The following is a 115,343-nucleotide window of genomic DNA, read 5'->3' as shown; positions in this document are numbered from 1 at the left end:
GCGCGGCCGCGGCGGCGAAGGCGGACGTCCGTGACGCAGGTGACACCGAGGTCCGCAGGGCTCTCAAGTCGCTGAACGCGGACGCGGTGCTGACGCCCAAGGGCGACGCGCCCGACCTGTGGGCCGCTGTCACCGACGCGGGGTTCGACGGCGCGAGGACCGCCTCCGGTATCGCCCACGTGTGGCTCGACGGGGTCCGAAAGGCCAGCCTCGACAAGTCCGTTCCGCAGATCGGCGCCGACAAGGCGTGGGCCGCCGGGTACGACGGCAAGGGCGTCAAGATCGCCGTCCTCGACACCGGTGTCGACAGGACCCACGCCGATCTCAAGGGTCAGGTCGTCGCCGAGAAGAACTTCTCCACCGCCGCCGACGCGATCGACAGGTACGGCCACGGCACGCACGTGGCGTCCATCGTGGCCGGTACGGGCGCCAGGTCCGCAGGCAAGTACAAGGGCGTCGCGCCCGGAGCCAAGCTGCTCAACGGCAAGGTGCTCGGCGACGACGGCTACGGCGACGACTCCGGCATCATCGCCGGTATGGACTGGGCGGTCGAGCAGGGCGCCGACATCGTGAACCTCAGCCTGGGCGGCGTGGACACTCCCGACATCGATCCGCTTGAGGCCCAGGTCAACAAGTTGTCCAAGGAGAAGGGCACCCTCTTCGCGATCGCCGCGGGCAACGACGGGGCCGAGCAGACGATCGGCTCCCCGGGCAGCGCGGAAGCCGCGCTCACCGTGGGCGCCGTCGACGACAAGGACAAGCTGGCCGAGTTCTCCAGCATGGGCCCCGGCCTCGATGGACAGATCAAGCCCGACGTGACCGCGCCCGGCGTGGACATCACGGCGGCCTCGGCCCCGGGCAGCGTCATAGCCAAGGAGGTCGGCGAGAAGCCGGCCGGCTACGTGAGCATCTCGGGTACGTCGATGGCGACCCCGCATGTCGCGGGCGCCGCGGCGATCCTGAAGCAGCAGCACCCCGACTGGACGTACACCCAGCTCAAGGGCGCGCTGACCGGCTCCGCCATGGGCGGCGCCTACACGCCGTTCCAGCAGGGTTCGGGCCGGATTCAGGTCGACAAGGCCATCAAGCAGACCGTGGTCGCCGACCCGTCGTCGGTGACCTTCGGCCTCCAGCAGTGGCCGCACACCGACGACACGCCGGTTACCGAGAAGGTCACGTACAAGAACCTCGGGACGACCGACGTCACGCTGACCCTCGCGGTGGCGGGCACCAACCCGAAGGGGCAGGCCGCACCGGCCGGCTTCTTCACGCTCGGCGCGAAGACGCTGACCGTCCCGGCGGGCGGCTCGGCCTCCGCCGACCTCACTGTCAACACCAAGCTGGGCGGCACGGTCGACGGCGCCTACTCCGCGTACGTTACCGCGACCGGTGGCGGCCAGAGCACACGCACGGCGGCGGCGGTGCAGCGCGAGGTGGAGTCGTACGACGTCACGCTGAAGTTCCTTGGCCGTGACGGCAACCCGGCGAAGTACTACGGCAGCAGCCTGGACGGTGTCTCCGGGCTGGCACAGGGCAAGTGGTACGCGCCCTACGACGAGTCCGGCACCGTCAAGCTCCGTGTTCCCAAGGGCGGTTACATCTTCAACTCGTCCGTCTACGTCGACCCGGATGACTCCGCCAAGGGCTTCGACTGGGTGGCGCAGCCGAAGCTGAGCATCACCAAGAAGGCCACGATCACGGTGGACGCGCGGACCGCCAAGCCGGTGGACATCACCGTGCCCGACGCGGCGGCGAAGTCGGAGGCCGCCATGCCGTTGTACACCGTCGGCGTGCCGGACGGCAGCCTCTCGTTCGGCTGGTCGCTGGACTCGTATGCCAACTTCCGTACCGCGCACGCCGGCCCGCCGGTCACCGACGGCACCCTGTACCAGCAGTGGGGCGGTCACTGGGCCAAGCCCGCCGAGGAGTACGACACCCTCGCCGGCGGCAAGGTCAAGCAGCTCGCCACCGGCTACACCAAGCACTACAAGGCGAGTGAACTGGCCACGGTGAAGACCGGTCTGGGCGCCTCGTCGAGCGGCAAGAAGGGCGTGATCTACGCCTGGGGCGAGCTGCCCGGCAGTACGAGCACCTTTGCGCCCGGGGTCCAGCAGACGCTGCCCGGCACGCGCACGCTGCGCCTGTCCACCGCGGGCGGGGCGAAGTGGAAACTCGACTTCGAGCAGCACGGCGGGGTCGACGAGTCCGGCTTCCCGATCGTCGAGGCCTTCTACACGCTCGGCACCCCGCAGACCCTCAAGGCCGGCAAGAGCTACGAGAAGACCTTCAACACGGCTGTCTTCGGCCCGCGCGTCGGCCCAAGCCTCGGTATCTACCGCGAGGGCAACGGCATCTACGGCTCCCTGCCGCTGTTCACCGACGGCAAGACCCACTCCGGCTCCTCGCTCTACTCGTCGGCCACCACGACCCTCTACCGCAACGGCACCAAGGTCGGCTCGAACAGCGACCCACTGGAAGGGGCGGGCATCTTCAAGGTCCCGGCCGGCGACGCCGCGTACAAGCTGACCACCTCCGTCAAGCGCAGCGTCAAGGTCGCCGCGGCCTCCACCCGCGTCGACGCCAGCTGGACCTTCCGCTCCAAGAAGGTCGACCTGGCCAAGCTGCCCGCGTCCTCGATCCGCTTCGACGCGGCCGTCGGCCTGGACAGCAGGGCCCCGGCCAACAAGAAGGTCTCCGTCCCGGTGACCGTCCAGGGCTCGGCAGCGGGCTCGAACCTGAAGTCCCTGTCGGTGTACGTGTCGTACGACTACGGCCAGACCTGGAAGAAGGTCACCGTCAAGAACGGCAAGATCGCGGTCACGAACCCGGCCAAGGGCAAGGGGATCTCGTTCCACGCCAAGATCGCCGACAAGAAGGGCAACAAGTCGACGATCTCGATCTACAACGCGTACTACGGGAAGTGACCTGATCCGGTGGATCACCGACAGATTCGCTGAACGCACTCATACACGGACGGCCCGCCGTAATCAGGGCTCCCATCACCGGGGCGACTTCAACAGTGTCGGTACGCGCGAACCCGAGTACTGGCCGACGACTACACCGCTACGCACGACAGCCCCTCCGAGAGTGCGGCCCGACGCCATGTTCCCCTTACGTTCCCCTTGGCTCGCGCAGGAGGCCCCTCGCAACCCGCTCCAAGGAGAATGACCAGTTCAAAGGCTCGGCGGACGAATCTTGCGGCAATAAGCAACCCGCCGACCTACGCATTGCGATCCACAGAGCACGAGTATCCGATTCACCCGAATCCCAAGGTCAACAAAAGCAAATAACCCCAGGTCAGGGGCCTGACCTGGGGTTTGCTTTGGAGCCGCCTTCGGGATTCGAACCCGAGACCTACGCATTACGAGTGCGTTGCTCTGGCCATCTGAGCTAAGGCGGCGCGCTGTCCGCACTATGGTGCGATCAGCAACGTCGGTAAGTCTACACAGTTTCCGAGGTGCTCCGAACCAGGTGCCGGAGGGCCCCGGAGCGCGGCCGGGCCCGGCCGGCTCAGAGCTCCGGATCAGGCCGCTGAGCAGCGCTTTCCGTCCGTCGGGGGCGTGCCGCGGAGGAGGTAGGCGTTGATCGCGGAGTCGATGCACGCGCTGCCGCGGCCGTACGCGGTGTGGCCGTCGCCGTCGTACGTGAGGAGGCGGGCGGAGGAGAGCTGGGAGGCGAGGCCCTGGGCCCAGCGGTACGGGGTGGCCGGGTCACGCGTGGTGCCGACGACGACGATCGGGGCGGCGCCCTTCGCCTCGATACGGTGCGGTCCGCCCGTCGACCTCACCGGCCAGTACGCACAGTTCAGCGAGGCCCACGCCAGGGCTCGGCCGAAGACCGGCGACGCCTTCTCGAAGGCCGGGAGGGCCCGTTCGACCTCCTCGGGGGTGTTGTAGGCGGCCGGAAGGTCGAGGCAGTTCACTGCGGCGTTGGCGTACATCAGGTTGGAGTAGGTGCCGTCGGGGCCGCGTTCGAAGTAGCTGTCCGAGAGGGCGAGCAGACCGGCACCGTCGTCCTTCCGCACCGCCTCGCCGAGCGCCTGGCGCAACCGCGGCCAGGCCCCCTCGTCGTACATCGCCGCGATCACCCCCGTCGTCGCCAGGGACTCGCCGAGCCGCCGCCCGTCGGTGTCACCGGTCGCGAGCGGCCGCGCGTCCAGCCGCGCGAAGAGGGCGCGCAGATTCTTGGCAACCTGCGCGGGCGTACGCCCCAGTACACAATCCTTCCGCCCCACACAGTCCTTCGCGAAGGCCTGGAAGGCGGTCTCGAAGCCCGCCGTCTGCTCCTGGTTCAGCCGGTGGGCGGGCAGCGACGGATCCATGGCGCCGTCCAGCACCAGCCGGCCGACCCGCTCGGGGAACAGTCCCGCGTACGTCGCCCCGAGGAACGTGCCGTACGACGCACCGACGTACGTCAGTTTCTCGTCGCCCAGCACGGCCCGCAGGATGTCCATGTCCCGGGCCGCCTCGACCGTGGAGACATGCCGCAGCACCTTCGGCGCCCGCTCCCCGCACCCCTCCGCGAACCGCTTGTACGCGGCGACCAGCCCAGCCGTCTCCTCCGCGTCGTCCGGGGTGAGGTCCGTCTGGGTGTACGTGTCCATCTGGCGGCCGGTGAGGCATTCGACCGGCTCGCTGCCGGCCACGCCCCGCGGGTCGACGGCCACCATGTCGTACCGCGCCCGCACCTCGGCCGGGTAGCCGATGCCCGCGTACCCCTGCACGTACCCGACCGCCGATCCGCCCGGCCCACCGGGATTGACCAGCAGCGAGCCGAGCCGCTCGCCCGGTCCCGTCGCCTTCTTCCGCGAGACGGCCAGTCCGATGTCGCCCTCGCCCGGCTTCGCGTAGTCGAGGGGCGCCTTCATCGTGGCGCACTGGAACCCGGGGATCTCGCAGTCGCGCCAGCTCAGCTTCTGCCCGTAGTACGGGGCCAGCACCGACGGGGTCGCCCGGGGCAGCGCGCCGAGGGCGGGGCCCCCGTCCATCGCCGTGGCCGCCGTGGTGGAGCCGCCGGGGGAGCAGCCCGCGGCGAGAAGCGCGGCGGCAGCGAGCAACGCGCCGCCGGCCCGCAGGGAGCGATGCGGCCGGGAAGTACGCCTGGTGTGCATCTCGCGAGCGTAACCAGAACCACTCAATTCATCACGAACAGCGACGAACGCTCCTCGTACGAGTGACGAGGTCAACCAAACGCACCACCGGCACCCACCACCCGCCCCGACGCCCCCACCGTCGCCCTCACCCGCCCCCTCATCCGGCGCGCAGGGCCATCGTCATCGCCTCCACCGCCAGCAGGGGCGCCACATTCCTCTCCAACGCGTCCCGGCATCCGGCGATCGCGTCGATCCGCCGCAAGGTCGCCTCCGGTGTGCCGCCCCGCGCCATCCGCTCCAGGTTGTCCCGCATCTCGACGTTGGCGAGCGCGACCCGCGACCCCAGCTGCAGGGCCAGCACATCCCGGTAGAACCCGGTGAGTTCGGTCAGCGCGAGATCCAGGCTGTCCCGCTGCGCCCGCGTACGCCGCCGCTTCTGCTTGTCCTCCAGGTCCTTCATCACCCCCGCCGTGCCGCGCGGCATCCGCCCGCCCTGCACCGCGCCGAGCGCCGCTTTCAGCTCCTCGGTCTCCTTGGTGTCGACCTCTTCGGCCAGCTGCTTCGACTCCTCCGAAGCGGCGTCCACCAGCTCCTGCGCGGCCTTGAGACACCTCCCGATGTCCTCCACCCGCAACGGCAGCTTCAGCACGGCGGCCCGCCGCTCCCGGGCCCGCGGATCGGTGGCCAGCCGCCGGGCCCGCTCGATGTGCCCCTGGGTCGCCCGGGCGGCCACCGCCGCCGCCTCCGGCTCGATGCCCTCCCGCCGTACGAGCATGTCCGCGACCGCCTCCACCGACGGCGTGAGCAGCCCGACGTGCCGGCACCGCGACCGAATGGTCGGCAGCACGTCGTCCAGCGAGGGCGCGCACAGCAGCCACACCGTACGGGGGGCGGGCTCCTCCACGGCCTTCAGCACCGCGTTCGCCGACTTCTCGTTCAGCCGCTCGGCGTCCTCGACCAGAATCACCTGCCACCGCCCGTTGGCCGGCGAGGTGAACGACTTCCGCACGGTGTCCCGCATGTCGTCGGCGAGGATCTGCGTGCCCACCGCCGCCACGGTGCTGACATCCGCGTGCGTCCCCACCAGCGCCGTATGACACCCGTCGCAGAACCCGCACCCCGGGCTCCCCCCGAGCGCCCGGTCCGGACTCACACACTGCAGCGCCGCCGCGAACGCCCGCGCCGCCGTCACCCGCCCCGACCCCGGCGGCCCCGTGAACAGCCACGCGTGCGTCATCTTCGACGCCTCCGGAGGCGCGGCCCCCGTCGCCGCCGCCGTCACGATCGCGTCCGCGTCCCGAGCAGCCGCGTCGAGCTGCCCACTCAACCGCTCCTGCCCCACGAGGTCGTCCCACACGGCCATGCCCCACCACCCTCCGTCCCACAAGCCCACTCAGCGCCCATTGTGCGCGCCCCCACTGACACCCACACCAACCGACAGCCACCCACCCCGAACGGCGGGGAGGCCGCAAACGGACGCGAGGGGCCGTGCCGGTGCGTAGCAGTCCGTCGCATACAGCGGCCCAGAGAACGGCCCCCTACTCACCCCCGGGCCGTAGGGCCACCCGCGACGGACTCTACGCACCGGCACGGCCCCGCCCGCCCCACCGGCCACCCGCGCCCCACCAGGGGCGCGGGGAACTGCGCGAAAAACCGCAACCCCCACGCACCCGCACTCACACCCGCACTCACACCCGCACCCGCACCCGCACCCGACAACCAGGCACGCACCCACACCTCAGCGACGCCGCCCCCAACGCCCCCGCCCCTCGTCCCGCTCGTCCTCGCCATCGCCATCGTGCGACCCCAGCAACTCATCCGCCAACGTCGGCAGATCGTCCAACGGCGTCTCCTCGGCCCAGTCCGACCGAGGCCGCCGCCGAGGCACACCCTCCTCGTCGACCTGCGGAAGCTCCCGCGTCCGCCCCTCCGCCCCATCGGGCCCGGTCCGCTCGTCCCGGAAGTACCCCGGAGGCACGCGATCGTCCCGCACCGGCGGCAGCACAACGGTCTCATCGACCGCCCCCGAAGGCACCTGCGGCAACACCGTGGTCTCATCCTCCGCGGCCCCCGAGGACGGCACCGGCGGCTTCGGCAACTTCGCCGTCGTCTCGGAATCCGCCGCACGGTCCCCCCGCACCGGAGGCAACACAGCCGTCTCATCCACAGGCCCACCGGACGCGTTGGTCGGCGTCACCACCGGCGTCGGCACAGTCACCGCATCGTCGACCCCGGAAGCCCCGGAAGCCCCGGAAGCCCCGGAAGCTCCGAAAGCCCCCGCCGCCCCCTCACGCTCATCCCCAGCAGAAGCGGCCCGCGCAGCCTCGGCCGCAGCCGCAGCCACCCGCTCCGCCGCAACCCGATCAGCCTCAGCCCGCTCCCCCGCGGCGCGCTCCGCCGCAACCCGCTCCGCCTCGACCCGAGCCGCCCGCTCGGCCTCCGCCGCCGCGGCCACCCGCCGCGCCTCCTCGGCCCGCAGCAGCGCCTCCTCGGCCTTCCGCTGCTTCTCCAGGCGGAGCGCCTCCGCCTCGGCCCGCAGCCGCTGCTCCTCCGCCTCCTGCTTGCGCCGCCGTTCCTCCTCGACCCGCCGCCGCTCTTCCGCCTCGGCCCGGGCCTTCTCCTCCGCGAGGAGCCGCGCCTGCTCCTCCTCGGCCTTGCGGCGCGCTTCCTCGGCCCGCTGCCGGGCCTCCTCCGCCTGCCGTTCCGCCTCGCGCCGCTGAGCCTCTTCCAGCTCGCGCCGCTTGCGCTCCTCCTCCTCGGCCCGCAGCCGCGCCAGTTCCTCCTGGCGCTCCCGCTCCAGCCGCTCTTCCTCGGCCTTCCGCGCGGCCTCTTCCTCGGCCTTGCGGCGCGCTTCCTCCTCGGCCTTGCGCCGGGCCTCCTCCTGCGCCTTCACCTCGGCCTCGGACAGCGGCAGCATCACATCGAGCCGAGCCCGGACCACCGTGGTGACCGCCTCGGGATCCTGCGCGGCGTCGACCACCAGATAGCGCCCGCCGTCCGCCGCGGCGAGGGTCAGGAACCCGGCCCGCACCCGCTCGTGGAACTCGGCCGGCTCGGACTCCAGCCGGTCCGGCGCCTCGGTGAACCGCTCCCTCGCGGCCTCCGGCGAGACATCCAGCAGCACCGTCAGATGAGGCACCAACCCGTCCGTCGCCCACCGCGAGATCCGGGCGATCTCCGTCGGCGAGAGATCCCGCCCGGCTCCCTGATAAGCCACCGACGAATCGATGTACCGATCCGAGATGACGACGGCACCCCGCTCCAGCGCGGGCCGCACCACGGTGTCCACATGCTCGGCGCGGTCCGCCGCGTACAGCAGCGCCTCGGCCCGGTGCGACAGCCCGGCGCTCGACACGTCCAGCAGGATCGACCGCAGCCGCTTCCCCACCGGGGTCGCCCCCGGCTCCCGTGTGACCACGACCTCGTGCCCCTTGGCCCGGATCCATTCGGCGAGCGCCTCGACCTGGGTGGACTTCCCGGCGCCGTCCCCGCCCTCCAGGGCGATGAAGAACCCTGAAGCGGCAGGCGCCTGCACGGGGTCGTCGCCCTTCAGCAACGCGTCCCGCAGATCCTGCCGGAGCGGCACTCCGGACCGGTCGTCGACCTTGGCCAGCACCAGCGCGGCCACCGGCAGCAGCAACGCCCCCACCAGCATCAGCGTGAACGCCGCACCGCCGTGCGCGAACACGAACTTGCCGCTCTCCAGCCGGTGCGGCCCGATGACGGCGGCGACCAGCGGAGCGACGAGCACCGCCAACGCCACGAACACCCGTACGACAGCATGGAGATGCTCGGTGGTCCGCGCGCGCCGGAAGTCCTCGGCCTCCTGGTCGAGCAGTGTGTGCCCGGTGTTCGCGGCGATGCCCGCACCGACACCGGCCAGTCCCAGGATCAGCACGACGCTGGTGACATCCGGGGTCAGTCCGGCGGCGAGCAGCGCGACACCGGTGAAGGCGATCGCGAGGGCGAGCAGCCGGCGCCGGGAGAGCGAGGGCAGTACGGCGGAGGCCCGTCGGATCCCGATGACCACACCACCGGTCAGCGCGCCGACGAACAGCCCGTACATCACGGGTCCGCCGCCCAGGTCCTTGGCGTGCAGCACGGCGACGGCGACCACCGCGGCGACCGCACCGGCCACCGCACCGCAGGCGGGCACCAGCAGCGGGATCGCGCCCGTGCGCCCCTTGTCGACACCGGTGCCGGTCTTGGGCCGGCGCAGCCCCTCCAGCGGCGACCGCGCGCGCGGGGTGCGTGTCCTGGGCAGTTCGAGGAAGGTCACCAACGACAGCGAGGCGGCGAAGAGCCCGGCGGCGACGTACGAGGCCAGCGCGGCCTGGTGCTGTCCGAACCAGTCGATGCCCGCGCCCAGCAGGTTGTTGAGCAGCGAGGCGACGACGAGGACGGCCGCCGCGAGCGGCACGGCGACGAATCCGGTACGCAGGGCCAGGCGCCGCAGGGCGTCCATGTGGTCCGGCAGCGGCCGTACGGTCGCGCCCTCCGGCGGCGGCGCGGGCAGCAGCGCGGGGGCCGCGCTCTCCCGGCAGACCGTCCAGAACCGCTCGGCGACACCGGCCACGAACGCGGTGATCAGCAGCACCGCGAGCGCGTTGTCCGGCGTCCAGTCGATCCACAGGGGCGCGACGATCAGCAGCAGGACCCGTACGCCGTCGGCGCCGACCATGGTCCAGCGGCGGTCGAGCGGGCCCTCCTGCGCGGTCAGCGAGGTGAGCGGCCCGAGGAGTACGGCCCCGAAGAGCAGCGTGGCGAGGGCGCGCGTGCCGAAGACGGCCGCGACGGTGAGCGCGACGCCCCGATAGCCGCCCCCGAAGGAGCCCTCGGCGATCGCCGCCTGGAAGGCGAGGAGCACCAGCACGAACAGTGCGAGTACATCGCCCACACCGCCCACGAGTTGGGCGCCCCACAAGCGTTTCAGCTGCGGCCGACGCAACAGCGCCCGGACGGCGCGCTCCCTGGAATCCGCCGTCAGGGCGTCGTCGGAGGCCGGTTGGTGGGCCGTCGGCTGCTCGGCTCGCATCATGCTTTCAGCCTATCGGCACCCACCGACACCCAGAAGCAGCGCCCGAACGCACGCACGCCGCATCACCAAGTCACACAAAACACACACATTCGACAAGGCGAAGACGGAAACATCCAGCCACCGCCAAGCACCCGCGCCCCATCAGGGGCGCGGGGAACTGCGCGACCAGCCACATCGAACCCGCAGCCGCAAAAGCACCCGCACCCCCGAGCTACTAGGCGCCAGTCCCTACGAGGCGCCGTCCCCACTCCCCACAGCCTTCTTCGCAGCCACCTCCTTGGCAGGCGCGGCCTTCTTCGCGGCGGCGGCGGTCTTCGAAGTAGCCGTCTTCTTCGCGGCAGCCTTCTTCGCCGGCGCGGCCTTCTTCGCTGCGGCCGTGGTCGCCGTCTTCTTCGCCGGCGCCTTCTTGGCGGGCGCCTTCTTGGCCGTCTTCTTGGCGGGCCCCTTCGCCCGCTTCTCCGCCAGCAGTTCGAACCCGCGCTCGGGCGTGATCTCCTCCACGCTGTCCCCGGACCGCAGCGTCGCGTTGGTCTCGCCGTCGGTGACGTACGGCCCGAAGCGGCCGTCCTTCACCACGACCGGCTTCGCGCTGACCGGGTCCTCGCCCAGCTCCTTCAGCGGCGGCTTGGCCGCGGCCCGCCCGCGCTGCTTGGGCTGGGCGTAGATCGCCAGCGCCTCTTCCAGGGTGATCGTGAAGAGCTGGTCCTCGGTCTGCAGCGACCGCGAGTCCGTGCCCTTCTTCAGGTACGGCCCGTACCGCCCGTTCTGCGCGGTGATCTCCTGGCCCTCGGCGTCGGCGCCGACGATGCGCGGCAGCGACATCAGCTTCAGCGCGTCGGCCAGCGTCACCGTGTCCAGCGACATCGACTTGAACAGCGAGGCCGTACGCGGCTTGACCGCGTTCTTGCCGGTCTTCGGGGTGCCCTCGGGGAGCACTTCGGTGACGTACGGGCCGTAGCGGCCGTCCCGGGCGATGATCTGGTGGCCGGTCGCCGGGTCGGCGCCCAGCTCGAAGTCACCGCTCGGCTTGGCGAGCAGTTCCTCGGCCAGCTCGACGCTCAGCTCGTCCGGGGCGAGGTCCTCGGGCACGTCCGCCCGCTGATGACCCTCGGCGTCCTTCTCACCGCGCTCGATGTACGGGCCGTAGCGCCCGACGCGCAGCACGATGCCGTTGCCGACGGGGAAGGAGGAGACCTCGCGGGCGTCGATCGCGCCCAGGTCGGTCACCAGCTCCTTGAGGCCGCCGAGGTGGTCCCCGTCGCCGTTGCCGGCCTCGGCCGCCGCCGTACCACCCGCGTCCGCGCCCGTGCTCTCGCCGAAGTAGAACCGCTTCAGCCACGGCACCGACTGGGCCTCGCCGCGGGCGATGCGGTCGAGGTCGTCCTCCATCTTGGCGGTGAAGTCGTAGTCGACGAGCCGCCCGAAGTGCTTCTCCAGCAGGTTGACCACGGCGAAGCTCAGGAAGGACGGCACGAGCGCCGTGCCCTTCTTGAAGACATAGCCCCGGTCGAGGATCGTGCCGATGATCGACGCGTACGTCGACGGGCGGCCGATCTCGCGCTCCTCCAGCTCCTTGACCAGCGAGGCCTCGGTGTAGCGGGCCGGGGGCTTGGTGGCGTGCCCGTCGACCGTGATCTCCTCGGCGGAGAGCGGGTCGCCCTCGGCGACCTGCGGCAGCCGGCGCTCGCGGTCGTCCAGCTCGGCGTTCGGGTCGTCGGCGCCCTCGACGTAGGCCTTGAGGAAGCCGTGGAAGGTGATCGTCTTGCCGGAGGCGCTGAACTCGGCGTCCCGGCCGTCGGAGGTGGTGCCACCGATCTTGACGGTGACGCTGTTGCCCGTGGCGTCCTTCATCTGAGAGGCGACGGTCCGCTTCCAGATCAGCTCGTACAGCTTGAACTGGTCGCCGGTCAGTCCGGTCTCGGCGGGCGTGCGGAAACGATCACCCGAGGGCCGGATCGCCTCGTGCGCCTCCTGCGCGTTCTTGACCTTCCCGGCGTACGTCCGGGGCTGCGCCGGCAGGTAGTCGGCGCCGTACAGCTGGGTGACCTGGGCGCGGGCGGCGGCCACGGCGGTGTCGCTGAGCGTCGTGGAGTCCGTACGCATATAGGTGATGAAGCCGTTCTCGTACAGCTTCTGCGCCACCTGCATCGTCGCCTTGGCCCCGAAGCCCAGCTTGCGCGAGGCCTCCTGCTGGAGCGTGGTCGTCCGGAACGGGGCGTACGGCGAGCGGCGGTACGGCTTGGACTCGACGGAGCGGACGGAGAACCGGGTGTTCTCCAGGGCGGCGGCCAGCGCGCGGGCGTTCGCCTCGTCCAGGTGCAGGACGTTCGCGCCCTTCAGCTGCCCGAGCGAGTCGAAGTCGCGGCCCTGGGCGACGCGGCGGCCGTCGACCGACTGGAGGCGGGCGACCAGCGACGACGGGTCGGAGGCGTCACCGGCGCGGCCGGTGGCGAAGGTGCCGGTCAGGTCCCAGTACTCGGCCGAGCGGAAGGCGATGCGCTCGCGCTCCCGTTCGACGACGAGCCGGGTCGCGACGGACTGGACGCGGCCCGCCGACAGCCGCGGCATGACCTTCTTCCACAGGACCGGCGAGACCTCGTAGCCGTAGAGGCGGTCGAGGATGCGGCGGGTCTCCTGGGCGTCGACCAGCTTCTGGTTCAGCTCGCGAGGGTTGGCGACGGCGGCCTGGATCGCGGCCTTGGTGATCTCGTGGAAGACCATCCGCTTGACCGGGACCTTGGGCTTGAGCACCTCCTGGAGGTGCCAGGCGATGGCCTCGCCCTCGCGGTCCTCATCGGTGGCGAGGAAGAGTTCGTCGGACTCCTTGAGCAGGTCCTTGAGCTTCCTGACCTGCGCCTTCTTGTCCGCGTTGACCACGTAGACGGGCGCGAAGTCGTGCTCGACGTCCACGCCGAGGCGGCGCACCTCGCCGGTGTACTGCTCGGGCACCTCCGCGGCGCCGTTGGGAAGGTCGCGGATGTGCCCCACGCTCGCCTCGACGATGTAGCCGGGGCCGAGATAGCCCTTGATCGTCTTCGCCTTGGCAGGCGACTCGACGATGACGAGTCGGCGGCCGCCCTTCGCGGTCTCGCTGGTCGGGGACAACTTCGCTCTTCTCTCCGGTCGACGCTGGGTCTCCCCAGGCTTGCGTCCCGGGGCGAGCGCCCCCTGCGGCCGGTGCCTGGCACGGGGCTCGGCGGTCGGCCCGGGGGTCGGGTCATGCTGACGCTGCGGAGTGTGACGGTACATCCCGCCCCCGTGTCAAACGGGAAAAGCCCGCAACGGCCACTCGAACGGTAACCCGACTACCGCCATTCCTGCCGCCCGGCGTGGTCAGGGATCCGCTCGGGGCCTATGCGGAGGGTCACATCCCCGTTACCCCGCACACCCACCGGCTCCGGCTTCCCGGGCCCTCTCAGACGCGGGTGAGGCACCACGCGCCGAGCGCGAGGGCGGTCACCGCCGTGACGCTCGCGAGCGTCGCCGACATCACGGGACGCACCCCCTGGGCGACCGGCTCGCCCGCGCGCAACCGCCTCGCGGTCCACAGCAGCAGCCCGCCCCCGAACAGGGCGAACACCACTCCCGCGAAGATCGCCGGTCCGCTCTCCATGTCCCGTCCCTCCACCCCTCGACTGCCCCGGGAGGGGAGGCTGGCACGGACGGGAAGCGGGCGCGCGAACCCGAGGTGAACGCGAGGCGTCCCGGCTCTCAGACCGAGCCGGGCGTGGATATCTTCCCGGTCGTCTTCGACGCGTCGGCGTTGCGCACCGTGCACACCACCTTGTTGAAGCCCTTGTCCCATTCCTTCTCTTCGGACACCCATCCCGACACGATCAGGTCGGCGCCGGGTGCCCAACTCGTCTCGAACCTGTTGGTGCACAGCTTCCCGCCCTCGGCGAGGGCGCCGTCGAAGGTCATGTTGGAGGGCGCCTGGACCGATCCGACGACCTGGTCGGTGTGCGCTTCGGCACAGTCGGTCAGCGGGGCGTCGTAGCCCTCGTCCTCCCTGGTGGTGTAGTCCCAGCAGTCGCCGACGGCCATCTGCGTGGGCCACAGGTTCATGCCCGCGTCACGGAGCCGGCCCACCTCGCCGCCGATCGGGACGTGCTTGCCGAGGACGAGGCATGCCGTGCCGCCTTTGGCCGCGGTGAAGCCCGCCTTCGTCGGGAGGAGCGCGTAGACGTCCGCGTCGGGCAGGGCCTCGGCCGTCGGGCCGGCCTGGCCGGCGCAGCGCCGGGCGCCGTCGGCCTTGGCGTCCGCGGGGTCGGAGGCCGTCTCTATCGCCACAACCTGGCCGTCCGGCCAGTCCTCGTCGCAGTCGACCACGCCGAGGTCGGGCACCGAGTCGAACGCCGTCCCCGTCCAGACCGCCTTCACGCAGTCCCCCACCTCCAGCGCCTTCTTGAGGGCGGCCTGCTCGCCGTACGGGTACTCCGATCCCGGTGGGGACGCCAGTGCCTGCGGGGTGTCGGAGGGCTTGGGGTCCGGGTCGTCCCCGAAGTTCACCGCGGCCCAGGTCCCGCCGCCGGCCACCAGCAGCACGGCGACCACGATCGCGACGACCGCCGCCGCGGGTGTCTTCCGCTTCGGCCCGCCGGGCGGCGGCGGTCCCCCGGCGGTCATGGTCGGAAACCCGGCACTCCCCGGCGGCAGGCCCCCGCCACCCCCGTACGGCGTCGACGGGTTGGTCGCGTACGGCAGCGCCTGATGACCCGCGGTGCCGCCGTAGCCGCCCGGTGTCCGACCGCCGGCTCCGGCGCCGTACGGGGTGCCGGGAGTGCCCGCGTAGGGCGTGGCCCGGCCTCCCGCCGGGCTCCCGTACGGCGTGGCACCGCCGCCCCCGTAGGGGCTGTAACCGTCGTAGGGGCCCCGCGGCTGCTGCCACGGGTCGTACGGCGAGGGGCCGCCGCCCGGGGTGTTCGGCGTGTTCGGCGCCGCGGGCCCGCCGGGTGTGGGCGGGGCCCCCGGCGTCTGCGGTGTGTACGGCGTGTGGGGTGCGCCCGGCGTGTTCGGGGCGCCGCCGAGGCCGTGCTGCCCGGCGGCCACGTAACCGGGCGGCGCGCTCGCCACGTACCCCGGGGGCGCACCGGCGGTCGCGTGACCGCCGGGCGTACCCGGCGTACCGGGGGTGGCGGGAGTGTCGGGCGCACCGGGTGTACCAGGCGCACCGGGAGCCGGTCCGAAGGCGCCGGGTGCCGACGCGGGAGTGGCTCCCCAGCCCGGCGGGGTCGACGCTCCGCCCGCGCCGGTCACCCGCTCCAGGCCCCGGGCCACCGCCTCCGGCGACAGCCGGCGCACCGGGTCCTTGATGAGCAATCCGTGCAGGACGGGGGCGAGTTCACCGGCGCGGGCGGGCGGTGTCGGCTCCTCGCCGAGGAGGGCCGTGAGCGTGGCGTACTCGCCGTGCCGGTCGAAGGGGCCGCGGCCCTCGACCGCCGCGTACAGCGTGGCGCCGAGCGAGAACAGGTCGGCGGCCGGGGTCGGCGGCTCGCCCCGCGCGCGCTCCGGCGCCAGATAGCCGGGGGTGCCGAGGATGCCGGCGGTGGCGGTGAGCCGGGGTTCGCGGGACTCCGGCTGGAGCGCGATGCCGTAGTCGGTGAGCAGCACGCGCGCGTAGGGGTCGCCCGAGGCGTCGGCCGCGAGCAGGATGTTGGCCGGTTTCACATCCCGGTGGAGTATGCCGATCCGGTGTCCCGCGGTGAGCGCGTCAAGGACGGCGAGCCCGATCCGGGCGACCTGCTCGGGCGCGAGCGGACCCCGCTGCCGTACGACCGCCTGCAGGTCGATCGCGTCCGGTACGTACTCCATGACGATCCACGGCAGGCCCTCGTGGAGCACCACGTCGTGGACCGTGGCCACATGCGGATGGCCGCGCAGCCGGGCGGCGTGCCGGGCCTCGCTGCGGGCCCGGGCGATGCGCTGGGCGGGCTCGGTCGCGTCCAGCGGGACGTCGGGCAGGGAGATCTCCTTCATGGAGACCTCGCAGGCCAACTCCTCGTCGTACGCGAGCCAGACCCGGCCCATGCCGCCCGCGCCCAGGGTGCGCAGCAGGCGGTACCGGCCGTTGATGATCCTGCCCTGGCCCTGCTCCGGCGTATCCCCCGCCATCGCGACCCCCGATCCCCCAGAGACAGCGCGTGCCTCCCCCGAGGACACGTCGAATCCGTCTCTTGAAAATAGCTTCGCACGCACCACTGACAGGAGCCCTTTTACGGACCAATCCAGACAGAGGAGACACATGCATCCCAGGGGTGCGAACCCGTCCCGTACGTCACGGGAACGGGCGTCGCGCGGGGTGCCAGTACGGTCATCGGACGGTACGGAAATCGTCACCGGGCACGAGGGACCGATCGAGCGGACCGCGCGGACCGAGCGGGGCCGGGCGGGGTCGGCGGCTCACGGAGCCGGTTCGAGGAACCCCTGTTCGACGAGCAGCCTGATCTGGACCGGCGTACGGTCTCGCAGCGCCACCGGGTCCTCGCCGACGAGCTGGGCGATGGCGTCCAGAATCCGCCCCGCGCTGAGCGTGCCGTCGCACACACCGGCGAATCCCGCGCCGACCGTGTCCACCTTCGCGGCCCGGCGCATGCCCCGGTTCTGACGCAGCACCACATGCTCGGGGTCCTCGGCGCCGGGCAGTCCGACCTGCTCCTGGACGACCTCGGTGGTGAGCCGGAAGTGCGCGGCGAGGAGGGCCGCGTCGTCGTTCGCCCGCAGGTAGTCGACGCGCGCGAAGTGCTGCCGCACGGTCTCGCCGAGCGGTTGTTCGACCGGATGCGGCCATTCCTCGACGGTGATCGAGGGCGCGGAGTCCGCGGCGGCCGACTTCCGCAGCGTGATCCACCCGAACCCGACGCCCTTGACCTTGCGCGCCTCGAACTCGTCGAGCCACGCGTCGTACCGCGCCTGGTACTCGGTCACGTCACCGCGGTGGTCGCCGGCGTCCCGCAGCCACAACTCGGCGTACTGCGTCACGTCCTGGACCTCCCGCTGCACGATCCACGCGTCGCAGCCGCGCGGCACCCACGACCGGAGCCGCTCCTGCCAGTCCTCCCCCTCCACGTGCTGCCAGTTGGCGAGGAACTGCGCGAACCCGCCCTCGTTCAGCCGCTCCCCCGCCTGCTGAACAAGCGTTTGGCAGAGTTCGTCCCCGCCCATTCCGCCGTCGCGGTACGTCAGCCGGGCCCCGGGCGAGATCACGAACGGCGGATTGGACACGATCAGGTCGTACGTCTCGTCCGCCCGGACCGGCTCGAAGAGCGAGCCCTCGCGCAGATCTGCCGCCGGGGCTCCGGAGAGCGCCAGCGTGAGCGCCGTGATGTGCAGCGCGCGCGGGTTGAGATCGGTCGCCGTCACGCGCGTGGCGTGCTGGGCGGCGTGCAGCGCCTGGATGCCGGAGCCGGTGCCGAGGTCGAGGGCGGCGGCGACGGGCGTCCGCACGGTGATCCCGGCCAGCGTCGTGGACGCCCCGCCGACCCCCAGCACGACACGCTCGTCACGGCTCCCGATCCCCCCGGCCCCACCGACCGCGCACCCCAGGTCGGACACGATGAACCAGTCCTCGCCACCGGGCCCGCCGTAGGGCCGCACATCGACGGCGGCGGCGACCTGGTCCCCGTCCGCACCGACGCGAACGAGCCAGCCGCTCTCCACACACGCCTCGACGGGCAGCACACCGTCCACGCGCGCGTGGACGACCGGCTCCTGCAACAGGAACAGCCGCACGAGCGCCTCCAGCGCCGTGTCCCCCCGGGTCGCCCTCAGGGCCGGCACGACCTCGCTCCGCGCCAGCGCCGCGTACGCGGACGCCCCGAGCAGCTCGAGCAGCCCGTCGGCGGTGAAGTCGGCACCGAGCAGCGCCTCCCGAAGCCGCAGGGCGACATCGGTCCGGTCGGTGGAGGGCAGAGAAGACAGCCTGGAGTCATGCACGAAGCTCAGCGTAACGGCGTGGGCCCTGAGCCGTACTCAGCCGCGGGCAGTGATGCCGCAGGGGGCGGCATGCAGCGGCGCGCGGCGGACGCGGCTGCAGGCGGCTGCAGGCGGCTGGAGGCGGCTGGAGGCGGCTGCACCTCACAACCGCCGAGCCGCGGACCTCGATCCCGAGAAGGACCCCGATCAGCTCTTGGGCACCGCCGGTGCCGAAGCGGAACCGGACGTGGTGGCGGACTTGCAGCTCTCCTGCTCGGCCATCGCCTGCCCGACCTCCCCCTTCTCCAGCTCCTTCAACGCGTCGCTCCCGGTCTTGCTCAGCTTCTCCAGCTCGGTCGCGACCCCTTCGAGCCCGTCCGCGAACTTCGCCTGGTCCTTCGTGTTGAGCGCGTCCGACTTCTTCTTCAGCTCCCCGTACGCCGTGGACAGCTGGTTCAGCTCGGCCACCGCCGCCTTCTGCTTCTTCTCGCCGTCCTCGACGTCCGGCGCCCCGGCCTGCTGAATGGCCGTCGCCATCGCCTTGTACGCGTCGGAGATGTCCTGGAAGCCCTGGGAGTCGGCCTTCTGCACGTCCGCCGGTGCGCTGTCGTCCGAGGTCTCCTTCTGGATCGAGGCGTTGGCCGCCGCGATCTTCTTGATCTGCGGCTGTACGGAGTCGCAGACCTCCTTGGCCCAGGAGTTCAGCTTGTCGTTCGTCTCGTCGTCGCCGCCGCAGCCGGACAGCGCCAGTACCAGTACCGCACCGCCGGACAGTGCGGCCGCGAGCTTCTTGTTCACCGGATTGGTCCCTTCCATGGCTCTCGGCCCCGGAACATACACGCCGAATGGGAGCCACCTGTGTGCCGAGCACCCCCGGTGCACCCTTTTGTAACCGTTTGCACCAAGAGAGAGAAGGCTCACGGAGCCGCGGGCACAGACAAGGGCGGGCGGCCGACGCGTCAACACGCGCCGTCCGCCCGCCCCTTGAGCAGGACCCTCGCAGGCCCGGCCGAGAGACCGGCTACGAAACCACCGCTGGATCCGCCGACTTGGCCACCCGCTCGGAGTTGCCTTCGTCACCCACGGCGATGCCTCGCCGCTTGGAGACGTACACCGCGCCGACGATCACGGCGATCGAGGCCACCGCGATGGCGACGCGCAGCGCGACGCTCTTGTCCTCGCCGTAGCTGAACTGGACGACCGCGGGCGCGATGAGCAGCGCGACGAGGTTCATCACCTTCAGCAGCGGGTTGATGGCCGGTCCCGCCGTGTCCTTGAACGGGTCGCCGACCGTGTCGCCGATGACGGTCGCGGCATGGGCCTCGCTGCCCTTGCCACCGTGATGACCGTCCTCGACGAGCTTCTTCGCGTTGTCCCACGCACCACCGGAGTTGGCGAGGAACACCGCCATCAGCGTGCCGGTCCCGATCGCGCCGGCGAGATACGCGCCGAGCGCGCCGACCCCGAGCGTGAACCCGATGGCGATGGGCGCCATGACGGCGAGCAGACCGGGCGTGGCCAACTCGCGCAGGGCGTCCTTGGTGCAGATGTCGACGACCCGGCCGTACTCCGGCTGTTCGGTGTAGTCCATGATCCCGGGCCGCTCACGGAACTGCCGCCGCACCTCGTAGACCACCGAACCGGCCGACCGCGCGACCGCGTTGATCGCCAGCCCCGAGAAGAGGAAGACGACCGCGGCACCCGCGATGAGCCCGACCAGGTTGTTGGGCTGCGAGATGTCCATCATCAGGTTCATGGGCGCGCCCTCGCCGGAGACCTTCTCCCCGACGTCGTTCGCGGCCGTGAGGATCGCGTCGCGGTACGAGCCGAAGAGCGCGGCGGCCGCGAGGACTGCCGTGGCGATGGCGATGCCCTTGGTGATGGCCTTGGTGGTGTTGCCGACGGCGTCCAGGTCGGTGAGCACCTGCGCGCCCGCGCCCTCGACGTCACCGGACATCTCGGCGATGCCCTGCGCGTTGTCGGAGACCGGCCCGAAGGTGTCCATGGCGACGATGACGCCGACGGTGGTGAGCAGACCGGTACCGGCCAGCGCCACCGCGAACAGCGCGAGCATGATCGACGTACCGCCGAGCAGGAACGCCCCGTACACACCGAGACCGATCAACAGGGCGGTGTAGACGGCCGATTCCAGTCCGATGGAGATACCGGCGAGGACGACGGTGGCCGCGCCGGTCAGCGAACTCTTGCCGATGTCCTTCACCGGGCGCCGGGTGGTCTCGGTGAAGTAGCCGGTCAGTTGCTGGATCAGCGCCGCGAGCAGGATGCCGATGGCCACCGCGACGACCGCGAGGACCCGCGGATCGCCGTCGTGGCCCGCGATCGCCATGTCCGTGACGCCCTCGAGGTCGGCGTACGACGACGGCAGGTAGGCGTAGACGGCGATGGCGACGAGCACCAGCGAGATCACCGCGGAGATGAAGAAGCCGCGGTTGATGGCGGACATACCGCTGCGGTCCGTGCGGCGGGGGGCCACCGCGAAGATGCCGATCATGGCGGTGAGTACGCCGATCGCGGGCACGATCAGCGGGAACGCGAGCCCGGAGTCACCGAACGCCGCCTTGCCGAGGATCAGCGCGGCCACGAGCGTCACGGCGTACGACTCGAAGAGGTCGGCCGCCATGCCGGCGCAGTCGCCGACGTTGTCGCCCACGTTGTCGGCGATGGTCGCGGCATTGCGCGGGTCGTCCTCCGGAATGCCCTGCTCGACCTTGCCGACCAGGTCGGCGCCGACGTCGGCGGCCTTGGTGAAGATGCCGCCGCCGACTCGCATGAACATGGCGATGAGCGCGGCCCCGAGGCCGAAGCCCTCCAGCACCTTCGGCGCGTCGGCCGCGTAGACGAGAACCACGCAGGACGCGCCGAGGAGGCCGAGCCCCACCGTGAACATGCCGACGACGCCGCCGGTGCGAAATGCGATCTTCATCGCCTTGTGCGAGACGGCGGTGAGATCCTTTTCCGGCTCGCCTTCCGCTGGTGTCGCTTCCCGGGCCGCCGCGGCGACGCGCACATTGCTGCGTACGGCGAGCCACATACCGATATAACCGGTGGCCGCCGAGAACGCCGCGCCGATCAAGAAGAACACCGATCGTCCGGCGCGCTGATTCCAGTCGTCCGCGGGAAGCAGCATGAGCAGGAAGAACACGACGACGGCGAATACGCCGAGCGTGCGCAACTGCCGTGCCAGATAGGCGTTCGCGCCTTCCTGTACGGCCGCCGCGATCTTCTTCATGCTGTCGGTGCCCTCGCCCGCCGCGAGCACCTGGCGCACCAGGACCCCGGCGACGGCGAGCGCGGCCAGGGCCACGACACCGATGAGCATGACGATGATCCGGTTGTCGTCGGTCAGTACCGCGGCTGCGAAGTTCGCGGTGTGGTCAAACCTTTGAGGGGTAGAAAGCCCCGCCATTCGTCCTCCTTGACGCTGGGGCTGAGCTCAAGATGTGGACGGATTGTAGGGAGGTGCACCTGATCAAAACAGTGCGCGGGAAACGGAATTGGCCTTCACATGCCCTTCAGCAAATGATCCGCGCCCGACCACGCTACTCGAAAGAAGTAACGCCTCAAAGGCATTGACACTTGATCAATTATCACGTGAATGATCGTGAATTACTTCACGAATTCCGGTGTTCCGATGAACGGTGATCGGAATAACTGCCCGAAAAAACACGAAGGGCCCTGCTCAGCAGGGCCCTCGCGGTACTACGTGAAGCGGTACTACATGAAGTTGAGGAGACCGGGACGGAGAAGATCGGGACGGGGAGGATCAGGGCAGGACCGCGACCGACGGTGTCGTCGGCCAGGTCATCCGGATCAGTCCGCCGCTCTCCCCGGCCGAGACCTCGACGTCGTCGACGAGGCCGCTGATGACCGCGAGGCCCATGTCGTCCTCCTCGATCTCGACGTCCGCGTCACCGGCACCCGATGACCCGTCACCGGGCACGGCGTGCGGCGCCTCGTCACCGACCTCGATGGAGAACTGCTTCTCCTCCTCGATCAGCGACACCCGCACCGGCGCCGAGATACCGCTGCTCTGATGCAGTCCGACGGCACGGGTGCACGCCTCACCGACGGCCAACCTGACCTCGTCGAGGACGGCCTCGTCCACTCCGGCCCTGCGCGCCACCGCTGCCGCCACCAGTCGGGCGGTCCTGACGTGCTCGGGCAGCGCGCTGAAGCGGAGTTCAACGGTGGCCATGCATCCCCCTCGGAACTACGGGCGTGCTGTCGAAGGGCCGGGCCCTCGGGCCCGGTCCCCCCTCACTTGTCTCTTGCCGTTCCGGGCGCTGGGCCCGGGCGGGCGCGATCAGTCGGTGGCAGCCACCGCTTCGTCGACCGAGGTGTGAATCGGGAACACCTTGGTCAGACCGGTGATGCGGAAGATCTTCAAAATCCGCTCCTGGTTGCACACCAGACGCAGCGAGCCCTCATGGGCCCGTACGCGCTTCAGGCCGCCCACCAACACGCCGAGCCCGGTGGAGTCGAGGAAGTCGACGCCCTCCATGTCGACGACGAGGTGGAAACTCCCGTCGTTGACCAGCTCGACCAGCTGCTCACGCAGCTTGGGCGCGGTATAAACGTCGATTTCGCCACCGACCTCGACGACCGTACGATCGCCGACGGTACGGGTCGACAGGGACAGGTCCACGGATCCTCCAGCACCTTGCTATCGAGCGTTCGCCCCTCGGGACACCTCGGCTTGAAAGCCCCCGGGACGGTTCGCCAGCCGCGATGGCATTCAATCACTTACCGGCAGGCGTGCACGACGCCTTGGCTCCATTGTCCGTCACGCCGGTGACACACTCGATGCCGATGGCCAAGAATCACCGATCCGATCGATCCCCGACGGACACCGCCTCCAGCCCCTCGCCGGGCACGGTCCTGGACCGGCTCGCCTCGGGCCCGAGCCGGGCTTCGCGCATCACTCATACGGAGCATGTGCCCCCGCGCGCGGGTCGCCATGCCGTCTGGCCCGACCGGATCCGATCGGAGGTCGTCGCCGCCGTCCAGGCCGCGGGAATCGAACATCCCTGGGCCCACCAGGCACGCGTCGCCGAGCACGCGCTCGACGGCGAGTCGGTCGTCGTCGCCACGGGCACCGCCTCCGGCAAGTCGATGGCCTACCTCGTCCCGGTCCTCTCCCGCCTCCTGGACGGCTCCGAGGCCCCCAACGGCCGTGGGGCGACCACCCTCTACCTGGCCCCCACCAAGGCCCTCGCGGCGGACCAGCGCCGATCCGTGAAGGAACTTTCACAACCTCTCGGAAACGCCGTGCGCCCGGCCGTGTACGACGGCGACACCCCCGTCGAGGAACGCGAATGGATCCGCCAGTACGCGAACTACGTCCTCACCAACCCCGACATGCTCCACCGCGGGATCCTCCCCTCCCACCCCCGCTGGTCCTCCTTCCTGCGTGCCCTCAAGTACGTCGTGATCGACGAGTGCCACACCTACCGCGGTGTCTTCGGCTCCCATGTCGCCCAGGTCCTGCGCCGTCTGCGCCGCCTCTGCGCCCGCTACGGCGCCGAACCCGTCTTCCTGCTCGCCTCCGCCACCGCCGCCGAACCCTCGGCCGCCGCCCGCCGCCTCACCGGCGTCCCGGTCACCGAGGTCGCGGACGACGCCTCACCCCGCGGTGAACTGGTGTTCGCCCTCTGGGAGCCCCCGCTCACCGAGCTGCACGGCGAGAAGGGTGCCCCCGTACGGCGTACGGCCACCGCGGAGACCGCCGACCTGCTCACCGACCTGACCGTCCAGGGCGTCCGCTCGGTCGCCTTCGTCCGCTCCCGGCGCGGCGCCGAGCTGATCTCCGTGATCGCCCAGGAACGCCTCGCCGAGATCGACCGCTCCCTCGCCCGCCGCGTCGCCGCCTACCGCGGCGGCTACCTCCCCGAGGAACGCCGCGCCCTCGAACGCGCCCTCCACTCCGGCGAACTCCTCGGCCTCGCCGCCACCACCGCCCTCGAACTCGGCATCGACATCTCCGGCCTGGACGCCGTCCTCATCGCCGGCTACCCCGGCACCCGCGCCTCCCTCTGGCAGCAGGCCGGCCGCGCCGGACGCGCCGGCCAAGGCGCCCTCGCCGTCCTCGTCGCCCGCGACGACCCGCTGGACACCTTCCTGGTCCACCACCCGGAGGCCCTGTTCGACCAACCGGTGGAATCGACCGTCCTCGACCCCGACAACCCGTACGTCCTCGCCCCCCATCTCTGCGCCGCCGCGGCGGAACTCCCCCTGACGGACGACGACCTCGCCCTGTTCGGCCCCGCCTGCGAGGACCTGCTGCCCCAGCTGGAGTCCGCGAAGCTGCTCCGCCGCCGCGCCAAGGCCTGGCACTGGACCCGCCGCGAACGGGCCGCCGACCTCGCCGACATCCGGGGCCAGGGCGGCCGCCCAGTCCAGGTCGTCGAGACCGGCACGGGCCGCCTCCTGGGCACGGTCGACGCGGGCGCCGCGCACACCACCGTCCACGAGGGCGCGGTCCATCTGCACCAGGGCCGTACGTACCTGGTGCGCGATCTGGACCTGGAGGACTCCGTCGCCCTCGTCGAACAGGCCGACCCGCCCTACTCGACGGTCGCCCGCGACACCACCGCCATCTCCGTCCTGGAGACCGACACCGAAGTCCCCTGGGGTGAGGGCCGCTTGTGCTACGGCTCCGTCGAAGTCACCAACCAGGTCGTCTCCTTCCTCCGCCGCCGCCTCATCACCGGCGAGGTCCTCGGCGAGTCCAAACTCGATCTCCCTCCTCGTACGCTGCGCACCCGCGCCGTCTGGTGGACCGTCACCGAGGACCAGTTGGACGCGGCCCGGATCAACCCCGAGATCCTCGGCGGCGCCCTGCACGCCGCCGAACACGCCTCGATCGGCATGCTGCCCCTCTTCGCGACCTGCGACCGCTGGGACATCGGCGGCGTCTCGGTCCCGCTCCACCCCGACACCCTGCTCCCGACGGTCTTCGTCTACGACGGCCACCCCGGCGGCGCGGGCTTCGCCGAGCGCGCCTTCCACACGGCCCGCGCCTGGCTCACCGCCACCCGCCAGGCCATCGCCTCCTGCGAGTGCGACGCCGGCTGCCCGTCCTGCATCCAGTCCCCCAAGTGCGGCAACGGCAACGACCCGTTGCACAAGCGCGGCGCCGTACGCCTCCTGACCGAACTCCTGCGCACCGCGCCCGAGGCTCCGCCGGAGGGACGGGTGCCGTAGGGCTCGGGGGTGCCCCCCGGCCCGGGAGTCCGGAGCGCCTCAGAACTCTGGGGCCACTGGAATTTGGCGGCTGTCGGTCGTGTGTAACTGGCCGCGCAGTGCCCCGCGCCCTCTGAGGGACGATTCCGCGAGACTGTCCGGTGTGTTCGGTGGCCCCGCGCGTGCCCTGGACTCGGCGGTGAGGGGGCCCATCGCCGAGGTGGCCGTGACGTCCGAGATCTCTCCCTGGAGCTCGCAGCGCACCAGCCGGCTGCCCTGGGCCTCAGCCACCCGTGCCGCCGTCGCGCAGGCACCTTCGGCGCCCTTCATCCAGTGGTCGGCGGCCGCGAGGGCCGCCAGATCGGCCGCCCCCTCCGCCTGATGCCGCATCACGACGGCCTGACCGAAGGCGAGTACGGCACCGAACACCGCGCACAGCACCGCGATCGCCCCGACCCCCCAGACGGTCGCGGACCCTCTGTCGGAGCCGGCCCGTCGCCCCGGAACCGAGCGAACGCCCCTGAGCCACCGGCCGAACCACGACAGCCCGCTCACCCGCCCACCTCCCCCACCGTCTCCTCCGCCAGCGCCACGGCGGCGTGGCTGAGGTCGAGGCCCAGTCCGTCCGGCCCCGGCGCGCGGGCCGAGACCACGACACGTACGAAGTCGCCCTCCCGGCCCACGCTCACCTCCGCCCCGTCCGGCGCCGTCCTCCGCGCCGCCGCCACGACCGCTCCCGGCGGGTCCTGCCGGGCCGCCGCCCGGGCACCGGCCCGGGCGGCGTCCACGACCTGGATCTGGGCGCAGGCGGCGAGCAGGGCCCACACGAGCGCCGTCGTGAGCAGCAGCATCACGGGCAGGGCCATGGCCGCCTCCGCCGTCACGAATCCGCCGTCGCCGCCCAGCAGCCGGCGGCGCCGACGTGGCTCACGCCCCGCCATTGAGGGCCCGCCCGACGATCTGCTGCAGTTCCGCCTGGACCTGCCCGCTGGTCACCACCTTGTAGAGCACCGCGGCGAAGGCCACCGCCGCGATGATCCCCACCGCGTACTCGGAGGTCACCATCCCCGCGTCCCTCCGCGCCGCCCGCACCCGGCACAGCACGGCACCCACCACCCGAGCCCGCACCGCGTCCCGCACGGCCTTCACCGCCGTCGCCACCGCTACCGTCGCTGCCGCCATTGCCTTCGCTGCCTTGTACATCTCAACCCCCGTGAGGTTCTGTCCCGTTGCCTGTCACCGACTGCTCACGGCCACTGCTGACCGCTCAAACCCGCCCCCTCATCCCCCACCCCCTCCCAACAACCCGTCCGCCAGCCCGATCACCACCGGCAGCACGCCCACCGCGATGAAGGCGGGCAGGAAGCACAGCCCCACCGGTGCGGTGACCATCACGGCGGCCCGGCGCGCTCGCTCCGTCGCCGAGCGGCCCCATTCGGCGCGGGCCTCGGCGGCGAGGCGGGCCACAGGAGAGGCGGCCGGTACACCGGACTCGTCGGCCCGCTCCAGAAGCCGCGCCAGGGCCCGGGCGCCGGGGAGGGCCGCCAACGCGCGCCACGCCTCGGCCGGTTCACCGCCGAGCCGCGTCTCCGCCGCCCCTCGGGCCAACCGGTCGCCCACCGGGCCTCCCAGGGCCTCTCCGACGGCCTGGGCCGCCGTCACCGGGCTCGCCCCGGCCGTGATGCAGGCGGCCAGCAGATCGGCGGCGAGCGGCAGTTGACGGGCGGCCTCCGCCGCGTCGTACGCCTCCACCAGATCCCCGCCCGCGCGCCGTGCCCTCCGCAGCCAGAGCCACGCCCCGACTCCGGCGGCCGACCCGACCAGCAGCCCCGGCAGACCGCCGACCAGCACCCATCCGGCGCAGACGGCCCCGGCGACCGGAAGCCATCGCCGTACGGCGCCCCGTGGCACGAGCCTCCGCCGGGGCTGCTCGGCCGCGAGAGCGAGCACCGAAGCCAGTCGGGCGCGCAACCTGCGCTCGCGTCGTGCGGTGGCGAGCGACCGAGCCGCCCACCACAGTCCCGTGAGCACACAGAGCACCACCCCCAGCCTGTGGACAACTTCGCCGCTCACGCCGCCTCAGCTCCCCGTACGATCCGCAGCGCCCACCACAGCCCCGCTCCCTCCAGCACCCCGCCGACGAGCAGACAGCCCATCCCGGCCGTGCTGTGCAGCACCACGTGCAGGGGGTCGGCGCCGAGCGCGGTGCCCAGCAGGAGGCCCAGCACCGGAAGCCCGGCGAGCATCACCGCCGTCGACCGGGCGCCGGCCAACTGGGCGCGCAGGTCGGCCCGCTGGTCCCGCTCGGCGCGCAGGGCGCCCTCCAGCCGGTCGAGCCCGGCGGCGAGCCCCGCACCCCGGTCGACGGCCACCCGCCAGCACGCGGCGAGCCCCAGCAGCCCCTCGGCACCCGGCCGCCGTGCCGCGTCCGCCAGCGCACGCGGTACGTCCCCGCCGAACCGCGCCGCGGCCAGCACCACCGCCTCGGCCTCCCCGAGCCCTCCGGAGTCCCGCACGGCCCGCGACAGTGCCTCACCCGGCTGCCGCCCGGCCCGCACCTCCCCGGCGAGCGCCGAGCACAGCGCGACCACGGCATCGCCCCGCCGCTCCCGGACCCGGCGCTCCTCCGCCGCCCTCCGCACCCGCCTCAGCAACGGCACCGCGGCCGCCCCCGCGAGCAGCGGCAGCACCGAGGCCCCCAGCACCCCGATCACCACCCCGGCCACCGCCGCCCACCACTCGGCCCCCAGCGCCCGCACCCGGCCGGCCATCCGCTCCCGGAGCGGTGGCCCCACCGCCCCGTCCCCGGGCAGCAACGACCTCGCCCGCCGCAACCCGGCACTCCTCCCCTCGTCCGACATCCAGGCCGCCGCACCGGCGCACATCAAGGCCACCACCCCCGAGATCTCCCCGACCCCCGTCATCACCGCTCACTCCCTTCCGGCGGGCCGTCGGCCCGCTCACGCGATCCGTCCGAGAACCCGTCACCCCGGCCGTGCGACCCGCCCCGCAGCAGCCCCCTCAACCGCTCCCACCCCCGCTCGTACACGAACGCCTCCTCGCCCCAGCGGAGCGCCGGCACGGTCACCACCAGCCCCGAGACGTCCCTCTCCAGCACGTGCACCTCGGCGATCCGGCGTCGCCCGTCCCGGTCCCGTACGAGGTGCAGCACCACGGACAGGGCGGCCGCCACCTGGCTGTGCAGCGCGGCCCGGTCGAGCCCGGCGGCCGTACCGAGGGCCTCCAGTCGGGCCGGCACCTGTCCCGCGGCGTTGGCGTGCAAGGTCCCGCAGCCGCCCTCGTGGCCCGTGTTGAGCGCCGCCAGCAGCGACACGACCTCGCTTCCGCGCACCTCGCCGACCACCAGCCGGTCCGGGCGCATCCGCAGCGCCTGCCGCACCAGGTCCTGGAGCTCGACGAGGCCCACGCCCTCCTGGTTGGCGGGTCTGCCCTCCAGCCGCACCACATGCGGATGGTCGGGCCGCAGCTCCGCCGAGTCCTCGGCCAGCACGATCCGCTCGCCGGGGTCGACCAGACCGAGCAGCGCGCTCAGAAGCGTGGTCTTGCCCGTCCCGGTCCCGCCGCTGATGACGTACGACAACCGGGAGCGGATCAGCGCCCGCAGGACGCGGTCGCCGCCGGGCGGGACCGTGCCCGCCGCCACCAGTTCGGCGAGGGTGAAGGCGCGGGGCCGTACGACCCGCAGGGACAGGCAGGTGGAGCCGACGGCCACCGGTGGGAGCACCGCGTGGAGCCGGGTGCCGTCCGGGAGCCGGGCGTCCACCCAGGGCCGGGCGTCGTCCAGCCGGCGTCCTGCGACGGCCGCCAGGCGCTGCGCGAGCCGTCGTACGGCGGCCGCGTCCGGGAAGGAGACCCCGGTCAGTTCCAGGCCGCCGCCCCGGTCCACCCACACGCGGTCGGGCGCCGACACCAGCACATCGGTGACCGACGGGTCCGCGAGGAGCGGCTCCAGCGGCCCGCTCCCCACCAGCTCGGAGCGCAACCGCTCGGCCGCCCCGAGCACCTCGGCGTCCCCGAGCACCCGCCCGCGCTCCCGCAGCGCCTGCGCCACCCGCGCGGGCGTCGGCTCGGCCCCGCTCTCCACGAGCCACTGGCGGACGCCGTCCAGCAGTCCGTCGTCGCGCATCCCGTTCACCGGACGCCACCCCCCGATCGGACACCGTCCGCGAGTCCCCCGCCCGGAAGCCGGCCCTCCGGCACACGCTTCACGCCACCTCACCCCTGACCGCCACCCGCTCCCAGAAGCCCTCGCAGAACCGCGCGAGCGGCCCGCGTGGAACGCCTCCCGGTGGCTTTCCGCCGTCCGGCAGACCGACCTCGGTCGGTACCTCACCCGCGAGCGGCAGCCTCAGCAGGCGGGCCACCTCTTGGTCGTCGAGGCCGGGGGCGTACGGTCCGCGGACCGCCACGCGGAGGTCACGGAGGACCATGCCGTAGGCGGAGGCGACCCGCGAGGCGGCGGCGACGGCCCGCAGTTCGGCGGGCACGACGAGGAGCCCGAGGTCGAGCTGGGCGAGGGCCTCGGCGACGCCTTCGTCGATGCGGCGCGGCAGGTCGACGACGACCGCGCCGCCGCGCCGCCGACCCGCCGCGAGGACCGCGCGCACGGCCTGGGGCGGGACGGCGACGGCGTCGCCGCGGTCCCAGCTGAGGACGCGCAGGGAGTGCAGTTCGGGAAGGGACTCCTCCAGGGCGCCGCCGCCGACCCGGCCGCGCGAGGCGGCGAAAGCCGGCCAGCGCAGGCCGTCGGCGCTCTCGCCGCCCAGCAGGACGTCCAGGCCGCCGCCCAGCGGGTCGGCGTCCACGAGGAGGGTGCGCGTGCCCTGCCGTGCGGAGGTGACGGCGAGCGCGCAGGCCAGGGTGGACGCCCCGGCGCCGCCCCGGCCGCCGATCACGCCGATGGTGAGGGCGGGCCTGCCGACGCCCTCCGCCACGTCGGCGATGCGGTCGACGAGCCACTGTTCGCCGTCCGGCAGCATCAGGACGTGGTCGGCGCCGATCTGTACGGCCCGCTGCCAGATACCGGAGTCGTCCTGGTCCCTGCCGACGAGCACCACTCCTCGTCTGCGCGCGGCCCCGCGCAGCCGTCGCGCGGCGTCGTCCCCGACGAGCACGAGCGGCGCCGCCTCCCAGCGGCCCCGGCCCTCCGGCACCCCGTGGTGGACCTCCGGCCGGGCGCCCGCCGCCGCGCACAGGCGGAGCAGGTCGTCCAGCAGTTCCACGTCCTCGGTGACGATCAACGGCCTGCCCTGCCGCCCCTCGGCGGCGGACCGCCGGTCATGGGTGATGGCTCCCGCCACGATCCCCAGCCCCCTTCGCTCATGTCCACGCGGCGCCCTGTTCCGGGCGCCGGTGTTCAAGTCCTGTGTGAAGAACCGGCGATCGGCCGCCACAGGGGCAGCCGACGGAAACCGGCCCTACGCATCCGGGAAACGGAACCGGCCATGAACTCGCCGCCGTCGGGACGCGCTGGAATCACGGTGCAGCGAACCCGGAAATCGTGTGGATCTTGGTCGATATCTGTGGACAACTCGGCGCTTGTGAATATCGCCGTCACCCGAACAGGCGACTGCCGGGCGGCTTCCCCAGCGCAGCCCAACAGCTACGGACGGTGACGGATCCTGTGCGGAGGCAGAGGAAAGCCCACGAGGGCTCGAAGGCGCCTCGCGGGCTGGGAGGAGAGGGGGAAAACGCACCCGGACATGCGACGACCCCCACCGGGGGGGAGAGTGGGGGTCGTCTCCACGGCCGACTCGGGGGGGGAGGAGCCGGGCCGCGTTAGCACGGTCGCGAACGATCCGTGACTTCCATGGTGTACCCGAGAGGCCTCTCAGGCAAACCCACGCGCCCCACACTAGCCCGAATGGCGGGCGCCTATGCTCGGCCTCGTGGAAAACCACTCCTTGCCCCGCACAGCGGCCTTCTTTGACCTGGACAAGACGGTCATTGCGAAGTCGAGCACGCTCACGTTCAGCAAGTCGTTCTACCAAGGTGGCCTGATCAACCGCAGGGCCGCCCTGCGGACGGCGTACACCCAGTTCGTGTTCCTCGCGGGCGGCGCCGACCACGACCAGATGGAACGGATGCGGAAGTATCTGTCCGCGCTGTGCCGGGGCTGGAACGTCCAGCAGGTGAAGGACATCGTCGCCGAGACCCTGCACGACCTGATCGACCCGATCATCTACGACGAGGCCGCCTCCCTCATCGAGGAGCACCACATCGCCGGACGGGACGTCGTCATCGTCTCCACGTCCGGCGCCGAGGTGGTCGAGCCGATCGGCGAACTCCTCGGTGCGGACCGGGTGGTGGCGACCCGGATGGTCGTCGGCGACGACGGCTGCTTCACCGGCGAGGTGGAGTACTACGCCTACGGTCCGACCAAGGCGGAGGCGATCCGGGAGCTGGCCGAGTCCGAGGAGTACGACCTCGCGCACTGCTACGCGTACAGCGACTCGGCGACCGATCTGCCGATGCTGGAGGCCGTGGGGCATCCGCACGCGGTGAACCCGGACCGGACGCTGCGCAAGGAGGCCCTCGCGCGCGGGTGGCCCATTCTCGACTTCCACCGCCCGGTGCGCCTCAAGCAGCGCCTGGCCGTACCGCCGCGGCCCGCGCTGCTCGCGGCCGCCGCCATAGGCGCCGCGGCGGCCACCGCGGGGCTCGTCTGGTACGCGAGCCGACGCCGGGTGGCGACCGCCTGAGTCGCGGCCGGCCCATCGGCGGCCGAATCACCCTCTTTGAACCTAAAAGTAAAGAAGCACAGCGAGGGGTTCCGCTTACCCCGGTCCTGGAGTAGAAAGGATTCAGGCCCGCGAGACCAAAGGACATCCGAGAGGATCACCTTTAATACTCATTTTGGCCCCACGGACCCAGCATGAACACCGGGCACCCACGCGACGTCGACCCGTCGATTACGGGCCAGCCGCACCAGGTCACGGGCCATAGTTCCCGGCCTGATGGGCATATATCGAGGACGCTTGGTAACCGGGTGGACATGCCAGCGGCGGTACGAATTCTCGTACCGCCGCAACCCTTTTCCGGGGGTTCTCCGTCGCCCGGCTCGGCGACTTCCCAGGTTTTACGCCGCCCCGCGCTGCAGCGCCTCGCACACCGCCGTCGACTCGCGCGCACCCAGCTCGATCGCCCTGCCGCAGTGGGCGATCCAGGCGGCCATGCCCTCCGGGGTGCCGGAGACATAGCCGTCGAGGGCAGCCACATAGGCGGCGCGGCCCAGCTCCGCGTGGCCGACCTCCGCCGGGCAGACCGACTTGGGGTCGAGACCGCTGCCGATCAGGACGATCCGCTCGGCCGCGCGCGCGACGAGGCCGTTGTGGAAGCCGAAGGGCCGCAGGGCGAGCAGCTCGCCGTGGACGACGGCGGCGGTCACCAGGGCGGGGGCCGAACTGCCCTTGATGATCAGCTCGGAGAGGCCGTCGAGCCGGCCGGCGACCTCGGCGGCGCCGGGCAGTGGCAGCTCGACGAGGGGCTCGTCGACGGGCTCGCCGTCCTGTCGCGGACGTCCCACGCGCGCGTCGTCGCTACCGGCCGCCACCAGATGCAGCCGGGCCAGCACCCGCAGGGGCGACTGCCGCCAGATCGACAGCAACTGGCCTGCCTCGGCGGTCAGCCGCAGCGCGGCCCCCATGGCACGGGCCTCGTCGTCGCCGTCCTGGCCGCTGAAGTCGCTGCGGCGCCGCACCTCTTCGAGGGCCCAGTCGGCGCCGGAGAGCGCCGCCGAGCCGCGCGCGCCCCGCAGGGCCGCCTCGGAGGTGACCGCGTTGCTGCGGCGCCGCATGACGCGGTGGCCGTAGACCCGGTCCACGGACTTGCGCACGGACTCCACGGACTCGGCCACACCGGGAAGCTCTCCCAGGGCCGCGAGCGGATCGGCGGCCGCACCTGTCGTACTCATGAGTACGACCCTACGCGCACCGGCCCCCTCCCCCTCGAAGGAGTGGTCTTCCGCCACCCGTGAACACCCTTGGCGCTCGCCCCACTACCGTTAGTGAACATGAAAATTGCTTTCGTCGGGAAGGGCGGGAGTGGCAAGACCACGCTGTCCTCGCTGTTCATCCGCCATCTCGCCGCCTCCGGAGCGCCGGTCGTCGCCATCGACGCCGACATCAACCAGCATCTGGGCGCCGCTCTCGGCCTGGACGAGACGGAGGCCGCCGAACTGCCCGCGATGGGCGACCGGCTGGCGCTCATCAAGAACCATCTGCGCGGCTCCAACCCGCGGATCACCTCCGCCGAGACGATGATCAAGACCACCCCGCCCGGCGACGGTTCGCGCCTGGTGCGGATCTGCGAGCCCAACGCGATCTACGACGCCTGCGCCCGCCCGGTGGAACTCGACGGCGGGGCCGTTCGTTTGATGGTCACCGGCCCCTTCACCGACGCCGACCTGGGGGTCGCCTGCTACCACTCCAAGACGGGAGCGGTGGAGCTGTATCTGAACCACCTGGTGGACGGCCGCGACGAGTACGTGGTGGTCGACATGACGGCCGGTTCGGACTCCTTCGCCTCCGGCATGTTCACCCGCTTCGACATGACGTTCCTCGTCGCCGAGCCGACCCGGAGGGGGATCTCCGTCTACCGCCAGTACAAGGAGTACGCCGCCGACTTCGGTGTCGCCCTGAAGGTCGTGGGCAACAAGGTGCACGGCCAGGACGATCTCGACTTCCTGCACGCCGAGGTCGGGGACGACCTGCTGGTCGCCTTCGGGCACTCGGACTGGGTGCGCGCCCTGGAGAAGGGCCGACCGCCGCGTTTCGAGCACCTGGAGGAGGCCAACCACCGGTCTCTGCGGACCCTGCACGACGCCGCCGACGCCCGGTACGAGCTGCGCGACTGGGAGCGCTACACACGTCAGATGGAGCACTTCCACCTGAAGAACGCCACCAGTTGGGGCAACGAACGGACCGGGGCCGACCTGGCCTCCCAGATCGACCCCGAGTTCGTGCTCGGCGAAGAGGTCGCCGCAGCCGTGTGAGTGCGGCCACGGCGCCGAGGGCGACCACGGCGCGCGTGCGACTGCGGCGCGGCGTGCGGCTGCGGTCACGGCGTGCGGCTGCGGTCACGGCGCGAGCGTGGCTACGGCTTGGCCGCCGGAGCCCCGGGCACCCCCTTCGGAGCCGGTGCCGGTCCGGCGGACAGGAAGGTCTTCCACCCCTTCTTCGGCGCCTGACCGACCCCGAGAGTGCGCAGCCTGTCCAGGACCTTCGGGTCCTGGGCGTCGAGCCAGTCGGCGAGCTGGCGGAAGGAGACGCAGCGCACCTCGGCCTTGCCGCAGACCGCCTCGATGGTCTCCTCGACGGCACGCATGTAGACGCCGCCGTTCCAGGACTCGAAGTGGTTGCCGATGATCAGGGGCGCGCGGTTGCCCTCGTAGGCGCGCTCGAAGCCCGCGAGCAGGCCGTCACGGAACTGGTCGCCCCAGTGCTCCCGCCTGCCCTCGGCCCCCGCCCGGGCGCCGGACTGGTTCACATAGAAGTTGTAGTCCATGGTCAGCGTCTCGAAGTCCCGCCCGGGAACGGGGACCAGCTGCATCGACAGGTCCCACAGTCCGTCGTCCTTCTCGGGCCAGACCTGGCGCCTGACGCCGCTGGTGTCGTAGCGGAAGCCCAGTTCGCGGGCGGCCCGCATGAAGTTCTTCTGGCCTTCCAGACAGGGGGTGCGGGCGCCGATCAGCTCCTTGTCGTAGTCGAAGGGCAGCGGCTCGGCCCGCCCCGAACCCGTGTTGGTCTTCCAGGCCTTCACGAACGACTTGGCCTGGGCGATCTCGCTCTTCCACTCCTCGACCGACCATTCGCCGACCCCGCCGCCGGGGCCGCAGAAGTGGCCGTTGAAGTGTGTGCCGATCTCGTTGCCCTCCAGCCACGCGCCGCGCAGCTGGTCCACGGTGTCCTTGATTCCGCGGACGTCGTTGAAGCCGATGTCCGAACGGCCCGGTGAGTGCTGGGGCGGGCGGTAGAGGTCCCGCTTCTCCTCCGGGAGCATGTACACACCGCTGAGGAAGTACGTCATGGTCGCGTCGTTGTCCCGGGCCACCTCGCGGAAGTGCGAGAAGAGCCGCTGGCCGTCCTCCCCCGCGCCGTCCCAGGAGAACACCACGAACTGAGGGGGCTTCTGACCGGGCTTCAGCCGCTCTGGCCTCGGCAGGTGGGGCTGGGCACCGGTGTAAGCGGTGGAGCCGTCGCCGATCAGGCGGACCGCGGTCTTCGGCGGCGCCGGGACACCTTCCTTCGTGGCCGACAGGCCCTGTCCGCCCTCCTTCTCCGCTTTCCTCCCGCCGGGTGAATCGACGGTTCCCGTCGGTTCACCGGTCCCGCATCCGGCGAGCGCCGCGGCACAGGTCGCGGCGAGCGTGACACCGGCGGCGATCCTCTGGGTGAGGGCCATCATCCGCCCACCTTCTTCCTTCGCTCGGAGGCAGAGCGGCCAAGGTCACACAGAGGTCCGACCCCAATTAATACGACAAGCCGATGAAATGCCCTCATTCACTCCTGCGAGTGATCTAATAACCCATTTGCGGCTAATGTTCTTGCGCATCCTTTACTCTGCATTACGATTCGTTTACTGAGTGTTGAAAATCCCGCCGCTGAACGGAGACGGGAGAACATGTCCGCCTGTGTCCCCACCCACGCCACCGACCCGGACCCGAACCGGACGGAGCGTGATCACCAACCGCACAGTCCCCCGGAGGGACCGCGTCGCCGGTTCCGGGTCTCGGCCGCCGACCTGTCCGCCTCCATCGCGGTCTTCCTGATCGCCCTTCCTCTGTCCCTGGGCATCGCCCTCGCCACCGACGCCCCGCTCCAGGCCGGCCTCGTCGCCGCCGCCGTCGGCGGTCTCGTCGCCGGACGCCTGGGCGGCTCCCCCCTCCAGGTCAGCGGCCCGGCCGCCGGTCTCACCGTCGTCACCGCCGACCTCATCCACCAGTACGGCTGGCGCACCACCTGCGCCATCACCGTCTTCGCCGGCCTCTCCCAACTGGGCCTGGCCCACCTGCGCGTGGCTCGCTCGGCCCTCGCCGTCAGCCCCGCCATCGTGCACGGCATGCTCGCCGGCATCGGCGTCACCATCGCCGTCGCCCAGCTCCACATCGTGCTCGGCGGCACCCCGCAGAGCTCGGTCGCCGCCAACGTCGGAGCCCTGCCCGCCCAGTTGGCGCACCTGCACCCCGCCGCGGTCTCCGTGAGCGCCCTCACCCTCGTCCTGCTGCTCGCCTGGCCCCGGCTCCCCGGCCGCCTCGGCAGACAGCTGCGCACGATCCCGGCCGCCCTGGTCGCCGTCGCGGGCGCCACGGCCACCGCCGCGCTCGCGGCGCTGAGCCTGCCCAAGGTCGACCTGCCGTCCTGGCGGAGCCACGCCCTTGCCGGAGTGCCCGACGGACCGGTGCTCGGCCTGGCCGCCGCCGTCCTCACCACCACCCTGGTCTGCAGCGTGCAGTCGCTCCTCGGCGCCGTCGCCATGGACAAGCTGGCGGCCGGGCGGACCGACGTACGGCGCTCGGACCTCGACCGCGAGCTGCGCGGCCAGGGCGCGGCCAACGTCGTCTCCGGCGTCCTCGGCGGCCTGCCCATCGCCGGCGTCGCCGTCCGCAGCACGGCCAATGTCCGCGCCGGCGCCACCAGCAGGCACTCCACGATGCTGCACGGCGTCTGGGTCGTGGCGGCCGCACTGCTCCTGGTCCCCTGCCTGGAGCTGATCCCCCTCGCCGCACTCGCCGCCCTGGTCATGGCCGTCGGGGTCCAGATGGTCTCCCTGCACCACATCCGCACGGTCACCCGCCACCGCGAGGTGCTGGTCTACGCCGTCACCACCCTCGGCGTCGTCGCCCTCGGCGTCCTGGAGGGCGTCGCGCTCGGCATCGCCGTGGCCGTCGGCGTCGCCCTGCACCGCCTCACCCGCACCCGCATCACCCATGAGGAGAGAGAAAACGTCCATCACGTCCATGTGCGAGGACAGTTGACGTTCCTCGCCGTGCCCCGCCTCAGCCGCGCCCTGCACCAGGTCCCCCAGGGGGCCACCGTCGTGGTGGAGCTGGACGGGTCGTTCATGGACCACGCGGCCTACGAGTCGCTGCAGGACTGGCAGCACGCGCACCACGCGCGCGGCGGCGCCGTGGAGATCACCGGCCGCACCGGCACCCGTATCGCCGAACCCGCCGGTGCCTCGGTGGCCGCCTGTCGCTGCCGGCCCTGGACGCCCTGGCGGAACCACCAGTGCGAGGCCCCGGCCACCCCGGCCGCGGGCACACCGGAGGAGGAGGCGGCCGAGGGACCGAACGGCCATCAACTGGCGCGCGGCATCAGCGCGTTCCAGCGCAACACCGCCCCACTGGTGCGCGGTGAGCTGGCCCGCCTCGCGCGCGAGGGACAGCAGCCCTCACAGCTCTTCCTGACCTGCGCCGACTCCCGGCTCGTCACATCGATGATCACTTCCAGCGGGCCCGGGGACCTCTTCGTCGTCCGCAATGTCGGCAACCTCGTGCCGCTGCCCGGCGAGGAGAGCGGCGACGACTCGGTGGCGGCGGCGATCGAGTACGCGGTGGAGGTGCTGAACGTGCGGTCCATCACGGTCTGCGGGCACTCCGGCTGCGGTGCGATGCAGGCCCTGCTCAAGGCCGACCCGCACGGCGCCCAGACCCCCCTCAAGCGCTGGCTGCGGCACGGCAGGCCCAGCCTGGACCGGGCGACCGACAAGAACCGCCCCTGGGCCCGCCTCGCCGGCCGCGAACCTGCCGACGCCATCGAGCAGCTCTGCCTGACCAATGTCATCCAGCAGTTGGAGCATCTCAGAGCCCACGAGTCCGTCGCCCGGGCCCTGCGCGCGGGGGCGCTCGAACTGCACGGGATGTACTTCCACGTCGGTGAGGCCCAGGTCTATCTGCTCACGGAGGAAGCGCCCGAGAGCGGAGTCTTCGACCAGGTCGCCGGAACAGCCGGCACGACCGGCACCACGGGTACGACCGGCACCGCCGACCCGACCGGGACGGTTCTGCACGACACGCGCGCGTGAACCGATTTCCGTCCCGGTCCGTGGGAACGGGTGGCGTCCGGGCCGCGCGGCCACCCGTCCACAGGTCTAAACCAATCCGAGGAAGGCCCTTGTCATCGGGGGTCGTGGTCTGATGAGCTGTGGCCTGGGACACAACGGACACCCTGGGAAAGGGAGATGTCGTGAGCAACGAAAGCCTGGCCAACCTCTTGAAGGAGGAGCGACGCTTCGCGCCGCCCGCTGACCTGGCCGAGAACGCCAACGTCACGGCCGAGGCGTACGAGCGGGCCAGGGCTGACAGGCTCGGCTTCTGGGCGGCTCAGGCCCGGCGGCTGACCTGGGCCAAGGAGCCGACCGAGACGCTGGACTGGTCGAACCCGCCGTTCGCCAAGTGGTTCGCGGACGGCGAGCTCAACGTCGCGTACAACTGCGTGGACCGGCATGTCGAGGCCGGGAACGGCGACCGGGTCGCCATCCACTTCGAGGGCGAGCCCGGCGACAGCCGCTCCCTCACCTACGCCCAGCTCAAGGACGAGGTGAGCAAGGCCGCGAACGCCCTGCTGGAGCTGGGCGTCCAGGCGGGCGACCGGGTCGCGGTGTACATGCCGATGATCCCGGAGACGGCCGTGGCGATGCTCGCCTGCGCCCGGATCGGCGCCGCGCACTCCGTCGTGTTCGGCGGCTTCTCCGCCGACGCGCTCGCGACCCGTATCCAGGACGCCGACGCGAAGGTGGTCATCACCTCCGACGGCGGCTACCGCCGCGGCAAGCCGTCCGCGCTGAAGCCGGCCGTGGACGAGGCGGTCTCGAAGGCGGGCAATGTCGAGCATGTCCTCGTCGTCCGCCGCACCGGCCAGGACGTCGCGTGGGACGACTCTCGTGACGTGTGGTGGCACGAGATCGTGGACCGGCAGAGCGCCGCGCACACCGCGCAGCCGTTCGGGGCCGAGCACCCGCTGTTCATCCTGTACACGTCCGGCACGACGGGTAAGCCCAAGGGCATCCTGCACACCTCCGGCGGCTACCTCACACAGACGTCGTACACCCACCACGCCGTCTTCGACCTCAAGCCGGAGACGGACGTGTACTGGTGCACGGCCGACGTCGGCTGGGTCACCGGCCACTCGTACATCGTCTACGGGCCGCTGGCGAACGGCGCGACGCAGGTCATGTACGAGGGCACGCCCGACACCCCGCACCAGGGGCGGTTCTGGGAGATCGTGCAGAAGTACGGGGTGACGATCCTCTACACGGCGCCCACGGCCATCCGTACGTTCATGAAGTGGGGCGACGACATCCCCGCGAAGTTCGACCTGTCCTCCCTCCGTGTGCTCGGGTCCGTCGGTGAGCCGATCAACCCCGAGGCGTGGATCTGGTACCGCAAGCACATCGGGGGCGACGCGACGCCGATCGTGGACACCTGGTGGCAGACCGAGACCGGCGCGATGATGATCTCGCCGCTGCCCGGTGTGACGTCCACCAAGCCGGGGTCCGCGCAGACACCGCTGCCGGGCATCTCCGCGACGGTCGTCGACGACGAGGCGAACGAGGTGCCGAACGGCGGGGGTGGCTATCTCGTCCTCACCGAGCCGTGGCCGTCGATGCTGCGCACCATCTGGGGCGACGACCAGCGGTTCCTCGACACCTACTGGTCGCGGTTCGAGGGCAAGTACTTCGCCGGTGACGGGGCGAAGAAGGACGACGACGGGGACATCTGGCTCCTCGGCCGCGTCGACGACGTGATGCTCGTGTCGGGCCACAACATCTCCACCACCGAGGTGGAGTCGGCGCTCGTCTCGCACCCGTCCGTGGCCGAGGCGGCCGTGGTCGGCGCGGCCGACGAGACCACCGGTCAGGCGATCGTGGCGTTCGTGATCCTGCGCGGCACGGCCAACGCCGAGGACGAGAACCTCGTCGCCGACCTCCGCAACCACGTCGGCGCCACCCTCGGCCCGATCGCCAAGCCGAAGCGGGTCCTGCCGGTGCAGGAGCTGCCGAAGACCCGCTCCGGAAAGATCATGCGGCGCCTGCTGCGGGACGTGGCGGAGAACCGTCAGCTCGGTGATGTCACCACGCTCACCGACTCCACGGTGATGGACCTGATCCAGGCCAAGCTGCCGGCGGCGCCCAGCGAGGACTGACCCACCGCGTACGGCCTCGAAGGGCACCCGGCGACAGGCGCGCCGGGTGCCCTTTAGCTAAGCTAAAGAACAGGTGTGCCGGGAAGTCTGGTCGGCGAGTGTTCCGTGCTGCCCACCGACCGGAGGTCCCCACCGTGGCCGCGTCCCGCACCACCCCCACCCGCAAGGTCCTCGGCAGGCTCTCCCTGCCCGAGCGGACCTTCGTGGCGGACGCGCTGCGCACGGAGACCGTCGGCGGCTGTCTGCTGCTCCTGGCCGCCGTCACCGCGCTGGTCTGGGTCAACATTCCCGCGCTGCACGACAGCTACGAGAGCGTCAGTGACGTCCACTTCGGCCCGGAAGCGCTCGGCCTGAACCTGTCCGTGGCGCACTGGGCGGCCGACGGACTGCTCGCGGTGTTCTTCTTCGTCGCCGGGATCGAACTCAAGCGCGAGCTGGTCGCCGGTGACCTGAAGGACCCCAGGACGGCCGCGCTGCCCGTGGTCGCCGCACTGTGCGGCATGGCCGTACCGGCGCTCGTGTACACACTCACCAACCTCGCCGGCGGCGGCTCCGCGGCCGGATGGGCCGTACCCACGGCGACCGACATCGCCTTCGCGCTGGCCGTGCTCGCCGTCATCGGCACCTCCCTGCCGAACGCGCTGCGGGCCTTTCTGCTCACCCTCGCCGTCGTCGACGACCTGTGCGCGATCCTGATCATCGCGGTGTTCTTCACCGACGACCTCAACTTCGCCGCGCTCGGCGGCGCGTTCGCCGGCCTCGTCGTCTTCTGGCTGCTGCTGCGCCAGGGCGTGCGCGGGTGGTACGTGTACGTTCCGCTCGCGCTCGTGATCTGGGCGCTGATGTACAACAGCGGCGTGCACGCCACCGTCGCCGGTGTCGCGATGGGGCTGATGCTGCGCTGTACCCGGCGCGAGGGCGAGGAGCACTCCCCCGGCGAGCGCATCGAGCATCTCGTGCGCCCCCTGTCGGCGGGTCTCGCCGTGCCGTTGTTCGCCCTGTTCAGCGCGGGGGTGACCGTGTCGGGCGGGGTGTTGGGAAAGGTGTTCACCCAGCCGGAGACGCTCGGGGTGGTGCTCGGGCTGGTCGTCGGCAAGACGGTCGGGATCTTCGGCGGGACCTGGCTGGCCGCCCGTTTCACCCGGGCCACGCTCTCCGAGGACCTCGCCTGGCCGGACGTCTTCGCGGTCGCCTCCCTCGCCGGCATCGGCTTCACCGTGTCCCTGCTCATCGGCGAACTCGCCTTCGAGGGCGACCCGGTGCTCACCGACAGCGTCAAGGCGGCCGTCCTCACCGGGTCGCTCGTCGCGGCGGTCCTGGCGACCGTCCTGTTGAAGCTGCGCAACGCCAAGTACCAGGCCCTGTGGGCCGCCGAGGAGCGCGACGACGACCTCGACGGCATCCCCGACGTCTACGAGCAGGACGACCCGGCGTACCACCTGCGCATGGCCGAGATCTACGAACGCAAGGCCGCCGAGCATCGCAGGCTTGCCGAAGTGGCGGGCGGGGCAGGCGACGGCGACGACGGTCCGGCATGATCTGACAGGACCGCAGACAGGACCGTACAAACGCATATGAGGGAGACCCCGATGAGCGCACCCGACGGCAGCCCGGTCGGAGCCGAACGCAGTGTCGGCCAGCTGTTCGCCTCGGCGACGGCCGAGATGTCCGCGCTGGTGCACGACGAGATCGCGCTGGCCAAGGCCCAGCTGAGGCAGGACGTCAAGCGCGGCGTGATCGGCGGCGGGGCGTTCACCGCGGCCGGCGCGGTGCTGATCTTCTCCCTGCCGATGCTGAGCTTCGCCCTGGCGTACGGCATCCGCACCTGGAGCGAGTGGAACCTGGCGATCTGCTTCCTGCTGTCGTTCGCGGCGAACGTGGTGGTCGCCCTCGTGCTGACCCTGATCGGCGTGGTCTTCTCGAAGAAGGCCAAGAAGGGTCAGGGCCCGCAGAAGGTCGCCGCGTCCATGAAGGAGTCGGCGGGCGTGCTGCAGAACGCCAAGCCGCACCCCCGTCGGCCCGCCCCGGCCGACGACGCCGTCGAGGCTGTGGCACGCTCGACGTCATGACCGACCCCGCGACCACCCCGGCCGCCCCCTCGAATCAGCCCGCGTCTCCCGTACGGCTCGACGTGCCCGGCGCCAAGGAGCTGATCCACCGGGACGTGGCCGCCAACGGCGCGCGCTTCCACATCGCCGAGGTGGGCGACGGGCCGCTGGTGCTGCTGCTGCACGGCTTCCCGCAGTTCTGGTGGACGTGGCGGCACCAGCTGGTCGCCCTCGCCGACGCCGGCTTCCGGGCCGTGGCGATGGACCTGCGCGGGGTCGGCGGCAGCGACCGCACCCCCCGGGGTTACGACCCCGCGAACCTGGCCCTCGACATCACCGGGGTCGTACGGTCCCTCGGCGAGCCCGACGCCGCGCTGGTCGGCCACGACCTGGGCGGCTATCTGGCGTGGACGGCGGCCGTGATGCGCCCCAAGCTGGTCCGGCGGCTCGCGGTCTCCTCGATGCCGCACCCGCGGCGCTGGCGCTCGGCGATGCTCTCCGACGTCAAGCAGACCTCCGCGGGCTCCTACATCTGGGGCTTCCAGCGGCCCTGGATTCCCGAGCGACAACTGACCGCCGACGACGGCGCCCTGGTCGGCCGGCTCATCCGGGACTGGTCGGGGCCGAAGCTGCCCGACGACGAGGCCGTGGAGGCGTACCAGCGGGCGATGTGCATCCCGTCGACGGCGCACTGCTCGATCGAGCCGTACCGGTGGATGGTGCGGTCGATGGCCCGCCCGGACGGCATCCAGTTCAACCGGCGGATGAAGCGGCCGGTCCGGGTGCCCACCCTCCACCTGCACGGTTCGCTCGACCCGGTGATGCGCACCCGTAGCGCGGCCGGGTCCGGGGAGTACGTCGAAGCGCCGTACCGTTGGCGGCTGTTCGACGGTCTAGGACACTTCCCGCACGAGGAGGACCCGGTGGCGTTCTCGGCCGAACTCATCAACTGGCTGAAGGACCCCGAGCCCGACCGGTGAGCCCGGCCAGGCCGCCCGCTATCCGGACTTGAACACCTGTTCCCCGAACAGCCACTTGCCCGGCGCATAGGCCAATTGGGGGGCGTGGGGGCGGTTATCGACCTTGGGGCGGGGGCACACGTCGGGGTATGGGCTGGACGCACGACTACAGTGACGCAGCACGCAACCGCCGCTCGGCCGCGGGCCTGAGCTCCCACCAGAGGGGCGCCCCGCAGCTGCAGGGGGCGGATCCCCGGCTGGGCATTCCGCGCATCCTGCGCCGCCGTGCCCGCTGGGTCTCGGCCCGGCTGCGCCATCCCCGTCCCTGACCCGTACGGGGCGACCCGCACGAGTCTCTCGCCACACCGGCCCGGGGATCTCATCACACCGGCCCCGCCCGGCCTCAGAGCGCGCAGCTGTCGCTGTCCACCTGCTGGTTGGCCGTACGGCCCTTGGCGATGTCCTCCTCGACCTCGTCCGCGGTGAGGGCGTAGCCCGTTGCCGGGTCGTCGAGGGACTTCGCGAAGACCACGCCGTAGACCTTGCCCTCGGGGGTGAGCAGCGGGCCGCCGGAGTTGCCCTGGCGGACGGTCGCGTAGAGCGAGTAGACGTCGCGGTGGACGGTGCCGCGCTTGTAGATGTCGGCGCCGTTGGCCGTGATGCGACCGCGCACGCGCGCGGGGCGGATGTCGTACGCGCCGTTCTCCGGGAAGCCCGCGACGATCGCGTCGTCGCTGCTGACGGCGTCCTTGGTCGTGAACTGCAGCGCGGGCGCCTTGAGACCGGGCACGTCCAGTACGGCGATGTCACGCTCCCAGTCGTAGAGGACGACCTTGGCGTCGTACTTGCGGCCCTCGCCGCCGATCTGGACGGTGGGTTCGTCGACTCCTCCGACCACGTGCGCGTTGGTCATGACCCTGCGCTCGCCGAAGACAAAGCCGGTGCCTTCGAGGACCTTGCCGCAACTCTGGGCGGTGCCCATGACCTTGACGATGGACCGCTTGGCGCGCTGGGCCACCGGGCTGCTCGCCAGCGCCGGGTCGGGGGGCTGGACCTCGGTGATCGGCTCGTTCGAGAACGGGCTGAAGACCTGCGGGAAACCGTTCTGCGTGAGGACCGAGGAGAAGTCCGCGAACCAGGTGTCCGCCTGGGTGGGCAGGGCACCGGCCACACCCTGCAGCACCTTGGAGTTGCGGACCTCCTTGCCGAGCGTCGGCAGAGTCGTTCCGGCGAGTGCGGAACCGATCAGCCAGGCGACCAGGAGCATGGCGACGACGTTGACGAGGGCGCCGCCGGTGGCGTCCAGGGCGCGGGCCGGGGACCAGGTGATGTACCGGCGCAGTTTGTTGCCGAGGTGGGTGGTCAGGGCCTGTCCGACCGAGGCGCAGACGATCACGATGACCACCGCGACAACCGCGGCGGCCGTGCTGACCTCGGAGTTGTCGGTCATCCAGTCCCAGATGACGGGCAGGGCGTAGACCGCGACGAGACCGCCGCCGAGGAAGCCGATCACCGAGAGGATGCCGACGACGAAGCCCTGTCGGTAGCCCACGATCGCGAACCAGACAGCGGCTACCAGCAACAGGATGTCCAGCACGTTCACCGCTTCAAGCCTCGCCTCGTCACTTCGCGATCACTACAGGCCGGCCGGGGGTCCGGTCCGCCGCGCGGCGACGGGAGGACACGACAAGCCCCAAAAGACGCAGCACGGCAGACACCCTGTCATGAGCGCCAGTCGAGCGGGACCTGCTTCTCACGGTCCCAGGGGCGCTCCCAGCCCGCGTAGTGCAGCAGACGGTCGATCACTCCGGCCGTGAACCCCCACACAAGGGCCGATTCGACCAGAAATGCCGGGCCTGCGTAGCCACGGGGGTGAATGGCGGTGGCTCTGTTGGCCGGATCCGTGAGATCCGCCACGGGGACGGTGAAGACGCGCGCCGTCTCGTTCGGGTCGACGACCCGGACCGGGGTGGGGCGGTGCCACCAGCCCAGGACGGGGGTCACGACGAAGCCGCTGACCGGGATGTACAGCTTGGGCAGCACCCCGAAGAGCTGGACTCCTGCGGGGTCGAGACCGGTCTCCTCCTCGGCCTCGCGCAGGGCGGCGCGCAGCGGGCCGTCGGTCGCCGGGTCGCCGTCCTCGGGGTCGAGGGCGCCGCCGGGGAACGACGGCTGGCCCGCGTGCGATCTCAGCGAGCCGGCGCGCTCCATGAGCAGCAGCTCGGGGCCGTCCGTGCCGTCGCCGAACAGGATCAGGACCGCCGACTGGCGCCCCGAGCCGTTCTCCGGCGGCAGGAAGCGGCTCAGCTGCAGCGGCTCCACCGTCTCGGCGGCGCGCACCACCGGGTCCAGCCAGCCGGGCAGGCCCGTCTTGTCCAGGCCGACCCGCCCGTCCCACGCGTGCCGACGCACCGCGTGATCATGTGCCGCGTGGTGCCCGTTGCCCGTGTCCGGGCCGCCGTCCGTCCGGCTCGCGCGTGTCATAGCCACCCCCGTCGTTCTTCCGGTCCCAACGCCCGAGGGGCCGCTGATCGTTCCGCCCCGGCCCCGCGTCCCTCGTGTGGGTGGCGGACACCGGGGTGGGGCGGGTGCGCGCGGGAGTGGGCGCGCGCGGTGGCGTACGTGCCGGGGCGCTTGGTTTCGGACCGCCGCGTGCCGGATCGCGTCGTGCCGGACCGCTTGGTTCCGGTGGGTGCCGTGGTTCCGGATTGCATCGTGCCGGGCCGCTTGGTTCCGGTGGTTCCGGGTCGCGTCGTGCGGGATCGCGTCGTGCCGGCCGTCATCCGGCGGCTCCCAGGGGCGGGGCCGGGATGCCGCCCGCGTCCAGGTAGGACTGCGGCGGGTTGAGGCGCTGACCGGGGAAGCCGCCCTTCTCGTACTTCAGAAGCTTCCGGGCCTTCTCCGGATCGGTCTCGCCCTCGCCGAACGCCGGGCAGAGCGGAGCGATGGGGCAGGCGCCGCAGGCCGGTTTCCGGGCGTGGCAGATACGGCGGCCGTGGAAGATCACGTGGTGCGACAGCATCGTCCACTCACTCTTCGGGAAGAGCGCCCCGATGGCCGCCTCGATCTTGTCCGGGTCGGTCGCCTCGGTCCACTTCCAGCGCCGTACGAGCCGCTGGAAGTGCGTGTCCACCGTGATGCCGGGGCGGCCGAAGGCGTTGCCCAGTACGACGAACGCGGTCTTGCGGCCGACACCGGGCAGCTTGACGAGGTCTTCGAGACGGCCGGGGACCTCGCCGCCGTGGTTCTCCACCAGGGCCTTCGACAGCCCTATCACCGACTTCGTCTTGGCCCGGAAGAACCCGCAGGGCCGCAGGATCTCCTCGACCACCTCGGGATCGGCCCCGGCCAGGTCCTCGGGGGTCGGGTACTTCGCGAAGAGCGCCGGTGTCGTCTGGTTGACCCGCAGGTCGGTCGTCTGCGCGGACAGCACGGTCGCGACGATCAGCTGGAACGAGTTCTCGAAGTCCAGCTCCGGGTGGGCGTACGGGTACACCTCGGCGAGTTCGCGGTTGATACGGCGGGCCCGGCGGACCAGAGCCGTGTGCGACTCGGGCTTGGCGGGCCGCGCGGACTGGGCGGACCGGGCGGGCTTGGCCGGCCGGGTGGCGGTCGTGGGGGCGGTGGCGGTCGCGTCCGCCGGGGCCGGCGTGCGCGCGGGAGCGGGCTTCTTCGCCGCCGCCTTCCGGGGTGCGGCAGCCCTTCTCGCCGGTGCGGCCTTCTTCGCCGGGGCCGTGGTCTTCTGGGCGGGGTTCTCCGCCGTTGATGGATCGGACACCTTCGTCGCCTTTGCCGTTTTGTTCGCTCCCGTGGGGCGCTGTTCGCCCACAGCGGAATCACGCCTTACCACCACGTGCCCAGCCCCCTCGGCCTGTGCTCTCACCGGCGATTTGGACACCCGGCCAGCCTAGAGCCCGGCACCGACAACCGCCCCGGGCCCAGAAGATCGGCCCCCAATTGGACCCCTGACGCTTACCCCGGGACATGTGTGCGGCATCCTTGTGACAGATCACACTGTTTGGTCCGTCCGGCAAGATGGGGAACACGGTCCCCTGGTAGTACGGGGAGCAAGATCCCCTGAGCAGGTCGACAAGGAGAGAACTCGTGGACGACGTTCTGCGGCGCGCCCCGCTCTTCGCGGCGCTCGATGACGAGCAGGCCGCGGAGCTCCGCGCCTCCATGAGTGAGGTGACCCTCGCGCGCGGTGACGCTCTCTTCCACGAGGGTGACCCCGGAGACCGCCTCTATGTGGTCACCGAGGGCAAGGTGAAGCTGCACCGCGCGTCGCCCGACGGCCGCGAGAACATGCTGGCCGTACTCGGTCCCGGTGAGCTGATCGGCGAGCTGTCGCTGTTCGACCCGGGTCCGCGGACGGCGACCGCCACGGCGCTGACCGAGGTCAAGCTGCTCGGCCTCGGCCACGGCGACCTCCAGCCGTGGCTGAACGCGCGGCCCGAGGTGGCCGCGGCGCTGCTGCGCGCGGTCGCGCGGCGGCTGCGCAGGACCAACGACCAGATGTCCGACCTGGTGTTCTCGGACGTGCCCGGGCGGGTCGCCCGTGCGCTGCTGGACCTCTCGCGGCGGTTCGGTGTGCAGTCGGAGGAGGGCATCCATGTGGTGCACGACCTCACGCAGGAGGAGCTGGCCCAGCTGGTGGGTGCGTCGCGGGAGACCGTGAACAAGGCGCTGGCGGACTTCGCGCAGCGGGGGTGGCTGCGGCTGGAAGCCCGCGCGGTGATTCTGCTGGACGTGGAGCGGCTGGCGAAGCGGTCGCGCTGACGCGAGGCGGTTCGTCTTTCGGCCGGTTCGTCTTTCGGCCGGTTCGTCGGCCCTGGTGGTCCTTTGCGGTCGGTCGTACGTCGATGGGGTTCGCCTCGGTCTCGGGGCGGGCCCCATTGGGTTGTCGCCCCCGCCGCCCCTACCCATTCCCATCCCCAGGGGCCGCGCCCCTTCGACCCCGCCTGCGTGCCTCGTGTCATGCCGCGCCCTCACGGGGCTCCGCCCCGTACCCCGCCAGGGGCGCTGCGCCCCCTGGACCCCCGCCAGATTCATGGGCCCCGCCACCTGCACGTGGCCCCTCCCCGGGGTTGACTGGCCCCGCCATTAATCGCGTGCCCTCGCTCCGCACTCCCGGCACAGTGGCCACATGGCTGGATCGGGGCGTTCGCGGGGGCTGGACCGGCAGGGGTACATCGAGCGGGAAGGGGCGCTCGGGCGGGTCGATGAGGGCTTCCGGGCGGTGGTCGGGGCGGCCCGGGAGCGGGTTCTGAACGCGTTCGGGGCGCGGCTGCACAGTGCGTACCTCTATGGGTCGATTCCCCGGGGTACGGCTCGGCCGGGGCGGAGTGACCTTGATTTGCTGGTGGCGTTGCAGGAGGAGCCCACGGAGGCGGACCGGGCCGCGGCGCGGGGGCTGGACGAGGCCTTGGACAAGCAGTTCCCGCAGATCGACGGGAGCGGGACGCTGCTGGTCGGCCGGGCTCAGGTGCTCAGCGAACTGGAGCGGTACGACCTGGGCTGGTTCGTGGCCTGTCTGTGCACTCCCCTGCTGGGCGAGGACCTGGCGGAGGACCTGCCCCACTATCGGCCGACCTCCCTCCTCGCGCGCGAGACGAACGGCGACCTCGCGCAGCTCCTCCCGCGCTGGCACGAGCGGGTCGCGGCGGCCACCGGCGACGACGATGCCCTGAGGGCGCTCGTCCGCGGCTGTTCCCGGCGCCTCGTCCGCACCGGGTTCACCCTGGTCATGCCCTGCTGGAACGGCTGGACCAGCGATCTCCACGAGATGGCGGCCGCGTTCGGCGAGTACTACCCCGAGCGTGCCGAGCAGATGCGCGCGGCCGCGGTGGCCGGGTACGAGGCGGGTGCCCACGTCGACGTTCTGCGGTCCTACCTGGACGACCTCGCCCCCTGGCTGGCCGAGGAGTACGCGCGCGTGCACGGCGTCAAGGCGCCCCGACCCGGAGATCGTTGAGGAAGGTACTCCTGGGGGTGCCCAGGGGCCCCAGGAGGGGCCTCTGGGGGGCCGGGAGGCCTCTGAGGTCCCGTGAGGCCCCTCGGGCTGCCGTGGCCCCGGAGGCGGCCGATCAGCGGGTCTTGGTCGGGATCGGGGCGTCAGATCAGGCCGTGTTCGGTCAGGTACTCCAGTTGGGCCCGTACCGAGAGTTCCGCGGCGGGCCACAGGGAGCGGTCGACGTCGGCGTAGACGTGGGCGACGACCTGGTCGGGGGTGCGGTGGCCGTTCTCGACGGCCGTCTCGACCTGGGCGAGCCGGTGGGCGCGGTGGGCGAGGTAGAACTCGACGGCTCCCTGGGCGTCGTCCAGGACGGGGCCGTGACCGGGGAGGACCGTGTGCACACCGTCGTCGACCGTGAGGGACCTGAGGCGACGGAGGGAGTCTAGGTAGTCACCGAGGCGCCCGTCGGGGTGGGCGACGACGGTCGTACCGCGTCCCAGGACGGTGTCGCCGGTCAGGACGGCGCGGTCGGCCGGGAGGTGGAAGCACAGCGAGTCGGCGGTGTGGCCGGGCGTGGGGACGACGCGGAGTTCCAGGCCGCCGAGCGAGACCACGTCGCCCGCGCCGAGTCCTTCGTCGCCGAGCCTCAGCGCCGGGTCGAGGGCCCGTACGTTCGTCCCGGTCAGCTCGGCGAAGCGGGCGGCGCCCTCCGCGTGGTCCGGGTGCCCGTGTGTGAGCAGGGTCAGGGCGACCCGCTTGCCGGCCTCCTCCGCCGTGGCGACGACGTTGCGCAGATGGACGTCGTCCGGCGGACCGGGGTCGATGACCACCGCGAGGTCGGAGTCCGGCTCGGACACGATCCAGGTGTTGGTCCCGTCGAGCGTCATCACGGACGCGTTCGGCGCGAGGACGTTGACCGCGCGCGCGGTGGCGGGCCCCGACAGGACGCCGCCCCTGGGCTGGCCGGGGAGGGCTGCTGCGTCGGTCATACGGAGGTGCCTTCCAGCGGGACGGGGGGAGGAGTGTCGGAGGGCCGCGGGGCGGCGCGGAGGGCACGTGACGGGGTGTGGGGCGCGCGACGGCGTGCGGCCCCGGCCCTCCGGCGCCCCTTGGGGCCCGTCACTCGGTGCCCCTGGCGGCCGATATGCGCTTGGTGAACTCCTCGTGGCCGGGCCAGGAGAGGACCACGTCGTCGTTCTCCAGGCGGGCTTGGGCGAGGACGGGGGTCAGGTCGCAGGCCGGGGCCGCGGCGAGCGCGTCGGCGGCCGTGTCGAACTCGGCGAGGCGGCGCAGGGTCGCGATGGTGGGCGGCATCATCAGCAGCTCGCCCTTGTCGTAGCCGTCCGCGGCCTCCCTCGGGCGGATCCACACCGTGCGGTCGGCCTCCGTGGAGGCGTTGCGGGTGCGCTGGCCCTGCGGGAGGGCGGCCACGAAGAACCAGGTGTCGTAGCGGCGGGACTCGAACTCGGGGGTGATCCAGCGGGCCCAGGCGCCCAGCAGGTCGGACCGCAGGACCAGCTGCCTGCGCTCCAGGAACTCCGCGAAGGACAGCTCGCGGGCGGCCACCGCCGCGCGGTCCGCCTCCCAGTCGTCGCCCGTGGTGTCGCCGACCACCGTGTCGGAGCCGGGTCCGGCGAGCAGGACGCCCGCCTCCTCGTACGTCTCCCGGACGGCCGCGCAGACGATCGCCTGGGCGTCGTTCTCGTCGACGCCGAGCCGGGACGCCCACCACGCGCGCGTGGGGCCCGCCCAGCGGATGTGCCGGTCGTCGTCGCGCGGGTCGACGCCGCCGCCGGGATACGCGTACGCGCCCCCGGCGAAGGCCATGGAGGCGCGTCTGCGCAGCATGTGCACGACCGGGGTGTCGGCCGTGTCCTTGAGCAGCATGACGGTGGCGGCCCGCCTGGGGGTCACCGGTGTCAGCGTGCCGGCCGCGAGTGCGCGGATGCGGTCCGGCCACTCGGCTGGGTACCACTGCCCGTTTGCCATGGGCGGAGGCTAACTCGTCACGGGCGGATGTTCGAGTGAGCCTCCGCGATCTTGGCGGGCCTAGGCGGTGGTCAGCTCCACCTGGAGCTCCACCTCGACCGGAGCGTCCAGCGGCAGGACCGCCACTCCGACCGCGCTGCGCGCGTGGACGCCCTTGTCGCCGAAGACGGCACCCAGGAGCTCGCTCGCGCCGTTCAGCACGGCGGGCTGGCCCGTGAAGTCGGAGGCCGAGGCGACGAAGCCGACGACCTTCACCACGCGCGCGACGCGGTCCAGGTCGCCCGCCACGGACTTGACGGCCGCGAGGGCGTTCAGCGCGCAGGTGCGGGCGAGTTCCTTGGCCTCCTCGGGGGTGACCTCGGCGCCGACCTTGCCGGTGACGGGGAGCTTGCCGTCCACCATGGGCAGCTGTCCGGCGGTGTACACGTACACACCGGACTGGACGGCCGGCTGGTACGCGGCGAGCGGCGGGACGACCTCGGGCAGCCTCAGCCCCAGCTCCGCGAGCTTTGCCTCGACGGCGCTCACGGCTTGGGCCGCTTCAGGTAGGCCACCAGCTGCTCGGGGTTGTTCGGCCCGGGCACGACCTGGACGAGCTCCCAGCCGTCCTCGCCCCAGGTGTCCAGAATCTGCTTCGTGGCGTGGACGAGCAGCGGCACGGTTGCGTATTCCCACTTGGTCATGTGGCCGACTTTATCCGCTGCCCGGCCGCCGTCCGGCACGGGTTCGGACGGCCGGACAGGTGGGGGTCGACAGGCGGGGAGAACACAAGTTGTCCACAGCCTCCCGCGTATGCCGCGCGTCGACTGGTTAGGCTCGAATACGTGAGCAGGCTCCAGGTCGTCAGCGGCAAGGGCGGGACCGGAAAGACCACGGTCGCCGCCGCACTCGCGCTCGCCCTCGCGACCGAGGGGAAGCGCACCCTCCTGGTCGAGGTCGAGGGCAGACAGGGCATCGCACAGCTCTTCGAGGCGGAGGCACTGCCGTACGAGGAGCGGAAGATCGCGGTGGCTCCCGGGGGCGGGGAGGTGTACGCGCTGGCCATCGACCCCGAACTGGCCCTGTTGGACTACCTCCAGATGTTCTACAAGCTCGGCAGCGCGGGCCGGGCCCTGAAGAAGCTCGGCGCCATCGACTTCGCGACCACCATCGCGCCGGGGCTGCGGGACGTGCTGCTGACCGGCAAGGCCTGCGAGGCGGTGCGCCGCAAGGAGAAGAGCGGGCGGTTCACGTACGACTACGTGGTGATGGACGCGCCGCCCACCGGACGTATCACCCGGTTCCTGAACGTCAACGACGAGGTGGCGGGCCTCGCGAAGATCGGTCCGATACACAATCAGGCGCAGGCGGTGATGCGCGTCCTGAAGTCACCCGAGACGGCCGTGCATCTGGTGACGCTGCTGGAGGAGATGCCCGTCCAGGAGACGGCGGACGGCATCGCCGAGCTGCGGGCCGCGAAGCTGCCGGTGGGGCGGATCATCGTCAACATGGTGCGGCCGGAGATGCTGGACGCCGACGAGTTGGAGTACGCGCGCGCGGTGCCGCGTACGGCCCTCGCCAAGTCCCTGTCCACGGCGGGGCTGGGCGGCGCGCGGCGCGGCGGCACCGCGGAGCGTCTGGTGGGGCCGCTGCTCGCGCAGGCCGAGGAGTACGCCGAGCGGTACACCCTGGAGCACGAACAGCGGGGCGTCCTGGGCGAGCTGGGCCTGCCGTCGCACGAACTGCCGCTGCTCGCCGAGGGAATGGACCTGGCGGGCTTGTACGAACTGGCCACGGAACTGCGTCAGCAAGGGATCTCATGACTCCGGACCCGGCCGCCACGCACGATTCGGCCCCCTCCCACGACGGACACCGCGCGATCAGCTCGCCCAGGCTCCTCGCGGTCGATCCGCTGCTCGACGACCCCGACACCCGCATCGTGGTGTGCTGCGGCGCCGGTGGCGTGGGCAAGACGACCACGGCGGCGGCGCTCGGGGTGCGGGCGGCCGAGCGCGGCCGCAAGGTGGTCGTGCTGACCATCGACCCGGCCCGGCGGCTCGCCCAGTCCATGGGCATCGACTCGCTGGACAACACCCCGCGCCGGGTGAAGGGCATCGACGGCGACGGCGAACTGCACGCCATGATGCTCGACATGAAGCGCACGTTCGACGAGATCGTCGAGGCGCACGCGGATCCCGACCGGGCCTCCGCGATCCTGAGCAACCCCTTCTACCAGTCGCTCTCGGCGGGCTTCGCGGGCACGCAGGAGTACATGGCGATGGAGAAGCTGGGCCAGTTGCGGGCCCGGGACGAGTGGGACCTGATCGTCGTCGACACTCCGCCGTCCCGCTCGGCGCTGGACTTCCTGGACGCCCCGAAGCGGCTCGGCTCGTTCCTCGACGGCAAGCTGATCCGCGTCCTGCTGGCACCGGCGAAGGTCGGCGGGCGGGCCGGTATGAAGTTCCTGAACGTCGGCATGTCGATGATGACGGGCGCCCTGGGCAAGCTGCTCGGCGGTCAACTGCTGAAGGACGTCCAGACGTTCGTGGCCGCCATGGACTCCATGTTCGGCGGTTTCCGTACGCGCGCGGACGCCACGTACAAGCTGCTCCAGGCGCCCGGCACTGCCTTCCTGGTGGTGGCCGCGCCGGAGCGGGACGCGCTGCGTGAGGCCGCGTATTTCGTGGAGCGGCTGGCGGCGGAGGACATGCCTCTCGCCGGGCTGGTGCTGAACCGCGTCCATGGCAGCGGCGCGGCCCAGCTGTCCGCCGAGCGCGCGCTCGCCGCCGCGGAAAATCTTGACGAGCCCCGCATTGTGGATCAGATGGCCGGGAAAGCAGTTCGTAACTCTCCCGACACGTACGGCAGTTCAGACAGTCCAGAATCTCCCGCACCGACCGGTACCCAGGACGGCTCCCCTGTCCCGGACCGAACGGTGGAACAACTCACGGCAGGCCTGCTCAGGCTGCATGCCGAGCGGATGCGGCTGCTCTCCCGCGAGCAGCGCACGCGTGACCGCTTCACCGCGCTGCATCCCGAGGTGGCCGTGGCCGAAGTGGCCGCGCTGCCCGGTGATGTCCACGACCTGGCGGGTCTGCGGGACATCGGGGACCGGCTCGCGGCCATAAGGCCGGAACTGCCCACCTCCGACGACGCCTGACGTCCGGACGGACTGACTCACTGACGTCCGGACGGACTGCTGACTGCTGACTGCTGACTGAAGTCCGGCCGGGCTCGACCGCTCGACCGACCCACCGCTCCACGCCTCGGGGCACCCGAGAGCCGGCACACCTGCCCGACGCGCCGACACCTCAAGGGCGCCCTCGACCGACGTGACCCGGAAGGGGTCTCGCCTCAGCTCACCGCCGCGTAGTTCTCGTACATCTCGTCATCGTCGAGAGGCAGAATGCCCGCGCCACGCTCGTACTCCGTGCGCGCGGTCTCCAGCAGCCTGCGCCACGACGTGACGGTCGGTCGCCTGCGCAGCAGTGCGCGGCGCTCGCGCTCCGTCATTCCTCCCCACACGCCGAACTCGACGCGGTTGTCCAACGCGTCCGCCAGGCACTCCGTGCGTACCGGGCATCCGGTGCACACCGCCTTGGCCCTGTTCTGCGCTGCTCCTTGAACGAACAGTTCATCCGGATCGGTAGTGCGGCAGGCAGCCTGCGCACTCCAGTCGGTTACCCAGCCCATACCGGCGCCGTCCTCTCCCGAATCGAGGCTCCCCCACGGCGGCAGCGGCATATTCACCGCCGCCAGTTGAGGACGTTACGGAAGGTGGGCACAGCGCAACACCCCCTTCGGGCCCAATCTTGAATGGCCCGAACGGACTATGCGTAAGCGGCAGATCACCCGCGGGAGTGACCTGAGGACATACGTGACTATCCCGTCAGAACGGGACAGTTGACATGCGTCACAACGGACACCGAATGACACACGAGGTGGATTCGGACACGGCACCGGAAAAAAATCGGAAGAACGTCAGAACGATTCGGGCTCGCTGGACGTACTTGATACAAGGGCCTACGGCTGTGACAGTTGAGAGCAGCTTAGGCCAACGCCTGCGCGCGTGTCCGGCGAATGAGAACGTAGACAACCGTTCACGTTCTTCGGGCTCACAGCGCTCCAAAAGTGCCCCGGATGTCACGATCCGGCACCCGTACCCCTCTGGACCCACCTGCTCCTTCGGAACGGTCAGGACTACGGATTAGGCTGCCCCCATGCCAAACAAGCGCTCGGGCGGTGGCCTGTCCCCCACACAGCAGGCCGCCAAGTTCCTAGGTGTCAGCGTCCTCGCCGGTGCCGTCATGGCGGGCATCGCGCTCCCCGCGGTCGGCGCCCTGGGGCTGGCGGCCAAGGGGTCGGTCGAGGGGTTCGACGAGCTCCCCGCCAACCTCAAGCAGCCACCGCTGAGCCAGCGCACCACGATCCTGGACAGCAAGGGCGACGCGATCGCCACGGTGTACAGCCGCGACCGTACGGTGGTCGATCTCAAGGAGATCTCGCCGTACATGCAGCAGGCGATCATCGCCATCGAGGACGCCCGCTTCTACCAGCACGGCGCGATCGACCTGAAGGGCGTCCTGCGCGCGCTCAACCGGAACGCGCAGGAAGGCGGCGTCGCCCAGGGCGCGTCCACGCTGACGCAGCAGCTGGTGAAGAACGTCGCCGTGGAGGAGGCCGGGGACGACCCGACCAAGGTCCAGCAGGCCACCCAGCAGACCCTCGGCCGGAAGATCAACGAGCTGAAGAAGGCGATCCAGCTCGAGGAGGAGCTGGGCAAGAAGAAGATCCTCGAGAACTATCTGAACATCACATTCTTCGGCCAGCAGGCCTACGGCGTCGAGGCCGCCTCCCAGCGCTACTTCTCCAAGTCCGCCAAGGACCTGGACGTCGACGAGGCCGCCCTCCTCGCCGGCATCGTGCAGTCGCCCAGCCGGTACGACCCGGTGAACGACCCGCAGGAGGCCACCGAGCGGCGCAACATCGTGCTGCAGCGCATGGCCGACGTCGGTGACATCTCGCAGACGGAGGCCGACAAGGCCAAGGACAAGCCGCTCAGCCTGAAGATCAGCAAGCCGAAGAACGGTTGCATCACGGCCGTCAAGAACGCGGGCTTCTTCTGCGACTACGTCCGTGAGGTCTTCCTGAACGACCCGATCTTCGGCAAGACCAAGGAGGCTCGGGCCAAGATCTGGAACCAGGGCGGTCTGACGATCCGGACAACGATGGACCCGAAGGCCCAGAAGTCGGTCCAGGCCTCCATCAAGGACCACGTCAACCAGAAGGACGAGGTCGCCACGGCCGCCACCATCGTGGAGCCCGGCACCGGCAAGATCCTCGCCATGGGCCAGTCGCGGCCCTACGGTCTCGACATAAAGAAGAACGAGACCACGATCAACCTGTCGGTCGACGAGTCCATGGGCGGCGGCGCGGGCTACCAGCCCGGTTCGACGTTCAAGCCGATCGTCGCCGCGGCCGCCCTCGAGGACGGCATGGCCCCGACGAAGTCGTACTCGGCGCCGTACGAGATGGCCTACCCGAGCCCGATCTCCGCCTGTGACGGCGCCACCTGGCGGAACGGCACCGGCAGCGCCGCCGCGAAGCTCACCAACGAGAACGAGTCCGAGGTCGGCCCGTACTCGATGAAGAAGGCGACCGCACTGTCGGTCAACACCTACTTCGTCCAGATGATCGCGGACATCGGCATCTGCCCGGTGACGGACATGGCGAAGAAGATGGGCGTCGAGCGGGCCGACGGCCGCAAGATCGACCAGGCCCCGTCGATCGCGCTCGGCACCCAGGAGATGTCGCCGCTGACCATGGCGAACGCGTACGCGACCTTCGCCTCGCGCGGTATGTACTGCACCCCGGTCGCCATCGAGTCCATCACCCAGCGGGTCGGCGAGACGTCGAAGTCGCTGGACGTCCCGAAGTCGACCTGCTCGCGCGCCATGTCCGAGAACACCGCCGACACCATCAACGCCCTGCTCAGGGGCGTGGTCGAGGACGGTACGGGCACGGAGGCCGGCCTCGGCAGCGGCCGTCCCAGCGCCGGTAAGACCGGTACGACCGACTTCCGTTACGCGGCCTGGTTCGTGGGCTACACCCCGAACATGGCCGGTGCCGTCTGGGTGGGCGACCCCGCGCACAAGCGCCGCATGGTCAACATCACCATCGGCGGTGTGCCGTACGACAAGGTCTTCGGCGGCAAGGTCCCCGGCCCGATCTGGCGCGACATGATGTCCGGCGCGCTGGAGGGCAAGCCCAACCCCGACTTCAACCGCGTCTACATCCCCGAGGACCGGCCGGACCGCGGCCGCGGGGACGACGACAACGGCAATGGGAACGGCAACGGTGGCGGAAACGGGAACGGGAACGGGAACGGTGGGAACGACGACGACAACGGCAACGGTGACGACGACGGCTTCATCGGCGGCGCCGACGGCGACACCACGTTCCCGACGCCGGAGTTCAGCATCCCGGAGAACTGGATCCAGGGGCAGACGAACGGCGGGAACAACGGGAACGGCAATGGGGGCGGGTTCGGGTGACGGGCGTCTCTGAGGGGCTGCCCGGCCCCGGGTGGGCTGTCCGAGCCTGAGCCGATGAGTCTCTGATCCGCGTGGATACGGCGGTGGGGGGGTCCCTTGTGAAGGGGCGCCCCCACCGCCGTTCCGCTGTGGCGTCTGCTGCGGCGTCTGTGCTGCGGCGTCCGCTGTGGCGCGTGGAGTTCGGTCGCGCGGGCCGCTCAGCGGTGGTGCGCTGCCGCTCAGTTCCCCGTGAGCTGCTGCTTGACGATGGCGGCGACCCGGCCGCCCTCGGCGAGACCGGCCACCTTCGGGTTGACGATCTTCATGACCTGGCCCATCGCGCGCGGACCCTCGGCACCGGCGGCCTTGGCCTCCTCGACCGCCTGCACGACGATCTGCCGCAGCTCCTCGTCGGACAGCTGCTTGGGCAGGTACTCGGCGAGAAGCTCGCCCTCCGCCTTCTCCCGCTCGGCCGACTCCGTACGACCGCCCTGGGCGAAGGCGTCCGCGGCCTCGCGGCGCTTCTTCGCCTCCTTGGTGATCACCTTGAGCACCTCGTCGTCGGAGAGCTCGCGCTTCTCCTTGCCCGCGACCTCCTCCTTGGTGATCGCGGTGAGGGTCAGCCGGAGCGTCGAGGAGCGGAGCTCGTCGCGCTCCTTGATGGCGGCGTTGAGGTCTTCCTGCAGCTTCGACTTGAGCGTGGTCATGGGGTCGATTGTCGCAGGTGTGGTGTGGGGAGCGCGCCTTGATTTCGCTGGTGTGTGCGGAGGGGGTGAGATGACGTGGGCAAGGTGAGCCGAGAGACGGAGTCGGTTGTCCACAGGGGGAGTTGATGATCGGCGGCTCCGTTCCTCGGTTATCCACAGGCGTTCACGCGGGCTCGGCGGGGTCTGACACGATGGACACATGCGAGCGCGATACGGAGTACCTCTGGGGATCGCGGCGGTCGGTGCCGCCGGTGTGATGTACGCGGCGGGTTTCGAGGCCCGCTCCTTCCGGCTGCGGCGGGTGACGGTGCCGGTGCTGCCACCGGGCATGCGACCGCTGCGGATACTCCAGGTCTCCGACATCCACATGGTGAGCGGGCAGCGCAAGAAGCAGCGCTGGCTGCGTTCCCTGGCCGGGCTGCGCCCCGACTTCGTGATCAACACCGGGGACAACCTCTCCGACCCCGAGGGTGTCCCGGAGGTGCTGGACGCCCTGGGCCCGCTGATGGAGTTCCCGGGCGCGTACGTCTTCGGCTCCAACGACTACTACGGCCCCAAGCTGCGCAACCCCGCCCGCTACCTCCTGGAGAAGGCCCAGGGCCGCCATGGGCTGAACGGCAACAAGCCGGTGGTCGGCGCCATCCACAACCCGTGGGAGGACCTGCGGGACGGCTTCGACGGTGCGGGCTGGCTCAACCTCACCAACACCCGTGGCACGCTGAAGATCGAGGGCATGTCGGTCGAGCTGACCGGCCTCGACGACCCGCACATCAAGCGGGACCGCTACGCCCGCGTGGCCGGCGGCCCGTCCGACTCCGCGGACCTCTCCCTGGGCGTCGTCCACGCCCCCTACCTCCGCACCCTCGACGCCTTCACGGCCGACGGCTACCCCCTGATCCTGGCCGGCCACACCCACGGCGGCCAGCTCTGCATCCCCTTCTACGGCGCCCTCGTCACCAACTGCGACCTCGACACGGAGCGCGTGAAGGGCCTCTCCACGCACACGGCCGACGGCCACACCGCGTACATGCACGTCTCGGCCGGCTGCGGCACGAACCGCTACACCCCGGTGCGGTTCGCCTGTCCTCCGGAGGCGTCGTTGCTGACGTTGGTGGGGCGGGAGGGGTCGGCTGGGTGAGGGAGAGAGACGGGCGGGGGTTGCTTGTCGGGGGCGGAGGGGGCTGACGGGGCGGGGGTGCTTGTCGGAGGCGGCGAGGGCTGACCGGGCGGGAACTGGTGAGGGCCGGGAGCGGCGCCGATGGCCGCTCCGGGGGATGTGACCCGTACGGATCACACCGAATAGCCCGTTTCGTCCGGGCGTCCTAGCGTGAGCGCATGACCTCACCGATACCCAGGGACATCCCCGACCTGCCCGCGATCTCGGGCATTCCCGCGCCGGTGACGTCCGTCGTGCCCGCGACGGCGGTGGTGGCACCGGCCCGACGCCCACTGGCAGCGGTGTGCCGCGCCCTGATCGCGCTGGCGGCGGCAGCGGCCGTGGTGACCGAGATGGTGCTGGGCAGCCCGCTGCGCGCGTTCAGCCATTTCTCGGTCCAGAGCACGGTCCTGGTGGCGCTGGTCTTCGCCGCCTCGGCCCGCCGCGCGTGGTCGGCCCGGCACCCGCTGCCCTCCTGGGCGACGGGCGGCACGGTCCTCTACGCCGTGATCACGGCCTTGGTGTACCACCTGATCCTGATGCGTGACCCGGCGACGTTCTCCATGACGATGACGCCGACGGGCGCCCCGGTCGACCCGACCGGCTGGCTCGCGGTGACGAACGCGGCCTTCCACACGGCGATCCCTCTCGCGGTGGTGGCGGACTGGCTGCTGCTGACCCGCCCGTCGCCGCCGCGCCTGAGCCACGCGGCGGCCTGGCTGCTCTACCCGCTGGCGTACCTCTTGTTCACCCTGGGCCGGGCCGCCCTGGTGACCCCCGACTGGCCTGCCCCGTACCTGTATCCGTTCCTGGACGTCGACCAGCACGGCTACAAGAGCGTCCTCGGTAACGCCCTCCTCCTGGGCCTCGCCTGCTACGCCCTGGCCCTCCTCCTCATCGTCGTCGACCACCTCCGCCCCGACCTCGTACACCCCCGCCGGGGCCGCCCCAGCCGCCACGACCGCCGCCCCGAAAACCGGATTTCGTCTCCGGCCAACGGTGGGCTAAAGTAAACGACGTCGCCGCGACAAGCAGTGACAATCGGGGTGTAGCGCAGCTTGGCAGCGCGCTTCGTTCGGGACGAAGAGGTCGTGGGTTCAAATCCCGCCACCCCGACAGTGAAGTACCAGGTCAGGGGCCTGATCCGCATCGCGGGTCGGGTCCCTGACTGGTTCCTGGAGATCGCTTGGGAGAAATCTGGGAGAAGATCTTGGTCGGCTTCTCCCGGGAGCAGTCTCCAGTGCCGCAGGAACAGCGGCGCTCACGCGCCCGATGACCTGCGCATTCGCGAATCCGGGCTCGTAGCTGATCAGGAACACCCGTGCGGGCCAACCCAACGGTCGTTAGGAACACCGCATATGGCTGGTCATCTCTCAGCTCCTTCTCACGACCGGGCCCGTGCGCTCGCCCAGCGGGTACGTGCGTTAAGGGAAGACCGTGGATGGACGCGGGAACGGCTGGCGAAAGAGGCAGGCATCGCCGTCGGAACGCTGAGCCGCCTGGAGAGCGAGGGAGCGATCCAGCCAGGTTTCCTGACCGTTGGCTCGGTGGCTGAGGCACTTGCGGTCTCTCTCGATGATCTGTTCCGGGCGACCCAGGTCCCGGCCGTCACGCCCGGCCTCTGGTCCGCCGGATACGAAGGGCGGGACATCGACTCGTTCGTCGCCGCGCTCGTCGACAGCCACATCGGTGTCGTGGCGGATGTACGGCTCACGCCGATCAGTCGCAAGAAGGGCTTCAGCAAGACCCGCCTCGGAGATGCCCTGGCGGAGGCCGATATTGAGTACACGCACCTGCGTGGCCTGGGCAATCCGAAGGACAACCGGGAGCCCTTCTGGGACGGCCGGGTCGAGGTGGGACGCGCGCGCTTCCGTGGCCTGCTGCGGTCCCAGGAGGCACAGGCCGACCTTGACCGCCTCGCGGAGCATGCCCAGCAGTCGCGGGTGGCGGTGTTGTGCTTCGAGAAGGACGAGAGCCGCTGCCACCGGCAGGTCGTCCTGGAGACGGTTCGCAATCGAGCCGCCGTGCCGGTAATTCCCCTGGCCTGACTTCACCCCTCGCTCCTGCACGCGCTCTTGCCCGCATCGCATGCCTCTCCTCCAATCATCAGATCGGGAGATCTATGGAGGGGGCAACCATGGGATCGGGGAGTCGAGAGCGCGCACGGATCATGATCACGGTCAAGACCTATCCGGAACTGTCCGCGAAGTACCACGAGACGAGCTGCGTGGCCGGCATACGGCTCGACCAGGGAACGCCCCAGCATGTGCGGCTCTTTCCGGTTCCGTTCCGGTTGCTGAACGAAGAAAGCCAGTTCGCAAAGTACTCGATCGTCGAGGTCGACGTGCAGCGACACCCCGGGGACCGCCGTCCCGAGAGCTTGCGCCCCAACCTGCAGACCCTCAAGGTCATCGAGCGCCTCGGGACAGCGGACGGCTGGCGTGAACGCTTCTCGCGAGTTCAGCCCCTCGTGGCGCCGTCCTTGTGCTCCATAAAGCGGGACCAGGAACGGCGAGGGACATCGCTTGGTGTCTTCCGCCCAGAAGAGTTCACCGGCTTCCGCTTCGCTCCTGCTGAGCCCTGGCCAGCTTCAAAGGCGGCCCTGGCTGATCAGTTGGATCTACTCGCGCAGGACCTTCGCCAACTGGAGTGGGTGCCACTTGAGTTCCGGTACAGCTTCCGATGCGCGGATCGGGAGTGCGGTGGTCACGACATGGGGCTGAGGGACTGGGAGGCGGGCGAGTCGTACCGCAAGTTTTTTCGCCAGTATGGGAAGGACGACGTGGAGGAGAAGCTCCGCGAGCGCTGGTTCGACCGGATGATCTCTCCGGAGAAGGCCGTGCACTGCTTCGTCGGAAACGTCGCGGCCCGCCCCAAGACTTTTCTGCTGCTGGGCCTGTTCTACCCGCGACGGGATGTCGTCGAGAACTTCCAGGAGAGTTTGTTCGACCTGTAAGGGTGATTACGCAGGGCATGGTCCCCGGGGCCAACCGCATCGGGCCCCCAGCCGTCATTCCTACAGCCGCTCCACCTTGATGCTGGTCGTCGCCGTGGCGCCCTCATAGTGCCGCGCTCAGTTACAACGCTCCCGACGCCCCACTGCGGGCACTGCACCGACGACCTTGCACGCTCCCTCCCGGCATCACTGGCAGCGGTGGCATCATGCTGTCGGTGACGTGCAAGATTCGCCTGTCCGCAGCCGGTGTTCACCTGTTCGACCGTGACTCGGGGATGAACGTGCTCCTCGACGAGGTGCCTGTTCCCGTTGAGCAGTTCTCCCGTGCTCCGCGGTACCTGTCCATCGCGCTGACCAACGCCTGCGAACTCCGCTGCGCCTACTGCTATGCGCCCAAGCACGCCGCCGCGCTCGACAGGGAGCGTGTAGTCGCGTGGGCGGTCGAACTCGATGCTGCCGGGTGCCTCGGGGTCGGCTTCGGAGGAGGGGAACCGACCGTGTACCGAAGGTTCGCCCAGTTGTGTTCGGACATAGCACAGTCCACGTCTATGGCGGTCACCTTCACGACGCATGGGCACCGGCTCACACCCGAACTCGTCGAATCCCTGCGCGGGGCCGTGCACTTCGTCCGCCTGTCAGTCGACGGGGTAGCAGCCACCTACGAGCGGCTCCGCGGCCGGCCGTTCGCGGCCGTGGTCCAGGCGGCCGGGTTGCTCGGCTCTCTCGCCCCGTTCGGCATCAACGCTGTCATCAATGCCGACACGGTCGGCGAACTGGATGACCTCGCAGAGTTCGCCGACGAGGTCGGCGCGTCCGAGCTCCTGCTTCTTCCGGAGCAGCCAACCGCGGCAACTCCCGGTATCAGCGACGCCGACGCTCAGCGCCTCGTCGAGTGGGCCGCGGCCGCCAGGAACGGGGTTCGGCTCGCGATTTCCCGTACCGGCCTCGAAGCCACGCTGCCCACGGTGGAGGCCGTCCCAGGCGAGCGCCCCCTCGACGCGCACATGCATGTCGACGCGACAGGCGTCCTGCGCCCGCACGCCTATGCGCCCACGGGATTGTCAGTCGGGGGCTCCATCATGAAAGCGGTGCAGGCGCTGAGGGAGGCCCGATGAGGATCTGGAACGGCTACGGCTCGGAGCACTCGATGGACCTGGTCTTGATCGGCCGATTTCAGACGGTCACCGGTGCCAAGGCGGCGGAGGAGCGCATGGAGGCTCTGAAGGCTCTTGCCGAGGACGCGTGGTCCGATGACGACTGGCAGAGCCCTGGCGAGCGCATGCCTCGCGAACTCGGCGAAGCACTCGCCAAAATGAAGTTGTACGACATGGGGAGGTACGACGTCGACGTCTTCGCCCTTGACCACACCGTCACCCGCACCGGAGAGATGGTCCGGATCTGGACCGACGAGTCCGACGTCCAGGGATTCCTGAAGGCACTTCTCCACTACGGCGCGAAAGTCGAGATCTTCTCCCGTCACGAATGGGACGAGGACACGATCACTCGGTCGGATGCAAGCACTCGGAGCGACAGTGGATCTGACTGATCTGGAACGTCTGCCCGGCGCCGCCGACCGGAACTTCGAAGCGCTCACACGGGCCATCGTCTCCCGCCGCTACGGCGCGCTGGGCACGATGCGGGAGCGCCGCAACCAGCCCGGCGTCGAGTTCTACCTGCAAGTCGATCACACCGGTGCTCTCGGCGACCCCGGCCGCGTCTGGGGTTGGTCGTGCAAGTGGTTCATCCTCAACAGCAAGAATGAGCTCAGCGCAGGCCAGCGCAAGCAGATCAAGGACTCGCTCTCCAAGGCGATCGAGCACGTCGTAGGGCTGACCGACTTTGTGCTCTGCCTTCCAGAGCGACCCGCCAAGGGAGACGAGGAATGGATCAACGGACTCGGTCAGCAGGGGGTCAGCGTCAAACTCTGGTCCACCGAGAACTACGACGACCAACTCGCGGGACACGACGAGCTCCGCTCCACCTTCTTCGGTGAACTCGCCCTCACCGCAGACGTACTGGCGCAAGCCCACAAGCGATCTGTTGCACCCATCGAGGCACGGTGGACGCCACGGCTGCACACCTCCCACCACGTAGAGCATCGCATCGACCGGGCCTTGCTGCGCCCGGCGTCGTTCGAGTGGCTGCAGCAGCGCACCGACGACATCGCAGCCCGGATCCAGGCACTGCGCGCAGCCATCAACGGCCTCGACAACACCTTCCGCCAAGACGCCGCAAAGATTGCCGACGACCTGGAGCGGTTCGTCGACGACCTGCGGGAGGTCCTTGACGCCGGAAGGAGCCTCCGGCCCTGGGAGGTCCGCGAGCGCCTCGCCGAACAGCGGCCGCCCGCAACCTCTCCCCGAACGCTGCGACGCCTGGTGCTCAAACTGAGGCAGCGTCGCCTGCCCGAGGCGCTGCTGGTCACCGGACTCGGTGCGGAGATCCGCGACATCGTCCAGTGGCTGCACGACACACGGGCGGACATCGAAGCCCCCCTACTCGCCGTCATCGCCGCCGCGGGACAGGGTAAGACGCACCTCGCCGCGCAGATGACCTCACCGAACGACCAGCCCACGGCAGGAGTCTTCATCCAGGGCGGGAACCTGCCTGCCCGCGGGACGCTCGACGACCTCGCGCGACGGATCCCCGGACTGAAGGTCGACTACTTCGAGGACCTCCTGGAAGCGCTCAACTCAGCTGGTAGCCGCGCCGGCTGCCGGATTCCTTTGATCATCGACGGCCTGAACGAGGCCGAGCGGCCCTCGCAGTGGAGGACACTGCTCGCCGGATTGGCACCGGCCCTGGGCGCCTACCCTCACGTGGCGGTGATCGTCACCCTCCGCGAGGCGCTCGCCGACCAGGCCCTCCCGCAGGACACAGTGCTCCTGGAGCTGGAGTGGCAGCGCGCGGAAGTCGACGACATCCTCCGCGTGTACTTCCGTCATTACCTGATCAATCCGGCCGACGCCTGGCTGCCGATGGGAGAGTTCCACAACCCGCTGTTCGTCCGCATGTACTGCGAGGCCGCGAACCACGCCCGCCGAGTGCCGGTGGGCGTGGAAGCGCTGCCTCAGTCCCTCATCGGCGTCTTCGAGCTGTACCGCAAGGGTGTGGTCGAGCGGCTGGCCCAGGATCCGGCCCGCATCCCGGTGCCGGCGGACCAGATCCAGCGCCGCCTCACGGCTCTGGCGAGACACCTGTGGACGCACAGCGTCCGTCGGCTTCCGTTCGACGAAGCACGAAGAATCCTCGACGCTGACCAGACGAACTGGGACGAAAGCCTGTTCCGGCGCCTCGCAGAGGAGGGAGTGATCTTCCGCGAAGAGATCAGAGGTTCCGACGACACGGAGTGCGGCTTCGTTTTTGATCGCCTCGCTGGATACTTGATCGCCGACGCGATTCTGGTGCGCATTCCCCCCGCGGACGTCAACGAGCAGCTCGCGGAGGCGACTCTCTGGCAGTCCTTCCTGGGCGACCAAGCGCACCCCCTCGCCGAGGACATCCTCATCGGTCTCATCTCACTGCTGCCACGCCGCTTCACCCGGCACCACCTGTGGCGCGTCGCCCCCGATGAACACCGTTCGTTGGTGCTCGCCCAGGAACTCACCACCGAATCGGACTTCCTCGACGACGAGACCGTCGACGCGCTCGCAACCGCGCTCGTTACCGCGCATCCCAGCAGAAGGAAGGGCCGACCAGCGTTCGGCCGTCTGTGGGAGATCCGCAGGTCGGCGCCGCACCGCCTGAATGCCGTATTCCTCGACCGCGTCCTGCGCCAGCTCCCCCTTCCCGAACGTGACCTGCGCTGGACCGAATGGGCGCGAGGCCAGGCTCCAGACCGGCTGACGGCAGACCTGGAACGAGCGATCGACAGGTGGTCCGGCACCAGCGATCGCGCTGAGAGCGACGACCTGGAAGCGCTGGCCATCGCCTGGCTGCTGACTTCCTCGGACACGAGCATGCGGGACCTGGCGACGAAAGCCATGCAGCGCTACGGCCGGCCCGAACCCAAGCGGCTGTTCGACCTCGCCGCCCGGATGCTCGATATCGATGACCCCTACGTCATCGAACGAGTCGTCGCCGCAGCATTCGGCGCCGTCAGCGCCCACCAGATGCCCGATCCCGGCGGACCGCTCGAAGGCGCGCTGCGGGACTGGCTGGTGCAACTGCGCGACCACTTCCTCGACGGCGGGACCACACCCACCTCACACGAGCAACTGCGCGGCCACGTACGGGCCACCTATGAATTCGCCGGCGCCCTCCACCCTGCCGCCATCCCGGAGGGTGTCGACGCCTTCGCGCCAAGGTTCGCTGCCGTGGCGCCGGCCAAGGTGATGGAGGACGACGACCTCAACGCCGAGGAGTGCGCCCGCACCTTCGGCATGGACTTCGAGAACTACATCATCGGGGCCGCCATCAACGGCAGGGACAACTACGACTTCACCCATCCCGACTACCGCAGGGCCCGCGCCGAGGTCATGGCCCGCGTCTGGAAACTGGGCTGGCGCGAGAAGGAATTCGGCAGCGTTGACCAGTCCATTGCCGCGAACGCCGAGCGGCCTTACAGCTCCAAAAGGAGGGTGGAGCGGTACGGCAAGAAGTACGGCTGGATCGCCTACCACGAAATGGTCGGCCGCCTCGTGGACGTCGGCCGCGCACCAGCCCCATTCGGGGACGCAGAACGCTTGATGCCCGACATCGACCCGACCTTTCCCGACCGGCCGCCCGTGGCGCCCATGCCCCTTCCGCTGTGGGCGCCCGTGGAACCGACCGACGACCAGACGTGGCTCACCTCGGGGACGGTGGCCGTCCCGGACCAGCTGTGGTCACCCGAGGAGGTCCACGGCGTGAAGGGCGGCTGGCTTCTGGTCGAGGGGTATCTGAAGCACGGCCACGACGGGCGGACCGTGTTCGGGTTCTTCCGCACCCTCCTGTTGGAGCCGGAGGACGCGGAACCCGCTCAACAGCTCGCCAGCGAGCGCCAATATCTGGGAAACCACTTCTTCCCTCCGCTGCCGATGGTCCGCGACGTGCTGGCCGCTGAAATGCCGTGGAGCCCTCGGTTCGAGCTGACCCTCGACGACGATGCCTCAGGCGCCTTCCCACACCGCGCGCTGCGTCGCGACTGGCAGGACGACGGCATCGGGCTCGACCAGGTCGCCGTGGAGTTCGCCCCCGACAGCACTTCGGAGATCGGTCTCGGCGGGAGCTACGACGTGCCGTCGTTCGAGTTCGCTGCCAGGTTCGGTCTGCGCCAACTGCCCGGCACGGTCGACCTCGTGGGCCTGGATGGCCAGCGCGCCTCCGCAGTTTTCCGCGCGGACAAGCCCTGGCGCGGCCACCTGCTCTTCCTGCGCCGCGATCTTGTCGAGGACTTCGCCGGTGATCGCCGGATCATGCAGGTGGCTTGGGGCGAGCGCGAGGTGGCCGCCGACTGGAACTCTGTTCCTTCCTGGATGCGCGCGGTGCATCGCAGCTACGCGCATGTGTGGCGCCACATCCGAATGCCGGGGGCAGATCAGCGCAGCGCGGAGAACTAACAGGTCGTACGCCAACGGGCGCCGCTGGCTCGGCGGCTGCTGCCGCCGACGCACCAGCCAACGCCCCCGGCTCGCGGGCGTTCCCGCGCTCGCGCTCATCGGACCAAGACGTCGTGCGTTCCCGACAATAAAGTGCCAGGTCAGGGGTCTGATCTGCTAAGTGGATCAGATCCAAGATTCCGAAGATCGAACTGCTGCTCGACACCAACCGCCTCGGCCACTCCGCCCTCACCGGGCTGCTGCTGCCGGTACCGGGGCCCCGGGTGGTGACGGTCAGCTCTGGTTGGAACAGATCTGCGAAATCACTGTTTTGGCCGAAGTTTCGCGCGCGTCTGCTCCGCTCGCTCCGCGAAGCCGTCCAGCCACTCCTGAGAGATGTGGTCCTTCCAGATGGGGAGGTGTAGCGCGGACACCCACGGCCCGAGCACTCGACCTCCGGATCCGAGGTGGCAGAACGCACGAAACCGCACAGGGACGTATACCCTCACCGTCTGCATCACGAGTCGGATTCCGTTACAAAGCACATCAGGGTCGATGAGCCAGACCGTGTTCGCCTGCGGCTCCAGTCGCCTCGGCGGCCGGTGGCGGATGTGCTCGGCGGGAAATCCATAGACCAGCGGGGCTGGCCCGTGGATATCGATCTCATAGCCGACGGCATCGACCCCGAATCCGATCGCTCCCACGTTGGTGATCCGCACGCCGAGGTAGCGCGCTTCAGTGTCGGCGTTCAGGAGCTTCAACTCCGGGAGGTGTTCGATCTTGGATACGATGTTCTCGCCTCCGGCGCTGATAATGCCGACCGCTTCCGCCTCAGCCTGCGGCGTCGTGAACGCCTTTACGACCTGATTGAGTTGGTCTGCGCTCAGGCCGCCACCACGGCTCTGGGTAGCCTGACATTCCTTCCAGGTCAGCAGTTCTTCGGTGGGGTAGGCGTCCGGGTGGCGGTCCACCCACTTGTGATGCTTGTGACACAGAAGCACCAAGTTCGGCTCACTGTTGACCTCGGTAAAGTTCAAATCGAACCGCGGCCCTCCAGCCTTCTCCGCGCGGATGTGAGCCACCTCCACGTTGATGCTCAGCAGTCCTCGATGCTCCTCGACCAAGGGCTCTGGGCAATCGGGGTATGCACAGCTCGTCGCACGGCCGAAGAGCAGCTTGCACAGCGGGGCACCAGGGCTGAAGTCACTCACGCGACCGACGATAGGCGGTCCTTATCGCTTCGACCGGTCAAACGCTTCAGCACATCGCAGTGCGCTAAGAACGGGGAATGCGACGGTGCCCCACAACAGTGTCGTGGGGCACCGTGGGGCTACCGGAAGGCGGCCGCGCGCGAGCGAAGGAGGTCGTTGAGCACACGCACAGGGGATCTTGGGCACAGGGCCAGACGGGCGTCGAGTGCTGCCTCCCACTGCTGGGTTAGGCCGAGCTTGAGGCGTTCTCGCATGCCGGGTGTGACGTGGGCGTAGCGCGCGGAGACCGAACCGTCGAGGTGACCCATGCGCTCGTCCATGAGCACCTTCTCGGCGCCCAGGTCCTCCATCATCGTCCGGTGGGTGTGACGAAGGCCGTGGGGTGTGAGGCCCTTGGCTATCGGGAGCCAGCAGGCATCGGCGCGATCGGTGGCGCCCCGCCCTCGTGCGGGGACGCCGGGCCACCGCTCGCCGAGGATGGGCACGGGGCGGGCCTCCTGCGGTGCCTTCTTCGGGTACCAGCCGGAGGCCGCCGGGGTGAACAGCCAGGTGGCGAAGCCGTTCCTGCGCCAGTGGGCCGCGTGCTCCGACACTGTGCCGCCCCGTACAAATCCGAGGTCGGCGATGGCCTTCTCGACCCGCACTCGGGTGGCCTCGACGACCCGGTCGGGTCGGTTGAGGACGTTGGAGACCGTCCCCGTGGAGACGCCCGCCAGCCGCGCGACGTCGACCAGCTTCGCGCCCTGGTGCCCACCGGTACGCGCTGCCCCCTGGCCCCGGAAGACGTACGTCCTCCCGTGGCAGGGACACGGCGTCGGCTTCGTACGGGCAATGTGGTCGAAGACCAGGGACGACAGCCAGCCCATCGAGTCGATGTTGCGGTAGCTGTCGTCCTTCGGCGGACAGCGCACCAGCTCACCGGTGTCCAACTCGTACAGCTGCCACTCGACACGGAACACGCCGGGCCGAACGAACTCCGTTTCCAGACCGACGATTTCGCCCCAGCGCTTTCCGGTGTAGCCCTTGAGGACCACGGCGACGAACTCGTCGTCGCGGCCAGACAGCAGGGCCGCTCGCTCGGCGGTCAGGAGGATGCCGAGGGCGTCGGTGACGACCTTCTCCGGACCGCGGTCCCGCGAGCGGCCGGCGCGCTTGCCACGCCCTCGCCGCCTGGCGGCCGGGTTGGAGGTGATCAGACCCTCGTCGATCGCGTCCTCGAAAATCAGGTGGAGGGTCGAGCGCCAGGTCTTGACGCTGGAGGCCGCGTACACGGCCTTCTCCTTCTTCTCCCAGGCGGCGACGTCCGTGCGGAGGATGCCGGCGAGCGCCTTGTCCTCGAAGTCGGGGAGCAGGTGCTCCTCGATGTGGCGCTTATAGTTCTGCATGGTCGAGGCGGCCAGGTCCTGGGCCTCGTACCAGCGGCTTGCGTACTCGCCGAAGGTCTCCTGGCCGAGGCCCGGGTCGCGCCACTGGCCGCGCCGGACGTTGACCTCTTCGGCGTCTGCGGCTTGCTTGGCTTCGCGCTTGGTGGCGAACTTGACCACGGCACCCGTGGAATCGGAGACCGTGCCGTACTTGCCATCCTCGATCTTGTACCGCCCGCGCCAGTAGCTGGCGCGCTTCTCTGCGTACCCCACTGAGTTCCCTCCCTTCTGTCGTGTGGGGTGCGTTAAGCGGCGGTGCCGTACTGGGACCTGAGCATGCGGCGCGGTGGCCGGGCCTTGAGGCTGCGTGCGGGAGCAGGCCCCTCGCTCTGCCGACGAACCGGAGGCTGCGGAGCAGACGCAGTCACGCCGCTGGGGCGCTGCGGATTCCGAACCGGGCGCTCTTCGTGCATGCGGATGATCTCGGCGAGATGATCATCCGAGAAGCGGTAGGCGCGGCCGACGCGGGTGAACGGGATGAGCCGTCGGCGGGCACGATCCTTCACCCACCAGGCGGAGCAGCCGAGGACGGCGGCAACTTCCTCGGGGAGGTAGAGGCGCGGGAAGGCTGCCTCGGGGTGCGGAGTCGCTGCGGAGGCGGGGGGTATTGCGGGTTGACGCAAGGGGTGAGTCCTCTTCTGGCAGACGTGTGGTGCGGCAACACCGGCCTGCCGGTCGATCGCTAGGGATGAGGGCGAGATGCCCGAACTGGGGGTTTGCGGGTCCAGGACGGGAGTAAGAGCCGGCGGCTACACCTCGTCTGCGGGATCGGCATCGCGATGCTCGCCGGGCTGCGGTCCGTACGTCTCCAGCAGATGCTTGGTGGACGCCTCGGCCATGGCGTTGGAGACCATCACGTCTGCCTCCTCGCGGATATCCGGGTGCTCGGCGAGATACGCGTCGAGGGCATCGCGCGCCTTGGTGTAGGCGTCATTGGCCCGCTGGGTCTCGCGGAACGCGTCCACGACGGCGTCGATGAGTTCCATGGCGCGGGCCTGGGCGGCGAGCTGCGGGGGGCCGACGAGGTTGCGCAGGGCGAGGCCGAAGACCTCGGCGAAGCCGATGGCCTCGTCGAGGTTGATACGGCGCTTGCCGTTCTCGATGCGCCAGACCGCGGAGGGGTTCATCTCGAAGCCGGCCTCGTTCAGGCGGTCGGACAGGGCGTTGGTGCTCCAGCCGCGCGCCTCGCGCTCCAGCTTGATGCGCACCGCGACGTTCGCCTCGCCGCTGAGCAACACGCCCTGCTGGGGGCCTTCATCGGACATGCCCACCTCCTTCCGTTCGTAGCAGTCTCCTGCCGATCGCAGTGACCTCATAACAGTAGCATGGCTCCTGCGAGATGCAGAACACTTATGCAATCTGCAATTCATGTGGCATACTGGTGGTCCCTACCACGCCACCAACCCGAGGAGTCCGTGCGACCGCACGTCACATGAATGAAGCCCCCGGCATTGCCGGGGGCTCAAGCGCAAACCTCTCAACCGCCATCCCTAGCGATCAACCCGCGGAGTCCGGGATTGCCGTCCCATATGGCCCGCGAGCAGAGGAGCTGATGCCCAGTATGGCCGATCCCCAACCGAATACGCCATCCCGCTTCAGGGAACCCGAGCCAACGCGGGACGCGGCGGAGCCTCCGTACAACGTGGACGCCGAGCGCGCGGTCCTCGGCGCCTGCATGCACAACGCCGACATCATCGACGCGGTCCGGCCGGTTCTGGGCGAGGGCGTCTTTTACCGGCCGGCCCACGAGACCATCTGGCGTGCGCTGCTCGCCCAGCACCGCGAGGACAAGCCGACCGACCCGATCGTCCTCACCGAGGTGCTCCAGCAGCAGGGGGACCTGGAGCGCGTCGGTGGCCGTCCCTACCTTCACCAGCTCGCCGACGTGCACTACGGCACCGGCAGCGCGGAGTACCACGCGGAGATCATCCGCGAGAAGGCCAACCTCCGCCGCCTGCTCGCCTCCGCGATACGCACCGTCCAGCGCGCCCAGGAGCCGGGCGCCGACCCCGAGGCGATACGCAGCGAAGTCGAAGCGGAGATGCGGGCCGAGCGCGAGCGGGCACTCGCCTCGGGACAGGGGCGCCTGAACCGCTTCGCCAGGGACGGGTGGTCCTTCGTCAAGGAGACCGGCGCAGACGCCGAGCCTCTGTGGGGCACCCGTGAGAAGACCGTCTGGGCGCCGGGCGAGAGCCTGATGATCGTCGGCGCTCCGGGTGTCGGCAAGACCACCCTGGCCCACCAGGTGGTCTTCGCCCGCCTCGGTCTGTCGGAGACGGTCCTGGAGATGCCGGTCGCCCCCAGCAGGCGGGTGCTCTACCTGGCCATGGACCGGCCCCGGCAGATCGCCCGGGCGATGGACCGCCGCGTCTTCCCCACCGACGAGAAGATCCTGCGCGAGCGTCTCGTGGTCTGGGAGGGCCCGCTGCCCGCCACCCTCGACAAGGAGCCCGACCTCCTCGCCGACCTCGCCGCCGCCCACCGGGCCGACACCATCGTGATCGACAGCCTCAAGGACGCGGTGAGCACGATGGTCGACGACAGCCTCGCGGTCGCCTTCCACAACGCCCGCATGCGCGCCCTGCGAGGCGGTGTGGAGATCCTGGAGCTGCATCACCAGCGCAAGGCCACCGCCGACGCCCCGCGCGGCCAGCGCCCCGCCCTGGACCAGGTCTACGGCTCCACCTGGATCACCGCCGGCGCGGGCAGCGTCCTCTTCGTCACCGGCCGGGCAGGCGACCCCGCCGTCACCCTGCACCACCTCAAGACCCCCACCGGGGAGATCGGCCCGCTCGACGTCACCCACGACCACGTGCGCGGCACCACCACCGTCGACCCCAGCAAGGACCCCGCCGTCCTGCTGCGCAACGCCCCCAGCGGGCTGACCGCCCGCGACCTGGCGGCCATCCTGATCGGCAGCGGCGACCCCGAACGCGCCGACGTGGAAAAGGCACGGCGCCACCTGGCCCGCCTGGTCGATAGCGGCCTGGCCACCAGGGCCGACGGCATCGCCGGAGGAGCCGGAGGCGGACAGCAGACCCGCTACTACCCCTCCGCACGCCACCTCACCGCCGTCGGCTGAACCCCGATCGGCCCGCACGAGAGCGATCACGCGACCGTACACGCGGCCCTCACGCGAACACCCCGCCGTGAACCGCTCACGGCGTCCACGTTCGCCGCAAAACCGCAGGTAGAGCGATCACGCGAGCGTCCACGCCGTACACGCGCCCAGGCGATCACGCGCGGGGCCCCCTTTAGAAGGGGGCCCGCGTGAACGCCCCCTCCGTGAACGCCGCTCACTCCCCACCCCGCAAGCCTCACTCCCCACCCCGGAACCCACGCCCTTGCACTCCCCTGCCCCGCGCCCCGGCAGCCATACGCGGCAGCCGCGGCATCCACGCCGGTATCACCCTGCTCCCGCTCGCCCCGGCCGCCGAGCACTCGCACCCGCTGGAGGTCGTCGCGTGAACCGCAATGGACGCATCACCCTCGTCGTCGGCCTGGTGGCCGTCGTCCTCATGGCCTGCCGGGTCTCGTGGAACGCGCTGTCCGACGTGGCCCGCGCCATCGGCGCCGACTCCACCGCCGCCCTGCTCTACCCGATCGTCATCGACGGGCTAATGGCCCTCGCGCTGGTCGCCACGCTCGTGCTGACCGGTAACGACCGCAAGTTCGCACTGCGGGTCCTGGCGACCTACACGATCGCCAGCCTCCTGCTGAACTACGTGCACGGCCTCATCCCGGCCCTGCACACCGAGTCGGTCCAGTGGGGCCGACTGGCCAACTGGGACCCTGCGAACTGGGCCCTTGTGCTGCTGGCGACCTCGCTCCCGGTCGGGTCGATCTACTTCGGGTCGGACCTCGTGGCGAAGGTGCTGCACCACAACCCCGAGTCGGCCGACTCCGCCGACACGGGCTTCGCCGAGTCGGTTAGTCAGGTAGCTGACGAGCAGGCTGCACGGTCGATGGCTGACCAGGCCGAATCGGCCCACGAGCAGCCGACCGAGTCGACCCCCGTGAAGGTCGCCGATGCGCCCGTGACGAGGCCGACCGAGGCCGACGAGTCGGCCCCCGCTACCCGACCGCCCCGGTTGGCCGCCGCAGTGGAGTCGACCGAAGCCGCCCCGCGTCGCCCGACCGGTCGGGTCCGCGCCACGGCCAAGCCGACCGCCGACCGCACGCACACCCGCACCGATGCCGAAGTCCTCGACGAGGCCCGGCTCCTGACCGCCGACTGGAGCGACGACCGGCTGAGTGCCGAGCGTCTGCGCAGCGAACTACGGATCGGCCAGAAGCGCGCCCGCGCCCTGCGCGACCAGCTGCAGGCCGAGCGCAACAGCCAGGCCGAGCCCGTCGCGTACGACGGCTTCGAGGCCGAGCCTCTCGACGGACTCGACGAAGCCGCCTCCCAGCGGCAAAGGGACCTCGACACAGCCCCCGTCGGCACCGCCTGACCCCCGCAAGCACACCGATCGCCCGCCCCTCCGGCGCACCCCGTGCCCGCGCAGACAAGCGCGGGCACGGGGGCCGCACTCAGCGAAGCACCCGGCACCAACACCCCACGGAGAACCGATCCATGCACGACCTGCACCATGAACTCCCCACTTCCCAGAAAGAGATGGCAACCGGCCTGAACAGCGCAGCAAGTTGTCCGGTAAGGAGTCCTTACCGGGCCCCCGCCCCGGGGGAGGCGGAGGCATCCGGCGCAGGGGCGCCGGAGTCGGTCGGCCCGGGGGAGCCGACCGGGACAGGGGGTAGCGACTCGTCGTCGAACGTGCCGCAGCACTCCGCGCCGCGTCGCCGCCTGCGTGACAAGCAACTGCGCAAGCGCCGCATCCATCCCCGCTACAACGACGACGAGATCGCCCTCGTGAAGTACGCCGCTGCCCTCAGCCGCATGAACCCCGGCGGTTACGTGGCCGAATGCGCGCTCGCCGGCGCCCGCGCCGACGATCCCACCGCAGCCGTCGCCGACTACCGCGCTCTGGTGAAGGCGCTGATGGCCGCCAACGGGCAGCTCGGCAAGATCGGCAGCAACCTCAACCAGCTCACCCGGCACCTCAACATGGACGGCGCCTTGCCCCACCCCGACACCGTCCAACGGCTCCTGGACCGCGTCGAGGCGTCCATCGCCGAGTTGGACATCGCCGTCGCCCGCATCACAGACGGGCGGTGAGCCGTTGATCCCGAAGATCATCCTGGGCAAGGGGCCACAGGCCACGCGCCGCACGATCGGCTACCTCTTCGGCAAGGGCCGGGCCAACGAGCACATCGACCCGCACCTGGTGGCCTCCTGGAACGACTTCGCCCCCGACCCCGGCCGCAGCCCGCACCGCGACCCGAAGGAGGTGGAGGCCCAGCTCGCCGCACAGCTCGACCAGCCCGTGAAGATGCTGGGCGACAAGGCACCCAAGTACACGGTGTGGCACTGCCCCGTCCGTGCCGCGCCTGAGGACCCGATCCTCACCGACGCCCAGTGGGCGGACATAGCCCGCCGGATCGTGGCCGCCGCCGGCATCGCCCCCGAGGGCGACGAGGAAGCCTGCCGCTGGGTGGCCGTACGCCACGCCGACGACCACATCCACATCGCCGCCACCCTCGTCCGCCAGGACGGCCGCCGCCCCCGGCGGGACCACGACATCCGCGCCGTGCAGAGGGAAGCCCGCCAGATCGAAGTCGACTACGGGCTCCGCCGGTTGAAGCCGGGCGACGGCACCGCCGCCAAACGCCCCACCAGCAAGGAGCACTTCAAGGCCAGGCGCCTGGGCCAGGACGCCACCTCCCGCGAGATCCTGCACCTGCGCGTCCGCCGCGCGATGGCCGCCGCCTCCACCGAGGCCGAGTTCTTCGCCCTGCTGGAGGCGACCGGAGTGACCGTGCGCCTCAAACTCGGCCCGTCCGGCGACGCGCTCGGCTGCACCTTCGCCCTCCCCGGCGACACCAACGACAAAGGTGAGCCTGTGTTCTACGCGGGGTCCACCCTCGCCGGCGACCTCTCCCTGCCCAAGATGCGCCAACGCCTCACCACCACCAGCCCCGAACCGGTGGCCATCCGGCCGGGCAACCCCTGGCACCAGGCCACCGCCGCCACCGAACGCATCCCCCACCACCTGGCCCGCAGCACCGAAGAAGTGGCCCAGGGCCAGCTCGCCGCGCTCGGCGGAGCACTCGACCTGCTCCCGCTCACCGCCCCCGCCGCAGCGAGGGCCGAACTCGAACGAGCCGCCGTCGCCTTCGAACGCGCCACCCGCTCCCGCATCACCGCCGACCACACCAGCGCCCGCGTCCTGCGCCGCAGCGTCCAAGCGATCTGGAAGGACCCCGCACCGCGTGGCGACGGTGCCGGGCTGGCGATGCTGCTGGACGTCACGCTCACGGCGGTCGTCTACGCGATGCACTGGCACCGCACCCGCCAACACGCCCAACAGCAGGCGGCAGCCGAGCAGACCCTCCTCCACCTACAGGCCGCGTACGCGCAGGTCACCGGACCGGTCCTGGCCAGCCTCGCCAGGCGGGCACCCAGCACGCAGACCAAACGCCGCTACGCCCACCACCTCCGAGAGGCGATCCCCGAGCAGGCCGAGCGCATCCTGGCCGACCCGGCCTGGGACGCCCTGGCCACCGTGCTCGCCGAGGCGGAAGCGGCCGGACACAACCCGACCGCGCTCCTCGACCAGGCCCTCAACCAGCGCCGCACGCTGGACGACGCCCGCAGCCCCGCCCGAGCACTGACCTGGCGCATCCGCCGCCTCGGCGAACGCCACGCACCCGGCCCACGCGCCCAGGCAGCCAACGCCGGCCACGCCGCAGTACACCCCACCGCTCCGCGCCCGCAGGAACCCCAGACCCGACGGCGCTGAACACCCCTACTCCCGGCCGCCACCATCACCGACACCGATCACAACGACACCACACAAGGAACCGCCCATGCCCCAGCCCTCTGTCCGCACCAACATCGTCGTCCTCCTCACCGAAGTGGACAGCACCAGCGGCGACGACCCGTCGCTCCTGCATCGCCGCAACGGGACCGCGTTCACCACGGCCGAGCACGACCTGATCTGCACCGCTACCCCGGCAGAGATGACCGCCGCGAAGTCGCAGCGACGGCTTGAGAGCGAGTGGGTGCGCGAAACCCACGAGATGCAGCAGGCCCTCGTCGCCCTGTTCACGAAGTACGTCGACCAACTCCCCGACGGCTCCCTGTGCAGCAACATCTACGCCACCATGACCGACGAGGACTACGCCGAATACGAGCGCCTGGCCAAGATCGTCGCCGCACGAACCGGCCTCGAATACCGCACCGAGCACGAAGACAACTGACCTGACGCACACCAACGGCGGCCCACCCAGTGGGCCGCCGTTACGGCAGGACTGAAGCGGCTGCCGATTCACCCCGCGACGATCACCGTCCCGGTACGGACGGCCGTCTGCTTGACGATGCGGCTGCGCCCCTCGGCAGCGAAGGCCGGAAGCTGGCTCCACCGCTCGTCGCCCCGCCGGGCAACGAGCACATTCTGCGCCGTGACCATGACGGTGGTACCGCCAGCCACGACCTGGTGGGTCGGGGAGAAGCCGTCAGCTGCGGCGGACGACGGTGAGCCGGCCCTCGGCACTCTCAGGAACGGTGCGGCGGGGCACCGGAACCGGCGAGGCGAGCGAGGAGGCAAACGCGGCAACCAGGCCGTGGGGGACGCTGGCGCTGAAGCTGGCACACCACAGATACGGAGCGCCAAGCACGGGCTCCGCCCACGCCTGCCAACCCAACAGGTCAGGACGCGGGTCGGCGTCCTCGATGAGGGGCGGCAGCATCTCCAGGGACACACTGGAGCAGAACCCGGGGTCCACTGCGGTGGTGCGAGGCCGATCCACGTCACGCATCCAGCCGCAGGCACAGAGCGCGTCGAGGACGGTCTCGGGCCCCTCGAAGCGGACGTCAGGCGTCTTACAAGCGCCGATCTCCACGAGTAGATCGGCGAGCGCCTCGTACGGGGTGCCGACAGTGAAGTAAGCGTTCCACTCCGCCATCACGGACGTGGCGTGTGAGCGGGCGCTCAACTGCCACGCAACCGGCAGCCCACCCAGCTCGAACGGGTAGGCAGCGAGAACCCACTCAGCGCCACAGAGCCCGTTGGGGCTCACGTACAGCAGGGTGCTGCGGGAGGTTGGCCACATGTCCCAGTCGAGGTCGGCCAGGGTGTCGCCGATTCGCTCGGCCAGCGCGCCATCGTCACCGGCCAAGTGGCGCGGTGTGACCCAGTACACCGGGTCTGGCGAGTCGGGATGGGAGGGATCGCTGGGGTGGTGCGGGTGCAGGGGCGCCTCCATAGGCTCGGAGATGGAGCAGTCATCGTCGAAAGGAGATGGGTAGCAGCTATCGGTCATGAGCAGAGAGGCTGCGTATGGGGTCATGGACGTCGACCATCTGCCCTGGTCCGCTGGCGAGGTGTTGCAGGTTGCCATGCTGCTGCCGCCAGGCACCAGTCCTTGCGGGGTCTTTTCTGTCTGCCTGGGGCGAACTGATGTCCTTGGACAGCGAAGTTAGTCGGGGGCGCCTCTCTGATCTGCGACGACTGGATTGAATGTCAAACGCCGTGGTCAGGTTCGCGCACGCGGGAGCAGACGATCTAGCTCTTCACGGGCCCAGCGGCAGTGGTCCACACCGCAGGGAGTCAGACCACGCGCCTCTGCTTCGGACTCGAACTGCGTGTGGAACGAGTCAGGATGCCGCCCGGCACCGGAGACGCGGCCGCAGCTCATGCTGTAGTGGTAGATCTTGAGGGCAGCGCCGATGGTGGTCCGGGTCCAGACAACGGGGTCGTTCCAATGGGCCCGTAAGCTTGCCTCCCGCGCTTCGAGGGCTTGACGTTCACTGGGGATCGGGTCGAGGGCGGTAGAGAAGTCCGCGCGTGCCAGTCCTCGAACGCGCTGGCTCTCTCCGCCGTCTTGGAACAGGAGGCGGTCGGCGTCGGTCTCGTGAGTCATGCACCGCTCGCGGATAGCTTGCGCTGCCTGACTGCGCCGCTGCTCGTAGGCTTCCCGATCCGCGAGAAGCTGCCTGAGCTGGCGCCCTCGATGTTCGTTACGCCAGACGAGTAGGTCCGAAGTACTGATGACGTCCACGGTGCTTTTCCCCCTGATGCGCGTTGTGCGCGAGCGTATATCGCGAGCCGAGGACGGGGCCGCAGTGTGCTCGATGTGTGGACGGAGGGGACTCCACGTCCGTGACTACCGCGACTGGGTTGGCTGACACGGAACGTCAGTCGCCTAAGTACGGTGACACGACGGCTGAGTTGGGTGTCAACGGACAACTGACTTCCTCGGATGGCGACTTGCGTCGAGCAACTCTCGCCGACCTGACAACCAAGGGGTGACCGGCACCGTTCATGAGGGCCTACGCGGACACCATCCGTGCTGTCCCCGTCTGGTGTGCTCCACGAAAGCCGTCCACGTGGTTGGTTGGACTTCGATAGTTCCCCGGCCCCGTGCCTTGGTGTCCCGGATCATCACCGTGGTCGGGTCGTTGTCCGCTACTTCGACGCAGTTCTGCGTTTCCGTGTAGGAGCTGGTTCGCCAGTTCGGGGTCGTCGGCTGCATGGTGCGCTCTCCTAGTCGTTCGGCATCTGGTCGTAGTGCTGGATCGCCGTGGAGATGAGGTCTCGGACGGCGGTGCCGTAGACCGCTGACTGCTTCAGGAGGGCGAACGCCTTCGTGTACAGCTCGATTTCGCGGGGCTGGGAGACGGAGAACTCCGCCGAGTAGGTCTCGACGAGGACGAGTCGGCTGTCGAACATCGAGAACGCGTTGCCCGGCCAGATGAGGATCGGGGCGGACTTGGGGACGATGCCCAGGCTGAGGCGGGGAAGGCGCATCACCGCCAGGAGGCGGTCGAGCTGGCCCTTCATCACTTCTGGGCCGCCGAAGTTGGTGTAGAGGGCCTGTTCGCCGAGGAGGACGTTGAAGATGCGCTCGCCCTGGTACAGGTACTGCTGGCGTTCGAGGCGCTTGGCCACGGCCGCTTCGGTGTCGTTGGGTATCTCGTAGTAGCTGACGCCCTGTTGGAAGACCTCGGCGGCGTAGTCCGCGGTCTGGAGGGTTCCCCAGATGAGTGTGGGGTGCCAGATGCGGAAGACCTTGGTCTTGGCGTACACCGGGATGGCTTGGCGCTGTCGTTTCTCAACGCCGGTCTGGAGTTGCCGGCGCCATTCGAGCCACAGCTCGTCGACATGGCGGACGATCGCGACCAGGTCGCCGAGCTGGTCGCCCTGGCCGGTCTTCTCGCACCAGACGCGGATGTCGTCCTCGCTGGGGCGCTGCTTGCCGTTCTCGATGCGGGAGACCTTCGACTCCTGCCACGCGGTGGCGCGCGCGAATGCCCGGCCGCTGGCGAATCCGGCGTCCTTGCGGAAGCCGCGCAGCCGGGCACCGAGTGCTTGCATTGCTTCTTGTACTTGGGTGCTCACGGGTCGGTCAGGGCTTGTACTCGGGGTGCGGGGTGGCGGCGGACCACAGCAGGTCCCGTAGGCGTACGCACTCGGCCACGGTGTCCGGGTCCTCGATCAGTTCCGACCCGAGCACCCTGCCGTCGGGGTCGAAGTGGCCCACGGCGAGCAGGCGGTCGTCGTACAACCACCAGTCGTTGCCTCTCACGGGGAAGGTGATGCCCTCCGGCAGCCGGTGCCGGGGCAGCCAGCGGATCTCCTCGCCGGCCCCCTCGTTGAGGGCGGTGGTGGCGTGCTCCCATTGGATGTAGGGAGTGTGCGGCTCGGTGACTACGCGGACGCGTCGGACGGTTTTCCCTTCACCCGTGACGCGCCTGATGAGCCGCGTCCAGGGGGCCATGTAGGAGTAGTCGACACTCTCGCCGCTGAGCCAGCTCGTGAACGGGCTGTCCTCGTCGGGGACGGAGTAGTCGTCCCTCAGCTCCAGATGGAATGCGTCCTGCGCGAAGCTCTCAAAGAGCCGGTTGCGCTCGGCGCTGGAGATCAGCTCCACGCGGTTCCTCCAGTAGGGCGGTGATCGCGGCTTTGGGGACCTCGACCACGGTCTCGTAGTCCGGAATCTCCATCTGGGCCAGCGCTTCGGGGTCGATCACCTCGCGGCCCTGGACGATGAACGTACCGTTCGGCGTGAGGATCATGATCGGATCCTCGACGCGCCTGATCTCCCCGGCCGCCAGGCCGTCGTTGGTGAGGTGCTCGAACAGCTCTGTGGGCACCTCCACCGCCGTCTCCCCCTCTGGGATCTCAAGCTGCATCAGCAGGTCGTTCGCGAAGATCTTCCAGCCCTGGACGAGGTAGGTGTCCCGGTCCGTGGCGTACAGGGTCGGGCAGTCGCCGACCGTGGAGTTCTTACCAAGGAACCGTAGCTTCATGGCCGTTCTCCTGTCTGCTGCCTTGCTTGGGTTTGCGCGACATGACGATGGTCGATGGGCGGTTGTGGGCCGTCAATCGCCTTGCTGCAAACTCGCGCAATCTCCTTGGGACTTGGGTGACGGCCGCTCTACGTTCGTCTCCGAACCCGAGCAACCGAGGCAGTCGCCGCAGGTTGCGGTACCGAGGGGAGATGCGTGGTGAGCACCGTGACGGACAGACGCAAGGCTCCAGCCGTCGACAACCAGCCCATCGACACGGAGCTGATCGCGGACAGCACCGACGCCGCCCTGAGGATGAAGCTGGGCACCTCTACCCGCGAGAGCATCGCCATCAGGACCACGGCCGTCATCGAGCAGCTGAACCAGCTTCTCGGCATGGACCTGGACGCGGACGAGGACCCCGACATCAGGAGTCTGGTCAGCCGGGCGAACAAGCTGCTGGAGCTGTCAGCGCGTCCTACGAAGGAGACGCCGGCCTTCAGCGCCTTCTTCTACATGCGCGACGTCGCCAGTCTTACCCGTCGGCTGCTGTGGGTCTGCCCGGAGGCAGGCGGCCATGCGCCCTGATCACCCCGTGCTCCTTCGTGTCTCTCCCCCGCCGACACGCGCCGTCTGCGAGCCTGAGTCCGGGTTCTGGTGCGAGTGGCGTCACGCGGACGGGCGGCGCATCAGCTGTGCCGCGCAGCCGACCGCCGCCTCGGCTGTCCGATGGGCACGCATTCAAGTCCGCGTGATCGCCTCGGTCGCTGAGCCGGCCTCCATCGACCTCCTCGTGGACCGACGTGCCCAGAGCTGGCGGGACGCCGTCTCAGCTCTTCAACAGGGTGTGGATTTCACGCTGCCGCTCGCAGCGGGGCCGTGCTCCTTCGTGTGGCATGCGCGCCCCGTCGCCTTTCTGCCCCTCGTCGGCGGTAACCCGATGCCCCATCTCCATCTCCGGGGAGGAGGCCCGCCATGGGGGTGAGGCCAGGAGAGTTGTGGAGCCGTTTCGACTGGGCGACCGGCAGCTGCTTCAGGTGCGAGCAGACGAACGTCCCCGTAGCCGAGGTCGGCGAGATCGCGATGGCGGGCACGGCGTTTCCCCTCTGCGCTTGCCAGCGATGCGTCTTCAGGCTCGAACAGCTCCATTGGACGATGAGCGAGCGCGCCGCCCGCCTGCGGAATGCCCCGTCTCCCGGACAGCCCAGTCCTCTCGGCCAGTGGCCCACGAAAGCGCCGCTCAACAGACCGCCCGCCCACGTCGCGTAGGAGAGCGGCCGCGTCCTGGGCGGGCCTTCAACCCCGCTCCCGCTGTTCGAGCTGGAGGTATCCCAGACCTCAGAAGGACAGGTCACAGCGGGAGCGGGCCGCACCGCCGCAAGAAGAGGGAGCCGCCTTGGCAGCCGAGGAAGCAGAAGACGACACATTGTTCGACCTGATCGGCGCCGACGGCGCCGGAATCAATGCCAGTAAGGACGAGGGCCTTCCCCTTAACGTGCGCGCACTCGCCGCTGACCTGGCTGACAACACCGCAGACAAGCTGGCCCAGCTCAAGAAGACGACGTAGCGCCGAGAAGGAGAATGCTTGTGAATAACACTCCCGCCCCGATGTCCGAGACGGACAACGCTCCCGCATCCGAACAGCAGTTGCGTGATGCCATGGTGGAGCGGCTGATCGAACTGGGGGCCGCGCGCAGTGGCCGGGTCGTGGCCGCGTTCCGTTCGGTACCCCGGCACCTGGCCACCCCCGAAGTGGACATGGCCAAGACCTACGAGGCTGAATTCGCCCCGGTCACGAAGACGGATGCGACGGGCGTGAACATCAGCTCGGTGTCCGCCCCGCGTATCCAGGCCATGCAGATCGAGCAGGCGGACATCCAGCCGGGGATGAGCGTCCTGGAGATCGGCTCCGGCGGAGTGAACGCGGCCTACCTCGCCGAGATGGTGGGCGAGCGGGGCCACGTCGTCACGATGGACATCGACCACGACGTCACCCGCCGTGCGGAGGAGTTCCTCAAGGCGACCGGCTACGACCAGATCGTCTGGGTGATCACAGCCGACGGCGAGCACGGCGTGCCCGGCCACGCGCCGTACGACCGCATCGTCGTCACCGTGCAGGCCGCCGACATCCCGCCCGCCTGGGTCCACCAGCTGAAGGAGGGTGGTCGGCTCGTGGTGCCGCTGCGGATGCGTGGCATGACCCGCACGGTGGCGTTCGTCCGCGACAGGGAGCGGCTCGTCAGTGACGGGTTCGAGCTGTGCGGGTTCGTGCCGATGCAGGGCGTCGGGGAGAACCGGGTGCGCCTGGTATTGCTCCACGACGTGGAAGGGGAGGAGATCGCCCTCCGCCTGGACGGCCATCCCGAGCCTGACGCCGAGGCTCTGCGTGTGGCCCTGGGCATGCCCCGTGTCGAGGCGTGGTCGGGCGTGACCGTGGCCGGCGACGAGTCCATCGAGCACCTAGACCTGTGGTTGACGACCGCCCTCGACAACCTGCCCCTGATGGCCGCGAAGATCGGCGCGCGACAGCGTGGTCTGGTTGCCTCCGCGTCGCCGATCGGGGTGCCCACGCTGGTGGACGGAGACGGCTTCGCCTACCGCACCGCGCGCCCCACCGACGACCCCGACCGGTACGAACTCGGGGCGATCGGCCACGGGCCGCAGGGACAGAAGGTCGCGGACCGCCTGGTGGAGGAGATCCAGGTCTGGCACAGCGACCACCGGGCCCAGCGTGCGCACATCGAGGTCCACCCGGCGGGCACGCCGGACGACCGGCTTCCCGCAGGCCGGCTCATCGACCGGCCCCACACCCGGGTCACGATCACCTGGCCGTGACGCCGTCGGCGGCGCCACGGCCAGGCCAGCACAGCACATCCCACCCACCTTTTCCCGTGAGGAGTACGTGATGGCACAGCAGAACCCCACCACAATGCTGAAGGCCGCGACCGACTACAGCACCAACACCGGGTCCGACTTCGACCTCAACATCGAGACCCTCGCCTCCGCCCCGGTCATCGGCTCGCTGCTGAACGACACCAGCGACAACTGCACCTCCACCTGCCAGTCCGCCTGCACCAACAGCACCTGCATCGGCGGCTGACCCACCAGGGGCCGGGCGAAATCTGACGCGCCCGGCCCCGCGCACCACCGTGACGAAGAAGGAGGCACAGCGATGTACCACGCAATCGACGCGAGCATGATCCGCGCATCAGTCTTTCCGCTGGCGGCAACGCTTCCTCCTTGGCCCGACCTAGGTGGCGACGCCCCCGCCGACGTCGAGCGCCTACGCGACTGGATCGCCCAGGTCTGGGAGGACGAGACCCGGGCTGCCGCCATCGAGTTCGCCGCGCCGCTCCTCGCCGCCGCCATCCGCGACGTGTTCAACGGAGAGCGGCAACGGCCGCGCTCCGTCCGGCGCACTGCGGCCTCGCTCGCCCGCTACCTGCTGCGCACGCAGCACCGCGCCACACCGTTCGGGCTGTTCGCCGGCCCCGCCCCCGTGAGCACCGGCGGCACCGCTCGGGTGACATGGGGGAAGGAGCACCGTGCTTTCGCCCGGGCCGATGCCGAGTGGTTGAACGCCGCCATCACCGCCCTGGAAGGCAACCGGGAGGTGCTGCGGCGCCTGCCCGTGGTGGCAGATCCGACCTGCACGGTACGAGGCACTCGGGTGGCAGTGCCGCACCAGTCCGGCACGCATGGCCCTACCGACACCACTCTGCGCCGAACCCGAGCCGTGGAAGCGGTGCTGACCTTGGCCGGTACGCCGATCGCGGTCGGCGACCTCGTGGGCAAACTCCACGGCGACTACCCCGGTACGCCGCCTGCGGTGATCGAGGACATGGTGTCCAGCCTCGTCGCCCATCGGGTCCTGCTGACGAACCTCCACGCCCCCATGACGTGCGACGACGCGCTCGGGCACGTCATCGCGCAGCTGGACGCCACTGGGGCCGCCGCCGCATCAGGTGGGGCGGAGACAGCCGAGGAGCTGCGAAAGATCCACCAGCTCCTCGTTCTGCACGACATCGCTGTCCAGGGTGAGCAGCAGGCCCTGCGCGTCCAGGCGGCTGCGCAGATGAACACCCTCACCGGAGGCACCACCGCACGCACCCTGATCGTGAACGTGCGCCCCGACTGCGACATCGTCCTGCCGACAGCGGTCACGTGCGAGGCGGAGCGTGCCCTGGAGGTCGTCTCCCGCATCTCGCCGTACCCGAACGGCTCTCCGGCGTGGCAGGACTATCGCGCACGGTTCCTGGAGCGCTACAGCATGGGCGCGATCGTCCCCCTGCGCGACCTCACCGACCCGGACACCGGCCTCGGCTTCCCCGTCGGCTACCGCGGCACCGTACTGAAGCGGCCAGTGCTAGCCACGACCCGCCGAGACGATCACCTCCTCGCCCTCGCCCAGTCGGCGGCCCTCAACGATCGGCGCGAAGTCGTCCTCACCGAGGAGGACATCGAGGCCATGTCACTCGGGGAACCCACTCAGGTGCCCGCGCACGTCGAACTGTGCTTCATCGTGCTCTCCCCCTCACTGGAGGACCTAGAGCACGGCCGGTTCGACCTGGTCACAGGCGGTCTATCCCTCGCGGCCGGCACCACCACGGGCCGTTTCCTAACGATGCTGGACCAGTCGGACCGCGACCGGATGACCGCCGAGTACGCCGCCCTGCCAACGCTGGCCGCCGGAGCCGTACGCGGGCAGGTGTCCAGCCCACCCCTGCGCATCCCGACCCGCAACGTCGGCCGCGCCCCAGCCGTCGTCCCCCACGTCCTCGCGGTCGGCGAGCACAACCCGGACGTCACGCTCGACCTGGACGACCTCGGGGTCGTCGCCGACTCCCGACGCCTCTACCTGCTCTCCCTCACCACCGGACAGCTCATCGAGCCCTCGGTCATGAACGCCGTGGAACTCAGCAGCGCCACCCACCCCCTCGTCCGCTTCGTCACCGAACTGCACCGCTCCCACACCGCCATCCTCACCCCCTTCGCCTGGGGCGCGGCGGCCCGGCTGCCGTTCCTGCCCGAAGTCCGGGTCGGCCGCACCATCCTGTCCGCCGCCTGCTGGCGGCTGAACGCACGCGACCTCGGCGATGACGGTCGCGCCTGGATGTTCCACTTCACCGACTGGCGCATCCGCTACGGCGTACCCCGCACCGTGTACGTCGGCGGCAACGACCAACGACTCCGCCTCGACCTCGACATCAGCGCCCACCGGCAACTACTGCGCGCGGAACTGGACCGCCACGGAACCGTGACCGTGCACGAAGCGCCCGACGAGACGGCGTTCGGCTGGGTCGGCCGCGCCCACGAATTCACCGTGTCCTTCGCTTCCGACCAACCGCCTTCCCCCGCGCCCATCAACCGCACGGCGACCGTCGTCAACCACGACTCCAGCCGCCTGCCCGGCGCCGGCGAGTGGGCCCACCTGAAGCTGTACGGCAACGCCGACCGTGCACCCGAACTGCTGACCGCGCACCTCCCGCGCCTCCTCCACAGCTGGGATGCCGACGCACCGACGTGGTGGTTCACTCGCTACAACGACCCCGACAGCCACCTCCGGCTGCGACTCCGCCTCCCGAACCCGAACGCCTTCGGCGAAGCGGCGGAGCACGTCGCCGCCTGGGCGAACGCACTACGTGCCGAGGGCCTGCTCCAACGCGTGCAGTGGGACACCGACAAGCCGGAAATCGGACGCTACGGCACCGGCCCCATGCTGGATGCCGCCGAACAGGTCTTCGCCGCAGACTCCGCCGCCGCCCTGGCACAGATGGCCCTCCCCATCCCCGACAGCCTCCGGCCCGCCGTCACCGCCGCCAGCTTCGTCGACATCGCTGATGCCTTCCTCGGCTCCCCAGCGGACGGACGGGCATGGCTTACGAGGAACCTCCTGAAGAACGACGGCGAAGCCACGACCCGCGACGTACTCTCCGCAGCCGTCCACCTCTCCGCCTCGGGCCCCGACCACGCGGCCCTGCGAGCCTTGCCCAACGGTGAGCACCTCGTCACAACGTGGGCCCTGCGCCGCACCGCCCTGACTGCCTACCGCCAGGCTCTCGAAGCGCACGGTGCCGCCCCCACTGCGGTTCTGCCGTCCCTCCTGCACATGCACCACAACCGGGCCGCCGGCATCGCCCCCGACAGCGAAGCCATCTGCCGCCGACTGGCCCGCGCCGCCGCTCTTTCCTGGACCGCAAGAAAAGAAGGAGCCCTGCGGTGACCACCGCTTCTCCCGCCCTGGACACGGACGTCGGCCTCCGGCAGTCCCTCGCCCGAGGCTCCCTCGGCATCGCCCTGTTCCACGTCGAACGCGCTCGCCAGGGCACCGGATCCTGGCAGACCGCCCATCAGCAACTCGCCGACATCGGCCCGCTCCTGGACGGCAACGAGACCGGCCTGTTCCTCGGCGCGCCCGCGATGGCGTACGTGCTGCACTGGACCGCCGACGGCAGCAACCGGTACACCGGCGCCCTGCAGACCCTCGACCGCATCGTTGCCGCCTACACCCGACGCCGACTGGCAGCAGCACACGCCCGCATCGACCGCGGCGAGCCAACCAGCTTCGCCGAGTACGACCTGCTGCGTGGCCTGACTGGCCTCGGCGCCCTCCTCCTACGCCGCGACCCACAGGGCGACGAACTCACGGGCGTACTGGAGTACCTGGTGCGCCTGACCGAGCCGCTCCACACCGCCGACCGGCGAACCCGCCTGGGCTGGTGGGTGAGCCACAGCCCCGTCAACCTCACTGCTCCCACCCCCGACGGCCACGCCAACGCCGGCCTCGCCCACGGCATCACCGGTCCCCTCGCCCTCCTCGCCCTCGCCAAATTCCGCGGCATCACCGTGCCCGGCCACGAGAAGGCAATGCTGCGGATCTGCCGCTGGCTGGACCAAATACGTGTAAGCGACCACCACGGCACCCGCTGGCCACGCTGGATCACCGACACCACCACCGTGCCCTCACACCTGGCCGCCCCCTCCTGGTGCTACGGCACCCCCGGTCTGGCCCGCGCCCAACAACTCGCCGCCCTCGCCCTGAACGACCCCGACCGCAAACGCATGGCCGAACGAGCACTCCTCTACTGTCTGGCCGACCCCACCCAGCTCAACCAACTCACCAGCCGCAGCCTGTGCCACGGCCTCGGCGGCCTACTCCGCGTCGTACAGCGCATCGCCCAGGACGCCGACGAACCACGAGCCTTCGTCCACCACCTGCCACAGCTCACCGAACGCTTCCTGACCACCGAACCTCCAGCCGAGACGGGCTTCCTCAACGGCTCGGTCGGCGCGACCCTCGCCTTCCAGAACATCCAAGAAGGCACACTCCCTACCAGCGACTGGGACGCCTGTCTCCTCCTCATCTGACCGTGTCACCCAACGGGTCTGGAGCGACAGGATGAACCTGCCCGACAGCGACACGACCGAGCAAGCCATCCTGGCCGTCCTCACCGGTACCCCGATCGCGGAGGCCGCGGACCGGGCGCAGACTTCGTCGGCGCATCTCGTCGCGGCCACCGAGCGATACCGCGAAGCAGGTCGCGCAGCTCTCGAAATCCGAGGCGCCTCGTCCGGCTGGCTCCAGGCGAACATTGAGTTCGCCGACTACTCGAACGCCGGACACATCTTTCTCACGCACCTCCTGCCGCCACTGCGGCAGGCTGCGCAGAGCGGGACAATCGGTGGCTGGTGGTTCGTCCGTAAATACCCCTGCTGGCGCCTCCGCGCCATCCCAGGGCCGCGATCAAACACGGACAGGTTGTCACGGGAGATCAGCCAACTCCTCGACCTAGCAGCCTCGGAAAGTGGAGTTGAGCGCTGGTGGACCTCACCGTACGAACCGGAAACCACAGCGTTCGGCGGCCCAGAAGGCATGAACATCGCCCACAGCCTCTTTCACACCGACAGCCTCGGCGCCCTCCACTACCTGCACTATGTGAGCAAGGACGGGAAGCGTCTCCTCGATGCGAAGGCCACATCGCTCCTCCTCATCTGCCTCTTCCTGCGGGCCGCGAAACAGGAATGGAGCGAGCAGGGTGACGTCTGGGCACGCGTTGAGGCAGCGCGTCCCCTGCCCGACGATGTGCAGGTCGACCGCGTGACCGCCATGGTCCCCGCACTGCACAAACTCTTGACGGCCGATGCCGCTCCCGCACTCGCGGCCAGTGGCCCGCTTGCACCTGTCGCCGATTGGGCCACGGGAATGGAGCGCGGTGGCCGGTTGCTCGGCCAAGCCGGGCGAGCAGGGCAACTCCGTCTCGGCACACGCGGCGTCCTGGCCAGGCACGTTCTCTTCCACTGGAACCGCATGGGCTTCACCACACGCCAGCAGGCCATCTGGGCCCGAGCGGCGCGGCAGACCATTCTCGATGTCTAGCCGCCCGACCAGCGGCTGCCCATCAGCATCTCGCGCTATTGACGATGCGTCATCTCCCGCGCTGCTTGTCGCACAGTCGGATGGGATTCTGCCCGCTTGCACACCCCTCTGGTTCTGGCGCAGTTACCTCGCGTGAGGCATTTCTTGATCGGCAGAGAAGAGGTACAAGTGACGTTTCAGTCCAGGTTTCCGGTGGAGAAGCGTGCCGAACTGGCGGATCTCGTGATCGCTCAGAAGAAGACCGCGGCCGACGTGAGCAATGAATACGAGGTCTCACGTAAGACCGTGGACAGCTGGGTGCAGCGACGCAAGCGAGAGCTCGGCATTCCCGGATCTCCCGTAGGGGGAGACCGTTCCCACGCCCCTTCAGCTCTGCGCCGTCGCGCCGCCAAGGAAAGAGAGAAGCGGGTAGCGGCCGAAGGGCTTGCGGAGTCGTACCGAGGAAAACTGGAGAGCGCCGAAGCGCAGATCGCACGGCTGATGGAAACGGTGCACGGGATGCAGATCACCTTGGAGTTCTATGTGAGGCAAGGGCCACTCGGCGGCGCCGTCGCTCAGTGACTTCGGACAGGCACCCTCGAATGGGCACCCACCGCCATGACGGCAACCACATCGCAACCGAACTGGAAATCCTGTGCAAAGGCATGGGGCTCCCCGTCGCGGAAACGGAGGATCGCTCTCGGGCTGTCGGCGTGCTGATCGCGTCAGCGGGAACCAGGGCCGCGACACTGGAGTGGTTCGTCTCCACTAGCGCACGCTCAGCCGCAGCACGGGAACAGACTGAGGGGCTGGCCGACGGACGCGCCGGCCTCCTCCACCGCAGTACGCGCGCCTACGTACATCACGCACTCACGGGCGTCCTCCAGGAACTGGGTTACTCGGTGGCCCACACCACCTCTGGACTGCGGATCGAGGGTCTCCCAGGCGCCTCGGCCGGTGCGGAGACCGCCGGCGCCCTCGCGGACTTCCTTCGCATGAGCCTCGACAACCTTGACGTGGCACGCGACCGTAAGAAAAACGGCGAAGACGGTGAGGACGACGACGGCCTGGCCGGCGTACCCGCCCGCGTTTGACGCGCCACCGCCGAAGATCAAAATCGCCACGCCTTGAGACGGGCTACAAACGTTCCTCGCGCATCAATGCCTGAGACCACGTCGAAGCGACCGAAGATTGAATCCGGCCTCGCTCTCCTGCGAGGCCGGTCACTTACCGTACGCCTGCTTCCAGCGCGCTCGGTGACGGGAGTCCCCCTGTCCCAGACCGTTCACCTCGCTCAGCGACAGGAGGGAAGCCCCGTTGTTCCATAGCCCAAGGTGATCTCGGTGTACGGCGAGGATCCCGTGCTGAAGCGCGAACTTCTCAGAGGGACGACTGAACCGCGTGGTCGTGACGAACACCGCCAAGTCGGCCCCGAAGTGCACCTTGGAGCCCAACAGATCGCGCAGCTCGCGACTCGCGATCGTGCTGCTGGGCGCATAGCGCTTGCACTGGATCACCACGCTCCGGCCGTCCGGGAGCCGGCCGACGACATCGGCACCGTTGTCGTTCGCACCGCCCACCCGCCGGACCTCCGTGCAACCGTCCCGTCGGCACAGACTCGCGACCAGGTCCTCGAACTCGGTGCCGGTCATCGCGTCCACCTCAGCGAGCGTCCGGTGCCCGGCCTTCACCGCCTCTTCCCGCCGCCACAGACGGTCCCGGCCGCGCACGAGCCGGTCCGTACGCCACAGCCACCATCCCACGGATACGACACCGCCAACGAGCAAAGCCCCCGTGATGTACGGCCACACCTCCAACCAGAACACCACCAGCAGAACCAGCACGAGGCTGCCGCCGACCGCCCCAGCCTTCAGCCGCGCGGCCCGCCGCCTGCGCGCAGCCGCACCCCGCCCACGCCCAGCCACGTTCGAAGCCCCTCCCCCATAAGTCCTTACGGCAGTCTGAGCAGCCTGAGGCAGCACGGGAAGGGCGCGAGCCGGCCATGGCCGAATCAGCTTCCCAGGAGGCGGAGGAGGAGGACGTGGGCCTGGTGACGGCAAGCGACCAGGTACCCCAGGCGTCAATGCCAGCGGCCTCCTTAGCCCTTTCCGGTGATCACAGAGCTGATCGAATCCGAAGAAACGGGTCACGGAGCAACACTCGCAAGGTGGCTGACGAGACAACGAACTCACCCGGCACCACCGGCCCGTCTCAGCAGAACGCACCCAGAGCAACAGGAAGGACGGCCACTCGGACCGGCCACGTACGGCTACAGCTCTGGCGCTGGCTGCTCGCACCTCGCACGACGTGGCAGGCCCGCCGACTGGCAACCGAGTTCGGGCCGGGCATGGACGCTCGTACGGCCTGGGTACTAGCGCGGCTGGCGCGGCATCCGGAGGAACGGGCATACGCAATGCGGCACCTGGACGAAGAAGAGAACGTCACCTGATCCGAGCGTAGGCAGTCCCCATCTCCCCCGTCCCGATCTGCAGGCGAAACATTGACTCGGGAGCCTGCCATCCTGCTGCGGTCTGAGCCCGACCGCTTTGGATCCGTACCGTGCTCAGCGGGCCTCGGGTCTGCTCCCCGCGCCCGCAGTCGCCGTGCACATCATGCCGAGGCGGTGGGGTCCGGCAAGGCTGAGAGCGCGTCGAGGAACTGCCCGAAGGTGACGGTTTCGTCGTCAAAGTCCAGGGGCTTCCAGCAGGGCCTGCGGTTGGAGAGGACAGGGCCGCACTGATCGAGCACTACACGCAGTGCTACGACAGGGGCGTTCCAGGTAAGGATCTCATCGAGGGCGACTGCCGCAGGTGGTCCAGAGCTCGATGCCGCGAGCGAAGGACTGCGTGGTGGACGCCGTTGCGCGACCAAAGTCCGTCCTTTTGCGGCACGTCCGGCCAGGACTGCAGGATGGCGCCCGGGTTTGGCGCCGGTCGCGTTCGTCGTCGGCCAGGAGTCGCAAGGCTCCTTCGTCTTCTTTGGCCGAAGCGAGCCCTGCCGCGGCCTCGCGCAGCGCCGCAGGCGCCCCAAGCACTCACCAACTACCTCGGCAACTAACATCCGAACATCCACGATGTAGTGGTGCACTCACAGACACAACGCCTAAAATCAATCAGAAATGATTGAAAATTGATCGCAAACGAACCTTGAAGTGCGCAATTTGGTCAACATGGCGGAATCTGCAATCTCCTTTCCATTACTTCCGGCGCTGCGGCTACTGTTCCACCCCATGGGAAACATGGTTCACCCGCTCGCCTGGTCATTGCGCACGAGCTCCGTACCAAAAATGTCCGGCTCGGTATCGGGTTGGGTGGATCAGCTGCGCAACTTGATCGACAGCCTGAATAAATCGCCAGACGACCAGCCTCGGGACTCCACGTTTCCGACGCAAAGCCGAGCTTCCAGTCGCACCCTGCCGGATCTCGTGCGGGCAGGAGTGCTGCGCCGAGATGAAGATCTCTTCACGCCAACCACGTCAGGTCTACAGTGGCTAGAAAGCGGCGATCCGCGCGATCTGATCAGCATCTTCCATCGGCATGTCAAATTCATCGGCGAATTGATGGGGCCTTTGGCCCAACAGCCTGCAACACATCATGAGCTGGTAGACATCGCACGACGCTTCGGACTGCTCTGGGACTCGCCTAGTCCAATTCGTGACCGTACAAACTGGCTGCGCGCCCTCGGCTTGGCCGATCTGTTCGATGGGCAGGTGCATCTGACCGCAACGGGCCAACAAATCGCTCCTCTCCTCGTCCCCGGCACTCAGGAGATCGACGACGAGCCAGTCGACCTGCCAGCTCCTTCACCAGCTGTGGCCTTGCTGCTCAGCCAGCTCGATCAGCAAGCATTGCGCGACCGCCCTTACGCTTCAGCGCTGTACGTGCCGGGACAGCAGGACAACGACGGCCGACTGGAGGCTCTGCGACTCCTCACAGAGGCAGCTATCCCTTCGATCACCGATGATGCGTTCACCGCACTGCTCCAGGGGGCATTCCCTGGCATCAAGACCGTGTCAAGCGCGAAGAGTGCTCGGGAAGCAGCCAAGGTGCTGGGCTTGATCCGACGCGATTCGTCCACGAGTTGGACAGCTACGGAAGCGGGCGCCGCTTGGGTGGTCAGCAACCAGCCCCTCGACCTGGTCAGAATCATTCAAGGCCACGTCTTCTACTTCACGGAAATCCTGCACGAACTCGATACCGTGACAACTCCGACCGCCGCCGGTATCGCTGATCGTGCGCAGGCGTACACACCCCCCAACGGTCGCCAACTGCCCGCCTCCGCGATCAAAGCCCGTCTGGACCTGCTGTTGGCTTGTGGCCTGGTAGCCAAGCCTTCGTGGGCTACGTACCGTGTCACGGCTCTAGGTCGCGCCCTTCGGGCCGCAACGCCGTACATGTCTCCGCTGGACTCAGCAGTACCACAAGAGCCCGACACCACAATTGCCCCCGAGCTGCCAGCGAATGCCGCTCATGGTGAGACTCTCGCTACGGAGGTTGAGTTGGCAGCCTATGAAAGTGCGTCTCCCGAGCGCCTGGAACGGGCAGTCATCGCGGCCCTCGCCTACCTCGGTATGCCCGGCCATCACATCGGCGGTCAGGACGCTGCCGATGGCGTCGTCCGTACCGGGGTGGGCGTGTACCGTCGCGTCCTCGCCGTCGAAGCCAAGACGTCTGCGAAGGGACGCGTCGTCTATCAGTCCCTCTCCCGCCTTCCGGTTCATCGAGCCAAGGTCGGAGCCGACCTCACGCTGCTTGTAGGCCCTGGATTCGATCCAAGGCTGCAGGAAGAAGCCGACAACGACCCCTCAATCACCGTTGTCCATACCGATACTCTGGCCGAAGCTGTCCGAGCTCAGGCGCTCACCCCCCTCACTGCCGCTTCTCTCCATCCGCTCATCGACCCAGCTCTGTCGGCAGACCAGCGCGATGAGCTGCTTCACCAAGCTCGGCAGGATCAGCTGCGTCATGCACAGCTCGAACGTATTCTGCTCGATATCCTCCTGATTGAGGCCGATGATCCACTGCACGAAGGGGCATGGCTGGAGGTAACCGACCTCAGGCGCGAACTTCGTACTCGCGGGGAGCGAGTAGATGCGGAAGAGGTGACGAACGCACTCGCCTTCCTGCTGTCGCCGCATCTCGCAGTCGTGGAGAGGTCAAGCCGCGGATACCGGGCAATCGCCACTGCTCACACAGCGCTTCAGCGACTGGAAGGGCTGGGGCGCCAGTGGTCCCATCTAGGTGCTGAGCAGCGCAGAGCTGAACAGTCAGGGACTTTGCAGCCGCGTCCAATGTATCCGGCTTGATCCTTTCGGTCTCCACAGATGATGCGGAGCGGAGCTGGCTCGACGATTTGCCTCGCTCGTCCGACCGAGCTGTCATGCTTTTTGGATGGCGAGCAAGGGCAACGGGCGTCGAAGGCAAGGACAGCCCGCAGGGGATGTGCCACATAGCGATCCGTACAGCGAACCCGCAGAGTCCCTGTGGATGAAGACACGTTCAGGGGCAAGGGCTGGCCGGGGATTCCACTACCAGGACGCCGTCGGAGCATGGTTGTGCAGCCGCGTTCTGTCCAACGCCCTCGCCGTCGATCGCATCGTCCCGGAGGGGTTTGAAGATCTTTCCTGTGAGGGCTCGACACCCTGGCACGTCCAGGTGAAGTCGCGGCAGGAGCGGGTGGGTGATTTCACCGCCTCCGATGTGGCCGAGCATCTCGTCACCATGGCCAGGGCACATTTCAAGCGTGAGCAGGCGATGGTGGCCGGTCGACCGGTGCTCGTTCTCGAACGTCCGGTGAACGGCGAGTGGTTCACCTCATGGGGCCACCCATTGTGTGGTCTCCCGGCAGACCACCCGGTGCTACGCGAATTCGACACGAAGGCTGCGCAAGCCGGGTTGAGCCGAGACGAGCAGGACTCCTGGTGTACCGCTGTCAGCCTCTACGTGCTTCCTTGGCGAGTTGCGGCGGAGGAGACCCGCACTGCAGTGGTGCAGCGATTCGGATTGCTACCTGCAGCAGCGGAGCCAGTCGTCCTGGCCTTGCGCGACGCCGTGGCAGGTCATGCCGACACGAATGCGGTGACAAGTCTCGCGCAGGCGGGTGGGCTCAGCCGGACGAGCATCGCACTCGTCGCGCAGGACATAGTGGAAACCATCGATCACGAGTCATTGGAAGAGGCACTCACTACGGGTCTGTGCGAGCCCGTGGACTTCGACCGACCGCTTCCGTCGGCCGGCTTCTACGAGGGCATCGACGTTCAGCCGGGGCATATCGCCGCGGGTCTGCCCGCCCCGAGGGCGACTCTGACCTACCAGGTTGCCACAGCGCTCGCCCGCGAGGAGAGCGTCCTCGTCACCGGGCCCTCCGGGGTGGGCAAATCGACCGTCATGTGGACTGCCGCCTACGTGACCAGGCACGTCCTCTGGTATCGGGTGCGGCTCCTGCGGAACGAGGACATAGCCTCGCTGGTACGGCTCGCTAAGGCTCTGAAACCCTCGACACGCTCACCGGTCGGGTTCGTGGTGGACGGCATCGGTATCGGAGCAGCCGAGGCTTGGGACGCCCTGCACCGTGAACTTGCGCCGATTCCCGGCGTTCTGCTTCTGGGCTCGGCCAGGAGCGAGGACCTACTGCCACTCCGGAGCAAGGCCGACTGCACTCAGATCAACGTGACGCTCGACGAGGACGTCGCGGAGCAGATCCACGCCGGGCTGTCCGCATCAGGTGCTACCGAAGCTCCGCACTGGCGGGAGGCGTACGAAGAAGCAGACGGGCTGACCCTGGAGTTCACGCACCTACTCACACGCGGACGACGGCTTTCGGACGTCCTGTCGGAGCAGGTCGAACGGCGGGTGGTCGAAGGCCGACAGCCGGAGATCGAGATTCTGGCACGGATCTCAACAGCCCACCGGTGGGGCGCCGACCTATCGGTCCGAGCTGTCCAGCAGCAACTCCACCTCGGTAACACGGATCTTCGGGCAGCGCTGTCCCGCCTGATCGATGAGCATCTTGTTCATGAGCAGATGGGCCGCTTGACTGGGCTTCACCAGTTGCGCTCGGGCCGGTTGGCCGACGCTGTGCATGCGGTGCCGCCGCCGATGCTGGACGAGACCGTCATCGCGGTGATGCAGATGCTGACGGACGCACAATTGCAGCCGTTCGTGGCCGGTGCTCTCAACGAGTGTCCTGACCTTGATTCCGTCGTGTTGGATCAGATCTCGGTCGAGCTCGGACGCAGGAGCGGAGTCGCTGCCACCACCGGTGTCCTCCAGGCCCTGCGGTTGGTCGATTTCACCCGCTGCGCCGTTGGCTGGGCACGGATCCTCGACCGGCACCAGGTGGCACCGTCACTCCGCCGCATCACTTTGCAACTCGCCCTTCACGGTGGGGATCCGCTGCCCAATCTGAAGCCGGAAATCGCTGCAGCCACGGCCGCGATCGGCGCGACCGATCCGGTCGGCTCGCCGCTGCGCGACGCCGTGGTGGAACGCCTCGGGACGGTCACGTTGGCGCGCGTCCTCGCACAGTGCGGTGACGCCGACGATGCACAACGACTCCTGGCCGTACTCACCGGAACGGACCTGGACCTCACGGATTGGCCATCGACACTCGCGAACTCACCCTTCGGTCGGCTGCTCGCCGATTCATCAATCGAGTCTCTCGGAGACATTCTCACGGCGGCGCGCACGGTGTCGTTGACTCTGGCTGTGGCTCTACTGGACCTGGCGGGTGGGGAGGAGACCTTCCTGACACGGTTGAGGGCCCACGTCCCGTGGGTGATCGAGGCGTCTGTCATGGAGCGAGACGGTAGCCAGGTCGCGCGTGTCCGCCTCTTGCATGTGTCGGATCAAGCGCAGCCGGACCCTGAGCAGTCGATCCGAGCACTCAGCCGCATCCTGCTCGGCTGCCTGCCGCACTGCGAGAGCGTGGACGTCCAAAGCTTGCTGCCCGGTGGAATCCCCCAGACCTTCGGAGACTTCACAGCGGGAATCAGTCGCATGGAGCGCCGGTTCGACCGTTCGCCGGCCCAGGTGGCATGGATCCGAACACAGGCCCAGATCGCCACTGCGGTGGCCGGTACTACCGACTGGACCAGCCGGACAGCCACAGCGAGCGCCTTGCTCCCCATGCTGGACAAGTACCTGACAGACCTCACCCGGATCTGGTTGACCGGCCGCAGCCGCCCCCAGGACATCGCCAAGCTTCGTACAATGCAGGCAACGCTGAGCGAGCAGGCCGCCGCGCTCCTGCTGCCCGCCGACAGCACGTCCCTGTCCGCGCTGTCTCCAGACGACGCCGTTCCAGGCAGCGACGTAGATCATCTACAGCTGCTCGTGGCCGGGATTGCGGACGGTCTCACTCGAAGGCTCGTCGACCCCGACGAACACCGTGCGCTCGCGTGCGACACCCGAGACAAGTTGCGAAAGAACGTGGCAGGCGTGAGGAATCAGGAACGCTGGCATCTGATCGGCCAGGAACCGCCCGTCGTCCTGACGCAGTTGGTGAACGCCTTGACCGACCTGCACGCCGTTCTCGCGGAACTCGTCTGGGGCAGCCTCGGACCGAAGACGCTCAGGGCCGAGGCAAGATCCGGGCCTTCCGCAAAGGCCCTCGCCCGGGTGGCGACCCTCGCCCGCAGGACCGCCGACGCCCGAGCGAAGGCCGTCCAGCAGAAGTTGCGGACCGACGCCGAGGCCGAGGGGTTGTCTGTTCAGCTCTACTCTCGGCCACTCGCCGATGCCGACGCGACCGATTGGCCAGCCGTGGAATGGGCGGTGGGTGTCGACCTGGACGATTTCGCCCGGTGGCCGGCGGCGCTGGACCGGCTGAGCACTCTGATGCACCACGATCCCGCATCCCAGGGCAACCGCAGTGCCGTCCTGCTCGTGCCCTTGATCGACGGCAGACCGGTCAGACTCCTCGCGCGCCAGCTCCAGACCAGGTTGTGGCCGGGAGCCGACCTCTTCGACGCCTGGAGCAGCGCGCTTCCTGAGACCCGTCCGACCCCGCTGACCGATGCTGTTATCGATGCGCACCAGGCTCTCCAGTGCCTGTCCGGTCTGGCACACCTGGTGCCCCTGCGAGAGCCCCACCCGAACCATCAGGACATCGCGGATCAAGCCTCAGAGCAGTTCCAGCGGGCCAACCACGCCATCACGGAACTCGGACCTGAGGATACGGTCCTGGACATCGTCGGGGATTTCCTCAGCTCTCTCGCCCGCCGAGTGGAGAGCGAGTTCAGCAGGGATGCAGCTAACCGCGACCCAGACGTGCCGCATCTCTCCGTCGCCCTCGCTCAGGGCTTGACCGGTCACCCAACAGATGATTACCGGCTGTTGGACAGGTTGACCACGCTTACCCTGCAGTGGGACCTCGATCCCGACCGTGCGGCACGGCTCCTCACCACACCCGAAGGTCAAGGCTCATGAACATCAAGACGCTTTGGGCTGGGCCCTACTTCGGCACGAGATCACCATCGAGGTGAGGCAATGAACAGTCCGGTACGGACAAATCAGTACGGAGGTCGTTGCGCTCGGTGCGGCGCGGATGTCGCGGCCGAGGCCGGCGTGCTGCTCCGCAGCGTGTGGGGTAGCTGGGTGGTCTATCACCCGGCTCATGCACCGACACCCGGCCCGGACGGCACTACGTCGGACCCTTCCGCCCTGCGCTCCAATCAGCGGGACGGAGAGTGCGAGGTCTGTGGCTCGACCGTTCCGGCAGGGCAGGGGGTGCTCGTGAGCACTGGCTTCGGCGGATGGGACGTCTACCACGGCGAACACGTCCGTGAGCCCGCGCCGCCACCACGCCGTCACCACCCGGGCTGGCACCGACGCCGCCTCATGGCCTTGGACATCGCGACCACCGGCAACCGCTACGGCGTCGACCGCATTCTCGGTGCGGCCGTGCGCACCAGCGACGGAACGGACCGATCCTGGCTCATCGATCCCGGTCCCGGGCCGTTGTCCGTCGCACCTCGCAAGAATCACAGCATCACGGTGGAGCACGCACGTGCCTCCGGCGAACCGGCCATCCAGGCGCTGGAAGAACTGGCGACCGCTCTCGCCGAGCATGCCGCGGCCAAGGAACCACTGGTGGTCTGGCACGCCCCCTTCGTGCTCACCACCTTGGAAACCGAACTGCTCCGCCACGGGCTCACGCCGTTGTCCGAGCGCCTGGCAAACGGATTGTCGCCGATCTGCGACCCACTCGTCCTGGACCGGCACGCCGAACCCTTCCGCTCCGGTCGGCGTGCATTGGAAGCGGTCGCCGAGTGGTACGGCATCCCGCACGAACGCCCCGGTGATCCCTCTTGCGACGCCGAGACCACACTCGTCCTCGCGCAGGTGATCGGGGCATGTCACCCCGCCATTGGGCGCTTGTCCCGTCCCGCACTCCACCGAGAACAGGTGCACTGGTACGAGCAGCACGTACAGGAGACCGAGGCCCGACGCCCCGGTAGCAACCGGGACCATCGCTGGCCCCTGGAAACGGTCCAGGTGCTCGCTTGGAAGGAGCACGATCCCGCCTGACACACCGCACCCGGCCCCTCCCCCCGGCCATCACCGACAACCGCAAGCCTCAGCGCTGGCTTACGCCCGCGAGCGTGCGGTCGCTACTTCGTGTGCCTCAAAAGCCGATCAGCCTTTTCCGCCAAGTAGACGGAGGCGAGACGTTTGGGATGCCACATGACGATCTGTGTCGTGCCGAACCCGTACCAACCCGGTCCGCCGAACGCCGCCATGAGGCCCGCTTTCTTCCACTGATCAATCCGGCTTCGGTCGTCCTCACTCACTGAATACGGCGCGGACGTGATCGCGGTCGGCAGCCCGTCCTTGAGCCAGAAATTGGGATGATCAAGCCAGCTCGCGTCGTCACGAGGGCCAGAACCGTACTTGCCACACGTATCGGGTTCACAAGTCCTGCTGGCATTACGCAGCAGCCACTGCGGACAACACCCGCTCTCGCTGCTGCGCAGACCATGGTCTTCGGCCCAATCCACGATGACCTGCTGAGCCACGCGCGCGCGAGCAGCGGCCTGCTCGCACTGTTCCTGGCTGAGCCCACTACGTCGCTGGTTCGGGACAGCGAGCCCGTACGGCCATAAGATTTCTCCCTGCCGTTTCTTGAAGATCTTCGATGCCCGAGTCTCCAAATCGCGATTCACTTCTTCTCCCTGGGGCCGGTGAGAGGCGCGGGTCGTCTGGTAGCCCGGCGAGGGCTTCGGCTGAATTACCCTGATGCAGCGCTCCGTACGCACGGTGAGTAATGCAGGCCCGCACTTCCACCTGCGTCATATCCTCCAACAAGCGGAGCGGTCAGCGCTCCGACTCCGGTATCGACGAAGCGCAAGATCGGGCCCGCGCTCCTACCGACGAGCCATGTGTCGAGCAGCCAGTGAGCAAGAGCACTCCCTCGCTCCTCAGCCCGGGGCGGCCAGAAAACCCCGAAGGATCACGCAAAAGCTACATCCTTCCGGCCTCTGCTACCCCAGAATGGGCTTCTGTCCCATCTGGCGCACGGAGTGTCTCTGTGCCCCGTTGAGAGCGGTGATGACGGCGTCCCGTTGGTACAAGTGTGACCTTCAAGTGGCCACACCAGCATGGAAGTTCTCGCTACCAGCTGGTAGTTCATACGATTTCTCCCTGGAGGAAGACCGGGTCCGCTTCGCGGACGCGTACATGGAGAGGCTCCGCGCCTGCGGCATCGAGGTGATCGCACTGGCGGACCACAACACCGGTGCGTGGCTGCCTGTTATGCAGGCCGCGGGACGCAGGTACGACATCGTCGTGTTCCCTGGGGTCGAGGTGACGACGGCCTCAGGGTCGGATGGGGCTCACCTGGTACTGATCGGCGACCTAGACCGTACGGAGCAGGACATCGATGTGCTGCTTGCTCGAACTTGCGGCTTCGACGACGACCATCCGTCGTTGAATCCGAGGACGAATGATCCCGCGCCAGCTCCTCGGACAGTCAATCAGATTCTGGATGAGCTTCCTGAGCAGTGGCTGGCCATTGCTCCACACGTGCTCACCGACAACGGCCTCGCCTCGGGGAACACCGTGCGCGGGGATCTGCGTTGGAAGGCACTCCACCACGACCGGCTCGGCGCGGTGGACCCCGGAGAGGTAACAGAGGAGCGGTGCGCCGGCAAGGGCTTCGTGGCCCGGTTCCTTAACAGGGCTCTCCGCGAATTCCCGTGTCTTGCCCGCATGCCGTTTCTCGCGACGTCAGACGCCTACAGCCTGGAGGGTTTGGGGTCGCGTTTCACGTGGATCCGGATGGACACGCCATCGAAAGAGTCACTACGACAGGCATTCCTTGACCACGACGCCCGCATCATGCCGAGCTGGGATCCGCGGCTGATCGCACACCCCGACCCGAATGTCGTCGACCACGCCTGGGTGGAAAATATCGAACTCGGCGGCACGTTGGGCAACTCCATCGAGCCGCTACGGGTCTCCTTCGACCCACGGCTGAACGTCATCATCGGAGGCCGCGGCGCTGGCAAGTCAACCGTGGTCTCCGCACTGCGGCAGCTGTACGGCAGCACCCAGAGCCTGCCGGACTCCATCGAGCACGAGGCGACCGCCTTCGTCGATGGCGTCTTCAGCGAGGCACGACTGACCGCACAGCACAGGCTCGCCATCTCCCGGGAACAGCAGACTGCGCTGTGGAGCTCCCCGTTGGGCTCACGCACAGAGCGCAACGGCGTGCAGTTGCCGACACACTTCCCGATGCGTGTCTTCAGCCAGAAGGAACTGTTCGAGCGGACCGCTCATGACCGTGCGGACCGCTTCGCCGCGTCCAAGCACCTATTGAGCCTCGTTGACGCAGCTCTTGAGGCTGACGCAGCCGCCCCGGGCGGATTCGCGATCGAATTGGATGGGGTACGGACCCAGTGCCTAACGAGAGTCGCTAAGCGCCTCAGCGTCGAGGCGCGGCTCGCTCAGCGCCCCTCGCAGGAGGCCCGGCACGACGAACTCCTCCATCAGATCGAGGCATTCGGGGATGCTGAGAGCCAGAGCTCCCGTTTGGAGAGCGAGCGGATCAGGCGCGACCACGCCAGACTCGGCGCCGATGCCTCGCGGTTCGAAGCCGCAGTGGACGAACTTGGCGCGGCGACGATCAAGCGCCTGGAAGCCGCACTGCCAAAGCCCCCAGCAGGGTTGGACGAGGAGCCCCGGCAGCTGTACGCGGAACTTGCCCAGATCCGTGACGACCTCAACCGGACCGTCCGAGCCAGTGTCATAACAGCGAAGGAGGCACTCGCACAGAACCACCAGCGGCAGCAGACAGGAGTGTGGGCAGATCGGGTGCAGCGTGCGGACAGGGAAATCATCGAGTTCCAGCAGCGCTTGAGCCTGCTCGGCGTGGAGCCCACGGCCTACCTCTCGCTTACCGAGGCGCTGAACTCCGTGCAAGGAATCCTGCGGGAGCTTGAGGATGACGAAGCCGCTGCCCCTGGGCTACGCAGCGCGGAGAAAGCGGCTTGGTCCGACCTGGAGCGCACATACGAACGGCGGCGCCGGCGCCGGGAGACGCTCTTCGCAGAAGTGGCTAAGCGCAGCGGGTCACTGCGTTTCGAGGTGATCTCGCACGGTAACTGCACCAGCTGGGTACAGGAGGTACGTAGTCAACTCGGCGTGCGATCAGGAGGGTTCGTGGACGACATCCCGGCCCTTGCCGAGTGGCTTTGGATTGCCCCACTCAACGACGGGCAACGCCGTCAGGAACTGTGGCGCGGATCCCTACTGACCTGCGACTTCACGCAACTGCGCCAAGAGGCCGGCGGCAAAGCCACATGGTGGAGCAAGCTGGCCAAGCTGGAGTCGACACAACGCATCCGCCTCGCGATGAATTTCCCGGACGACGCGGTGGTGATGTACTTCCTACGGGACGGCGGCAAGGCAGAGAACGACGCCGACTGGCAGTCCGTCACCACAGGTTCGCCAGGCCAGCGCAGTGCGGCCATGCTCAGCTTCGTCCTGCACCATGGGACAGAACCGCTCGTGCTGGACCAGCCTGAGGACGACCTCGATACTGCGTGGATCTCTCAGCTCATCGTCCCGGAAATCAGGAAGAGCCGGTGGCACCGACAGGTCATCGTGATCACGCACAACGCCAACATCCCCGTAAATGCTGACGCAGAGCGGGTGATTGTCCTCGAGAACGACGGTTCCCGGATCCGAATCAAGACCAGCGCTTCGGAGGCAGGTGCCGAAGGGTACCAAGAACAGGAGCACGTGGGCCCAATTGAGGTGACGAAGGTCCGCCATGACATCCAGGACATCCTAGAGGGGGAACCGCAGCATTTATGTCCCGGGAACGCCGCTACAACAACGAGCTCAGTACCTACCGAGCCGCCCTACACGGCTAGGGGAACCCTCATGCCTTGGGCCGGCGCACCCTGCTGGTCTTCAGTCACGCCGAGGTCGCCAAGGACTTACGGGTGAGTGTGCGCTCGGTGCAGCGCTGGCGCCGATCCTGGCACGACGCTGGCACCGAGGGGCTGCGGTCTGCCGGGCCGGTGGCACGACCCAAGCTGAGTGAGGGACTGTTCTCCGTGCTCGAGCGGGAGCTCGCCAGGGGGCCTGTCGCGCATGGCTGGCCGGACCAGACCTGGACGCTTGCGCGGATCAAGACGCAGCCAGGTCAACACCGCCTTCACCGACCCAGACCACCTCATCAAGGCACTTCGGCACGGTCTCCGTCAGATCCAGTACCGCAGCAACCTCATCAACGGATGCCTCGCTGAAACCAGACTCACCTCGACGACATCACGGCAACAACGTCAGTGGTGCCGGGCCTCCGCGGCGTGCGGCCCGGCACTAGACCTCCCGCGAGTCCGCTGACTGCTGGTGCCGCCATCGAGGCGACGGCAACATAGCTGCACGGCCCATCAGGCTGCCGCCCGTCGGCAAAACTCAGGAAGGCTGCAGCGCCCCCGAGGCCCTGCCGTAACGTGGCCTCACGGTCACCGCGGGATGGGGGCCATGGAACCGAGAAGCGCTGCGGCCACTGGGAAGGACTTCCCGTATACGCTGGACACCACGTGCTACATCGAAGTCCACGAGGACGGCCGAGTCACCCAGGGCGCGGGGCCCGATGCCCACCAACGGGCGGTCGCCGGAGCATCCCGCCTCTTCGCCGTCTGGCCCGGACAGTGGCGAAGCGCCCTCTTCGCCATCGACGACCTGGACGAGTTCGCGCGGGCACACGGCATCGTCCACGACGAGGAGCGAACCGGCCTTGCCGACCATGTCCACGACGTCCACTGGAGCCTGGCGGACCGTGAGCAGAACCCCCGCAGCCAGTACGTGAGCATTGACCTACGCCTCGCCTGCGGATGTTCCATCAAGGACCGTCGCACCTTCGCCGCGCAGATGCGAGAGCAGCGCGGTTGGGACCTGGCGGTCACCGGCGGCTGAGGTCACCACACGGACGCGAACGGCACCACGTACACGTTCCTTGCCCGCCGTAAAAGCCTCAGTTCCTGAGCCGCCACGGCAGCGAATGTGCTTCTGTGAATACGAGCGTGATCACGACGGCACTACAGCAGCTCGGCCTATTGGGAGAAATCTGGGAGAAGATCTTCTCCCAGAGCCCCTGCGGGACTCTCTCAAACCGACCGAGACCGACACGCTGACCTGCGCAAACGGCATCCCATACAGGTAGGCAGCCCGCGTGTCCTTCGTTCGGGACGAAGAGGTCGTGGGTTCAAATCCCGCCACCCCGACAGCCAAAACAGCAGGTCAGGCCCGGTACTGAGAGATCAGTACCGGGCCTGATTTGCGTTTCGACCCTGTTTTGGGAGCCATTTGGGAGCCAACTGGGTGTGATCTTCGGGATCCGGCTCCCAGGTTGGCTCCCGAGCAGTGGCATTCCGCCGCCTCGTAGCGCTCAGGGACCGGGGCTTGGTGACCATGCCCAGGAAGAAGGGGCGGTGGCAGGCGGAGATCACTGACGCGGGTCGCTTCTATCTGGAGCACGGTCACCATCCCGACCGTCCGGAACTGGCTCCACGCAAGCCTCGCGCGGCGGCGTCTGAAGCCGAGACGCCGGTTGCCGCCGGCCCTCGGCAGGATGCCGACCTTCCGACGGAGACGGAGCCCGTATCGAAGCGTGCCGTGCAACCTCCGCGCCCGTCGCCGGCGACTGTCGGGCCATCGCTCATCGCGCAGGTGCAGAAGGCCGGACGATTCCTTCGGATCCCGGACCCCAGTGCCGAGGAACGGGCTCGGTATCGCAGGGCGTTCGACGCGGCACGGCAGTGCGCTCCGGACGGGTACCACCTGAAGTACAGCGGGCGGGTGAAGGGAGACTTCTTCCTCGGTCTGCTCCGGGTGACTGGTGAGGACGACACCGAGTGGAACCGGATCCGCCTGGCGCGCAGCCGTGTGATCACCGACGTCGAGGACGTGCTCGCCGCGGTCACCAAGGACCACAGCGCGTTCGAGATCTCCGAGGAGGTCCTCCCGAGGGTGCTCGCGCTGATTCGGCTCCTCGCCGATCAGGCGCTCGCGCGGTACGGCGAGATCGCGGTGTCCAAGAAGCGCAGGCAGCCGAGGCCGCTGCTCACCGTTCACGGCAGGACGTACGAGGTCGGCTTCCGTGAGCGGCAGAAGCAGGTCCGGTACGTCCCCAAGCAGCCGGGCCGACGCACGTACGACTGGCAGCGGGTTACGCCGGCCCGCAAGTCCGAGCCGTCCGGCGAACTGGAGCTGCTGGTCAGCGAGAACTCGGGTTACAGCTACAGCTACGGCTGGAAGAAGGAATGGGCCGATACGGCGAAGAAGCCGTTGGAGGAGCAGATCGGCTCAATCTTCCGGGCGTTGAAGGCACGCGCGGAGGATCAGGAGCGGGCGCGGCTGGAACGAGAGACGGAGCAGCGGCGTCTGCGAGAGGAGCGGGAGCGGCAGGAGGCCGAGCGTCGGCGGCTTGCGGCGGAGCAGGAGGAGCGTGAGCGGCGGGAGTGGGAGGCCGCGGTAAGTGCGGCTTCGGTCAAGGCGGTTCACGCGGTACGGGTCGAGCACTTCGGCACGGCCCTTGAGCAGTGGCGGGCCGCGGGTGAGATCCGGGAGTTCTGTGCCGCGCTGGATGAAGTCGCCGCCGCGTCGGAAGACGTCCTCGAAGCTGAGAGGCTGCGTGAGTGGTCGACTTGGGGGAACACGGAGGCCGATCAGCTCGACCCCACCACGAACGGCCAGGGCCTGGCCGCCCGCGGCTACCGCGCGGAGCCGACGAAAAAGCAGCTCCGGCCGTTCCTCGACGGGTGGCACCCTGACCGGCCGGAGAAGGAGAAGCCTCCGGCACAGCCAGCGCCTCCCAAGCCGGAGCCGGACCCGTGGCGCGGCGTCATCGACGCACATCAGGATCAAGGGTGGCGATATGGACGCCCAGGTCGCGCTCAATGGTGGAGGCGATGACGCCGTGACCTCGGTCGCGTAGGGCCTTGGCCGCCTTCTCGACGAGTTCTCCGAGCCGGATGACCTCGGCGCGTAGGGCTACCAACTCGTCGTAGCGGTCGGCCTTGTCTTCGCCGCACCAGGCCCGGACGGTTCGCAGGACAGCTGCCTCCGCGTCCAGCTTCCGGTCGTCCCGTCGGCTGTAGGAGTACCAGGAGGACTGGGCACGCTCCTGCTCGATGCCCTAAGCCGCATGAAGAACGGGCCCGGTCCCACCCTGGGCGTGGTGAGCAAGCTCGGCACCACCTACCGCGGGCCTCTGTCCGACATCGTCAGCCGGGCGCCAGCGGCGGATGGGTAAGCGGACTTTGAGCACCGTGGCCGTGGAGAGCTCGTCGGCTGTGGTCTGAGCCGAACCAACCGGTGGTGATCACGCCCGGCCTTCATTCGGGACGCAGAGGTCGTGGGTTCAAATCCCGCCACCCCGACAGGTGGATCGCAGGTCAGAGGGCTCCTACCGCATCGGTAGGGGCCCTCTGGCGTTGCTGAGGCGTCGTGGGGGTGGGCTCGGCAATGTGCTGGCTGAGTAGGTCAGAGGGTGAGGGGTAAGGAGGTGAGGCCGCGGGTCAGGCGGGTGTGGCGCCAGGTCAGGGGGGTGGCGGTGGGGGCCAGGTGGGCTTGGGGGTAGCGGGTGATCAGGGCTTGGAGGGCGAGTTCGGCTTCGGCTCGGGCCAAGGGGGCTCCCAGGCAGCGGTGGATGCCGTGGCCGAAGGCGAGGTGGCCGGTGGCGCCTCGGGAGAGGTCGAGCCGGTCGGGCTCGGGGAAGCGGCCGGGGTCGCGGTTGGCGGCGCCGGGTGCGATGAGGACCGGGACGCCTTCCGGGATCTCGGTGCCGCCGAGCGTGAGCGCCTCCGTGGTGTAGCGGAACGTGGCGATCCCGACCGGTGAGTCGAAGCGCAGCAGCTCGTCCAGCGCGCCGCCGAGCAGCCGCGGCTCGGCCCTCAGTCGCGCGAGTTCCTCCGGGTGCCGCAGCAGGGCCAGGGCCGCGTTGCCGATGAAGTTGGTCGTGGTCTCGTGGCCGGCGACCAGGAGGAGGACTGCCAGCGACACGAGTTCGTCCTCGGTCAGGTGGTCCTGGCCGTCCCGTACCGCGATGAGGTCGTCGAGCAGGCTGGTGCCCGGCGAGGCTCGCTTGATGGCGACCAGGTCGGTCATGTAGTCGCCGACGGCGTGTGAGGCGGCGTCGATCCGCCGGGGGTCTCCGGCGTCGAACAGGTCGCTCGACCAGGTGTGTACGGCCGCACGGTCGGACTCGGGCACCCCCAGCATTTCGCAGATGACGGTGACGGGCAGCGGAACGGCGAGGTCCGCGACGAGGTCCACCGTTCCGTGGTCCGGCCAGGCGTCGAGCAACTCGTCGACCAGTTCGGCGATGTAGGGGCGCAGCCGTGCGACCGCTCCGGTGGTGAACGCCTTGGTCACCAGGGCCCGTAGCCGTGCGTGCTGTGGGGGGTCGGTGGCGAGCATGTTCCGGGCTACGGCCGGGTGGAGGTCCCGCCCCGACGGGCGGTCGGCGAAGAACCGCGTGGTGTCCTTCGAGAGCCGCGGATCGGTGAAGGCCTCCCGAGCTTCGGCGTAGCCCGTGATCAGGTAGCTGGGGCGGGCGCCTGTGCCGGTGGGCACCTTTCGTACAGGTGCCGCCTCGCGCAGCCGGGCGTAGGTCGGGTAGGGGTCGGCGAAGAAGCCCGGGTCCCGCAGGGGGTCGGGTGTAGTGGTCGGGTCGGGCGTCGTGGTCGGGTCGGGCACGCTTCGGGGTCCGTTTCGGCGGGGTCCGTTTCGGCGGAGGCGGGTCGTCCGTGGCGGGTCGTCGGTGACGGCGGCCCTTCCTTGTGGGTTCGGCGGCGGCGTCCGGTTCCAGAGTGCCGGAGGGCTCGCGGATGAGGTGGCCGATCTCGTGCGCCAGGGTGTGGTTCCGGTGCAGGGCGGACGGGCGTTCCCTCCCCGTGGAAGTGGAAGAGAGAGAAGGTCGGCGTCGCAGCGGTGCCGGGTCTTGAGTGGGGGCGGCTCTGGTGTCGCTCGGGTTCGGATGCCGGAGGGTGTGACCCGCCTTCGAGGCCGCGGCGGATCCTCCGTCGGGAGTCCGCTGGGGGGACCGGCCGCTTCCGGCAGAGCTCCGCGCATCGCGGCGTCGCTTCGTTCGGCACCGGTCCCTCCCCACGTGGGGACCGGTGCCGAACGTCGCGGGGGTGTCGATCCGTGTCAGGGGGACAGGGATCGAGGTCGGTGGGGCGGTGCGCGGGGCGGGGGCGTCGCGGGGGCCGGCCGGGGGTGTGCGGCATGATGGGGCGGATTTGCGGAAGCGATGCCGGTGGCCCGGGTGGGCGGTGCACCGGGTGTGGGCGGCTTGGGCCAGATCCTGCCAGTCGGGGGTGGTGGGGAGGAGGGGCCGGCCGTCCGGAGACGGCGTTTTCGCAGGTCAGGCATATAAGGTGAGTTTTCCGGTCCGGATGTCCAGGTAGCGGGGGAAGGTAAGGGGTGGATGCCTTGAGTCATGACTCAGGGGCTCGCACGGCCTTCGCGGAACGTCTCGCGCTGCTGTACAAGGAAGCGGGCAATCCTCCTCTCAAGAGTGTTTCCGAGTCGGTCGTCCGGCTGCAGCGGGCCGATGAACGCGGGCGGCCCGTGCGGGTGTCCGCCCAGCGGATCAGTGACTGGCGGCGGGCCAGGAACGTGCCGGCGCAGTTCGCCGCCCTCGCCGCCGTACTGCAGGTGCTGATCCCCGAGGCGCGGCGGGCGCGGCCCGTTCCGGTGTCCAAGGGGCTGTACGACATGGCCCAGTGGCAGCGGCTGTGGGAGCGGGCGCTCGCCGATCCCGTCGGGGAACGGGAACGCCCTGCGGACGCGGGCTCCGGGTCCGGCACCGGCACGGCCACGACCGAGTCCCCGGGCGGCGAGCAGCCTCCCGGTGAGGGCTCGCCTCTGCCCGGTGGCGTCTGCCCCTACCGGGGGCTGGCCTCGTATCGGCAGCAGGACGCCCGCTGGTTCTTCGGGCGGGAGCGGAGCACCGACGCGCTCGTCGAGCAGTTGCGGGCGGCGGGGCGCGCGGGTGGGCTCGTGATGCTCGTGGGCGCTTCGGGCGCCGGGAAGTCCTCCCTGTTGCACGCCGGTCTGGTGCCCGCGGTGCGCGGCGGTGCCCTCGACGACGCCGCAGACGGTGACAACCACCCGAGCCCGGCGGGTGAGTGGCCCGCGGGCGGGGCTCCGGCCGCCGCCCCGGGAGCCTCCGCGTCGCGGCGGCGGGGCGGGCAGGTGCTGCAGCTCGTACCGGGGGCCGATCCGGTCGGGGAGCTGACCCGCCGGATACCGGAGCTGGCGCGGGTCGTGTCCGCCGCCTACGAGCCCGGTACGCCGCTGTTCGCGGATGCCGTACGGGAGGCCGTCGCGGCCTGGGCGCGCCGACGCGCCGCCACCCCCGAGGACGGCAGCGCTTCCCCATCCGCCGGCCCCGGCAGCACCCCTGCGCCTCCACCCCCCAGCACGCCGTCGCCGGGCGGCGCCCCCTCCCCCGGCCTCACCACTCCGCCCCCGAGCGGTGCCCTCTCCCCCACCGCCCCCCGCCCCGTCCTGATCGTCGACCAGTTCGAAGAAGCGTTCACGCTCTGTGCCGACGAGGCGGACCGGCGGACCTTCGTGCAGTTGCTCAGTGCGGCGTGCACGCCTGGGGAGGAGGGTGGGGCGGCGCCCGTGGTCGTGGTGCTCGGGGTGCGGGCGGACTTCTACGAGCAGTGCCTCGGGTATCCGGAGCTGGCGGACGCGTTGCAGCACCGGCACATGGTGCTGGGGCCGTTGACGACGGCGGAGCTGCGGGAGGCGGTGACCGGTCCCGCCAAGGCCGTGGGACTCGAACTGGAGCCGGGGCTCGCGGAACTGATCGTGCGGGAGGTGAGCGCGGACGGCCCGCGCGGGGCGCACGATGCAGGCGTGCTCCCCCTGCTGTCGCACGCCCTGCTGGTGACCTGGCAGCGGCGCAAGGCGGGGCGGCTGACGCTGGCCGGTTACCGGGCGGCAGGCGGTATCCAGGGCGCGGTGGCGGCGACCGCCGAGCGGGCCTGGTCGGGGCTGGACCCGGCGGCCCGTACGGCCGCGCGCCTGGTGCTGCTGCGGCTGGTCCGGCTGAACGAGGACACCCAGGCCACCCGGCGCCGGGGCACCCGGCGGCAGCTCGCGGACGGTTCGGCGGACCCGGCGAAGACCGAGGAGTCGCTGGAGGCGATGGCCCGCGCCCGGCTGCTGACGCTCGACGCGGAGACCGTGGAGATCACCCATGAGGCGCTGTTGCACGCCTGGCCCCGCCTGCGCGGGTGGATCGACGAGGGGCGCAACGACCATCTGCTGCGGCAGCGCCTGGAGGAGGACGGCCGGGCCTGGGAGGACTCCGAGCGCGATTCCTCGCTGCTCTACCGGGGCTCGCGGCTCGAACAGGCGCACACCTGGGCCAAGGCCACCAAGGACGCCGGTGACACCTTCCTGACCCGGAGCGCGGTGGAGTTCCTGGCCGCCTCGGTGCGCCTGCGCCGGCGTACGGTCCGGATCCGGCGGAGCGCGGTGGCGGCGCTGGTGGCGTTCGCGCTGGTGGCCGTGGGGTCGGCGGTGGTCGCCTGGCAGCAGCGCAACGACGCGGTGTTCGAGCAGGTGGTGGCGCAGGCCGATCGCGTCCAGTACTCGGACCCCTCGCTCTCCGCCCAGCTCGATCTGGTCGCGCACGACCTGCGGCCCGACGACGAGGGCACCAACAACCGGCTCGTCTCGATCGTCAACGCGCCCCTGGCCACCCCGGCGCTCGGCCACGGCGGCGCCGTCTATCTCACCTCGTTCAGCCCCGACGGGAAGTACCTGGCCACCGCCAGCTACGACCGGACCGTACGGCTGTGGGACGTGGCGGACCCGTCCCGGCCCGAGGCCGTGGGCAAGCCTCTGACCGGCCACGGCAGTTGGGTGAGCAGCGCGGTCTTCGCGCCGGACGGCCGTACGCTCGCCAGCGCCGGGGACGACGGCACCATCCGGCTGTGGGACGTGGCCGATCCGCGTGCGCCGCGCACGCTGGGCGCGCCGCTCACCGAACACGACGGCACGATCTTCCTGATCGCCTTCAGCCCGGACGGCAGGACGCTCGCGTCCGTGGGCGAGGACCGGACCGTACGGCTGTGGGACGTGAGCGATCCGGCGCACGCGACGGCGCTCGGCGCGCCGCTCACCGGGCACAGCGCGCCCGTGCGCGCCGTCGCGTTCAGCCCGGACGGGAAGACGCTGGCCACCGGGGGCGACGACAACAGCATCAGGCTCTGGGACGTGGCCGATCCGCGTGATCCGGCGTCCCTCGGCACCGTGCTCAAGGGGCATACGAGCCTGGTGCACTCGCTGGCCTTCAGTCCGGACGGGCGGACGCTGGCCAGCGGCAGTTCGGACAACACCGTCCGGCTCTGGGACGTGGCCGAGCCCCGGCGGGCGAGTGCGCTCGGGGCGCCGCTGACCGGGCACACCGGCCCCATCTGGTCCGTGGCGTTCAGCCCGGACGGGGGGTTGCTCGCCGCCGCCAGCGCGGACAGTACGGCGAGTCTGTGGAACGTCGACGACCCCGCGTACCCGTCCCAGGTCGGCGAGCCCCTGGCCGGGGCCAGCGGGGAGATGTTCGCCCTGGGGTTCAGCCCGGACGGGCGGACCCTCGCCACCGGGAGCGGGGACAGCAAGGTCCGGCTGTGGTCGGTGCCGACCGCGGACATGGTCGGGCGCAACGGCGTGTTCCGGCCGGACGGGCGGGTGCTGGCCACGGCCGGGCGCGACGGCCGGATCCGGCTGTGGAACGTGGCGGAGCCCGGCCGGCCCGTGCTGCTGGGGAAGGCGTTCACGCTGAAGGACAGCGGCAACCGCTCCCTGGCGTTCTCGCCCGACGGCCGCACGCTCTCCATCGTGGCCGGTAACCGGGCCCTGTATCTGTGGGACGTCAGCGATCCCGCCCGCCCCGTCCTGCGGGGATCGCCCCTCCCGCTGCGCATCCGGTACACCGACGCGCAGGCCTACAGCCCCGACGGGCGGGTCCTGGCCACCTCCTACGGCGACCACGACGTGCGGTTGTGGGACGTCTCCGACCCGGCCCATGTGGTCCCGCTCGGCAAGCCCCTCACCGGCCACAAGGGCTACATCCTCGCCCTCGTCTACAGCCCCGACGGCCGGACGCTCGCCAGCGGCAGCGCCGACGGCACGATCCGGCTGTGGGACGTGGCCGATCCGGGCCGTTCCACCCGGCTCGACGGGCCCCTGACCGCGCACCGCGGCGCGGTCAGCGACCTCGTCTACAGCCCGGACGGCAGGACGCTGGCCAGCGGGGGCGGCGACGACACGGTCCGGCTCTGGGACGTCTCCGACCCCGGCGAGGCGACTCCCCTGGGCTCCCCGCTCATCGGCCACACCGAGGCGATCGTGTCGCTCACCTTCAGCCCGGACGGCCGGACCCTGGCCAGCGGCGGCAACGACAGCACCGTCCATCTCTGGGACGTCGCCCACCCCGCCGACGCCTCCCCCATCGGCCAGGCGATGAGCCCCAACGCCAAGACCGGCCAGTTCCTGTCCTTCAGCCCCGACAGCCACATGCTCGGGGTGTCCAGCGGCGCCGACACCGTACGGTTGTGGAACCTGGACGTGGACGACGCCGTACGGCGGATCTGCTCGACGACACGTGGGGTGCTCACGCGGGAGAAGTGGGACGAGTATCTGCCGCGGCTGTCGTACGAGCCGCCGTGCGCGGGGGCGTGACAGAGGCGGGTGCCTGACAAACGTTTGGGAGTCCCGCACTCGCCGTCCAACAAATGTTTGGCGGCCCACCGCGGCGTCTAACAAACGTTTGGGCGGCCCGCCGCGGCATCTAACAAACGTTTGGGCGGGCCCACCGTGCGCCCAACAAACGTTTGGGCGGCGCCACCGCATCGCCTAACGAACGTTTGGGCGGTAGGGCCTCGGCGCGTGATCCCGATCACAACTTGTCCACGCAGTCGAGCAGTCGGCTCCCGTCCTACGAGCAGCCTTGTTAGCCTTGGCCATAGCCCGGTCGCTGGTGCATCCCCCGTCGCCAGCGACCGGGCCCTTTCATGCCCGCGGCTTCATGCCTCCGGCACCCCGGCCCGGGCCCCGCCCGCCACGGTGAGCCAGTGGGCGATCCTGCGGACGGCCGTCTCGTCGAGTCCGTCCACGACGGCCTGGACGGCGGCCAGATCGTCCGGCGCGAGATCGTAGAGCCCGGCCTTGCCGAGGCCGGCCATCAGCACCTGTTGCCGCCGGTCGGTCAGACGCTCCTGAAACTTGCTGGGCGTACCGCCGGGAGCCTCGGCGGGCG

At 69.7% G+C, this 115,343-nt stretch carries 87 protein-coding genes, 2 tRNA genes and 3 pseudogenes (2 of these 92 only partly in view); 46 read left to right on the top strand and 46 right to left on the bottom strand.

Annotation, left to right across the window (positions count from 1 at the left end):
- Positions 1 to 2,924 carry the 3' portion of a S8 family peptidase gene (locus tag ACZ7MG_RS14050; protein ID WP_471390387.1) on the top strand. It extends 406 nt beyond the left edge of the window, so 2,924 of the gene's 3,330 nt are visible here — the last part of the coding sequence; its start codon lies beyond the left edge, outside the window; it ends in the stop codon at positions 2,922 to 2,924.
- 399 nt (positions 2,925 to 3,323) lie between these two features.
- Here ACZ7MG_RS14050 and ACZ7MG_RS14045 read toward each other — a convergent pair.
- The 12 genes from ACZ7MG_RS14045 to bldG form a co-directional block, all read right to left on the bottom strand.
- Positions 3,324 to 3,400, bottom strand: a tRNA-Thr gene (locus tag ACZ7MG_RS14045).
- 123 nt (positions 3,401 to 3,523) lie between these two features.
- Complete coding sequence (locus tag ACZ7MG_RS14040; protein WP_471390384.1) at positions 3,524 to 5,110, bottom strand: alpha/beta hydrolase; 1,587 nt, start codon at positions 5,108 to 5,110, stop codon at positions 3,524 to 3,526.
- A gap of 139 nt (positions 5,111 to 5,249) precedes the next feature.
- Entirely contained in the window at positions 5,250 to 6,455 is a 1,206-nt protein-coding gene (locus tag ACZ7MG_RS14035; RefSeq protein ID WP_471390381.1) for a DNA polymerase III subunit delta', read from the bottom strand.
- 375 nt (positions 6,456 to 6,830) lie between these two features.
- Positions 6,831 to 10,130, bottom strand: a complete 3,300-nt coding sequence (gene tmk / locus ACZ7MG_RS14030; protein ID WP_471390378.1) for a dTMP kinase — start codon at positions 10,128 to 10,130, stop codon at positions 6,831 to 6,833.
- Positions 10,131 to 10,358: 228 nt separating this feature from the next.
- The gene (gene topA, locus ACZ7MG_RS14025; RefSeq protein WP_471390376.1) at positions 10,359 to 13,235 is read right to left on the bottom strand and encodes a type I DNA topoisomerase; all 2,877 of its coding nucleotides are present in this window, start codon (positions 13,233 to 13,235) and stop codon (positions 10,359 to 10,361) included.
- Between the two features lie 310 nt (positions 13,236 to 13,545).
- Entirely contained in the window at positions 13,546 to 13,743 is a 198-nt protein-coding gene (locus ACZ7MG_RS14020; protein ID WP_471390373.1) for a hypothetical protein, read from the bottom strand.
- A 98-nt stretch (positions 13,744 to 13,841) separates the two neighbouring features.
- Positions 13,842 to 16,241, bottom strand: a complete 2,400-nt coding sequence (locus ACZ7MG_RS14015; protein ID WP_471390370.1) for a serine/threonine-protein kinase — start codon at positions 16,239 to 16,241, stop codon at positions 13,842 to 13,844.
- Between the two features lie 288 nt (positions 16,242 to 16,529).
- Complete coding sequence (locus ACZ7MG_RS14010) at positions 16,530 to 18,062, bottom strand: DUF7059 domain-containing protein (RefSeq protein WP_471390367.1); 1,533 nt, start codon at positions 18,060 to 18,062, stop codon at positions 16,530 to 16,532.
- 186 nt (positions 18,063 to 18,248) lie between these two features.
- Positions 18,249 to 18,857, bottom strand: coding sequence for a small secreted protein (locus tag ACZ7MG_RS14005; RefSeq protein WP_471390364.1), 609 nt, complete (start codon positions 18,855 to 18,857; stop codon positions 18,249 to 18,251).
- Positions 18,858 to 19,062: 205 nt separating this feature from the next.
- Positions 19,063 to 21,468, bottom strand: a complete 2,406-nt coding sequence (locus ACZ7MG_RS14000) for a sodium-translocating pyrophosphatase (RefSeq protein ID WP_471390362.1) — start codon at positions 21,466 to 21,468, stop codon at positions 19,063 to 19,065.
- Positions 21,469 to 21,825: 357 nt separating this feature from the next.
- Positions 21,826 to 22,257, bottom strand: a complete 432-nt coding sequence (locus ACZ7MG_RS13995) for an ATP-binding protein (RefSeq protein WP_471390359.1) — start codon at positions 22,255 to 22,257, stop codon at positions 21,826 to 21,828.
- A 108-nt stretch (positions 22,258 to 22,365) separates the two neighbouring features.
- Positions 22,366 to 22,707: an anti-sigma factor antagonist BldG gene (bldG, locus tag ACZ7MG_RS13990; RefSeq protein WP_005475923.1), complete on the bottom strand. Its 342-nt coding sequence runs from the start codon at positions 22,705 to 22,707 to the stop codon at positions 22,366 to 22,368.
- Between the two features lie 83 nt (positions 22,708 to 22,790).
- Here bldG and ACZ7MG_RS13985 point away from each other — a divergent pair, with 83 nt between their 5' ends.
- Positions 22,791 to 25,265 (top strand): DEAD/DEAH box helicase, encoded by a 2,475-nt coding sequence (locus ACZ7MG_RS13985; RefSeq protein WP_471390356.1) that lies wholly within the window; start codon positions 22,791 to 22,793, stop codon positions 25,263 to 25,265.
- A gap of 39 nt (positions 25,266 to 25,304) precedes the next feature.
- Here ACZ7MG_RS13985 and ACZ7MG_RS13980 read toward each other — a convergent pair whose 3' ends face one another.
- The 7 genes from ACZ7MG_RS13980 to ssd form a co-directional block, all read right to left on the bottom strand.
- Complete coding sequence (locus ACZ7MG_RS13980; RefSeq protein ID WP_471390653.1) at positions 25,305 to 25,790, bottom strand: Rv3654c family TadE-like protein; 486 nt, start codon at positions 25,788 to 25,790, stop codon at positions 25,305 to 25,307.
- A 5-nt stretch (positions 25,791 to 25,795) separates the two neighbouring features.
- Positions 25,796 to 26,185, bottom strand: a complete 390-nt coding sequence (locus tag ACZ7MG_RS13975) for a TadE family type IV pilus minor pilin (protein ID WP_471390354.1) — start codon at positions 26,183 to 26,185, stop codon at positions 25,796 to 25,798.
- Entirely contained in the window at positions 26,172 to 26,426 is a 255-nt protein-coding gene (locus tag ACZ7MG_RS13970; protein WP_471390351.1) for a DUF4244 domain-containing protein, read from the bottom strand. The genes ACZ7MG_RS13975 and ACZ7MG_RS13970 overlap by 14 nt, the downstream gene beginning before the upstream one ends.
- Positions 26,427 to 26,525: 99 nt before the next feature.
- Positions 26,526 to 27,317: a type II secretion system F family protein gene (locus ACZ7MG_RS13965; RefSeq protein WP_471390348.1), complete on the bottom strand. Its 792-nt coding sequence runs from the start codon at positions 27,315 to 27,317 to the stop codon at positions 26,526 to 26,528.
- On the bottom strand, positions 27,314 to 28,168 hold the full coding sequence (locus ACZ7MG_RS13960; RefSeq protein WP_471390346.1) for a type II secretion system F family protein: 855 nt from the start codon (positions 28,166 to 28,168) through the stop codon (positions 27,314 to 27,316). The genes ACZ7MG_RS13965 and ACZ7MG_RS13960 overlap by 4 nt, the downstream gene beginning before the upstream one ends.
- Positions 28,168 to 29,391 (bottom strand): TadA family conjugal transfer-associated ATPase, encoded by a 1,224-nt coding sequence (locus ACZ7MG_RS13955; RefSeq protein WP_471390343.1) that lies wholly within the window; start codon positions 29,389 to 29,391, stop codon positions 28,168 to 28,170. Before ACZ7MG_RS13955 ends, ACZ7MG_RS13960 begins: the two co-directional genes overlap by 1 nt.
- 79 nt (positions 29,392 to 29,470) lie before the next feature.
- Positions 29,471 to 30,565, bottom strand: coding sequence for a septum site-determining protein Ssd (gene ssd / locus ACZ7MG_RS13950; protein ID WP_471390340.1), 1,095 nt, complete (start codon positions 30,563 to 30,565; stop codon positions 29,471 to 29,473).
- Between the two features lie 576 nt (positions 30,566 to 31,141).
- Here ssd and ACZ7MG_RS13945 point away from each other — a divergent pair.
- Positions 31,142 to 31,966 (top strand): HAD family hydrolase, encoded by an 825-nt coding sequence (locus tag ACZ7MG_RS13945; protein ID WP_152170654.1) that lies wholly within the window; start codon positions 31,142 to 31,144, stop codon positions 31,964 to 31,966.
- A gap of 377 nt (positions 31,967 to 32,343) precedes the next feature.
- Here the strand turns inward: ACZ7MG_RS13945 and ACZ7MG_RS13940 are convergent, their stop codons facing one another.
- A complete protein-coding gene (locus ACZ7MG_RS13940; RefSeq protein WP_471390336.1) occupies positions 32,344 to 33,177 on the bottom strand; it encodes a Fic family protein in 834 nt (277 codons plus the stop codon).
- Positions 33,178 to 33,276: 99 nt separating this feature from the next.
- Between ACZ7MG_RS13940 and ACZ7MG_RS13935 the strand changes: the two genes are divergently transcribed.
- Positions 33,277 to 34,257: an ATP-binding protein gene (locus tag ACZ7MG_RS13935; RefSeq protein ID WP_471390334.1), complete on the top strand. Its 981-nt coding sequence runs from the start codon at positions 33,277 to 33,279 to the stop codon at positions 34,255 to 34,257.
- 101 nt (positions 34,258 to 34,358) lie between these two features.
- Here the strand turns inward: ACZ7MG_RS13935 and ACZ7MG_RS13930 are convergent, their stop codons facing one another.
- The gene (locus ACZ7MG_RS13930; protein ID WP_471390650.1) at positions 34,359 to 35,666 is read right to left on the bottom strand and encodes a polysaccharide deacetylase family protein; all 1,308 of its coding nucleotides are present in this window, start codon (positions 35,664 to 35,666) and stop codon (positions 34,359 to 34,361) included.
- A 219-nt stretch (positions 35,667 to 35,885) separates the two neighbouring features.
- Between ACZ7MG_RS13930 and ACZ7MG_RS13925 the strand changes: the two genes are divergently transcribed.
- The 6 genes from ACZ7MG_RS13925 (at position 35,886) to ACZ7MG_RS13900 (ending at position 43,744) form a co-directional block, all read left to right on the top strand.
- The gene (locus ACZ7MG_RS13925) at positions 35,886 to 38,288 is read left to right on the top strand and encodes a SulP family inorganic anion transporter (RefSeq protein ID WP_471390331.1); all 2,403 of its coding nucleotides are present in this window, start codon (positions 35,886 to 35,888) and stop codon (positions 38,286 to 38,288) included.
- 161 nt (positions 38,289 to 38,449) lie between these two features.
- Entirely contained in the window at positions 38,450 to 40,408 is a 1,959-nt protein-coding gene (gene acs / locus ACZ7MG_RS13920; protein ID WP_471390329.1) for an acetate--CoA ligase, read from the top strand.
- A gap of 134 nt (positions 40,409 to 40,542) precedes the next feature.
- A complete protein-coding gene (gene nhaA, locus ACZ7MG_RS13915) occupies positions 40,543 to 41,946 on the top strand; it encodes a Na+/H+ antiporter NhaA (protein WP_471390327.1) in 1,404 nt (467 codons plus the stop codon).
- A 51-nt stretch (positions 41,947 to 41,997) separates the two neighbouring features.
- Positions 41,998 to 42,477, top strand: a complete 480-nt coding sequence (locus ACZ7MG_RS13910) for a phage holin family protein (RefSeq protein WP_471390324.1) — start codon at positions 41,998 to 42,000, stop codon at positions 42,475 to 42,477.
- Entirely contained in the window at positions 42,474 to 43,436 is a 963-nt protein-coding gene (locus ACZ7MG_RS13905) for an alpha/beta fold hydrolase (RefSeq protein WP_471390322.1), read from the top strand. The genes ACZ7MG_RS13910 and ACZ7MG_RS13905 overlap by 4 nt, the downstream gene beginning before the upstream one ends.
- Before the next feature lie 128 nt (positions 43,437 to 43,564).
- A complete protein-coding gene (locus ACZ7MG_RS13900; RefSeq protein ID WP_336541535.1) occupies positions 43,565 to 43,744 on the top strand; it encodes a hypothetical protein in 180 nt (59 codons plus the stop codon).
- Positions 43,745 to 43,818: 74 nt separating this feature from the next.
- Here the strand turns inward: ACZ7MG_RS13900 and ACZ7MG_RS13895 are convergent, their stop codons facing one another.
- The 3 genes from ACZ7MG_RS13895 to nth form a co-directional block, all read right to left on the bottom strand.
- Positions 43,819 to 45,018 carry a MarP family serine protease gene (locus tag ACZ7MG_RS13895; protein WP_471390319.1) on the bottom strand — a complete coding sequence of 400 codons (1,200 nt, stop codon included), beginning with the start codon at positions 45,016 to 45,018 and terminating at the stop codon, positions 43,819 to 43,821.
- Positions 45,019 to 45,137: 119 nt separating this feature from the next.
- Entirely contained in the window at positions 45,138 to 45,899 is a 762-nt protein-coding gene (locus ACZ7MG_RS13890; protein ID WP_471390316.1) for an NUDIX hydrolase, read from the bottom strand.
- Between the two features lie 295 nt (positions 45,900 to 46,194).
- Positions 46,195 to 47,193 (bottom strand): endonuclease III, encoded by a 999-nt coding sequence (nth, locus tag ACZ7MG_RS13885; RefSeq protein WP_471390313.1) that lies wholly within the window; start codon positions 47,191 to 47,193, stop codon positions 46,195 to 46,197.
- A 326-nt stretch (positions 47,194 to 47,519) separates the two neighbouring features.
- Here nth and ACZ7MG_RS13880 point away from each other — a divergent pair, with 326 nt between their 5' ends.
- Positions 47,520 to 48,194, top strand: coding sequence for a Crp/Fnr family transcriptional regulator (locus tag ACZ7MG_RS13880; protein ID WP_013001822.1), 675 nt, complete (start codon positions 47,520 to 47,522; stop codon positions 48,192 to 48,194).
- A 367-nt stretch (positions 48,195 to 48,561) separates the two neighbouring features.
- Positions 48,562 to 49,389 carry a nucleotidyltransferase domain-containing protein gene (locus ACZ7MG_RS13875; RefSeq protein WP_471390309.1) on the top strand — a complete coding sequence of 276 codons (828 nt, stop codon included), beginning with the start codon at positions 48,562 to 48,564 and terminating at the stop codon, positions 49,387 to 49,389.
- Between the two features lie 140 nt (positions 49,390 to 49,529).
- On the opposite strand, the gene ACZ7MG_RS13870 is transcribed toward ACZ7MG_RS13875, so the two are convergent.
- The 4 genes from ACZ7MG_RS13870 to ACZ7MG_RS13855 form a co-directional block, all read right to left on the bottom strand.
- Positions 49,530 to 50,360 (bottom strand): MBL fold metallo-hydrolase, encoded by an 831-nt coding sequence (locus ACZ7MG_RS13870; RefSeq protein ID WP_471390306.1) that lies wholly within the window; start codon positions 50,358 to 50,360, stop codon positions 49,530 to 49,532.
- Between the two features lie 130 nt (positions 50,361 to 50,490).
- Positions 50,491 to 51,360 carry an NUDIX hydrolase gene (locus tag ACZ7MG_RS13865; RefSeq protein ID WP_471390304.1) on the bottom strand — a complete coding sequence of 290 codons (870 nt, stop codon included), beginning with the start codon at positions 51,358 to 51,360 and terminating at the stop codon, positions 50,491 to 50,493.
- A gap of 60 nt (positions 51,361 to 51,420) precedes the next feature.
- Positions 51,421 to 51,888 (bottom strand): RidA family protein, encoded by a 468-nt coding sequence (locus tag ACZ7MG_RS13860; protein ID WP_471390301.1) that lies wholly within the window; start codon positions 51,886 to 51,888, stop codon positions 51,421 to 51,423.
- Positions 51,885 to 52,043: a DUF4177 domain-containing protein gene (locus ACZ7MG_RS13855; RefSeq protein WP_086785308.1), complete on the bottom strand. Its 159-nt coding sequence runs from the start codon at positions 52,041 to 52,043 to the stop codon at positions 51,885 to 51,887. Before ACZ7MG_RS13855 ends, ACZ7MG_RS13860 begins: the two co-directional genes overlap by 4 nt.
- 141 nt (positions 52,044 to 52,184) lie before the next feature.
- Between ACZ7MG_RS13855 and bagA the strand changes: the two genes are divergently transcribed.
- Positions 52,185 to 53,162, top strand: coding sequence for an ATPase BagA (bagA, locus tag ACZ7MG_RS13850; protein WP_471390299.1), 978 nt, complete (start codon positions 52,185 to 52,187; stop codon positions 53,160 to 53,162).
- Positions 53,159 to 54,499 carry an ATPase BagB gene (gene bagB, locus ACZ7MG_RS13845; RefSeq protein WP_471390297.1) on the top strand — a complete coding sequence of 447 codons (1,341 nt, stop codon included), beginning with the start codon at positions 53,159 to 53,161 and terminating at the stop codon, positions 54,497 to 54,499. The genes bagA and bagB overlap by 4 nt, the downstream gene beginning before the upstream one ends.
- A 194-nt stretch (positions 54,500 to 54,693) precedes the next feature.
- Here the strand turns inward: bagB and wblA are convergent, their stop codons facing one another.
- Positions 54,694 to 55,032 carry a transcriptional regulator WblA gene (gene wblA, locus ACZ7MG_RS13840; RefSeq protein ID WP_033524587.1) on the bottom strand — a complete coding sequence of 113 codons (339 nt, stop codon included), beginning with the start codon at positions 55,030 to 55,032 and terminating at the stop codon, positions 54,694 to 54,696.
- A 527-nt stretch (positions 55,033 to 55,559) separates the two neighbouring features.
- On the opposite strand from wblA, the gene ACZ7MG_RS13835 reads away from it, so the two are divergent.
- Entirely contained in the window at positions 55,560 to 57,893 is a 2,334-nt protein-coding gene (locus ACZ7MG_RS13835; RefSeq protein ID WP_471390294.1) for a transglycosylase domain-containing protein, read from the top strand.
- A gap of 218 nt (positions 57,894 to 58,111) precedes the next feature.
- On the opposite strand, the gene ACZ7MG_RS13830 is transcribed toward ACZ7MG_RS13835, so the two are convergent.
- Entirely contained in the window at positions 58,112 to 58,579 is a 468-nt protein-coding gene (locus ACZ7MG_RS13830) for a GatB/YqeY domain-containing protein (protein WP_471390292.1), read from the bottom strand.
- Positions 58,580 to 58,778: 199 nt separating this feature from the next.
- Between ACZ7MG_RS13830 and ACZ7MG_RS13825 the strand changes: the two genes are divergently transcribed.
- From ACZ7MG_RS13825 to ACZ7MG_RS13785, 9 genes and pseudogenes are all read left to right on the top strand, one after another.
- Positions 58,779 to 59,717, top strand: coding sequence for a metallophosphoesterase (locus ACZ7MG_RS13825; protein ID WP_471390289.1), 939 nt, complete (start codon positions 58,779 to 58,781; stop codon positions 59,715 to 59,717).
- 197 nt (positions 59,718 to 59,914) lie between these two features.
- On the top strand, positions 59,915 to 60,748 hold the full coding sequence (locus ACZ7MG_RS13820; protein WP_471390286.1) for a Pr6Pr family membrane protein: 834 nt from the start codon (positions 59,915 to 59,917) through the stop codon (positions 60,746 to 60,748).
- 29 nt (positions 60,749 to 60,777) lie between these two features.
- Positions 60,778 to 60,851 (top strand) — tRNA-Pro (locus tag ACZ7MG_RS13815).
- Between the two features lie 242 nt (positions 60,852 to 61,093).
- A complete protein-coding gene (locus ACZ7MG_RS13810) occupies positions 61,094 to 61,783 on the top strand; it encodes a DUF488 family protein, N3 subclade (protein ID WP_471390283.1) in 690 nt (229 codons plus the stop codon).
- A 122-nt stretch (positions 61,784 to 61,905) separates the two neighbouring features.
- Positions 61,906 to 62,691 carry a hypothetical protein gene (locus tag ACZ7MG_RS13805; RefSeq protein ID WP_471390281.1) on the top strand — a complete coding sequence of 262 codons (786 nt, stop codon included), beginning with the start codon at positions 61,906 to 61,908 and terminating at the stop codon, positions 62,689 to 62,691.
- Positions 62,692 to 62,897: 206 nt separating this feature from the next.
- Positions 62,898 to 63,806 (top strand): radical SAM protein, encoded by a 909-nt coding sequence (locus tag ACZ7MG_RS13800; protein WP_471390279.1) that lies wholly within the window; start codon positions 62,898 to 62,900, stop codon positions 63,804 to 63,806.
- The gene (locus ACZ7MG_RS13795) at positions 63,803 to 64,237 is read left to right on the top strand and encodes a DUF6375 family protein (RefSeq protein ID WP_129841550.1); all 435 of its coding nucleotides are present in this window, start codon (positions 63,803 to 63,805) and stop codon (positions 64,235 to 64,237) included. Before ACZ7MG_RS13800 ends, ACZ7MG_RS13795 begins: the two co-directional genes overlap by 4 nt.
- Positions 64,224 to 68,231: an NACHT domain-containing protein gene (locus tag ACZ7MG_RS13790; protein WP_471390275.1), complete on the top strand. Its 4,008-nt coding sequence runs from the start codon at positions 64,224 to 64,226 to the stop codon at positions 68,229 to 68,231. The genes ACZ7MG_RS13795 and ACZ7MG_RS13790 overlap by 14 nt, the downstream gene beginning before the upstream one ends.
- A 188-nt stretch (positions 68,232 to 68,419) precedes the next feature.
- Positions 68,420 to 68,524, top strand: a pseudogene (locus ACZ7MG_RS13785) (short-chain dehydrogenase); the annotation flags it as partial.
- A gap of 9 nt (positions 68,525 to 68,533) precedes the next feature.
- On the opposite strand, the gene ACZ7MG_RS13780 reads toward ACZ7MG_RS13785, so the two are convergent.
- The 4 genes from ACZ7MG_RS13780 to ACZ7MG_RS13765 form a co-directional block, all read right to left on the bottom strand.
- Complete coding sequence (locus ACZ7MG_RS13780) at positions 68,534 to 69,421, bottom strand: HNH endonuclease signature motif containing protein (RefSeq protein WP_403207880.1); 888 nt, start codon at positions 69,419 to 69,421, stop codon at positions 68,534 to 68,536.
- A 119-nt stretch (positions 69,422 to 69,540) separates the two neighbouring features.
- Positions 69,541 to 71,058, bottom strand: a complete 1,518-nt coding sequence (locus tag ACZ7MG_RS13775) for a LacI family DNA-binding transcriptional regulator (protein WP_471390272.1) — start codon at positions 71,056 to 71,058, stop codon at positions 69,541 to 69,543.
- 32 nt (positions 71,059 to 71,090) lie between these two features.
- Positions 71,091 to 71,468 carry a helix-turn-helix domain-containing protein gene (locus ACZ7MG_RS13770; protein ID WP_471390270.1) on the bottom strand — a complete coding sequence of 126 codons (378 nt, stop codon included), beginning with the start codon at positions 71,466 to 71,468 and terminating at the stop codon, positions 71,091 to 71,093.
- 126 nt (positions 71,469 to 71,594) lie between these two features.
- Complete coding sequence (locus tag ACZ7MG_RS13765; protein ID WP_471390268.1) at positions 71,595 to 72,110, bottom strand: helix-turn-helix domain-containing protein; 516 nt, start codon at positions 72,108 to 72,110, stop codon at positions 71,595 to 71,597.
- A 287-nt stretch (positions 72,111 to 72,397) separates the two neighbouring features.
- Between ACZ7MG_RS13765 and ACZ7MG_RS13760 the strand changes: the two genes are divergently transcribed.
- From ACZ7MG_RS13760 to ACZ7MG_RS13740, 5 genes are all read left to right on the top strand, one after another.
- The gene (locus tag ACZ7MG_RS13760) at positions 72,398 to 73,927 is read left to right on the top strand and encodes a DnaB-like helicase N-terminal domain-containing protein (protein ID WP_471390265.1); all 1,530 of its coding nucleotides are present in this window, start codon (positions 72,398 to 72,400) and stop codon (positions 73,925 to 73,927) included.
- A gap of 382 nt (positions 73,928 to 74,309) precedes the next feature.
- The gene (locus ACZ7MG_RS13755; RefSeq protein WP_471390262.1) at positions 74,310 to 75,299 is read left to right on the top strand and encodes a DUF2637 domain-containing protein; all 990 of its coding nucleotides are present in this window, start codon (positions 74,310 to 74,312) and stop codon (positions 75,297 to 75,299) included.
- A gap of 320 nt (positions 75,300 to 75,619) precedes the next feature.
- On the top strand, positions 75,620 to 76,021 hold the full coding sequence (locus tag ACZ7MG_RS13750; RefSeq protein WP_471390259.1) for a plasmid mobilization protein: 402 nt from the start codon (positions 75,620 to 75,622) through the stop codon (positions 76,019 to 76,021).
- Positions 76,022 to 76,025: 4 nt separating this feature from the next.
- Positions 76,026 to 77,705 carry a relaxase/mobilization nuclease domain-containing protein gene (locus ACZ7MG_RS13745; RefSeq protein WP_471390257.1) on the top strand — a complete coding sequence of 560 codons (1,680 nt, stop codon included), beginning with the start codon at positions 76,026 to 76,028 and terminating at the stop codon, positions 77,703 to 77,705.
- Positions 77,706 to 77,772: 67 nt separating this feature from the next.
- Positions 77,773 to 78,165, top strand: coding sequence for a hypothetical protein (locus ACZ7MG_RS13740; RefSeq protein ID WP_471390254.1), 393 nt, complete (start codon positions 77,773 to 77,775; stop codon positions 78,163 to 78,165).
- A gap of 68 nt (positions 78,166 to 78,233) precedes the next feature.
- Here ACZ7MG_RS13740 and ACZ7MG_RS13735 read toward each other — a convergent pair whose 3' ends face one another.
- The 7 genes from ACZ7MG_RS13735 to ACZ7MG_RS13705 all read right to left on the bottom strand — a co-directional run bounded on the left by ACZ7MG_RS13735 (position 78,234) and on the right by ACZ7MG_RS13705 (position 82,216).
- On the bottom strand, positions 78,234 to 78,395 hold the full coding sequence (locus tag ACZ7MG_RS13735; protein ID WP_471390251.1) for a hypothetical protein: 162 nt from the start codon (positions 78,393 to 78,395) through the stop codon (positions 78,234 to 78,236).
- A 25-nt stretch (positions 78,396 to 78,420) separates the two neighbouring features.
- Positions 78,421 to 79,170, bottom strand: a complete 750-nt coding sequence (locus tag ACZ7MG_RS13730) for an SPDY domain-containing protein (protein ID WP_471390647.1) — start codon at positions 79,168 to 79,170, stop codon at positions 78,421 to 78,423.
- A 270-nt stretch (positions 79,171 to 79,440) separates the two neighbouring features.
- The gene (locus ACZ7MG_RS13725) at positions 79,441 to 79,965 is read right to left on the bottom strand and encodes a hypothetical protein (RefSeq protein ID WP_471390249.1); all 525 of its coding nucleotides are present in this window, start codon (positions 79,963 to 79,965) and stop codon (positions 79,441 to 79,443) included.
- A gap of 261 nt (positions 79,966 to 80,226) precedes the next feature.
- Entirely contained in the window at positions 80,227 to 80,439 is a 213-nt protein-coding gene (locus ACZ7MG_RS13720) for a DUF397 domain-containing protein (RefSeq protein WP_471390247.1), read from the bottom strand.
- 11 nt (positions 80,440 to 80,450) lie between these two features.
- Positions 80,451 to 81,281: a helix-turn-helix domain-containing protein gene (locus ACZ7MG_RS13715; RefSeq protein WP_471390244.1), complete on the bottom strand. Its 831-nt coding sequence runs from the start codon at positions 81,279 to 81,281 to the stop codon at positions 80,451 to 80,453.
- Positions 81,282 to 81,312: 31 nt separating this feature from the next.
- Positions 81,313 to 81,837 carry a DUF6879 family protein gene (locus tag ACZ7MG_RS13710; protein WP_471390241.1) on the bottom strand — a complete coding sequence of 175 codons (525 nt, stop codon included), beginning with the start codon at positions 81,835 to 81,837 and terminating at the stop codon, positions 81,313 to 81,315.
- Positions 81,797 to 82,216 (bottom strand): hypothetical protein, encoded by a 420-nt coding sequence (locus ACZ7MG_RS13705; RefSeq protein WP_471390239.1) that lies wholly within the window; start codon positions 82,214 to 82,216, stop codon positions 81,797 to 81,799. The genes ACZ7MG_RS13710 and ACZ7MG_RS13705 overlap by 41 nt, the downstream gene beginning before the upstream one ends.
- A gap of 198 nt (positions 82,217 to 82,414) precedes the next feature.
- On the opposite strand from ACZ7MG_RS13705, the gene ACZ7MG_RS13700 reads away from it, so the two are divergent.
- From ACZ7MG_RS13700 to ACZ7MG_RS13660, 9 genes are all read left to right on the top strand, one after another.
- The gene (locus tag ACZ7MG_RS13700) at positions 82,415 to 82,783 is read left to right on the top strand and encodes a hypothetical protein (protein ID WP_471390236.1); all 369 of its coding nucleotides are present in this window, start codon (positions 82,415 to 82,417) and stop codon (positions 82,781 to 82,783) included.
- An 808-nt stretch (positions 82,784 to 83,591) separates the two neighbouring features.
- Positions 83,592 to 83,762 (top strand): hypothetical protein, encoded by a 171-nt coding sequence (locus tag ACZ7MG_RS13695; RefSeq protein WP_471390233.1) that lies wholly within the window; start codon positions 83,592 to 83,594, stop codon positions 83,760 to 83,762.
- A gap of 41 nt (positions 83,763 to 83,803) precedes the next feature.
- Positions 83,804 to 85,030: a methyltransferase, FxLD system gene (gene fxlM, locus ACZ7MG_RS13690; RefSeq protein ID WP_471390230.1), complete on the top strand. Its 1,227-nt coding sequence runs from the start codon at positions 83,804 to 83,806 to the stop codon at positions 85,028 to 85,030.
- Positions 85,031 to 85,100: 70 nt separating this feature from the next.
- Positions 85,101 to 85,295, top strand: a complete 195-nt coding sequence (locus ACZ7MG_RS13685; protein WP_471390227.1) for an FxLD family lanthipeptide — start codon at positions 85,101 to 85,103, stop codon at positions 85,293 to 85,295.
- A gap of 72 nt (positions 85,296 to 85,367) precedes the next feature.
- A complete protein-coding gene (locus ACZ7MG_RS13680; RefSeq protein ID WP_471390224.1) occupies positions 85,368 to 88,418 on the top strand; it encodes a lantibiotic dehydratase in 3,051 nt (1,016 codons plus the stop codon).
- Positions 88,415 to 89,563, top strand: a complete 1,149-nt coding sequence (locus ACZ7MG_RS13675; RefSeq protein WP_471390222.1) for a lanthionine synthetase C family protein — start codon at positions 88,415 to 88,417, stop codon at positions 89,561 to 89,563. Before ACZ7MG_RS13680 ends, ACZ7MG_RS13675 begins: the two co-directional genes overlap by 4 nt.
- Before the next feature lie 31 nt (positions 89,564 to 89,594).
- The gene (locus ACZ7MG_RS13670; RefSeq protein ID WP_471390219.1) at positions 89,595 to 90,572 is read left to right on the top strand and encodes a thiopeptide-type bacteriocin biosynthesis protein; all 978 of its coding nucleotides are present in this window, start codon (positions 89,595 to 89,597) and stop codon (positions 90,570 to 90,572) included.
- Between the two features lie 168 nt (positions 90,573 to 90,740).
- A complete protein-coding gene (locus tag ACZ7MG_RS13665) occupies positions 90,741 to 91,133 on the top strand; it encodes a transposase (RefSeq protein WP_471390217.1) in 393 nt (130 codons plus the stop codon).
- Between the two features lie 20 nt (positions 91,134 to 91,153).
- Positions 91,154 to 91,645: a hypothetical protein gene (locus ACZ7MG_RS13660; RefSeq protein WP_471390214.1), complete on the top strand. Its 492-nt coding sequence runs from the start codon at positions 91,154 to 91,156 to the stop codon at positions 91,643 to 91,645.
- Positions 91,646 to 91,774: 129 nt separating this feature from the next.
- Here ACZ7MG_RS13660 and ACZ7MG_RS13655 read toward each other — a convergent pair whose 3' ends face one another.
- Entirely contained in the window at positions 91,775 to 92,476 is a 702-nt protein-coding gene (locus ACZ7MG_RS13655) for a restriction endonuclease (RefSeq protein ID WP_471390211.1), read from the bottom strand.
- A 1,226-nt stretch (positions 92,477 to 93,702) separates the two neighbouring features.
- Here ACZ7MG_RS13655 and ACZ7MG_RS13650 point away from each other — a divergent pair.
- The 3 genes from ACZ7MG_RS13650 (at position 93,703) to ACZ7MG_RS13640 (ending at position 101,080) form a co-directional block, all read left to right on the top strand.
- Complete coding sequence (locus ACZ7MG_RS13650; RefSeq protein ID WP_471390208.1) at positions 93,703 to 95,856, top strand: hypothetical protein; 2,154 nt, start codon at positions 93,703 to 93,705, stop codon at positions 95,854 to 95,856.
- 181 nt (positions 95,857 to 96,037) lie between these two features.
- Complete coding sequence (locus ACZ7MG_RS13645) at positions 96,038 to 99,979, top strand: hypothetical protein (protein WP_471390205.1); 3,942 nt, start codon at positions 96,038 to 96,040, stop codon at positions 99,977 to 99,979.
- A 306-nt stretch (positions 99,980 to 100,285) separates the two neighbouring features.
- Complete coding sequence (locus ACZ7MG_RS13640) at positions 100,286 to 101,080, top strand: 3'-5' exonuclease family protein (protein ID WP_471390203.1); 795 nt, start codon at positions 100,286 to 100,288, stop codon at positions 101,078 to 101,080.
- An 83-nt stretch (positions 101,081 to 101,163) separates the two neighbouring features.
- Here ACZ7MG_RS13640 and ACZ7MG_RS13635 read toward each other — a convergent pair whose 3' ends face one another.
- Positions 101,164 to 101,715: a hypothetical protein gene (locus tag ACZ7MG_RS13635; protein ID WP_471390200.1), complete on the bottom strand. Its 552-nt coding sequence runs from the start codon at positions 101,713 to 101,715 to the stop codon at positions 101,164 to 101,166.
- Positions 101,716 to 101,788: 73 nt separating this feature from the next.
- On the opposite strand from ACZ7MG_RS13635, the gene ACZ7MG_RS13630 reads away from it, so the two are divergent.
- The 4 genes and pseudogenes from ACZ7MG_RS13630 to ACZ7MG_RS13615 all read left to right on the top strand — a co-directional run bounded on the left by ACZ7MG_RS13630 (position 101,789) and on the right by ACZ7MG_RS13615 (position 107,977).
- Complete coding sequence (locus tag ACZ7MG_RS13630) at positions 101,789 to 105,004, top strand: TrlF family AAA-like ATPase (protein WP_471390197.1); 3,216 nt, start codon at positions 101,789 to 101,791, stop codon at positions 105,002 to 105,004.
- A pseudogene (locus ACZ7MG_RS13625) lies at positions 104,974 to 105,222 on the top strand (helix-turn-helix domain-containing protein); the annotation flags it as partial. The gene ACZ7MG_RS13630 and the pseudogene ACZ7MG_RS13625, both read left to right, overlap by 31 nt.
- 322 nt (positions 105,223 to 105,544) lie before the next feature.
- Complete coding sequence (locus ACZ7MG_RS13620; RefSeq protein WP_471390194.1) at positions 105,545 to 105,979, top strand: hypothetical protein; 435 nt, start codon at positions 105,545 to 105,547, stop codon at positions 105,977 to 105,979.
- An 882-nt stretch (positions 105,980 to 106,861) separates the two neighbouring features.
- Positions 106,862 to 107,977 carry a hypothetical protein gene (locus ACZ7MG_RS13615; protein ID WP_471390191.1) on the top strand — a complete coding sequence of 372 codons (1,116 nt, stop codon included), beginning with the start codon at positions 106,862 to 106,864 and terminating at the stop codon, positions 107,975 to 107,977.
- Here ACZ7MG_RS13615 and ACZ7MG_RS13610 read toward each other — a convergent pair.
- Together ACZ7MG_RS13610 and ACZ7MG_RS13605 are read right to left on the bottom strand one after the other, a co-directional pair.
- Positions 107,907 to 108,197 (bottom strand): annotated as a pseudogene (locus ACZ7MG_RS13610) (PE-PGRS family protein); the annotation flags it as partial. The gene ACZ7MG_RS13615 and the pseudogene ACZ7MG_RS13610 overlap by 71 nt on opposite strands.
- Positions 108,198 to 108,547: 350 nt before the next feature.
- On the bottom strand, positions 108,548 to 109,762 hold the full coding sequence (locus ACZ7MG_RS13605) for a cytochrome P450 family protein (protein WP_471390188.1): 1,215 nt from the start codon (positions 109,760 to 109,762) through the stop codon (positions 108,548 to 108,550).
- 729 nt (positions 109,763 to 110,491) lie between these two features.
- On the opposite strand from ACZ7MG_RS13605, the gene ACZ7MG_RS13600 reads away from it, so the two are divergent.
- On the top strand, positions 110,492 to 114,766 hold the full coding sequence (locus tag ACZ7MG_RS13600) for an NACHT and WD repeat domain-containing protein (protein ID WP_471390186.1): 4,275 nt from the start codon (positions 110,492 to 110,494) through the stop codon (positions 114,764 to 114,766).
- A gap of 344 nt (positions 114,767 to 115,110) precedes the next feature.
- On the opposite strand, the gene ACZ7MG_RS13595 is transcribed toward ACZ7MG_RS13600, so the two are convergent.
- A protein-coding gene (locus ACZ7MG_RS13595) for a hypothetical protein (RefSeq protein ID WP_471390183.1) crosses the window boundary here: on the bottom strand, positions 115,111 to 115,343 show its 3' portion. It continues 271 nt past the right edge of the window; only the last 233 of its 504 coding nucleotides appear in the window; its start codon lies off the right edge, out of view; the stop codon is at positions 115,111 to 115,113.

Source organism: Streptomyces sp. NPDC107538 (assembly GCF_055657445.1).
This window is presented reverse-complemented; position numbering and strand designations above follow the sequence as displayed.

What these genes read in the sequence shown, in the direction of transcription:
- ACZ7MG_RS13810 (WP_471390283.1), top strand. Translation starts at nt 61,094, where the DNA reads ATGGCTGGTCATCTCTCAGCTCCTTCTCACGACCGGGCCCGTGCGCTC.
- ACZ7MG_RS13945 (WP_152170654.1), top strand. Translation starts at nt 31,142, where the DNA reads ATGCTCGGCCTCGTGGAAAACCACTCCTTGCCCCGCACAGCGGCCTTC.
- ACZ7MG_RS13935 (WP_471390334.1), top strand. Translation starts at nt 33,277, where the DNA reads ATGAAAATTGCTTTCGTCGGGAAGGGCGGGAGTGGCAAGACCACGCTG.
- ACZ7MG_RS13630 (WP_471390197.1), top strand. Translation starts at nt 101,789, where the DNA reads ATGCAGCGCTCCGTACGCACGGTGAGTAATGCAGGCCCGCACTTCCAC.
- ACZ7MG_RS13645 (WP_471390205.1), top strand. Translation starts at nt 96,038, where the DNA reads ATGAAGACACGTTCAGGGGCAAGGGCTGGCCGGGGATTCCACTACCAG.
- ACZ7MG_RS13670 (WP_471390219.1), top strand. Translation starts at nt 89,595, where the DNA reads ATGAACCTGCCCGACAGCGACACGACCGAGCAAGCCATCCTGGCCGTC.
- ACZ7MG_RS13900 (WP_336541535.1), top strand. Translation starts at nt 43,565, where the DNA reads ATGGGCTGGACGCACGACTACAGTGACGCAGCACGCAACCGCCGCTCG.
- ACZ7MG_RS13865 (WP_471390304.1), bottom strand. Translation starts at nt 51,360, where the DNA reads ATGGCAAACGGGCAGTGGTACCCAGCCGAGTGGCCGGACCGCATCCGC.
- ACZ7MG_RS13905 (WP_471390322.1), top strand. Translation starts at nt 42,474, where the DNA reads ATGACCGACCCCGCGACCACCCCGGCCGCCCCCTCGAATCAGCCCGCG.
- ACZ7MG_RS14000 (WP_471390362.1), bottom strand. Translation starts at nt 21,468, where the DNA reads ATGGCGGGGCTTTCTACCCCTCAAAGGTTTGACCACACCGCGAACTTC.
- ACZ7MG_RS13660 (WP_471390214.1), top strand. Translation starts at nt 91,154, where the DNA reads ATGGGCACCCACCGCCATGACGGCAACCACATCGCAACCGAACTGGAA.
- tmk (WP_471390378.1), bottom strand. Translation starts at nt 10,130, where the DNA reads ATGATGCGAGCCGAGCAGCCGACGGCCCACCAACCGGCCTCCGACGAC.
- ACZ7MG_RS14035 (WP_471390381.1), bottom strand. Translation starts at nt 6,455, where the DNA reads ATGGCCGTGTGGGACGACCTCGTGGGGCAGGAGCGGTTGAGTGGGCAG.
- ACZ7MG_RS13685 (WP_471390227.1), top strand. Translation starts at nt 85,101, where the DNA reads ATGGCACAGCAGAACCCCACCACAATGCTGAAGGCCGCGACCGACTAC.
- ACZ7MG_RS13820 (WP_471390286.1), top strand. Translation starts at nt 59,915, where the DNA reads ATGACCTCACCGATACCCAGGGACATCCCCGACCTGCCCGCGATCTCG.
- ACZ7MG_RS13960 (WP_471390346.1), bottom strand. Translation starts at nt 28,168, where the DNA reads ATGACGGGGGTCGGGGAGATCTCGGGGGTGGTGGCCTTGATGTGCGCC.
- ACZ7MG_RS13995 (WP_471390359.1), bottom strand. Translation starts at nt 22,257, where the DNA reads ATGGCCACCGTTGAACTCCGCTTCAGCGCGCTGCCCGAGCACGTCAGG.
- ACZ7MG_RS13925 (WP_471390331.1), top strand. Translation starts at nt 35,886, where the DNA reads ATGTCCGCCTGTGTCCCCACCCACGCCACCGACCCGGACCCGAACCGG.
- ACZ7MG_RS13985 (WP_471390356.1), top strand. Translation starts at nt 22,791, where the DNA reads ATGGCATTCAATCACTTACCGGCAGGCGTGCACGACGCCTTGGCTCCA.
- ACZ7MG_RS14005 (WP_471390364.1), bottom strand. Translation starts at nt 18,857, where the DNA reads ATGGAAGGGACCAATCCGGTGAACAAGAAGCTCGCGGCCGCACTGTCC.
- ACZ7MG_RS13825 (WP_471390289.1), top strand. Translation starts at nt 58,779, where the DNA reads ATGCGAGCGCGATACGGAGTACCTCTGGGGATCGCGGCGGTCGGTGCC.
- ACZ7MG_RS13805 (WP_471390281.1), top strand. Translation starts at nt 61,906, where the DNA reads ATGATCACGGTCAAGACCTATCCGGAACTGTCCGCGAAGTACCACGAG.
- ACZ7MG_RS13795 (WP_129841550.1), top strand. Translation starts at nt 63,803, where the DNA reads ATGAGGATCTGGAACGGCTACGGCTCGGAGCACTCGATGGACCTGGTC.
- ACZ7MG_RS13970 (WP_471390351.1), bottom strand. Translation starts at nt 26,426, where the DNA reads ATGGCGGCAGCGACGGTAGCGGTGGCGACGGCGGTGAAGGCCGTGCGG.
- ACZ7MG_RS13715 (WP_471390244.1), bottom strand. Translation starts at nt 81,281, where the DNA reads ATGCAAGCACTCGGTGCCCGGCTGCGCGGCTTCCGCAAGGACGCCGGA.
- ACZ7MG_RS13870 (WP_471390306.1), bottom strand. Translation starts at nt 50,360, where the DNA reads ATGACCGACGCAGCAGCCCTCCCCGGCCAGCCCAGGGGCGGCGTCCTG.
- bagB (WP_471390297.1), top strand. Translation starts at nt 53,159, where the DNA reads ATGACTCCGGACCCGGCCGCCACGCACGATTCGGCCCCCTCCCACGAC.
- ACZ7MG_RS13875 (WP_471390309.1), top strand. Translation starts at nt 48,562, where the DNA reads ATGGCTGGATCGGGGCGTTCGCGGGGGCTGGACCGGCAGGGGTACATC.
- ACZ7MG_RS13955 (WP_471390343.1), bottom strand. Translation starts at nt 29,391, where the DNA reads ATGCGCGACGACGGACTGCTGGACGGCGTCCGCCAGTGGCTCGTGGAG.
- ACZ7MG_RS13730 (WP_471390647.1), bottom strand. Translation starts at nt 79,170, where the DNA reads ATGGAGGCGCCCCTGCACCCGCACCACCCCAGCGATCCCTCCCATCCC.
- ACZ7MG_RS13760 (WP_471390265.1), top strand. Translation starts at nt 72,398, where the DNA reads ATGCCCAGTATGGCCGATCCCCAACCGAATACGCCATCCCGCTTCAGG.
- ACZ7MG_RS13855 (WP_086785308.1), bottom strand. Translation starts at nt 52,043, where the DNA reads ATGACCAAGTGGGAATACGCAACCGTGCCGCTGCTCGTCCACGCCACG.
- ACZ7MG_RS13830 (WP_471390292.1), bottom strand. Translation starts at nt 58,579, where the DNA reads ATGACCACGCTCAAGTCGAAGCTGCAGGAAGACCTCAACGCCGCCATC.
- fxlM (WP_471390230.1), top strand. Translation starts at nt 83,804, where the DNA reads ATGTCCGAGACGGACAACGCTCCCGCATCCGAACAGCAGTTGCGTGAT.
- wblA (WP_033524587.1), bottom strand. Translation starts at nt 55,032, where the DNA reads ATGGGCTGGGTAACCGACTGGAGTGCGCAGGCTGCCTGCCGCACTACC.
- ACZ7MG_RS13740 (WP_471390254.1), top strand. Translation starts at nt 77,773, where the DNA reads ATGCCCCAGCCCTCTGTCCGCACCAACATCGTCGTCCTCCTCACCGAA.
- ACZ7MG_RS13765 (WP_471390268.1), bottom strand. Translation starts at nt 72,110, where the DNA reads ATGTCCGATGAAGGCCCCCAGCAGGGCGTGTTGCTCAGCGGCGAGGCG.
- ACZ7MG_RS14040 (WP_471390384.1), bottom strand. Translation starts at nt 5,110, where the DNA reads ATGCACACCAGGCGTACTTCCCGGCCGCATCGCTCCCTGCGGGCCGGC.
- ACZ7MG_RS13835 (WP_471390294.1), top strand. Translation starts at nt 55,560, where the DNA reads ATGCCAAACAAGCGCTCGGGCGGTGGCCTGTCCCCCACACAGCAGGCC.
- ACZ7MG_RS13705 (WP_471390239.1), bottom strand. Translation starts at nt 82,216, where the DNA reads ATGAAGCTACGGTTCCTTGGTAAGAACTCCACGGTCGGCGACTGCCCG.
- ACZ7MG_RS13930 (WP_471390650.1), bottom strand. Translation starts at nt 35,666, where the DNA reads ATGGCCCTCACCCAGAGGATCGCCGCCGGTGTCACGCTCGCCGCGACC.
- ACZ7MG_RS13975 (WP_471390354.1), bottom strand. Translation starts at nt 26,185, where the DNA reads ATGGCGGGGCGTGAGCCACGTCGGCGCCGCCGGCTGCTGGGCGGCGAC.
- ACZ7MG_RS13910 (WP_471390324.1), top strand. Translation starts at nt 41,998, where the DNA reads ATGAGCGCACCCGACGGCAGCCCGGTCGGAGCCGAACGCAGTGTCGGC.
- ACZ7MG_RS14015 (WP_471390370.1), bottom strand. Translation starts at nt 16,241, where the DNA reads ATGGCGGGGGATACGCCGGAGCAGGGCCAGGGCAGGATCATCAACGGC.
- ACZ7MG_RS14020 (WP_471390373.1), bottom strand. Translation starts at nt 13,743, where the DNA reads ATGGAGAGCGGACCGGCGATCTTCGCGGGAGTGGTGTTCGCCCTGTTC.
- ACZ7MG_RS13720 (WP_471390247.1), bottom strand. Translation starts at nt 80,439, where the DNA reads ATGCAGCCGACGACCCCGAACTGGCGAACCAGCTCCTACACGGAAACG.
- ACZ7MG_RS13680 (WP_471390224.1), top strand. Translation starts at nt 85,368, where the DNA reads ATGTACCACGCAATCGACGCGAGCATGATCCGCGCATCAGTCTTTCCG.
- ACZ7MG_RS13800 (WP_471390279.1), top strand. Translation starts at nt 62,898, where the DNA reads ATGCTGTCGGTGACGTGCAAGATTCGCCTGTCCGCAGCCGGTGTTCAC.
- ACZ7MG_RS13890 (WP_471390316.1), bottom strand. Translation starts at nt 45,899, where the DNA reads ATGACACGCGCGAGCCGGACGGACGGCGGCCCGGACACGGGCAACGGG.
- ACZ7MG_RS13620 (WP_471390194.1), top strand. Translation starts at nt 105,545, where the DNA reads ATGGAACCGAGAAGCGCTGCGGCCACTGGGAAGGACTTCCCGTATACG.
- ACZ7MG_RS13940 (WP_471390336.1), bottom strand. Translation starts at nt 33,177, where the DNA reads ATGAGTACGACAGGTGCGGCCGCCGATCCGCTCGCGGCCCTGGGAGAG.